This window comes from Motilimonas thetidivivens (genome assembly GCF_046452435.1).
Classification (GTDB): domain Bacteria; phylum Pseudomonadota; class Gammaproteobacteria; order Enterobacterales; family CBDFNC01; genus Motilimonas.
In genome coordinates this window covers 1-83,956 of sequence record NZ_JBKFDK010000020.1, presented here as the reverse complement: position 1 = coordinate 83,956, position 83,956 = coordinate 1, and the positions used below count along the sequence as shown (strand labels likewise).

Here is an 83,956-nt window from a genome sequence, read left to right as displayed (position 1 = left end):
CTACCCGAGCAATAAGTATTGGTTGGAACATCTAATCCTATGGGAGCACCAGTTATGGTGACAGTGGTATATGGTGAGAGCGGCACCTTGTGGGAGTGGAATTTATTCCGCGAAATAGCGCGTAAACGACTCATTTATCGCGATTTAAAAATAGCTCCTACCCGAGCAATAAGTATTGGTTGGAACATCTAATCCTTTGGGAACACCAATTATAGCGCAATACTTTATCGCCGCATGACTGCGGCTCCCACAGAACAGCTCCTACTCCAAAAAACAAACCATCAATATTGGCGCGAGCTGCGGATCACAAACAAATTATTAAGCCTTTGCTGCATGCTAAATCCGCGTGAAACGGCTTTGTCTTGGCCTTTACTTAATACCGCATTGAGCCACATTTCATTGCCACTTTTTGGCCGTAAATCTGAAGTACGCCACGTCTTTTCAATGGTTAACGGTATTTCGCTGACGATATCGGCCAAGCGGGTTAGATTAAGATTAGTGAACCAACGGCCATTACGAACCCCTTCACTGTCGCCATATTTAAACGACAAATACAGCACACCACCGGGCTTTAATGCACGATAAAGGCGACTTAAGGTCTCGGGTAACTCGTGATATGGCACATGCAACAAGCTGGCGCAGCACCAAATGCCATGATAAGCCCGCACTTCGTCAATTTGGGCAAAATCACGCAGCTCCACCGCCACGCCAGAAAAACGCGATGCCTTGATGGCCAGTTCCGGGCTAGGATCTAGCGCAGCAACCTGAAAGCCATGTTCAACAAAATACTTGGCGTCACGGCCCGAGCCACAGCCCGCATCCAGAATCACGCCACCGGGAGGTATATAAGGTAAAAACGCATCGTATAAAGGCGTCAGGTTTAGGTTCACCGTCGCCTCAAAAAACGCATCAGCATTCTTGCTGTAGTATTCGAGAGTATTGATCATCTTCATTTCGTCAACTGCCGCTCATCCGTGAGCCCGATTAGTTTACCCTGTTGTACGCATTCGTGCATTATTTGTGCGATTTAAATCGAGCTAAGACGACAGTTTTCCTTCCCTCATCATCGATTTGGCATTCGTACAAAAGCATTAAAATAATGAGTAACTTGTAAATATTCAGTCAGAATACTTGATTTGGTAATTTTTGGGAATATAATCCCAAAAATGAATGAAATCCGAGAAATTGCGCTCAAGAAAGCGCTGCTAATGATCCTGAAGCCACTGGTGCGCATTTTGCTACGCAATGGTGTTGTATTTAGTGAATTCAGTGAATTAGCAAAGAAGGTTTATGTAGATGTGGCGTTTGCTGAACATGGTGAAAGCGGTAAAAAACAAACCGTCTCTCGTGTCGCCGCGATCACTGGGTTAACCCGTAAAGAAACCAAACGTCTACATGAGCTAAAGCAACCACAAAGTAATATCTCTGGGAATAAATATAATCGGGCCTCCCGAGTTATTAGTGGTTGGTTGAACGACGCTGAGTTTTCAGATGCGCCTTTGCATCCCTCTCTCCTTTCTATCGAAGGTGAAAAAGGCTCATTTGCTGCCCTCGTTAAGCGGTATAGCGGTGATATCCCCACCAAAGCTATGTTGGATGTGCTTAACGCGGCAGGCAACGTGGTTATTTCAGAGCGCGGTGTTATGTTGGTGCAACACGCTTTTGTCCCGCAAGCAGATGAAATAGCCAAATTGTCAATTCTTGGCGTGGATACCGCTGAGCTGATCAGCACCTTAAATCACAACCTTGTGTGTGATGCTGATCAGCTCTGGTTCCAAAGAAAAGTTTCCAACTCTCTTATTCGTCAGAAAGATCTCAAATTATTTCGAGCCTATGCAGCGAAACATTCTCAGGCACTGCTAGAAGACTTCAATCTATGGCTTGGCGAGCAAGAGGTACCCGAGGGAGAAGATGAATCAGACTGCTGCTACGTCAGCCTCGGCATTTACTATTACCAGAATAAACAAGGAAATCAGAATGATGAAGTTTAATAAATGTGCGTTTAGCGTTGGCGTGGCCTTAATCGCCTCAACGCTAGTTGCTTGCGGCGGTAGCGGCTCTACCGCTAATCGAGGCGGCGGCATAGGTGGCACTGGCGTTACCCTAAGCAATCAATATTCAGGTGAAATCAGCGGCTTTGGCAGTATCTTTGTTAATGGTGTGCGATTTAACACCAACAACAGCCAATTCTTTGTCAATGGTCAGGCAGCAGATGAATCAGCGTTATCCGTTGGTATGGTAGTGCGAGTTGAAGGAGAGGCGCAAGCAGGGGAAGGCGTAGCCAATAAGGTGTACTTTGATGCAGGCATTGAAGGACCGATCAGCGGCGATATCATTTCATCAAGTCGTGAACTCATCGTACTTCCTGTGATGGGTGTTGAGGTGGTACTGCACGGTAGCAAAACACAATTTGACCAGCTCACCTTTGAGCAGCTCAGCCAAGACACGAGCTTATTAGCCGCGGGCAAAATGGTGGAACTCAGTGGTTTCTATAATGCTCAAGGCCAATTTGAAGCCAGTTATTTTGAGCTTGAAGATAAGCCGTTTGTGGCTAACTCATCTGAAGTACAAGTAATAGGCACTGTGGAACAATTATCCGATAGCCAATTCACCTTAACACTCAGCCAAGGGGTAGCACCACTGACCGTTGAGTTATTAAATGCAAGCACTGAAGACGCGTTAGTCGAAGGCAAGCTAGTGAAAGTGGAAGGCACCCTAGCCGCGTTGGATAGCCAAACGATTCAAGCAATCGAAATTGAATCACTCGAAGCGCAAGAAGAGCAAGAGGTTGAACTACAAGGTCTGATTACAGCCTTAGAGAGTCAACAAAGCTTTACCTTAAACGGAGTGACTGTTGACGCTAGCCAAGTTACGTTACAAGAGCAACTCACCACAGACATGTTAGTGGAAGTGGAAGGGGTAATGAAACAAGGTGTGCTAGTAGCGGAATCGATTGAGATTTTGCGAGCCAGCGATGAGCAAGAAATCGAACTGCAGGCACCCGTTGAAAGCGTAGATCTTGATGCACAAACAATAACCTTATCGGCCTTTGGCCAGCCTATCACGCTGTCGGTGAATAACCGCACCGAGTGGGACGACGAGCGTGATGATGTTCGCCGTTTTAATCTCAATGATGTGGCGGTTGGCGATTACCTTGAGGTAGAGCTAGTAGAAACGCCTGCTGGATTGATTGCTCAAGAGATAGAGCGTGAAGACAGCGAAGACGGTAGTGCTCTGGAAGTGGAATTATTAGCGGCAAATTTAGATCCTGATAATCAACAGGTAAAGATAGCAGGGCTTAGCTTAAGCCTAAATGAAAATATTGAAATTGAAGGCGAACTGACGGTGAATGAGTTTTTTGACCAAGCCGTTAGCTTTGATGAAGTGGTTTTCCTTGATCTAGATGGCGACCAACAAATAGACCAAATTTTATTAGACGATTGATTCCGTAGCCTTGACTCACTGTCTGTCAGTGTTGTTTGGCGAGCTTAGGCTCGCCTTTTTTTTGTTTGATAATTGAATCACAATCCCGCCCTCGTTTTGCCCCACCGTTTTCACCATAGAGAGATTTTCATTGCATCGGCCGAGGCAAAGAGCATAACCTTAAACAGTAACTTGTTGTACGAGAAGTGATTTCTACCATGAAAAATGTATTGCTGAGATTGGCATTATTGACGGCATTATGGGTACCTAATGTGGCTATAGCCGATGAATTAAAGCCGTTCACCAGTGACGGTTGCAGCGCCTTTCCCGATGGCACCTTAGAACATAATGAGTTGTGGTTGGCATGCTGCACTCAGCATGACTTTGCTTATTGGCAAGGAGGCAGCTACAAAGCAAGAGAAGCCGCAGACCTTGCGTTAAAAGAATGCGTTTCCGCCCTTGGTGAAAAAGAAATTGCCCTACTTATGCTAGCAGGCGTGCGCGTTGGCGGCACACCTTTACTGCCTACGGCCTTTCGTTGGGGCTACGGCTGGCCATACCCTAGATTCTATGGCGAGCTAACAGAGAGCGAACAACAACAAGTTCAAACGCTTACAAACGATCTCAATAACGCCCAGTAAATAGAATAAGCTGCAATGACACCCCAGCAAGCTGCGAGGGCACAGTGTTGATAAAACCCTGTACCCTAGCGATAACCTACTCTACCGTAACGCTTTTTGCGAGATTTCGCGGCTGGTCAACATCGGTACCCTTGATGATGGCCACGTAGTAAGACAGTAATTGCAGCGGTATGGTGTACACAATCGGCGCAAGAATATCGTCGACATGTGGCACGCGCAGCAAGGTGATGCCTTCACTTTCCACCAGCTCGGCTTCTTCATCGGCAAATACATATAAATGACCGCCACGGGCGCGCACTTCTTCGATGTTTGACTTAAGCTTTTCTAGCAACTCATTATTAGGTGCCACCACTATGGTAGGCATATTGGCATCAATCAGGGCCAGTGGGCCGTGCTTAAGCTCGCCAGCGGCATAGGCTTCGGCGTGTATATAGCTAATTTCTTTTAGCTTTAACGCACCTTCCATGGCGATTGGATATTGATCGCCGCGACCTAAGAATAGCGCATGGTGTTTTTCGGCAAAATCTTCAGCCAAGGTGGCGATACTGTCGTTGAGCGCGAGCGCCTGATTGACGGCATCGGGCAATCTTTGCAGTGACTGTACTAGTGCAGCTTCTGCCCATTCATTTAGCACGCTTTTGCTTTTTCCGATGGCACCACAAAACACTAATAATCCGGCCAGCTGGGTGGTAAATGCCTTGGTTGAAGCAACGCCTATTTCAGCGCCCGCTCGGGTCATAAAGGCCAAGTCAGATTCGCGCACCAAGGACGAGCCCGGCACGTTACAGATACTTAAGCTGGCGGTGTAGCCCATTTCTTTGGCCAGACGTAATGCCGCTAAGGTGTCGGCAGTTTCCCCTGATTGCGACAAGGTAACGATAAGGCTGTTGGGACGGACAAAGGATTTGCGGTAACGAAATTCGGAGGCGATTTCCACATTACAACTAACCCCTGCCATGGCTTCCAGCCAATAGCGCGCCACCATACCTGCATGATAAGACGTACCACAGGCGATAATTTGCACATGCTCTATGGTGCTAAAAATATCCCCCGCTCCCGCGCCAAAGGCTTCACACAATACCGTGTTGCCAACAATGCGGTTCTCTAGGGTATTGATGATGGCACTGGGCTGCTCGAAGATTTCCTTCATCATGTAGTGACGATATTCGCCCTTGTCGCTGGCATCATGGGTCACGCTAGACTCCATCACGGAGCGCTCGACTGCACTGCCATCTTTAGCAAAGACTTTAACTTGGCGGCGGGTGATTTCGGCGACATCGCCTTCTTCTAAAAACATAAAGCGCCGCGTGACGTTGAGTAATGCTTGCTGATCGGATGCAATAAAGTGTTCGCCCACACCAACCCCTATCACTAAGGGGCTGCCAGAACGAGCCACTACCAGCTTATCGGGCTGATTGGCATCCATGATCACCGTACCATAAGCGCCTTCTAGCTCAGTAACAGCTTGTTGCACCGCTGCGAGTAAATCGTCACCTTGACCTAAATGGTGTGCGACTAAATGCGCGATAACCTCTGTATCAGTTTGCGATGCAAATTCAAAACCTAGGCCTTTTAACTTTTGGCGTAATTTTTCATGATTTTCGATGATGCCATTGTGAACCACGGCAATACGGCTAGAGACATGAGGATGGGCATTGGCTTCTGAAGGCTCGCCATGAGTTGCCCAGCGAGTATGAGCGATACCGGTACCGCCCGAAAGTGGCGTTTGTTCAAGCGCATCGGCTAAAGCTTGCACTTTGCCAAGGCGACGTAAACGCTGAATGTTACTGTCATTGATAATGGCGATTCCCGCGCTGTCATAGCCGCGATATTCTAATCTGTGTAGTCCTTCAAGTAGTATTTCCGCAACGTCCCGTTGCGCTACTGCGCCAACAATCCCACACATAGGCTGTATCCTTATTGTTAGAGTCTATTTTTCCCTACCATTGAGGGCCATGACTCATGATTTCATTAATTATCTCCATCCTTAGAAGTGTAGAAGCTTCGGGATTCCTTACCGAAGATTTTCCAAACAAAAAGGCTGAGTATTCACCCAGCCTCTACTCTGCATTGGTAATGCAATTCTCTTTCCAGCTCTAGAGTTGGCTGGCGATAATTACTTTTTTTGCTTTTCCGGACGCAGCCAATTTTGAATGTGGCGCTGCTTAACACGGCTGATCACTAGCTCTTTTTCACCCACATTATGGGTAATCGTTGAGCCTGCGCCCACCGTGGCGTTTTGGCCTATGGTCACAGGTGCAATTAATTGTGTATCCGAGCCGATAAAGGCGCCGTCTTCAATCACGGTTGGGAACTTGTTTACACCATCATAGTTACAGGTAATGGTACCCGCACCTATGTTTACCCCAGCGCCAATCGAAGCATCACCTAAGTAAGATAAATGACCACATTTACTGCCTTTACCTAGTGTCGATTTTTTCATTTCAACAAAGTTGCCTACCGATGCGCCATCTTTCAATACCGTACCAGGACGTAAACGAGCAAACGGCCCCACCTGACAACCTTCGCCGATTTCAACACCTTCAATCACGCTATTGGCCTTGATTTCACAATCGTCACCAATTTTGGCATTGCGGATCACACAGTTAGGGCCAATCTTAACGTTGTTCCCTAGGCGAACCTTACCTTCAAATACACAGTTAACGTCAATTTCAACGTCCATGCCACAATCCAATGAACCACGCAGATCAAAGCGGCTTGAATCTAAAATAGCAACGCCATCCATCATTAATTCTTCGGCTTGGTGTAGCTGGAATGCTCGCTCAAGACGACCAAGTTGTAAGCGGTTATTCACCCCTTCTACTTCAATCGCAGAGCTAGGCTGTACCGCGTTAACAATACGGCCTTGCTTGTAGGCCATTTCAATAATGTCGGTCACATAGTACTCGCCCTGGGCATTGCTGTTGCTCAGTTTGAATAACCAGTGTTGCAAGTCTTTGGCGTTGGCAACCAAGATTCCTGTGTTGATTTCACGAATACGGTGTTGATCAGGAGAAGCGTCTTTATGCTCAACAATGCCACAAACTAAGCCGTGCTCACGCACAATACGGCCATACCCCGTTGGATCGTCAACCATTAAGCTTAATAAACCGATGCCCCCCGGTGGCTGTGCTGCCACTAGGCGTTTGATTGTATTAGCACCTAGTAGAGGCACGTCGCCATACACCATCAAGATTTTTTCTTCGTCTTTAAAGTGGGGCGCCGCTACTTGCATCGCGTGGCCGGTGCCTAACTGCTGCTCTTGCTTCACCCAATTCAATTTAGTGTCTTGGATGGCTTCTTTCATATAGTCACCACCGTGACCATAAACTAAATGAATGTTATCAACACCGAGGCTTTTCACTGTGTCTATCACGTGTTGCACCATCGGTTTATGGGCAATTTTATGTAGCACTTTCGGATATTTAGATCGCATACGGGTGCCTTTGCCCGCAGCAAGAATGACAACACTCAATGACATATATTTGATTCCAACAATGATTTGGGGACACAGTTTAGTAAAAAACCGCTTAATTCTTAATAAAAAATAACAGTTCTAGATGAAATTTTATTGAAAAGCCGTGAAAAACCAACTTTTACGCTAAGTTTTCGGTCAATTTTTATCAACAATCAGCCTTAATTAATAATAATTCACCTAGTATAAGACGGGTTTCACTTCACTAAATAAGGCAAAAGCCTTATAAATATCGGAATTAGAGTTAACAGGATAGTTAAGAATGAAAAAAAGAACCTTATTGGTCTCTTCAGTAGTAGCCAGTAGTTTGTTTCTAGGGGCGTGTACCACGCTTGATCCCTACACCCGCGAAGAAAAAACATCCAACGCCACTAAAGGAACATTAATAGGTGCGGCTGGCGGTGCGGTAATCGGCGCCATAGCTAATAATTCTAAAGGCGCGCTGATTGGTGCGGCAATCGGTGGTTTGGCGGGCATGGGCGTTGGCCATTATATGGACAAACAAGAGATGCACCTGCGCCAACAATTGGAAAATACTGGCGTTAGCGTGACCCGTGTTGGCGATACCATAGTGTTAAACATGCCTAATGCCATCACTTTTGATGTTAACCAAAGCACACTAAAACAAAATGCCATGCCAACACTCGATAGCGTTATCTTTGTGTTACAGGAATTTGATGAAACGCGCGTTAACGTTTTAGGTCATACCGATAGCACAGGAGCAGCAAGTTATAACCAAACCTTGTCCGAGAAGCGTGCCGGCGCCGTTGCCGATTACTTATTACAAAGAGGGTTACCATACAATCGTGTAAACCCGATTGGCTATGGTGAGACTCGCCCAATCGCAGATAACAACACCGCTGCGGGGCGCGACCAAAACCGTCGTGTCGAGTTAGTTTTGTCACCTATGACCAAGTAACACGCCATTTGTTCATATTTGCGGTGAACAAAAAAAAGCCAAGCATCATGCTTGGCTTTTTGTTTTCATAAAGATTTAGTTTAAGCAGTCGCTAGCTTTGGGTTTGAGCCAAAGTCATTCGCATCTTGGCTATCCATGATCATGAAAATCAATAAAATAATGCCGCCAACAGCTGGTACTAAGCCAATCCAAAACCACCAGCCAGAACGGCCAGTGTCATGTAAACGACGAACTAAAACTGAAATAGAAGGAAGGAACGAAGCAAGGCTGTAAACACCAATCAGTGCCGTAGCGATACCGCCCATGGTGCCAAAGATGGCATCCAGAATACCGCCAACAGCACCAAGCGCGAATATCGCTATGATATTGAACAGGGTGAAGTACCAATATTCACTACGACGTGCACGACCTTCAAACGTAGCATATTTTGCCCAACATAGTTTGTACCATTCCATTTTAAATCTCCTAACCTGTAGAATAAAAAATTAATCACTAAAGAATCATCCGGCAAGTATACTGATAACCATCTCAAATCATAGTGATTAACAACACAAAATAAAAAACTGCTGATTTAAGGTGACAAAGTTGCGCTTTGCCATGCCAGCTAATTAACAGCTAGGTGAGAAGTTAGGGTTAACGCAGGAGGAAAAATAGTGACTGAGCTTTTTATTACGTGATGAAAATAACAAAAACGAAGGGAGCAAAACTTAAGTATTGCTCTGACTCCCTTACATTCACGCGATAGATATTAACAAATAGCTACTTTTTGTGCTGTTGCAGCTGTTTTTGGACTTGCTTGTGCTGACGACGTTGTTCAATTACCTTACCCACATCGCCACCCAAATGAGCCTCGCCACGCGATTGGGCTAATTGGATTTGCTTTTCTCGCTCCAAAAAGCGTTGCTTTTGTTTATCACTTAATTTGTCGTAACAATGTGGACAGCTCACCCCAGCCACATAACGCGGGTCTTGCTTGTCTTGCTCGGTAATCGGTAAACGACAGGCATTACATTGATCGTAATGGCCTTTTTCTAATTGATGATTCACTGCCACACGGCCATCAAATACAAAGCACTCGCCTTGCCACAAGGTTTCTTCTTCTGGCACCTCTTCTAGGTACTTAAGAATACCGCCTTCAAGGTGATAAACCTCTTCAAAACCTTGCTCTTTTAGGTATGCCGTGGATTTTTCACAGCGAATACCGCCGGTACAAAACATCGCCACTTTTTTGTGCTTGTTTTTATCTAGGTTTTCTTCAACGTACTTAGGGAATTCACGGAAGGTTTCAGTGTTGGGGTTTACCGCGTTTTTAAACGTACCTATGCTGATTTCGTAGTCATTACGGGTATCAACCAGCAGCACGTCGGGATCAGAAATTAAGGCATTCCAATCCTTTGGCTTAACGTAAGTGCCAACCACTTTTTTCGGATCTAAACCTTCAACGCCCATGGTGACGATTTCTTTTTTCAACTTCACCTTAGTGCGCAAAAACGGCTGTTCGTCATCAAAACTCTCTTTGTAGCCGATATCTGCCAATCTCGGGTCAGTTTTTAACCAAGTTAATACCGCATCAATTCCTGCTCGGCTACCTGCAATCGTGCCATTAATGCCTTCTTGGGCTAACAGCAGAGTACCGCGAACATCATGCTTGAGCATCACATCGAGCAAGGGAGTTTGAATGGCTTGGTAATCGTCGAGGGTAACGAATTTATAGAGGGCACAAACTACGTATTGAGACATTTTATTTTCCTTATTTAAGCTAACCCAGACGTAAACTGGGCGCGAATGCGGCGCTATTCTAACCAGTAAACCACTGGCTAAACACCGACAGAAAATAAGGTTAAATCAGCCCAATTCACTTTTCTGCCATGCTAAGGTCAGGGACACCGAGTCTGCAAATCTAAGGGCGTGGGGTTTATCAATGCGTACCTTGGCATAGGTCACCCACGGGTGCTGATGGCTGATTTTTAAAACATCGTCCACCAGCTTTTCCAGTAACAAAAACCGTCCTTCTTCAACATGGTGAATAATTTGCTTGGTGACGTCTTTGTAGTTTAACGCGTCTGACACATTATCAAACAAGCGTGCTTTTTCTGCGGGGTAATGGATTTCTACATTAATAACAATATCCTGCATCTTTTCCATTTCTTCGGGATTAAACCCAATGTAAGTCCGCAGGCGTAAATCGGTAATATTGATAATGGCTTGGCTAGTAGGCATAAAGACCTCATATAGAATTAAACAAGATGACGACCGCCATCCAAATGTAAGGTACGACCAGTTATGTACTGGCTTTCAATCAGGTATTGCACACAAGCTATGGCCTCTTGTTCGCCGGGGGTTATGCCCAGCAAAGACTTGGCTAACGCCTTTTGTTGGTAGGCCAGATCATCGCCTTGGTTAAACATCAGTAAGGCTGGCGCAATACTATTTACCTTCACCTTAGGTGCTAATTTTGCAGCAAAAGACAAGGTAAGGTTGGCAAGCGCGGCCTTACTGGCAGCATAGGCCATGTGCTTCTGACTGCCCTTGTCCGCCACGTAATCGGTAAAATGGATAATATCAGCCTGCTCTGACGCTTGTAACAATGGCGCCAAGGCATGGTTGATCTGATATGGCGCTTGCACGTGAACTTGCATCATTTGATTCATCAAGGCGGCTAGGTCATGGCTATTTTTTTCCGCAGCCCAATCCGAGGCGTTATGGATCAAAGCACGAATACCGGCGGTTTTCGCTTTAACTTGGGCGATAAAGTCATCAATCCCCTGCTGCTGGGCAAAGTCGGCTTGAATACAAATAACCCCTAACTCGCGCAACTCATCTACACCGACTCGCTGGCTGCGATAACTCACAATGACTTGATGGCCTTGGCTAACAAAATGTTTGGCAAGGGCAAGCCCGACCCTTTGCCCCGCACCGGTAATGACTATGCTTGGTTTCATTTATTGTCCGTTATTTTTAATAAATCAGTGGCTGCAAAGATGCTCAAATGCTACGACAACCTCTTCGTAATAGTTCACTGGTTAATGATAAGTATGACTTAGTTGAGGCTATTCATCTGTTTAAAAAGCAAAAATGGGACGTCGACAAAAAATTTTGTGGCGCCATGATCCAGATTTATAGTCACTTCGTTATGTTTAATGAAGGGTAATTGAAGTTCATACACTCACCCGGCATGCCAATTTAGGATTGGTCAGGATCTTTAAGTTGTTTGGCAGCCATGCCCCTTCACCATAGTGGATAATAAAAAAGCACCTTATTTCAGGTGCTTTTTTATTGGTTAGCTTTTTTACAAGTTCGCTTGGTTGCTTAGCTGTCAAATTGCAGCCCTTAAACATAAGGCTTAACGAGTTCGGCCATCATCTTGATGTGGTCATCGCGATCGTTTAGCGCCGCGATATAACGGTATTGCTCACCACCCGCCTCCATAAACACATCGCGATTTTCATGCACCATTTCTTCTAAGGTTTCTAAACAATCAGCGCTAAATGCCGGACACGCGACCGCAACATTTTTAATCCCTTGCTCGGCCAATTCGGTCAAGGTGGCATCGGTATAAGGTTTAAGCCACTCGGCCTTGCCAAAGCGCGATTGAAAACAAGTGATATATTGCTCTTTGGTTAACCCTAGCTGCTCAGCTACCAAGCGAGAGGTTTTCATACACAAGCAATAGTAGGGATCACCATTATCAAAAAACTGCTTTGGCATACCATGATAGGACAACACTAGCTTATCGGGCATGCCGTTAGCGGCAATATCTTCACGAATTGAATTAGCCAATGCGGTAATGTAGTTAGGATCGTCGTGATAACTATTAATAAAGTGCAGCTGCGGTACAAAGCGCCACTTATTTAACTCGCGACTCACCGCATCAAAGGTTGAACCCGTAGTAGGGCCGGAATATTGCGGGTATAAGGGCAACACCACGACTTTACGAATGCCCTCTTGCTGAAACTCGCGCATCACCTTGGCCAAGTCCGGCTCACCGTAGCGCATGGCGAGCTTAACCTTGGCATTTGAGCCTTGAAGTTCAAGCTGCTGCTGTAACTTGTCCCGTTGGTTTTGGCTATGAACCAATAACGGCGAACCGCCTTCCATCCAGATGCTTTGATACAATTTGGCAGATTTAGCTGGCCTGACCCGTAAGATAATACCGTGCAAAATAATCATCCACACCAAGCGCGGGATTTCGACAACTCGCGGATCGGACAAAAACTGTTTTAAATATGGGCGTAGCGCATCGGCCGTTGGGGCTGCAGGCGTGCCTAAGTTGGTTAATAGCACACCCGTGCTTGCTGATAATTTGTCATGCGCATTTTCCGTTAACGCAGTAAATCGAGACAAGGTCGTTCTCCAAATTTTCGAGGTTCGAACAGGATTAATTCCTACCAGGAATCATTCTACTGGCAAAATTAACACCTAACACATTAAAGTAAAATAAGATTCCCCATCTTATTGGGTCGACTTGGGCAACATAGCTTGTAGCGCTTGCTGAAAATCGTCGCTACTGGGCTTGGTCGAGCTGGTAAAATGCTGAACCTGCTTACCATCGGCACTTACTAGATACTTATAAAAGTTCCACTTTGGCGAAGCTGATTGTGCCGTGAGATATTTAAAGATGGGATCCGCCTTCTTTCCCCTCACAGAAACCGGCGCAAACATGTTAAAGGTGACCCCATAGTTAACATAACAAACCTTAGCGGTGTCTTTTTGGTCATCATTTTCTTGAAAGAAATCGTCGGAAGGAAATCCCAACACCACTAGCCCCTGATCTTTATAATCTTGATAAACCTGCTCTAATTCCTTGAATTGAGGTGTAAAGCCACAATTACTTGCGGTGTTGACTATTAATACCGCTTTGCCTTGGGTTAATTCACAGATATCCACTTGCTGATCCGAATTCAGCTTTTGCTTGGTGGTTTGTAAAAACGCCAGACACTCGGCTTGGCTAGCCCCGCTAAACAGGCCCGCGCTCAACGCGCTTAAGATTAGAAAATGTTTCATTTTTTCCCCTCGATCTGATGCCACTTTATATTAGCTCAACAGTAGTAAACGACACAGCCAGCCTATTTGATCATTTATATATTGCGCATTTACTCGTATTAATTGAGGCTACTGGTTTTCGTTTTTTGTGGGACCAGAGCTTGCTAAGGGAATGGGGGTTGATTGTTCGCCGAGCAAGCTCAGCTCCCACAAGTCTTAGTACCTCTTATGGGATGAAAATAGCAAGACAATGATCAAACTTTTGCTACCGCGCGTATTGATGACTGAATACACAACAGGAATACCAAAATGAAATTAGCCCTATTTCCACTGCCCGTTTTTTTATTGCCCGGTGGAAAAACACAGTTGAGGATTTTTGAGCCACGCTATCAACGCATGGTGTCAGAATCACTGCGCAATCAAACTGGGTTTGGCTTATGCAGCTTTGTGGATCCCGCGCAACAAGAATTAATGCAAGCAGGCACCCGGGTTGAAATATTCGACTTCGATCGATTTGATGACGGCACTCTTTGTATTTCAATTGAAGGTAAAGACAGATTTAGTATTGATAGTTTTTCAACCGACAAAGACGGCCTACGCCAAGGTGAAGTGACCTTACTCGAAAACTGGCAACCGAGAACGGTGGGCCAAGAGCATCAGTTTGTCGCCGACAGTCTCGCTAGATTGCTTAAAGACCATGATCTCTACCGTCAACAAGACTTACAACAGCCATTGCAGGATTTAACCTGGGTGTGTCAACGCTGGTTGGAATTACTGCCGATGCCGGCGCATAAGAAACAATCTTTATTTATGCAGCTACAATTCGAAGGTTTACTGCAACTGATAGACGACGTGTTACTACAACAAAATGATGTTCGTCAGTAAAAATTGCCATCGATAAGTGATCTAAAAACGACTGGCAGCCGTTAATAATTGAAACTGTGCTGCTTTAAGGGATTTTACTGGCAGCGACTTTACATCAGCAACGATGAGCATAGAATCATGTATCAAACAAGTCAGTTAGCGGATGCCACTATTAATAAGTCAGAATCAACAATCGATGCACAGCCCGATTTGAACCAGTATTTGCTGACAGTTGCGAGCCATCAAGACAAAGCGGCGTTTGCCAAATTGTTTGCTTTCTTTGCACCTAAGATCAAGGCATTTGGTTTAAAGCAATTTCGCCAAGAAGCATTAGCGATGGATTTGGTTCAAGAAACCATGAGTTTAGTCTGGCGTAAGGCACAATTGTATAGTCCTGAGAAAGGCAAAGCCTCTACTTGGGTGTTTACTATCATGCGTAACTATAGCTTTGATATGTTGCGCAAGATCCAACATAACAAAGAAGACAACCTTAGTGATGACTTGTGGCCCTTGTACGAAGAAGCTGAGCCCGAGCCTGATTATGAAGATGACCACTTGATGCGCGAACAGTTGATTCAAGGGTTAGAAACGCTACCGCCAAAGCAAAAAGAGGTGGTCGAAGCCATCTACCTCAAAGAGATGACGCACCAAGAATTGGCAGAGCATTTAGGCGTCCCCCTTGGCACAATCAAATCACGTTTACGCCTTGGTTTAGAAAAATTGAAAGAACAAATGGAGCAGCATAATGATTAAACACCATCCAGAATCAACCATGATTCACGCCTTTGTGGCCGGTGAATTACCTGCATCCCTTTCAATTGCAGTTAGTGCTCACTTAGAGCTTTGCCCTCATTGTAAGGCGATTGCGGCTAAGTTTACCAAAGCTCTTGCCGACGATGTGTTGGGCGCTGACGACCACTTTGAGCAATCAATCACTGCACCGGAAGCAACGGAACAAGTTGATGATTTCGCCGCTATGTTAGCCGCGATCACCGAGCAGCCAGTTGATAAACCAGACACCGTCAAACAACTGGCCGAGCCAAAGGTTGAGCATATTGTATTGGAGCAAAAAACTTACGCATTGCCCCGCGCATTACGTCAGTTTAGCCAAACTAAATGGAGTGGCTTAGGTAATATTCAACGCGCCAGACTCGCCTTAGACGAAGGCGATGTGCATGCTAGCTTGTTACAAATTGCCGCCGACAGTGCGATACCGCATCACACCCACAAAGGTTATGAGTTAACCCTGTTATTAGACGGGTGTTTTGAAGACGAATCGGGTCGTTATGAAAAAGGGGATTTTATTATTCTCAACGGCGAACATCATCACAGCCCCTACACCGCAGAAGGCTGTTTATGTTACACCGTATCGAATGCACCTCTGCACTTCACATCAGGGGTAAGTAAGCTGCTTAATCCGATTGGTCGTTTCTTGTACTAAAAAATAGCCGGCGCCGCCTTTGCCTAAGGCGGTGTCTGATTTTAGCCCCCTTTGTTGCAGAGCCAACCCACAGTAACGCATGCTAGTGATTGCATTTTGTTTTCAGCAAGGCTTCAATTAGTCAATCTACCAACGGGTTTACCCTTGAGCATGTAAAGTTATGACAAGTACCAAACAGATACTTATTGTCGATGACGACACCGAAATTAGAGACTTACTGCAACAGTACTTGAGCAAGTCTGGTTTTGACGTGGCCACCGCCGAAGATGGCATAGCCATGTTTCAATGTTTAAATCAGATACAACCCGATCTGATTATTCTTGACGTTATGATGCCCGGCGACGATGGCTTTACTCTATGCCAAAAAATCCGTCGCGACTCCAATGTCCCCATCATCATGCTCACGGCCAACTCTGACGAAACCGATCGCGTGATTGGCCTAGAAATTGGGGCTGACGATTATATCGCTAAGCCTTTTAGCCCTCGGGAACTGTTAGCCAGAATCAAAGCCTTACTGCGACGCGCACAGTTTAGTGCCAGTGCCGAAGCCCGTTATATCCATTTTGCTAATTGGCGCTTAGACACCCAAAAGCGCAATCTATTGAGCGACGAAGGCGAAGAGCTATCCCTATCGGGAGCCGACTACAACATGCTGATGTTGTTTTTGCAGCATCCAAACCAAATTCTCGATCGCGATGCTATCTCCGATGCCACCCGTGGCCGTGAAGCATTACCGATGGAGCGCGGTATCGACGTGCAACTCAGCAGGCTCAGACAACGCTTAGGTGATAACGGGAAAAACCCCAAACTAATTAAAACCATTCGTGGTGCTGGTTATGTCCTTATCGCAACCGTCAGACATGAAGGCTAGCACCCAGCAAGTCAAACACTTAACCAAGCAACTGCTGGCTTGGTTATGGCCGCGTTCGCTATTAAATCGTATGGTGTTGATCATCATAGTGTCGGTCGCCTTGGCTCAAGGTATTAGTAGCTTTATTTGGGTAAACTTATTTACCAGCCAAGAAAACATAGCCCTAGAAAGCAACGCCGAGCAGTTGGCTAACAGCGCGGCCAGTACCGCCAGTTTCTTTAAAAAACTTCCCCTTGAATATCGCCATATAGTGTTAGATCAGCTCAGAAATATGGGCGGGTCGCGATTTTTTGTCTCCCTCAATAGCGAAGAAATATTGATCAATCCGATTAGCGATTCCCCGCAAAAGCGCTTAGTAATCACTAAAATTCACGATACCTTACGAGATAAACTCGGTAACCATTATCCAATCAAGATAGAATTTTCTCGGCCTGATGAATTAAAGGTTTTAAATAACAACACATTAGTAACCGACCTCCCACCATCTTGGGCCAGTTACTCATTACTGGGCAACAAACTGAATCTGCCTATCTTGGTACTACAAATTGAGCTTTCACCCAATGAGTGGCTTTATCTCGCGGCGTTAATGCCACCCCCTTATATTGTCGAGCAAAAGGATCTGATCCCCAGCCCACAACTGACAACGATTATATTAACCACCTTGTTTTTGCTGTTGTTTACTTTTTCTATGTTTCAATGGCAAACCCGCCCGCTCGCTCGTCTAGCCCGAGCGGCATCAGACATGAGCATAGATTTACACCAAGCACCGTTAAAAGAAGAAGGAGCGCTCGAGCTGGTGACAGCCACCCGCGCTTTTAATCAGATGCAACAAAAACTGCAGCGTTATATCGCTGATCGAGAATCGTTATTTGGCGCGATTTCTCACGATTTAAAAACCCCCATTACGCGCCTGCGTCTGCGAGCCGAATTACTTGATGATGAAACTCAAATAGAAAAATTTAATGCCGATCTAGACGATCTGGAAATGATGGTTAAAGGCGCGATTCAAACCGTTAAAGATACCGATATCCACGAAAACATTACCGAAGTGGATATGCTTAAACTGATCCATCAAGTCTGTGAAATTTACCCCGAACAGACTCGCATTATCGGCCATTACGTCGCACCGTTTCGCGGTAAACCTTTGGCACTAAAGCGCTGTTTGACTAACCTAGTGGATAACGCCATCAAATATGGCCACCAAGCCGTCATCACCTTAATGGATATCGGCGATGATCTTCATATCACCATTCAAGACCGCGGTCCCGGCATTCCCGAACAAGACCATAAACGCATTTTCAACCCTTATGTGCGCTTGCATCAAGTGGAAGAAGGCTATGGTTTAGGGTTGGGGATTGTTCGCAACATAGTCCACGCCCATTGCGGAGATATTGAGTTAATCAATGCCAGCGACGGTGGCTTGCTGGTAAAATTGCGTTTACCTCGTAGCCCTTATACGGAGCTTTAATGCGCTTATTTCTCTTGCTTTGCCATTGTGTTATCGCCACAGCGATCCCCTTAACCAGCTGGGCTGCTAAAGTAGAAGCCTTGCATTGGTGGACCTCTGGCAGTGAAGCCGCGGCGTTAGAGGTGATCAAGCAGTCCCTCGAGCAGCAAGGCCATCAATGGCAAGATTTCGCCATCGTTGGCGGCGGTGGGGATAGCGCTATGACGGTATTGCGCACCCGCGCCATGTCGGGCAACCCGCCTGCCAGCGCGCAAATAAAAGGGCCAGATATTCAAGAGTGGGCCTCCTTAGGTTTACTGCAACCCTTGAATTCGTTAAGCCAAGATTGGCCTGAAATTTTCCCAGCCACGGTGACGCAACATTTACGCTATCAAGGCGATTATGTCGCCGTTCCGTTTAATATTCATCGCGTTAACTTATTGTGGTTGAACAAGGCTATTTTTGATGAACTGAATTTAACACCACCGCAAACATGGGATGAGTTTATCGCCACCAGCCAAGCCATTACCAAAGCGGGATACATCGGCTTTGCTCATGGTTTACAACCTTGGCAGGACACACTGCTTTTTGAAAATGTGGCGATAGCCAAGCTAGGCGCGCAAACCTATCGACAAATCTTTGTTGACCACCAAATAACCCCCAATGACCACAACAAGCTGATTGCCGTGTTCAAACAATTGCGAGCGCTGCGTGCCATTGTTGATAATCAAGCGATAGATCGTAATTGGGACACTAATATTCGCCTGCTGGCAGACAAAAAAGCCGGCATGGTGCTAATGGGCAATTGGGCTAAAGGGGAATTACACCTGCTGGGGTTAACACCCAATCAAGATTATCTGTGCCTAGCCGCACCACAGACCGCGAAAGCATTTAGTTACAACATAGACACCTTTGTGTTTTTTAAACATCATCAGCAAGATGACACTCAGCAAGCCCAGCAGGCCTTGGCCAATACCATTGCCAACCCCAAGATTCAAATCGCCTTCAACCAATTAAAAGGCTCAATTCCAGCTAGGCAAGACATCGCCAGCGAACACTTTGATCTGTGTTCACAACAGGACATAAAAGATTTTCAACAGTTGGAACGCATACCTTCTCTCGCCCAAGGCATGGCGAATACAGGCTTAACTCAAAACGCGCTGGTCGATGTGGTCAGCCATTTTTTTAATAATCCTAAAATAAGCCCCGAACAAGCGGTGCAGCAGTTGCTGGTTGCCATTCAGGCAACCCAATAACAGGCGGGGATGTTAACGCAGTATTCAAGCTGGCGACTCCAGCTCGCTCAATCAAGCTCGTCGTCATCATCTTGAAAGTCATCACCTAGCTCTATCCAAAAGCCGATGGCGATTAAGATCAAACTGGTTAACCAAGTGGCGGTATTCCCGATTGGGCTGTTAAGGGCAATCATCGCAAACGCGAAAAAGCCAAGCGCGCAATACAGATTTAAACGCATCATTTGCTGTAACATATCGGCCTCCTTAGTGATATGCTTACACCTTAAGTTTAATGGCTTTATGCAAAAAAGTGGTGGCGTTTAAAAATTAAACAGCTTTAACTAAAGATTAATGCCTGACTGACATGATGGCTCAACCACTTGCCCATACCACCCTATTTTATTGCAAAGAATAACTGCTGATGAGTGATTTATTTCAATCTGCCGATCACCAACTCGATGCACTCGGTTTGCGCTGTCCCGAGCCTGTGATGATGATCCGCAAAACCGTGCGTAACATGACCAGTGGCGAAATTTTACTGGTGATCGCAGACGACCCCTCAACCACCCGAGATATCCCAAGCTTTTGTCGCTTTATGGATCACACCTTAGTGGCCAGCGACACTGAAAGTGCGCCCTATCGTTACTTGATCAAAAAAGGCTAAGTCGCCAGTTACCCTTGCTAGAGGCTTTGTTTCGTCAAAGAAATGCGTGATAACGGTGGTTTGGCACAAAAATCGCTCTATAAACCCGATGCCAGAAAAGTTATACTTGCGCGTATTTTTTTAAGAAAAGCAGCTAAGCCAATATGCAAAAATTCGATATCAAGACCTTTCAAGGCCTGATCCTTGCGTTGCAAGATTATTGGGCACGCCAAGGCTGTGTGATTGCACAGCCACTCGACATGGAAGTGGGTGCGGGTACCTTTCATCCATTAACCTTCTTGCGTTCTATTGGTCCAGAGCCAATGAGCAGCGCCTATGTACAACCTTGTCGCCGTCCTACCGATGGCCGTTACGGTGAAAACCCTAACCGCATGCAGCACTACTACCAGTTCCAAGTTGTGCTAAAGCCGTCACCGGACAATATTCAAGAGTTGTACCTTGATTCATTAGAAGCTATTGGTATCGATCCTTCTATTCATGATATTCGCTTTGTTGAAGACAACTGGGAATCGCCAACGCTGGGTGCTTGGGGTCTGGGCTGGGAAATCTGGCTAAACGGCATGGAAGTAACGCAGTTTACCTACTTCCAACAAGTAGGTGGCTTAGAGTGTTCACCGGTAACAGGTGAGATCACTTACGGCCTAGAGCGTCTTGCTATGTATGTACAAGGCGTTGATAGCGTTTACGATCTGGTTTGGACCGATGGCCCTATGGGTCGCGTGACTTACGGTGATATTTTCCACCAAAACGAAGTTGAGCAGTCTGCTTTCAACTTTGAACACGCCGATGTGGATGCGCTATTTGCAGCATTTGATCAATGTGAGCAAGAAAGCCACAGCCTAATCGAAAAAGGCCTGCCATTACCTGCTTACGAAAAAGTAATGAAGGCATCGCACTACTTCAACCTACTGGATGCTCGTCACGCTATTTCGGTGACCGAACGCCAACGTTACATTTTACGTGTGCGCACCCTATCTAAAGCAGTGGCAGAAGCTTATTACGCGGCGCGTGAAGAGCTAGGTTTCCCACTTTGTAAAGAGCAGGCGTAGAGGAAGACATGGAAAATTTATTAATTGAAATTGGTACCGAAGAATTACCACCAAAATCACTACGCACCTTAGCCGAAGCCTTTGCAGCTAATTTTGAAGCCGAATTAAGCAATGCTGAATTAGCACATCAAGGTGTACGCTGGTTAGCTTCTCCACGTCGTTTAGCCTTAGTAGTAAACCAGCTACAAGCGGCGCAAGCCGATAAAGTGGTAGAAAAACGCGGTCCAGCGGTGAGCTCGGCATTTGATGCTGACGGCAACCCCACTAAAGCAGCCGAAGGTTGGGCACGCTCAAACGGCATTACCGTAGAACAAGCCGAGCGCTTAGTAACAGACAAAGGTGAATGGCTACTGCACAAAGCGGCGGTACAAGGCCAACCTGTTGCCGACTTAATCCCAGCCCTAGCGGCCACTGCATTAGCTAAGTTACCGATTCCTAAGCCAATGCGTTGGGGTGCTAAACCGACTCAATTTATTCGCCCGGTACACACAGTTACCATGCTATACGGCAGTGAATTAATCCAAGGTGAACTACTTGGTATCGCTTCGGATCGCGTTATCCGTGGCCACCGTTTCCTTGGCGAAGGCGAAATGACCATTAGCCATGCCGACGAGTACGAAAACCTACTCGACATGAAAGGCAAGGTGATCGTGGATTATCAGCGTCGTAAAGATGCGATCCGCGAACAAGTTATTGCCGCTGCGGCACATGAGAACGGCGTAGCCGACATTGACGAAGATTTACTTGAAGAAGTTAACTCACTGGTTGAATGGCCTGTGACCATGGTCGGCTCATTTGAAGAGAAATTCCTTGAAGTTCCTTCGGAAGCACTGATCTCGACCATGAAAGACAATCAAAAGTACTTTCCGGTATTAGATCAAAACGGCAAGCTACTGCCTCGCTTTATCTTCGTGTCTAACATAGTGAGCCGCGATCCTAAGCAAGTGATCGAAGGTAACGAAAAAGTAGTACGCCCACGTTTAGCCGATGCGGAATTCTTCTTCAAAACCGATAAGAAGAAAAGCCTTGAAAGCCGCCTAGATTCTCTCGCTACCGTATTGTTCCAACAACAATTAGGTACCCTAAAAGAGAAGTCTGAGCGCATTGGTGAATTAGCTAAAGCCATTGCAGAGCAACTGGGTGCTAACAGCGAACACGCGCAACGTGCTGGTTTACTGTCAAAAACCGATTTGATGACCGAAATGGTGATGGAATTCCCAGACGTACAAGGCGTGATGGGCATGTACTACGCCAAGCACGACGGCGAGCCAAACGAAGTGGCACAAGCGCTAAACGAGCAATATATGCCACGTTTTGCCGGTGACCAACTACCTAACTCGTTAATTGCTTGTGCGGTCGCCCTAGCGGATAAGCTAGATACCTTAGTGGGTATTTTTGGTATCGGCCAAACCCCTAAAGGCGATAAAGACCCATTTGCACTGCGTCGCGCCGCGATTGGTGTGCTGCGTATTATCGTAGAAAAAGACCTACCATTGGATCTTAATGACCTAGTAGATGCAAGTGCTAAGCTATACGGCGATAAACTAAGCAATCAAAATGTCGCCACCGAAGTGGTTGATTTTGTATTAGGCCGTTTCCGCGCTTGGTATCAAGAAGCGGGTGTTGAGGTTGATGTTATCCAAGCGGTATTGGCTAATCGCCCAACTAAACCTGCGGATTTTGATAAACGCGTTAAAGCGGTAAGTCATTTCCGTAGCCTAGAAGCCGCTGCAGCATTGGCAGCCGCCAATAAGCGTGTGGGTAACATTCTAGCTAAGAATGACGTAACTTCAGGTGGCCAAGTTAATCCTGAGCTACTCCAAGAAGCCGCCGAGCAAGCATTGGCAAGTCAAGTTGCGGCACTTAGCGAAAGCCTAAGCCCAGTATTTGCCAAGGGTGACTACCAAACCGCCCTAACTGAATTGGCTAGCCTGCGTGAAAGCGTGGATGCCTTCTTTGATTCGGTAATGGTAATGGCAGATGACGAAGCCCTAAAACAAAACCGTTTGGCGCTGCTAACGCAGCTACGCGGCTTGTTCTTACAGATTGCTGACATTTCCTTACTACAAGGCTAAGTTAAGCTTATCAAGTGAACAAAAACCCGATCTCTGTATCGGGTTTTTTTATGTCACAATAATAGGATAGATTATACTCAAGCTGCCTGAAGCCATTGCTTCACATAATATGTCATAGGCTGATAAGCCTCATCCAAGGAGAACATCATGATTGAAGTAGGCAATAAAATACCCGACGCCTCGTTTGCACTTCTCACCGAAGAAGGTCTTTCTCATCCAACCACAACTGAGTTATTCGCCGGTAAAACGGTCGTGCTTTTTGCTGTGCCAGGCGCTTTTACCCCGACCTGTTCCGAAACCCATTTACCGGGTTACGTGGTATTGGCAGATCAATTCAAGGCTAAGGGCGTAGACAGCATCATTTGTTTATCGGTTAATGATGCCTTTGTTATGCAAGCTTGGGGCGAGGCACAAAATGCCAATGAGATTATTATGTTGGCCGATGGTGATGGCAGCTTTACCCGCGCTATTGGCCTAGAAATGGATACCGGCCTATTTGGCGGCCTACGATCACAGCGCTACGCCATGCTAGTGAAAGACGGTGAAGTAACCGCACTTAATGTCGAGCCGGCTAAATCGTTTGGCGTATCCAGTGCTGAAACCATGCTTGAGCTTGTTTAATACTATCCGGGCAGCACTTTTTAGTGCTGCTTATTCCTTAGCACTCCCTCCTGAAACAGCCTTTTCCTTCAGCAAACAACAACTTTTCTTTTTGTAAAATAACCGGTTTAGCGCATTGCTTGACCATCAACAAAACATCATAATGCGATGAGATCAATCCATTAACAATAAGGCTACCTATGTCTGACAGCTTTTTATTATTTGATCCCGCAGACCGGGATGACATTACTCACAAAGTAATGCCGTTATTTGAAGAAGACATTCTACCCAAGGCATGGTCAGCGCAGGAGCCCGCACACTTTAATCCAGAAAGCCGAGTCTATGTTTATATCAGTGATGAACATATTCCCCCCATTATCGAAGCTGCTATAGAGGGAGATTGGCATTTAGCTATCTTACCCCATCCCAATGCGAGTTATGCTAGACGCGGATTTTGCCTTGAAAGTAATCTAGAAAAAGCCACCAAAGCCGCCCAACAAGCAAAGCCCAAAAAGGTCGACATACTCCGCTGTAATGATGACATTGTGCTGAACTCTGTGGTGCTAGGCCATGGCTTTAGTTTACGCCCCGGCGGTCAAAGCAACGTTTGGCAAGAGCGCTTTGAACAAGCCTTACATAACATTCGTCATATTAATGATTTTCTGCCTAAACGACTGAGCTTTACCACGGCCAACGAGAGCAGCTTTACCACCGCCGCGGTCGGTGTGGTGGTGGTTGAACATGCCCATGGCTCTATGCTATCGCGCAATATTTTGCCTGATAGCCATATCAACGATGGCATGCTGCATACCATGATTTTAGCACCGCGCAGCGTCATGGAAATTGTCAGCTTTTTTATTAAGTCATCGTTTATTCGAGTGATGAAGCAACCCGAATTTCTTGGCTTAGTTAAAACTAAAACCCTAACCATTAGTAACAACCACACGCTTGATTACGAAATAGATGGCCGCAAAGCCAATGCCGAGCAATTGGTCATAGACAATGACCCACGCTGTTTAAGTCTATTGGTTGGTGAATCACTGCCCATCGTCGACTGCGCGCTAAGCAGCAAAGAGCAACGAAAAATTGCGCGCTTGCCCGCGGGCGAAGCCATTACCGCCATGGCGGCAAAACCCTTATCTTTGATCGCTCACGCCGCACCTGAAGAATTTAAAGATCTATATCAACTGCTACGGGAAAACGCCACAACGTCACCCGCTTTCCTCACCTTGATGGTGCTTTCTACCTTGTTGGCGAGCATCGGATTATATGCCAGCTCAGCACCGGTCATCATAGGTGCCATGATTTTAGCGCCGTTGATGGCGCCCATCATTTCCCTTGCCATGGCACTAACGCGTCAAGATGCCAATTTAATGGTTTGCAGTTTAAAAACCTTAACCACAGGCTTATGTATGGCGTTGCTGTTTTCCAGTACCGCAAGCTTTATTATGCCTATGGAAGTGATCACCAATGAAATCGCCGCGCGTCTTAGTCCCAATTTGCTTGATTTAGGGGTGGCGGCCATTTCAGGTATTGCTGGCGCTTATGCCCATGCCCGTATTGACGCGGCAAAAAGCCTTGCTGGCGTTGCCATTGCCGTGGCCTTGGTGCCTCCACTCGCAGTAACAGGCATAGGCTTAGGCTGGCTCGATTGGCATGTTGCTTGGGGCGCTTTTTTACTGTTTTTAACTAACTTAGCAGGCATTGTTTTTGCCGCATCGTTAACCTTTTTAGCCCTTGGTTTTGCCCCGTTTACCCGAGCTAAAAAGGGATTGAGCATTGCCCTTATCGCCGTCGCTTTAGTCAGTATTCCTCTGGTATTTAGTTTTATGCGCTTATCGGATGAAGCCAAAATAGTACGCGCACTAGAAGGAGAAATTATCGGTAGTGTTACCCTGCGCCATATTCAAGCTAGGGCGGTCAACCCCGTCGAGCTATCACTGCAAATTGTTACCCCCGCCGCCTTAACAGGCGCAGATTTAGATACCATTAAAGACGTGGTGGAAACGAAATTAAAACGTGATGTCACCATGGAAGCCCAAGTTGTGATCCGCCGAGAGTAGCCGCCGAGCGAACTATTAAGCTTCAAGCTCACCAAGTAAAACTCTGAACAAAACCGACTAACACCGTATATCGCTGCATAAAATGCAACGATATACGGTTCATTCCCCTTTTCACAAACAAAAAACAGCATTATCAAAAAACCACAACAAATTAATGATAGTAAATATCATTTGCATTAACATTATCGTTAAATATAATGCCTGCGTTTTCCAGCAAGAGGTATTTACCATGCATGTGAGCAATCGCACTATCGATCCAAGTTATCAAACCCTTATTAACGCATATCTGCGAGAAATAGAGCACAGTTGGCAACTTTGTTCGATGCATGAATTAGCCAGGAAGAACCAAGCTTGGCAGGAATGTGATAAAGCAATTGTCATCTCGCTTCCGATACAACAAATCGACATTATCTTAGCTATTAATTACTGGTCACTCACCCTGCGCCATCAGTTCCATCCTAGCGTGGTGTACCAATTCACCTCGGGGCCTGCCGCTTATGAATACAAAACGCTAAGTGCTGTCGAATTTCTACAGTTAACCATGCGCGAGCAAATGTTAAGCCAACCTCATGCGCGAGCAGATCTCAGCACACTGGCCTTGCGCTGTTTGCTTAGCCAGCAAAATACCAATCTATTTATTAAGCAACGAACTGCTGAGCTAGAGGATCTATATTCGGGACGACCACTGTCATTTATCGAATCGGAACAAAGCCTATTGATCGGTCATCAATTACACCCTGTGGCCAAAAGTCGTGAAGGCTTCTCAAGTATGGATCTGCAAGCCTACTCACCCGAAACCAAGGGCCGCTTTCAGCTGCATTATTTTGCCGTTCATATTTCATTGTTACACCAAGACAGTGCCCTAGTACTATCAAGCCATGAGTGGATCGCACAATGGATTGCACAATGTCCAGAATTTAGCCAAGAGTTCAAGCAACAATGGCTTGAACAAGAGGACTTCTTCATTTTGCCCGCACATCCATGGCAAGCCCAATACTTGCAGCAACAACAAGAGAGCCAAGACCTCATCAGAGACAAGCTACTGCAACCTCTTGGTGCCGCGGGCCCGCTCTTTAGTGCAACCACTTCGGTGCGCACGGTATTTAATCAAGCTTGCCCGATGCAATTTAAATTTTCCCTTAACGTGCGCATTACTAACAGCGTGCGGGTTAATCAGAGCTGGGAACTGGACCGTGTGGTTGAAACCGCAAAAATGATGCAACTGCCTGTGGCAGATGAAATAAAACAAAGCGCACCAGCATTTGAGTTTGTTCATGAACCAGCCTATTTGGCAATAAAGCTGCCTTCAGGCAAGGTTCTTGATGGCTTCTCTGTGATTTTTCGTGACAACCAAACGATGGGCCAACCCCATCGCGACATCAGCGCCGTCACTAGCCTAGTGCAAGACCACCCTCTCGGCCAAAAAGGTCGCCTCTATAACATCATTAAACGGATCAGCGACCAACAACAAACACCGATGCAACAGGTCGCAATCACTTGGTTTGAGCGTTATCTAGAGGTCGCCGTAGGTTCATTAATGCGATTATTTATTGACTGGGGGTTATGTTTTGAGCCCCATGGTCAAAATGCCTTGATCGAGATGGAGCAAGGCTACCCAGTGCGCTTTTTCTGTCGTGATGGCCAAGGTTTCTTTCATCGCCAAGCCGCTCATCAAGATTGGCTAGCAATAATGCCCGGTAAAGGAGAGGCCACCCAGTCGATCTTCCCCGAAGAACTGGCTAAACAAAGACTGATTTATTATCCCTTTATTAACCAAGTATTTTCTATGATCAATGCCTTTGGCTGCCAAGGCTTAGCCGACGAGCATCAGCTCATGGCTTGCCTGCGCACCTATATGTCCAACCTTGCAGCCAAGCCACAACGCTATCCATTTAGCTTACTAGAAGTACTTGAGAAAGCCGAGCGCTTGCCTTGTAAAGGTAACCTACTCACCCAGCTTTATGACATGGATGAGTTAGTTGGCGATATTGCAACCCAATCTGTGTATGTCACCTTACCCAACATATACAAGGCTGGAGCATGAACAGCGCAACCCTAACCAAGACAACTAAGGTTTTTAGCGCTCCCTATGCCAATGATGTTACGGTAAGTGGTCGCTGGGTACAGCCGCAACAAGATGCAGAATTGATCCATCAATGGATGAATCACCCCTTAGTGGCCCCATACTGGCAGCAAGACAAATCCCTAGCCGAAGTATTAGCCTATTTACAGCAGCAGTGTCGAAGCTATCACCAAGTCATGTTGTTGGAGATAAATAATACCCCTGTTGCTTACTGCGAACTGTATCGGCTGCAAGATGACCCTCTGGCGCAACATATTCCTGCCGACACCAAACCAAGCTTGGCTAACAGCACCATGGGCTGGCATTTTTTAATTGGCCCAAATCAACTGCACGGTCAGGGCTTAGGCAAGTTACTGGGTCATGCGTTAATCCATTGGCTGTTTCAACATTACCCAATCAGTGCGCTTTGCTGTGAGCCTGATATCGCCAATATTCGCATGCACAAGTTGTTAGCCTACTTACAACATCAAGCTGTTGCAGATATCCGCTTGCCGAGCAAAAGGGCGCGCTTGTTTGTACTGTATCGCGCTCAGTTGACAACCCTCTTGTCACCGCCCACCAGCCACTTGCTCACACTCAGCAAGTGTGTCGACCAAACCTCTCCCACTGTGAGGAACATTAAGCAATGAAGATCCATAACGAAGTATATGATTTTATTGGTGTTGGTATTGGCCCTTTCAACCTAGGGTTAGCCGCACTTGCTAGCAAAACGCCGCTAAATTACCTCTTTTTTGAGGCGAAATCACAGTTCGATTGGCATGCGGGGCTATTAATGGAAGATTGCACCCTACAAGTGCCCCTGATGGCGGATCTAGTAACCATGGCCGATCCGACCAGCCCTTACAGCTATCTAAATTACCTTCGCCAAACCAATCGCTTATATGCCTTTTACTTCTACGAAGACTTTTTAATTCCACGCCAAGACTATAACCACTATTGCCAATGGGTTTGCCAGCAATTGAACCAACTCAGGTTTGGTCAGCGTGTTGTTGATGTGATTTTTGATGCCGCAGGTTACCGAGTCACCATCGCCTGTCAGCAGACTCAAGAGCTCAGCCAATATTTATGTAAAAACCTCGTTGTCGGCATAGGTTCATCGCCTTACTGGCCTGCAAATAGTCGCCAATTACAGCACCCTAATTGCCTTCACAGCAGCCAATATCTGACCAATAAAGCGCAACTACAACAACTCGCTTCCATTACTATTTTGGGCAGCGGCCAAAGTGCTGCTGAAATCTATTTAGATTTACTTAATGAACAAAATAACTTTGGTTATGAGTTGAACTGGCTCACCCGCAGTGCTGGCTTTTTACCGATGGAATACTCCAAGCTCGGCTTGGAACATTTTTCGCCCGACTATATTAAGCATTTTTATCAACTTGATAGCGGTGTTAAGGAACAAACACGCCAACAGCAAAACCTTTGGTATAAGGGTATTTCCAGTAAAACCATAGGTGAAATTTATGATCGATTATACAAACGTAGCATTGCCAACCAAGCCGTAAAGACACGATTACAAGCTCGCTCACAACTGCAACAAGTAACTCTCAATGAGCAAACATTAGCCTTAACAATGAGCCACACCGAAAGCCAACAAGCATTTCAAATCAATACCGATGCATTAATTTGTGCCACCGGTTATCAAGTTACTTCACCACAGTTTCTGCAGTCGATTAGTGAGCATTTTCGCTTTGATCATTTAGGGCGACCCACAATCAACCTGCACTATCAACTTGAGCCTGCGCAGCAGAATTCAGCGCAGATTTACATGCAAAATGCCGAAATTCATAGCCATGGTATCGGCGCTCCCGATCTTGGTTTAGGCGCACACCGCAATGCTGTCATCATCAATAATCTACTTGAACGAGAGTTCTACCCGGTGCAGCAGAAAAATGTATTTCAAACCTTTGGAGTTCACCCTGATTGGCAAACCCAAGCCACTAGCGTGACCCACAACACCTGCGCGGTGCTTTAAACCTCCCTTTCAGTAACATAAAAAGTAGACCCTATATGTTAAATGCATTCCAACAATTTGATCCTCAATCGGCTTATCAGCCCGAGCTGTGGCAGCAAGCTAACCGTGACATCATAGCTAAAATTCTAACCGAGTTATTGTACGAAGAGCTACTCACTCCCAGTGAGCTCGAAAAGACATCCGAGCAAGACCCAAACCTGATCCATTATCAACTCGACTTACCGCCTTACCATTACCGTTTTAGCTGCAAACAACGCGCTTACTTTGGCTTCCAACGTGTGCTTGCAGACTCAATAAAACGATTTAGCAGTGCAGCGCCACAGACAGAGTTAACCCTGGGTGATGTATTCGAGCTTTTCACCCCATTAGCAAGCTACTTGGGCATGAAAAGTGATACCCAAGCCTATGCCATGCGTGAGATTAGCAATACCCTACTGGGGGATTTACATCAGTTAGCAGGGCCAAGATTGACTAACGCCGAGTTACTTGCTGGAGATGAAAATCTAATTGAAAGCCAACTTATTGCTCACCCTTGGATCATCGCCAATAAAGGTCGGTTGGGCTTTAGCTATCGAGATTACTTACAGCATGCGCCCGAAATGCGTCCGCAAGCGCCGTTGCTTTGGATAGCGGTCGATAAAAACCTAGCCAGCTACCAAGCCATCACCCGCTTACCCTATGAGGTATTTATTAAGCATGAGCTTGCGCCTAGTTGCCTTCATCATTTCGAGCAAATCCTGATCAATAAAGGGCTCACACCTAGCGACTACTACTATATGCCAGTGCATCCATGGCAATGGAATAATGAGCTGATTAGCTTGTTTATGGGTGACATCATCGCCAAACGCATTGTGCCTTTAGATGCCAGTGCCGATCATTACCAACCACAACAATCTATTCGTACCTTTAGTAATTTAGATAACAAATTAAAGCACTATGTAAAGCTTCCCATCAGCATCCTAAATACCTCCGTTTATCGAGGCATCCCGCCAGAACGAGTAAAAATCGCTCCCACATTATCGCAGTGGTTACTAGACCATGTTGCTCAAGACCCATTTTTAAAACATGAAGCCAAATTTATTTTGCTCGGTGAAGTGGCAACAATGAATGTCGACCACCCACATTTTAGCCAACTAGCTGGTGTGCCTTATCAATTTAGGGAAAAGCTCGCCGTTGTTTGGCGTGAAAGCTTACATGCCAAAATGGCCGAAGGAGAGCGTGCTATTCCTCTGGCCGCTTTATTACATCGAGATAAACATGGAGAGCCCTTGTTGGCCGCGCTCATAGCGGAATCCGGACTCAGTGTCAGCCAATGGATAAAGCAATTCCTTAAGGTCACACTAGAGCCACTGATCCATGTGCTTTACAAGTTTGGCTTTGTGTTTTCTCCCCATGGGCAAAATGCCTTGCTGGTCATTAATCAAGGCGTCCCCGCTCGTTTAGCGGTAAAAGATTTTGTTGATGACGCTAATATATGTGCCGATGAGCTGCCCGAGCATGCCGATCTTCCGCAAGCATTACACGATATTTTAGAGTCATTAGAAGGGCCTATTCTGATCCAATGGATCCAATCTGGCTTATTTGTCTGTGTGTTCCGTTATCTAACCGAAATATTGGTGGATGATTTAGACTATGACGAGCATCGCTTTTGGGCGCAAGTTCGCGCAACTGTACTCAATTACCAAGCCCGCTTTCCAGAGCTCGCGGCTAGATTTCATGCCTTTGATTTACTGCGTCCAGCTTTTCCCAAATTGTGTTTAAACCGAGTGCGCCTACTCGATAAAGGCTATGCAGATGACGCCGAGCGCCCCAGCGCAGCCATTGCCAGCTTGTTGGATAACCCTCTTTACCAAGGCGAAACACAGGAGTAAGCCATGTTAGACACCGTATCCTCTGATGTGCACCGCGATAATACTAAACGGTTTCGCGAGCATGGTTATGACGCAGCCCTTTATCAAGAGTATTTTCCTTTAGCCAACAAAACCTTGTGGACACGCTTGGTTAACATCGATGACGATTTAGATATTATCCATCATTGGATGAACCAACCTCACGTGACCGAGTTTTGGCATATGGCATGGCCAAAGGCCGACATCCGCGATTATTTACGCCGTTGTGACGCCCGTGAAGGCTTTCAAACTTATCTGATGTTTATGGATCAAGAACCGCTGGGTTATTTTGAGATCTATCAGCCTAGCCTAGATGTGGTAGGAACAACCTATGAAGTCGAAACTGGCGACATTGGCCTTCATGTGTTGATTGGCGAAGAGAAGTATCAACGTCGCTACATAATGCGCTTAGGTACCATGATGATGAGAATCGTGTTTTCTCAATATCCACAGGCCATTCGTGCCATCGGCGAACCCGACGTGAATAATAAAACAGTGCAAAGTGTGATGAAATTTCTCGGCTTTCAGTTTATGAAAAATATCCAACTGCCCGATAAAACCGCCGCGTTACATTACTGCTTAAAGAGCGATTTTATCCGCTCCCATTGCTCTATCGCTTAAACCACGAAACCGAATGCCCAGCGACCCAAGCTGGGCATATTGCCCGCTTCCCCTTGCGTTAACTAATCAGCAATAAGCTGATCACAACCCAGCTGCAAATAACCAACCAAAAAAACAACAAAACAAAATAACAATGAGTTTGATAACAATTATCATTTAATATATTATCCGAGCCAAATTTCATCTTGGCTTTATAGAAGAGTACGAATAAATGACTGTTAGATTTAAACTTTCACCCTTGTGCCTAGCAATATCTCTGGCTTCTGGTGGTGTGGCTCAAGCCAGCCAAACCCAACAAGATATTGTGGTTACAGCCAATCGTAGCGCCACCCAGATATCCGATATTGCAGCCACGGTCTGGGTTGTAGAAGGTGAAGAGGTGCGCGAGCAAGTCGATTCCGGGGTTGATTTTAAAGACGCCCTCGCCCAACTGATCCCAAGTTTAGATGTAGGCAGTCAAAGTCGTACTAACTCAGGCCAACAAATGCGTGGCCGCGCCGTATTGGTGATGCTTGACGGTGTGTCTCTAAATTCGAGCCGTGGCATTAGTCGCCAGTTTGAATCTATCGACCCGTTTAACATTGAGCGCATTGAAGTGATATCCGGTGCCACCGCTATTTATGGCGGCGGCAGTACCGGGGGGATCATTAACATCATCACCAAAAAAGGCGCATCAGGCCCAACCACGGTATCACTGCTTACCGGCGGTAAAACAGGTTGGCAAAGTAGCGATGATTTTGATGGCAAGATCGCAGCCGCGGTGTCGGGTGGTAATGAGCAGCTCGACTATCGAGTGTCCCTCGCCTATGCCCAAACCCAAGCAAGTTATGATGCCGACGGCCAACAAATTCTGCCTGATATTACGCAAACATCATCTCAATACGGCAAACAAGTGGATCTGATGGGCGCTTTGGGTGTCAATATTAGCCCACAGCAACGTTTGGATTTCACAGCCCAATACTTTGACAACCGCCAAGATAGCGACAGTGGTGCGTACTTTGGCCCTATGTTTGCTGGCTTTCGCGATGAAAGTTTAATCGCAGTGAAAGACGGCTTACAATTGAGTGACCAGCCGGAAACCAAGCGTACTTATTTTACCGCTAAGTACGCTCACCAAGATTTTTTTGGTCAGCAATTATTTGTTCAAGGTTACTATCGCGACGAGGAAATGCAGTTCTACCCATTTCCACGGATCAATACCCAAGCCCCGCAATTAAGCTCCATCAGTGGCAGTAACCAAAAAACCGAAGTTTATGGCTTAAAGGCGGTCATGAACAGTGAGCTAAAAGATCTTAATACTCAATTGGTATACGGGATTGACGCCGAGCGCGAAAACTTTACCTCACACGTGCAGTACTATGACTTTATGGCTGCCGCCGCAAGTGGTGGTTTAGTGTATCAGCCGTTGTTTCAAACAGGCCGCTACCCTGAATTAGATATAGACCAATTGGCCTTATTCTTACAAGCGTCTAGCCAGCTAACGCAGCAATGGTCAGTTAGCGGCGGTTTGCGCTACCAATACTCAAACACCGATGTGTCGGACTTTGTCGGCCTAACCCAACAATACATGATAGCCACCGGGGCTTATCCTAGTGCAGATGCCGTGCCGGGAGGCTCAGCCGACTATAATGAATGGCTTTTTAACTTAGGCTCGGTTTACGCCATCAATGATGCACATCAGCTATACGCTAATTTTAGTCAAGGGTTCGACATTCCCGACCCCGCTAAGTATTACGGCAATGGTAGCTATAACATGGGTGGCGTTGGTCCAACCTTAGAGCAAGGCATTAGTGTTGCAAACAACAAAGCGAAAGGCATCAAGACCAACTCATTTGAGTTAGGCTGGCGCCACCAAGGTGATGCCCTGCAAACTCAAATTGCGGGTTACTACTCTATCTCCGATAAAAAAATCAGTTTTGATTCTCGCTCGCTGGCGGTTCGTGAAGAAGACGAGAAAAAACGCACATACGGCCTAGAGGCTGCAGCCATGTATGCGTTTGCCAATGATTGGTTTGTCGGAGCCAATGGTCACTGGATCAAAGCAGATAAGAAGGTCGATGGCGATTGGCAAAAACTCGAAGCCGCTTTTGCCAGTAACAGTAAATTAAATGCCTACCTAGGCTGGCAACCCAATGACCTCAGCCTACGTTTACAAGGTAATCAAGTATTTGATTACAAGGACGACCAAGGCAGTCAACTCAATGGCTACTTTGTCGCTGATTTGTTAGGTAGTTACGTGTTACCAGTGGGGCAACTTAACTTCGGTATCAACAACCTGTTTAACAAAGATTACCAAACTATTTGGAGTCAACGTGCGCAGCTCTACTACGCCAGAATCACCACTCCTGCCGTGGTCACATTTGAAGGACGTGGCCGTACCTTTGGTATCAGTTACTCGGTTGACTTCTAACCCCACAAAGCGATAGCAAACTAACGTGATACAGATAAATAATCTGTCCTTTCGTCGTCGAGGATCTCACATCCTCGACGCAGTGAATTGCGACATAAAAGCAGCAAAAATAACCGCCCTGATAGGCCCTAATGGCTCCGGCAAGAGTACCCTACTCAAACTGATTGCCGGGGTCTTAACACCTAATTCAGGGCAAATAACCATCAACCAAGTGCCTCTGAAACAATGGCCAGCCAAACAGTTAGCCAAGCAACTAACGATGCTACCACAGCACAATCAGGTGCCAGTCGGGTTAACGGTCAAGGAGCTCGTCGCGATGGGCCGCGCTCCTCACTTGGGTTTATTTGGCCGACTAGACCAACAAGATCATACCAAAATCGACTGGGCGATGGCGCAAGCCCATTTAACGGATTGGGCAGATCGGCGCGTTGACCAATTATCAGGCGGTGAAACTCAGCGTTGCTGGTTAGCCATGATCTTAGCCCAAGATACCGACATAGTGTTGCTAGATGAACCGACCTCCTATCTCGATATCGGTCATCAAATTGAACTGCTAGAAATAGTTAAGACCTTGAATCAGCAATACCAGAAAACCATTGTTTGGGTATTACACGATTTAAATCAAGCCAGTGCTTACAGTGATGAAATATTGCTTCTCGATGGCGGTAAACTGGTTGCTCAAGGGTCGCCTAATCAAGTGTTAACAGCCGAACGCGCCTCAGCCATCTACCAAACACCCTTGATTTCCAGCCAAATTGGCCAGCAAAGTATCCTGTGGCCACAAGCGCAAACCGTCACTGATACCTCGAGCGTGACCCTATGATTGCACCGCGTCTTAGTGTCACCTTGCTAATAAGCTCGTTAATTAGTTTGTTGTTTGGATTGCTGCTAGCAGGACAAGCGAGAGCGGCCATGCCAGCCAAGCCCATTTGTGTTGCTGAACTTTGCTTAGCCAAACCAGCGCTCAGGGTGGTTGCGTTAAACTGGAGTGCGGCCGAAATGCTGCTCAGTTTAGGCATAGTACCGGTGGGCGTAACCGATATAAAGGGCTACAAAAGATGGCAATCCAACCATCCTGAAATGCCTGATTCGGTCGTTGAACTGGGCCGACGCGAAGAGCCGTCGCTAGCTGCGATTGCCGCGCTTGAACCCGATCTCATTGTAGGCTATCGCTTTCGCCATAACCGCATTAAGCACCTTCTCGACTCCATCGCCCCGACTTATATTTATCAGCAATATCCTAATTTGGACCAAGCTGACTTTAGCTATTTCAAACAGCAACAACAGATATTGCAAGAGCTTGCCGTACTGGTGAATAAAGTCCCACAGGCGCAGGCATTATTACAACAAATGCATCAAGTGCTTGCCGTAAACACCGCGCTATTGGCTCAACAAAAGCTAACCAAGCAAAGTATCGCTTTTGGTAAGTTTGTTGGCATGGGTTATGGTCTAAGGTTGTTTGGTCAAGCCTCTTTGGTTGCGACAGTTGCGAATGAACTGGGTTTAAATTATCAATGGCATCAGGTCTTGCCGGGTAAAGACTTTACCCATTTACAGCTTGCCCAATTACCACAAATAACCGTTGATAGAATGATTTTGGTGCAAGATCCTAATCAACTTGGCTTGCGCATGGTGCGCTCCCCGGTGTGGCAGCACTTACCTTTTGTTGCAAACCAGCAGTTGGTTTATGTGGAGCCGCTATGGAGCTTTGGCGGCCCCATTTCGGTGATGCGCATGGCCAATGCCTTAACACAAGCCTTGACTTCGCCCGCTGCCAAGACTCATCCCAGCCCCCTTGTTTCATTTGCTGATGGAAATTAAGCATGACCTTGCCTTCTCTTAAACAGCCTCATTTGCTGTTGCTTTTATCCATGCTGGTGGCATTTAGCTGGCTTGGCTATGTCACTCAGGTTAACCAGTTCAACCCCATTAGCTTGAATGAAATCTTGATCTGGCTGCAAAAGCGAGACTGGGCTACACCACCAGATTTAGCCAGCAGTGTCTTTTGGTATATAACACTGCCCACTTCTATCATGGCAATCATCATTGGCGCCATGCTGGCTTGCTCGGGCGTGTTGATCCAAGTTAGTTTAAACAACGACTTTGCATCACCTTCTACCTTAGGCATTGGCTCTGGCGCCCTGCTTGGCAGCTTGTTGGTACAGATGCTATTACCTGAGCCCAGCTTGATTAGCATCTGGGCCGGTTCGTTTTTCGTGGCTCTAATGGTGTCAATTTTGGTGTCTTTACTCAGCAGCTTCATTGGTGGCGGACGGCTTAATATCGTCTTGATCGGCATGGCCATGAGTATTGGCGTTGGGGCTCTCGCCTCTGCGTTGATGATCTTTCATGAACAAAAATTCGATGGCATGTTTCTCTGGGGTAGCGGCCAAATTGAACAGACCGATCATCAATTGCTCCAGCTAACCCTGATCCCGAGTGTGTTGTTACTCGCTATTTGTATTGGTCTTGCGCATAAATTAGCTCTGTTTACCTTAGGCTCAGATCTAGCGAGACATTTAGGTATGAACGTCAAGATTTGGCGCGGGTTGTTTTTATTGCTCGCCGTTGCGCTTGCCTCTCTGGCCACCAGTGTCGCTGGCCTGATTGGCTTTGTCGGTTTAATGGCACCACATTTGGCTCGCTTTCTTGGCGCTCGTCAGTTGCCCTATTTAATGACCATGGCCGCCTTGATTGGTGCGCTATTGGTATTACTGGCGGATGGCTTCTCGGCCTTGTGGATGGGTGCGGGTTACCGACTGCCCACTGGCGTGTTAACGGTATTACTCGGAGCCCCCTTTTTAATTTGGTTATTACTGGCCAGCCGTAGTCGCTTTCAAGCGGCCAGTGAGAATAAACGCTTTGGTATCGAACCCATTATCAAGCTCACACCTCTAACGATAATCTCTGCTTGCTTGTTGCTGGCTATCGTCAGCATCGGGTTTTGGTTGCCATCAGCCGAGGATATGGGGGCGCGCTTTGCTATCTGGCGAGTCGCAATCGCATTTTGTGTTGGCGCGGCCTTAGCTATGTCTGGCTGCGTACTGCAAACCCTACTCCGTAACCCAATGGCCAGCCCTGATATCTCTGGCATTTCTTCTACCTCGGTGTTGTTTGTGGCTTTGGGCATATTATTTTTCCCCAGCTTAAGCTACTGGCAACTCGTCGCATTAAGCATGCTGGGAGCAGCCACCGTATTGTTTATTTTACTGGGGGTAATTCGGCTAAATTTGAGCATTGCTCAGTTGGCATTATTTGGCGTAGCGATTGCCGCCTTTTCCAGCACGGTTACAACCGTGCTACTTGCGATGGGCTCAAGCCATGGTGGTAGCACTTTACTTTGGCTTTCCGGCACCACTTATGGCACAGGTAAATGGCAAGTAAGTTTTATCGCAGGCACTAGTTTGCTGGTCATGCTGTGTTTTCTTGCCTTATCACGACGCTTAGACAGTTTGATGCTTGGTGCTCCATTGCCTCAATTGCAAGGGCTTAAACCTAAACGCCTGATCTTGCTGAGCATGCTACTTACCGCTTTACTCACTGCGGCTGCGGTTGCTGTGGCGGGTAGTATTGGCTTCATTGGTTTGTTAGCCCCGCATATGGTGCGTTTATTTGGTGCGATAAAGCATGCCTGCTTAATTCCTGCCAGTGCGCTTTTTGGCGGCGCTTTAATGGTTTGGGCTGATGGCCTAGGTCGCAGCTTGATTGCCCCTGCAGAAATTCCCGCAGGGATCATGATTTCCTGCCTTGGCAGTCTGTATTTCATTTTATTAGTTATTGTTGGCTATCGTTTACAACGACGCTAGGCCGATTGCTCATTACAATTTGGATAAGTTATGTTGGATTACATTAATATCATCAATCAGCGAGTTTCCTATCACGCCCATGAATTAACGGCACCAGCGCCATCACCCGACGACTTAATGACCATCTTATCGACGGTAACAAGTGCCCCCGATCATGGCCATCTTTGCCCTTGGCATATCTTAATCATCACCCCTGAGCGGATGGATAACTTTTGTGATCAAATGCTACAACATTGGCAGGCCCATCACCCCGAAGAAGGTAAAACAGGTCATGCCAAACGACTGCTTAACTACATACGTCAAGCACCGATGATGATATTAGTGTCTGCCAAAGTCACTCCCAATCATCCTGTATGTGAAAGCGATCAGGTGTTTGCAGCAGCAGCCGCTTGCCAAAATATTCTGTTAGCAAGCCATCAATTAGGTTACGGTGCGATTTGGTATTCCACCGATGTGGTGCAAGATGCCAAGCTAAAAAGCTTATTTGGTTTGACCGCAGCAGATCAACCGGTTGGGTTTATCATGCTAGGCAGCATAGTCAAAACCAAACAAATTAAGCGGCCTGAGGTGGCCTCTTTTTGTCATTACTGGTAATAGACGTTAACGTCGAACAGTTGGTGTCGCGCTGGAATATTAGGTTGGTTTATATGCTAGGTTGAATTTGATAGCGAGCCAGCAGCACTAAGCCACCGACTCACATTTTGGCTGACTAGGCGTTAAGTAAACGTCTAGCTGCATCGACAACCACACTAATGGCACGATGCTCTGTTCCCTTCATTTGCGACTCGTCTGGGATTTCTTGTTGGGTTCGGTTAATGATAACACCAGCCACACAGCCTGATTTTAAACCTTGGCTGGCGCACATGGTGAACAAGGTGGCGGATTCCATTTCAAAGTTCAACACCCCCATTTGTTGCCATTCTTGCATTGAGCCTTGGAAACGCTTAACCACTCGGCCAGAAAAAGTATCGTAGCGCTCTTGTCCTGGGTAGAAGGTATCACTCGATGCCGTTACACCAATGTGAACGTCAGCTCCTGATGCTTTTGCTGCAGCAACCATGGCGGTAGCGACATCAAAGTCAGGCACCGCAGGAAACTCCATAGGAGCGAAATGCAAGCTAGCGCCGTCTAAGCGAACCGCACCGCTGGTCACTATGATATCACCCACGTTAATATGCGGCTGGATTGCACCTGTGGTACCAATCCGCAAAAAGCTACGCACACCCAGCTGAGCCAATTCTTCAACCGCTATTGAGGTAGACGGCCCACCAATACCCGTTGAACAAACCACCACACTGTGCCCGTCTAATTTAGCGAGATAAACGGTATATTCACGATGAGATGCGAGAAACTTAGGTTGTTCCATTAAGTTGGCTATACGCTCAACTCGCGCTGGATCGCCGGGAATAATAGCTAAGGTTGCGCCTTCAATATCTGCTGCATTAATGCCTAAGTGAAATACATTTTCAGTGCTCATGGTTGTTCTCCAAGCCATCTATTCAAAAAACCAATTTACTTAAATCATAGTGGGGCATTTGTTCTGCTGATCACAATTTTGTCGTCACCAGACTTAATTAATTCGATATGAACCAAACGTGTTGCTCACAGTTTTTTTGCTTAATCCATCCTATTTGTTTTGCTTCTAGCGCATTCTTAGTCCTCTCATTGCCCCCTCATTATCAATCCATTTCTATAACAAACAGTGGCTGCAGCCCCACACAAAATCACATCGAGTTGGTTGCACCTTGCAAAAATGTTTCACGTGGAACATTCGTATATTTTTCCCTTCTAGATTTTGTGTCGTATTGTTGTGCCCCTTTCCTGTCCCGCTAAGGCTTTGACAATATGTAGATAAGCCATTTCTGGTGGCCATAATTCAACATGACAAGCATGGCGTTTTCCGCTATCTTCACTGCTCGATTTTTCCGTAGTGACTACTCGCTATAATAGATAGCTTATTCGGTAGGTTTGTAATATGTCTTTCTCATCCTTTGGTAACAAGTTCACCCGCCATTCAGGTATCACCCAATTAATGGATGATCTAAATGAAGGTATTCGCGGTGGTGACGATATCCTTATGCTTGGCGGCGGCAACCCAGCCTCAATTCCTGAAATTGAAGTTAAGTTTAAACAAAAACTCGAAGAGCTAAATCAGTCAGGCGCCCTCATTGATGCCTTAGGTAACTATGATGGTCCACAAGGCAAAGATACTTTTCTTGATGCCCTTGCGACACTGTTTCGTGACACCTACGGCTGGAATATCAGCAAAAAAAATATTGCCTTAACCAATGGCAGCCAAACTGCGTTCTTTTATTTGTTTAACCTTTTTGCAGGTAAATACCCAGACGGTAGCCATAAAAAGGTACTCTTTCCCCTTGCTCCGGAATACATAGGTTATGCCGACGCCACCTTAGATGAGGAAGTCTTTGTTGCGGCTAAGCCAAGTATCGAAGAATTGGATAATGGCCTATTTAAGTATCACGTTGATTTTGAGCATTTAGACGTTGGCGATGATATCGGGCTGATCTGCGTTTCTCGCCCGACTAACCCAACCGGTAATGTCATCACAGATGAAGAGTTACAAAAGTTAGATGCCATCGCTCAAGACAAAGGTATTCCACTGATTATTGATAACGCCTATGGTACGCCCTTTCCAAATATTATCTTTGCCGATGTTAAACCGATTTGGAACGACAACATTATCTTATGTTTAAGCTTATCTAAACTCGGCTTACCGGGCGCTCGATGTGGCATCGTTATCGCAAACGAACAAACCGTATCAGCCCTGTCAAACTTGTCTGGCATTATCGCCCTGTCACCTTGCAGCATTGGCCCTGAACTCGCATTACCTTTTATTCAAGATAAGTCCATTATTGAGATGAGTGAGCAAATCGTTAAGCCGTTTTATCAAAAACGAGCCGAGCATGCAGTTAGTCTCTTACAGGAACAAATAACCGTTCCTGGGTTTCGTATTCATAAACCAGAAGGGGCTATCTTTCTCTGGTTATGGTTTAAGGACCTGCCAGTAACTTGTGGGCAGCTATACCAGAGACTGAAACAAAAAGGGGTATTGGTTGTTCCGGGTCACTACTTTTTCCCTGGCTTAGAGCAGGAATGGCAGCATACTCACGAGTGCATTCGGATGAATTACTCGCAGCGTACCGAAGATGTAGAGAAAGGCATTGCAATTATTGCTGCCGAGATCAACGCCATTTATGCCAAACAAAATAGCTAACCTCAATGCTGGCTAATGCAGTCAACCAATGAATATCGTATGAATAAGTAGCAAAACTTCGTTTTCAGAGATGAAAACACAAAGCGTATTGGAACATATTCACCGCGTGTTTGCGGATTATTCATACGATATAGCTTACCCAAAGCTCAAGTTCGTTAGATCGAAATAACTCACGCAGCCAATAGCCATCATGGTCATTGGCAAGTGCTCTTGTAATCTTCCTCTCTCTTTCCGGCTTCTCCCACAGCCCTCACTAGTCAAAATACGACTAGTAAAAAGAACTAACCAACCTCAATTCTGGTTAAGGATCCAGCCAATGAATATCAGATGAATAAGTAGCAAAACTACGTTTTCAGGGATGAAAACGCAGAGCGTATAGGGACATATCCACCGCGTTTTTGCGGATTATTCATACGATATAGCTTATCCAAAGCTCAGGTTAACCACACTATATGTCATGCGCTCTATTGGTAATTCAATATCCATTTCTATCGCCGAAGAACTGCTTATCATGGAAGAAATGTTGCATTCATAGCTGCACTAAATCCGTAACCATGAACCGCAAATTTTGCCCAGACTACGCTGCGGACTATGGCCAATGTTTCACGTGAAACACTTTATTAAAATTCAAGCACAAAAAAAGCCAAACAAATTGTTTGGCTTTTGAGAAATCAGCGCTGCTTATTGCACAGCTAACCTAAGCATTAGACGTCCAGGTTAGCCACTTTCATTGCATTAGATTCGATGAAAGCACGACGCGGCTCTACTTGGTCACCCATTAAGGTAGTAAACAATTGGTCAGCCCCTACCGCATCCTCGATTTTTACTTGAAGCATACGGCGGTTTTCTGGATCCATGGTGGTTTCCCATAATTGCTCTGGGTTCATCTCACCTAGCCCTTTATAGCGTTGAATGTACAAGCCACGTTTAGATTCTTTCATCAGCCAATCTAGTGCTTGCTCAAACGAACTAACAGGTTGTACTCGCTCACCACGTTTAACGAATGCGCCCTCTTCTAACAGGTTAGAAAGAGTGTGGCCCAGTGACGTGATTTGTTGGTATTCATTAGACGAGAAGAAGTCATAACCAAACTCGTAATCTTTATCTAAACCATGTAAACGGATAGTGATAACAGGAACAAAAACATCGTTCTCTGAATCTTTCACTACCTTATGGCTATAGATAGCACCACTAACTTCTTCGTCATTGAGCTGATCGATAATCAAGCTGATCCACGCTTCTACTTTTTCTTCGTCGGATAAATCCGTCACGGTTAATGGGTTGGTATACACCAATTTTTCCATTGCAACCGCGGGATACAAACGAGAGAAACGCGCAATCATTTGGTTAACACTGCGATACTGGCTCACGATTTTCTCAAGATTTTCACCGCTGATACCCGGAGCTTCGGCATTAACGTGTAGGCTTGAGTTATCGAGTGCCATACTGGTTAGGTAACTTTCCAGCGCGCCTTCATCTTTAACGTAGCTCTCTTGCTTACCTTTTTTCACTTTATAAAGTGGAGGCTGAGCAATATAGATATAACCACGCTCGATAATTTCTGGCATTTGGCGATAGAAGAAGGTCAACAGCAGAGTACGAATATGCGAGCCGTCGACATCAGCATCGGTCATGATAACAATGCGGTGATAACGCGTTTTGTCAGGATTATATTCATCACGGCCGATACCACAGCCCATGGCGGTGATTAAGGTGGCTACTTCTTGTGATGACAACATCTTGTCAAATCGGGCTTTTTCAACGTTTAGGATCTTACCTTTAAGTGGCAAGATAGCCTGCGTTTTACGATCACGACCCTGCTTAGCACTACCGCCCGCAGAGTCACCCTCCACTATGTATAGTTCAGATAGCGCCGGATCTTTTTCCGAACAGTCGGCTAATTTACCTGGTAAACCTGCGATATCAAGGGCGCCTTTACGACGAGTCATTTCCCTTGCTTTACGCGCTGCTTCACGCGCACGGGCCGCATCAACTATCTTGTTTACAACGGTTTTAGCATCATTAGGGTTCTCAAGTAAGAACTCAGAAAGCTTTTCACCCATGGTTTGCTCAACCGCAGGCTTAACCTCAGATGAAACCAGTTTATCTTTAGTTTGCGATGAGAACTTAGGGTCAGGAACCTTAACAGATACTACGGCAGTCAAACCTTCACGGGCGTCATCGCCACTGGTGTTGGTTTTGCCTTTTTTGTTGTAGCCTTCTGCTTCCATGTAGTTATTCAGGGTACGCGTTAGTGCACCACGGAAACCAGCAAGGTGAGCACCACCATCGCGCTGTGGAATGTTGTTGGTAAAACAGAAGATGTTTTCTTGGAAACCATCGTTCCACTGCATGGCAACTTCTACCGAAATGCCGTCTTCACGTTCGTGACAAAAGTGAAATACTTTTTCATGCACTGGGGTTTTGTTGGTGTTTAGGTATTGAACAAAAGCTTGTACACCACCTTCATAACAAAAATGATCTTGCTTATCCGCTTCACGTTCGTCACGCAAGATAATCGACACGCCTGAGTTTAGGAACGAAAGTTCACGTAAACGTTTAGCTAAAATATCATAGTGAAATTCAACATCACTAAAGATGGTAGGGCTTGGCCAGAAACGAATTTCTGTACCTGTTTTCTCTGTTTCACCCTTAGCTTCTAGTGGCGCTTCTGGCACACCTAGGTGATAGATTTGTTCATGTACGCGACCATGACGCTTAATCTTAATGCGCAATTTGTCGGACAAGGCGTTAACAACCGATACACCTACCCCGTGTAAACCACCGGACACTTTGTACGAGTTATCATCAAACTTACCGCCGGCATGTAATACCGTCATGATAACTTCAGCGGCAGATACACCTTCTTCTTCGTGAATATCAACAGGAATACCACGACCATCATCTTTTACCGACACCGAACCATCAAGGTGGATGGTTACTACGATATCTTTACAGTGGCCTGCTAAGGCTTCATCGATGGAGTTATCGACCACCTCAAACACCATGTGGTGCAAACCTGAACCATCATCGGTATCACCAATATACATGCCCGGACGCTTTCTTACCGCATCCAAGCCTTTTAACACCTTAATACTCGACGAGTCGTAAGAGTTCTCTGACATACCAAGATCTCACTTATTGCTCTGAAACGTTTCCGTGTTCCACGTGGAACACTTTAATTTGTTGCCCAAAGAGTTCTTCTACCTGCTCTTTTTCAATCGCAGTGATAAACACCTGAGCGCCTGATTCGGCAATGTGTTTTGCCAGGGGTATGCGTTTTTCTCGGTCCAACTCAGACGCAAAGTCATCAATCAAGAAAATACATTTAGTTGAACCTACCCCATTTTGGAATTTGCCTTGGGCGAGCCGAAGAGCACAAACCAATAATTTTAACTGACCTCGAGACAACACGTCTGCAACGGGAACCCCGTCTACTTTTATCCGTAGATCGGCTTTTTGCGGACCAATACTGGTGTACCCTAAGGCACGATCGCGCTCAAAATTCTGCTGCAAGTAACCTTGTAGCTCCCGCGTTTTGTCCCACCCTTGAAAAAAATCTAAGGTGAACTCAAATTCCGGCAAGAAGTCTTTTGCCGTTTGAAGTATCTCTATTTGCAACTGCTCGAGATACTCACGTCGTTGCTGGGTAATCACTAAACTACGTTCACCCAACTCATTGTCCCAAAATCCGATATCCCGATAAGAACGCGCCGTTTTAAGGGCGGCATTACGTTGCTTTAGCAAACGCTTCACTCTTAACCACTGCGGGAAAAATGAGGGCTGTAAATGAAACACCCCCCAATCAATAAAACTGCGCCGCCCTTTTGGTCCTCCCGTCAGCAAGCTATAGCCTTCTGGATGGATAAGTTGCAACGGCAACAGTTCTGCCAACTGGGCTAATTTTTCCGCCCGTTGGCCATTAATCTTTAACTCAGTTTCACCACTGCGGGATTTACGCAGACCTAAGGGAACACTTTGCTCTTGTTGCTGAAACCGAGCAAACAAGGTAAATGCTTCTTGCTCATGCTGCACAATACGTTTTGTTAGGTGAGAGCGAAATGAACGCCCTAACCCCAAAAAATGAATTGCTTCTAGGATGCTGGTTTTACCACTGCCATTATTGCCAAGTAGTAAATTAACCCCTAAGTCAGGCTCTAAACGGGCCGCTTTGATATTACGAAAGTGGCTTAAATTAACCTGAGTTATTGGCATGTTATAAGCGCATTGGCATTACAACATACATAGCATCTGAGGCCTGCTCAACCGATTCATCCGCTTCAATCAACGCACTGCTATTGGCATCACGCATGGTGAACTTAATGCGCTCACATTTTAACGTATTTAGCACATCCAGCACATAGCTAACGTTAAAGCCAATCTCTAAATCGTGAGCAGGGAAGCTAACATCGAGGATTTCCTCGGCTTCTTCACGCTCTGGATTGTTGGCAGTGATTTTTAATAAGTTCTCAGATAAGGTCAAACGCACCCCACGGAACTTTTCGTTGGATAGAATAGCGGCGCGTGCAAACGCTTGTTTTAGCTCTTCACGGCCCGATGACAGCACCTTATCACCATTATCTGGGATCACGCGACGATAATCAGGGAAGCGTCCATCCACCAACTTACAAGTAAAGGTAAAGCCAGCGGTAATCGCCCGTATGTTGTTGCTGCCGATTTGGATCTGCAGTGCTTGGTCGTCGTTATCAAGTAACCGAATTAGCTCAAGCACGCCTTTACGCGGCACTATGATGGATTGATTTTGTAGTGCTTGTTCAAGTTTAACCGAACACATAGCAAGACGGTGACCATCGGTAGCGACACTCTTAAGTTCATGGCCATCGGTCTCAAAATACATTCCATTAAGATAATAACGCACATCTTGGCTAGCCATGGAAAATTGCGTACTTTCAATCAATCGGCGCATTTGGCTTTGTGGCAAGCTAAATTCAACTATGCTCTGCCAAGATTCAATGTTAGGGAAGTCGTTAGCCGGTAATGACGATAAGGTGTAACGACTGCGACCAGAGCGCAAGATCACCTTGTCATTTTCAAGAGTAAGGCGGATTTCTGATTGGTCCGGTAAACCGCGACAAATATCCAGCAACTTACGCGCAGGTACGGTAGTACGGCCCGGCTGAACCTCACCTTCTAGCGGCATTTGACCAATTAATTCAACTTCTAAGTCTGTCCCTGTTAAGGAAAGTAAGTTGTCACTTACTTCGATCAATACATTACCTAAAATGGGTAAAGTAGGCCGGCTACCTAGGGCGCCTGTCACCAATTGCAATGGTCTTAGTAACGCTTCGCGATTAATAGAAAAATGCATGGAGGCCTTTCCTTAAGATGACAAAGTTCGAATTAAGTTAGAGTAATCTTCTTTAATATCATGGCTTTCTTCGCGCAACTGTAAAATCTTACGGCACGCATGAAGCACGGTAGTATGGTCACGACCACCAAAGGCATCGCCTATTTCAGGTAAGCTGTGGTTGGTTAGCTCTTTGGCTAAAGCCATGGCAATTTGACGTGGGCGGGCGACGCTGCGACTACGGCGTTTTGACAATAAATCAGCCATTTTTATCTTGTAATATTCGGCCACGGTTTTTTGAATATTATCTATGGTCACTAGCTTTTCTTGCAGTGCTAATAAATCACGCAAGGCCTCGCGCACAAAATCTATGGTGGCGGCACGACCAGTAAAATCGGCATTGGCGCGCACCCGGTTTAACGCCCCTTCTAACTCACGCACATTAGAGCGCAAACGCTTGGCGATAAAGAAAGCACTTTCATCAGGGAGATCAAAATTATGCTCGGCGGCTTTACGCTTTAAAATAGCCACTCGCGTTTCTAGCTCGGGAGGCTCTATCGCCACTGTTAAGCCCCAGCCAAAACGTGATTTTAATCTGTCTTCTACGCCGTCGATCTCTTTCGGATAACGGTCGCTGGTGAGAATGATCTGTTGATTACCCTCAAGTAAGGCATTGAATGTATGGAAGAATTCTTCTTGAGAGCGCTCTTTGTTAGCAAAAAACTGAATATCATCGATCAATAAGGCATCAACACTGCGATAGTAACGCTTGAATTCTTCAATGGCATTACTTTGCAACGCCTTAACCATGTCTTGCACGAAACGCTCAGAGTGCATGTAAATCACTTTGGCATCTTTTTTGTGTTCACGGATACCATTACCCACGGCGTGCAATAAGTGGGTTTTACCTAAGCCGCTGCCACCATATAAAAATAGCGGGTTATATGAACCACCAGGGTTTTCTGCCACCTGACGTGCTGCAGCTCGGCCTAGCTGGTTTGACTTACCTTCAACAAAGTTATCAAAGGTATAGTTTAAATTAATGTTGCTGCGATGAAAGATCTCTGGCTTAGCCTTAGCTTCCGGCTGCTCCCAAGGTGTTTTATTGGTACTGTTAGCAGGCGCTTGCTGAGCCGGCTTTGTGGCGGCTTTGGTTTCAATAACAACGGGTTTACTGCCCACCTCAAATTTAAGGATCGGCATATCGTTATCGCAAAATTCGGCTAGCAAAGAGGTAAAATGATTGAGGTATTTATCTCTCACCCAATCCAACACAAAACGATTAGGTGCATAAAAGGTCAATACATTATCTTTCAGCTCGGTTTGTAGTGGGCGGATCCACATGCTGAATTCTGTTGCCGGCAATTCATCCTTTAATCTAACGAGGCAATGTTGCCAAACTGAAGAAGACACAGATCACTCCAAAACAAAAAAACGGTCGCATATTTTAGCTTGCTAAGCCCGATTTCTCTAGGCTTTATATCACCATATTGGCAAATTTGCGCCTTGACAAAAACAGATCGAAGCGGTTTGTAATAACTATCCGTGATTAGGATCTCGCCACCCGCGAGCAATGTTTGCATAGCGAGTTTACCTGCCCCACACAAGTGTTTATGATAACAACAAATTAGCCCATAGGATTCAGTGAGATGGAGCCCACTCCGCATAAAATCAAAGGTTCGATCAAACAAGATCCTTTTGTACAAAATCTATTAGAGCGCATTCCAGAAGATCTTCACGACAGTTTTACCGATGAACAATTGATCCACTTAAAGGTGGCATTGGGCGCACGCAGTTGGGGCAATCATAAAATAGACCTGCGCGGCACGGTCAAATTGCTGCGTTGGCGCTACTATTATGTATTTTTAGCCGGACGAAACAGACGCGAGTTAACTCGTCGTGAGCGTCATATTTCCCGCTTGATCCAAGCTGGCATGCTGAGCTTATTCTTATGTTTTTGTACAGGCTTAGGTATTTTGATCTTGTACCTGCTCAAATCGGCTGCGGGAATCGATCTGATCCCAGGATTTTCGTTTGGTGTTTGGGACTGGTTTAAAACCACTTGGCTTAACTGATGATCCTTATCTCCATAAACTAAGTGTCAAGACGATCCTTTGGATCCTTGCTTAATTACTAAATCACTATATAATCTCGCGCACTTTCTCTGCACTAAAATATGACCTCTATATAAAGGTGTATTTGAAAGGCGAATTTTATTTTGAATAAAATTCACCCAGATGATGGCATTTAAATTGACTTGACCTAGTTCAAGGTATAGAATTCGCCCTCTTTTTTGAGGCCAACTGACATAATGTCATTCACAGCATTATGAACGAAAGCCAACTGTACAGTTAACTGATAACGGAAAGAACCATGAAACGTACTTTTCAACCAAGCAATCTTAAGCGTAAGCGTTCTCACGGCTTTCGTGCTCGCAAAGCGACCAAAGGCGGTCGTCAAGTGCTAGCTCGTCGTCGTGCTAAAGGCCGCGCACGCCTGAGCGCATAATTAATCAGACGTGATTAATTTATCGTTCAATCGGGAGTTACGTTTGTTAACTCCCGAGCAATTCAAAAACGTCTTCAAAGACCCAATTCCAGCTTCATCCCCACACATTACTATACTCGCTAAACCTAATGGTCTGAATCATCCTAGACTAGGTCTTGCTATACCCAAAAAGCACATCAAACTTGCTGTTGGCCGAAACCGAGTAAAACGAGTGGCGCGAGAGAGCTTTCGTATTCATCAGCATCAATTACCCGCTGTCGATCTGGTTGTCATCGCCAAAGGTGGCTGCGGTAACCTGACAAATGAAGAGTTGGCTAAACTAATAGGTAAACTATGGCAAAGAATAGTTCGCCGTTGCAATGGTTAGCCATAGGCTTAATAAAATCCTATCAGATACTTATTAGTCCACTGCTTGGTCCACGCTGTCGATTCCATCCAACTTGCTCTCACTACGCAATTGAGGCAATTAAAACGCACGGATTGGTAAAAGGTTGTTGGTTAGCGGGCAAACGTCTTATAAAATGTCACCCTTTAAACCCTGGTGGGTACGACCCCGTTCCTAAACCCAACAAAAGAGATTAACTAAATTATGGAATCTCAACGTAATTTTTTACTTATTGGTCTACTGTTTGTCAGTTACTTACTTTTTGTCGCTTGGACAGAATTTAAGAATCCGCAACCAGAACAACCAGCCGTTGCCGCTACACAATCAGCGAGCGTGCCAACTAGCACTAATTTAAGTGCTGACGTGCCTGCTGCATCTGCTGATACCAACCAAGATGTTCCTGTTGAATCAGGTACCTCTGCTCACAAACGCATTACACTTGAGAGTGATACTCTTAAGTTAGTCATAGATACCGTTGGCGGCGACATCGTTGAAGCTGACTTGCTGTTGTACCCAGAAGTTCAGGATGAGCCAGCTCCCTTTAAGCTACTAAAAAGTGAGCAAGGTAATACCTATATTGCGCAAAGTGGTTTAACAGGCCAAGGTCCAGATGCCAGCCCGAAAGGTCGTCCTCACTACACCACCAAACAAGATGCTTTTGTTCTTGCTGAAGGCGAAGACAAGGTTTCTGCACAGCTTTTCTTCACCGCCGAAAACGGCGTGAAATATGTTAAGACCTTTACTCTACTTAAAGGGACTTACGAAGTTGACGTTGATTACCAAGTAGTTAACAACTCAGATGCGCCTGTCAGTTTGACTCTTTATGGTCAACTAAAACAAACGATTCAACCTTCTGGTGGCAGCCTAGTTATGCCAGTGTACCGTGGCGGAGCTTACTCAGCGCCAGCGACGGATACGCGTTATCAGAAATATTCATTTGATGACATGCAAGATAAAAACTTAAACATCAACACTAACGGTGGTTATGTGGCGATGCTTGAGCATTATTTTGTGTCTGCTTTTGTGCCAAGTGAAGAACAACAAAACCGTATTTACAGCCGAGTGATTGGTGGCGATGCGGCAATTGGCTTCACCGCGCCAGCTCAAGTGGTTAACGCGGGCGAACAAGCCACTCTTAGCACTAAACTATGGGTTGGTCCAAAGCTGCAAGATGAAATGGCCGCGGTAGGCAAACACTTAGACCTGACTGTAGACTACGGTTGGTTATGGTTTATTGCTCAGCCGTTATTCCAGCTGCTGTTATTCTTCCAAGGTATTGTAGGTAACTGGGGTGTAGCGATTATCTTAGTCACCTTTGCGGTGAAAGGTGTGATGTACCCGCTAACCAAAGCACAGTACACCTCGATGGCTAAAATGCGTTTGCTACAGCCTAAGATCCAACAGCTACGTGACCGCTACGGTGAAGACAAGCAGAAAGTATCACAAGGCATGATGGAGCTTTACAAGAAAGAGAAAGTAAACCCACTGGGTGGCTGTTTACCTATCTTGCTACAAATGCCTATCTTTATTGCCCTTTACTGGTCATTAATGGAATCGGTAGAACTGCGTCATGCGCCTTTCTTTGGCTGGATCACTGACCTTTCGGTACAAGACCCATACTTCGTATTACCTATCTTAATGGGTATCAGTATGTTCTTTATCCAAAAGATGTCACCAACCACGATTCAAGATCCAATGCAGGCTAAGATCATGCAATATATGCCAGTGGTATTTACGGCATTCTTCTTGTTCTTCCCTTCAGGTCTAGTGCTTTACTGGCTAATGAGTAACCTAGTGACCTTGCTACAACAATGGCTAATTTTCCGTGAATTAGACAAGAAAGGCTTAGGTAAGAACGCTACGGCTTAGCGCTAACGCGTCATTAACCGATAGCAAAACAAGGAGCCGATTGGCTCCTTTTTTGTTACTAACTACGTATAATAAACAAAACCTTTTTCAGCAGGCATTATTGATGAACTCAATCGACACTATTGTGGCGCAAGCCACTCCTCCTGGACGCGGCGGCGTCGGCATTATTCGTGTTTCAGGCCCAGCTTGTGAGCAGGTCGCAGAAATAGTGTTAGGCAAACAGCCTCGCGTGCGTTATGCCGAATATCTGCCTTTTCTAGACCAAGATAATCAAGCGCTGGATGAAGGTATCGCCCTGTTGTTTAAAGGGCCGTATTCGTTTACCGGCGAAGATGTATTAGAGCTGCAAGGTCACGGCGGCCCGATCGTGATGGACATGTTGATCAAGCGTATTTTGCAAATACCTGGGGTGCGCACCGCTCGACCGGGTGAATTTTCTGAACGCGCCTTTATGAACGACAAGCTAGATCTAGCCCAAGCCGAAGCCATTGCCGACTTAATCGAAGCCACCTCAGAGCAAGCGGCTAAAAGCGCACTGCATTCATTACAGGGCGAATTTTCCAATAAAATTAATCAATTGGTTGAAGCTCTGATTCACCTACGTATCTACGTTGAAGCCGCCATCGACTTCCCCGATGAAGAAGGGGTCGACTTTTTATCCGATGGCCACATTCAAGCTCAGCTATATGACATTATCGACCAGCTAGCCAAGGTACAAGATCAGGCCAAGCAAGGTGCCATTATGCGAGAAGGCATGAAGGTGGTGATAGCTGGACGCCCTAATGCCGGTAAATCAAGCTTACTCAATGCCCTAGCCGGCAAGGAAGCGGCCATTGTCACCGAAATTGCGGGCACCACGCGTGATGTATTACGCGAGCATATCCATATTGATGGCATGCCGCTGCATATCATAGACACGGCTGGTTTACGTGAAAGCCCAGACGTGGTGGAGCAAATCGGTATCGAGCGCGCTTGGCAAGAAATCAATAATGCTGATCGGGTATTGTTTATGCTTGATGGCACCACTACCGATGAACTCGACCCGGCTAAAATCTGGCCCGACTTTGTCGAGCGCTTGCCCACTAATATAGGCATGACAGTGGTGCGCAACAAAGCCGATTTAACCGGTGAAACCTTAGCCATAACCGAAGATCACGGCCATCCGGTTTATCGCATTAGCGCCAAAACAGGACTGGGCTTAGATGCACTACGCAACCACTTAAAGGAAATCATGGGCTATCAAGGCAATACCGAAGGTGGCTTTATGGCCCGTCGTCGCCACCTCGAGGCGCTCAATATCGCCAGCCATCATGTTGATAACGGCAAAGAGCAATTAGAAGTCTATATGGCGGGAGAACTGCTTGCAGAAGAATTACGTTTAGCCCAAGAAGCGCTCAGCGAAATCACTGGCGAATTTACCAGTGACGACCTGCTAACGCGGATTTTCTCGAGCTTTTGTATCGGAAAATAAGTCCGATCACCTTTTTGCATAACCTAAGGCAGCAGACATCAATCAGCTGCCTTACTCAGTTATCAGTCAAACATATCAAACAAGTTAAACTCATCTGATTCAAACAAAGTGTGAGCAAAAAGCTTGCGCTGCATACGCTGATTTAGCAATATATTCAGCGCTTTGACTGATGTCGTCTTTAAACGCTTGGAATTTAGCTCTTGGGTTTCCACCAGCAAAGCATGTCGATAGTCATCTAGAGTATGCTCACGTGAGGCCTTGCTACCACCACCAAATTTCTGCCAAATTCTGCTTTCAATACTGCCGCCATGCTGCATTTGCTTATGCTCATCATTGAGCAGGCTGATCTTGTTTCTTAAAGCCGCCTCTAGCTGCTTTATCAACTTGCTATCAAGCTCCAAGTTATGCTCAGGCAAATGCTGCTGGGCTAGCAATAGTAGAGCAAGAGGATCTTTGGCTTTTTTGGCCTGTGAAAGCTGCTGCATTAAGGCTTTTTTCTCGGTCTTTTTGGCGGAGTCAAGCTCGCGATCTGGGTGTAAGATTTTAGCGAGTTGGCGATATAACTTGACCATTTGTTTGGCCCCAAATAACGACCCGGCTTTAGCGGCATCGTCATTGGTTACACCTTTGTCAAAATATTCAGATTCAGCAAACGGGTCGTCCCATTCAAACTCAAAATCATCAACATCATCCCCTAACTCTTCAGCCCATGCTTGCTCTCTTTGTCTCAATAGATCTTCGATAAATTCCTGAAACTTAGCAGGCTCCTTGAGCAGTTGCTTAAATTCTTCGTCACTTATGGGCAGTGTTTCGCCAAACATATCTGATAATTCATCCCTTAATTGGTCCACCTGCTCCATCGGGATATCGTCAATATTATGCTCAGGCTGTTTAACTAAGCCTTGGCTAAACGCTTCACGCAGCGTACTGATTTTTATCGGGTTAAAGGGATTTGCTTCGAGAATATCGATTTCCTCAGCAATCCAATCATACAAGGCTTCTCGCTTTTCACCCTTGATGGATTTGCGCGGGATAAAGCTAATCAGGTGTAAGATCCAATCTTGGGTTGCAACACAAACCCCCTGCTCCTCTGCCGCCACTTGCTGTTTGAAAGTGTTGTAAAACTCATCGAGCTTGGCTTTATAACGCTCATTGCGTTGCTGTTTTTTTTCTACATCAGCCCATAGTTTGTGTAACTTATTGGCCGCAGGTTTACTGCTGGTTAAAGCAGAGATGGTCATGGCTGTCATGGCAGGCACTATTGATAAAGAGTCAAGCGCAATAGCTTACTAAACTAATAGGCGAAGCTAAAGAACCAAACATTCCGAATGATAGGATGAGTTTGTTTGGCTCTAATTTACCTCAATTCTGGTTAATGGAGCCAGCCAATAAATATCGTATGAATAAGTTGCAAAGCTTCGTTTTCAGGGATGAAAACGCAGAGCGTATAGGGACATATTCACCGCGTTTTTGCGGATTATTCATACCATATAGCTTATCCAAAGCTCAGGTTAATTCGCCTTACGCAACTGTAACTTAGCGATGCGTTTGCTTAGGGTGTATATATGCTTAAGGCCGTTAACCCATTCCATTTGCGCTCTAAAGATATCTAATCTCTCGTCGGTATTTTGCACTAATCGCTCAGCTTGCCGGGCCAGTACTTTTTCTAGCAGCACATTGATTTCACGCTTAGCACTGAGTACGTTTTCGGCCAGCTGATCGTCGTTGCGTCGTATCGCATTCACACTATCGAGCAAGGCTTCTCGCACCCGACTTTGTGTTGTATCTAACACTGTACGCATTTCATTACTCGCCATCAGGTTTGATTCCAAGGTGTGATAGCTTAGCGGCAACAGCACATTAACCACGGTATCCGCTATGTTTTCAAGATGATCGGTAATACTAACCAAGTTTATTTGCTGCTTACTTTGTACTTCTGTTAGCGGAAATTGACGCAATTGACCAAGGTAACGCAAAATTTTACCGTGCAGTAGATCCACTTCATCTTCAATCTTTTCGATGTTACGCAAGGTTTCACGAACCTGTTGTTTATCGTCTGCGCTTTGCATTGGCTGAGCCAATGGCGGCATGGCATTAAGCATATTGACCACCCGCCGACCCACTCGAGAAACCTCCAAATTAGCTTGCTCTAGGGCGATATCTGGCGTCGCTAAAAAATCCTCTCTGACATATTTCAACGCCAAACTACGTTGTTGTTTAGTGCTCTCGGGCTGTGGCACCAGTTTTTTTACCGCCAACACAAACAAGTGACTAAACGGCAACATGATGATCGTATTCATGACATTAAAAATGGTATTGGCATTGGCGATCTGCCGCGGCGTTTCAACAGCCAGCCGCTCCATGCCAACCAAATCAGGATAACTCGGCGAAATAGACGTCGCGAATGAAGCCAGCACAGCAAGCAAAGGCAACCAAATCAGCACGCCAAAAATATTGAATAAGAGGTGGAGCCCTGCCGCTTGTTTAGACTCTGCAGATTTACCTATCGCGGCCAGCACGGCGGTCACACAAGTACCGACATTGGCTCCCATCGCCATGGCTATCCCCGACTCTAAACTAACAAAACCTTGTGTCGCCAAAACAATCACGATCCCGGTGGTCGCAGAGGAAGACTGCACCAAGGCGGTGAACAATGCCGCTATCATAATGGCAAATAAGGGGTTGTTCATGCGCGCCATAAAATCAACAAAAGGAGCAAAGGTACGCAGCGGTGACATGGCATCGCTCATGGTATTCATGCCTAAAAACAACAGCCCCAAACCCAAAATAATATTGCTGTAGTTTTTGCCACTTTCCGTTTTTGCCAACACTTGGTAAATAAACCCCAAAGCAATAAATGCCAGTGCGACTTGTGTGACCTTAAACGCGATGATTTGCGCGGTGATGGTGGTGCCAATATTAGCCCCCATGATAATGCCAACTGCTTGGTTTAATGACATTAACCCAGCACTTACAAACCCCACCACCAGCACCGTGGTCACCGATGAAGATTGGATCACTGCGGTTAGCCCAGCCCCGGTTAAGACACCACTGACACGATGCGTGGTCAGCTTGGCTAACACATATTTCATTCGACTACCGGCGGCGCGGCTTAAGGCTTGCGTCATTTTTTCCATGCCGTATAAAAACATGGCTAAGCCACCAAACAACCCCATCAGCATGGTTGGATAATTTAAGGGATCATTGTTTGTCTCTGCCATTGCTGCGGGAACAATCAGACAACACACGATAAGCAGTAATCGAATCATCAACAACACTCCCCATGACAACTAATATCTTTTAGTGTAGCTGTCGCCAAGACGAGTTTCCCCTTTATTATCAAACCTTCAGCAAAATGTTGGGGGATAATATATTTATTAATTGAGCAACATTTACGATGACTAGCTAATCTTTCAAGCTTGTTTTTGTAGCGCTTATTGAAGGAGATAATACAAAGGTGTCGTTATCGGCTGCGCCTATGTAACATAGTGAACTACGCGAATTTTAGTGGCGCTCTTTCGCTGCAACTTAATTAAAAGGGGGCGTAAAACACCCCCAGTCATCTTCAATTTATAACTATTCAATTTACAAATTAACCATCAAACTTGGCATATTCAGTACGTATCAAATCGTAATTATCCGTTTGTAGAGAAGACACCAGTTGTATCACTTCACTTTCTGTAATCCCTAACTGCTTCAATAACACAGATCCCCTGATCAACGTGCTCTCAATATACCCAGTACCCGCATTTTTGATGCCTTTGGCCACTAAATCGCTCTGCTCTTTTAACGTACCAACTCGAACGAAAATATCCAATGAGGGATAAAAGCTATGCAATGTGACCGCCAAGGCTTTGGCACGCTCTATATCACGTACGGAAATATAGATAGCAGAAGCCTTATTAAGCCCTGCCGCGTCTTGTGTTATAGAACTATACATATCGCCATAATGAACATTTCGGCCTATTTTCTTACCTTTAATGACCACATCGATATCACGCTCAAACGCTATATGGGGAATGCCTGCTTTATCTAGCATTAAATCTATCAGCTGGCCAACTTCGTCGTACCCAACAATAACGACATGCTTTTCTAACGGTTGAGATACCGTATTTTGGAAACTCGGTGCTGTACTGAACTTGTCAGCTAGCCGATTTCCCAATTTCACCATTAAAGGCGTTAAGATCATACTGGTTGCCACCACCAGCATAGCTAAAGAGTGTCCAGTATCCGTTAACAGGCCTGCAAGGGTGGCCGTTGCCAATAACACGAATGAAAACTCACCCACTTGGGATAAATAAAAGCCTGTTTTTATTGCGACCGAGCGCCGTAAACCAAACAAAACCACCAGCCCAGCGAGCACTAAGCCTTTTACCAGCAAGACAAGAGGTACAAAAATCAGCAATTTTTGCCAATCTTGAACAATCGCCCCCACATCAATGGACATCCCCACCGAGATAAAAAAGAGAGCCATTAGAGTTTGCTTAAATGGGCTAACCATAGATTCAATTTGAAAACGGTAATCCGAAGCAGACAACAGCATCCCCAGTAGGAACGACCCGAGAGTCATTGAGACTCCTACATGATCAACCGCCCAGGCCGCAGATAAGATAGCCAAAAAGACCAACACGCCAAAGACATCCATTTGTCTTCTGTGTGCCAAGCGACCAAGAAAAAAGGGCAATAAGTAACGACCAATGAAGAAAATACCCGCTAAAACACCTAATACCTGTAATCCTTTATCGAACCATGGCGTAGCTTGATCAGTCGCGGTTATGAGCCAAGATAGGCACTAACGCCATGACAGGAACGATCCATAAATCTTGCGCCATCAAAACAGAAAATGTGGTTTTACCATGTTCAGTGTTAACCTCACCTCTCTCACCCAATGTCGCCATAACAATCGCCGTAGATGACATTGCCAAAGCGAGGCTAATGATGATTGAAGACTCCCAATTAAGGCCGTAAAGAAAGATAAACAAGGTAGCTAAGCAGGCTGCCGTCACTATCATTTGAGCCGAGCCTAAACCAAAAATAAGCCGGCGCATCGACCATACTTTTTGCGGTTGCATTTCAAGTCCAACGGTGAACATAAACAACACCACCCCCAGCTCAGAGATGCTTTGTAATTCATCAACACCTTCAATTGGAACTAAGCCTGGAGTGTTTGGCCCTAAAATGACTCCTGTAATAATGAATCCCAGGATGGCACCAAAACCTAGCTTTTCAAAAATACTGATACAAACTACAGCAACAGCTAAAAAAGCAATGATAGCGATTAGAACTGACGAAAGTTCCATGGTTACACCTAAGTCTTGTGTAGAAAGGGAGTTATTGGGCTGAATAATACCGCTAACTGATTCAACATAGCCATATAATATTAAGCCTATCAACTAGAAACGACCTGCCACAATTGCGCTACTCAGCGCTCGAACAAATTGGATGAATTCGTTATTATTAACAAGTCTAATCATAATAAAGAGCCAAACATGAGCCTAAAAAACGTATTGTTAATTACCTTACAAAAAGGGGATATGACGGGATACGAGCTAGCCAAAGAGTATGACGAAAAGTCAGCTAACTTTTGGCAAGCCAGCCACCAGCAAATATATCGCGAACTAAAAAAAATGGCGGATGAAGGCCTGATAAGCTGCATAGAACAGGCGCAACAAGGCAAACCTGATAAAAAAATCTATAAGGTCACACCCAAAGGTCAGCAATCATTAGAGCAATGGCTTGCACAGCCTACTTCGGAGCGCCTGCTTAACTCCCCTTTTCTCGCCAAGTTTATGGCAGGGGAATGCGCCAACGCGACATCCATCAAAAACGACATAGTACGGCTACAGCAAGAGCATGGAGAATCCTTGGCTCGATTAGAAAGCTATCTTGATCACTTTCCGGTAGATAAAACCCTTCTCAGCAAAGGAGAAAAACTCGCCTATCTGAGTTTGCAGCGCGGTATCATTATGGAACAGGCCTGGTTATCTTGGGCGCAAGCCGTGCTCCCTGAGCTAGAACAGCTAGCCGAGCAAGAACAAGCTTAACCGAAACCGGCCAAGGTACGGTAAACCATCCAACAAGGCCTAAATCCCTAGCTATTTTAAACTTAATCTCCACTAACAAAGATCATGATGCTAGTCGTATCGTCATGGTCTTTGTTATGCTTAAAGCGATCATCATAACAATGGCAAAGGACTCACCATGTTTGCAGTATTAGGTAAATATTATCTTCCCCTTGGCTTACTCAGTGCCGCGCTATTTCTGTCTGGCTGTTCCACATCACCGACCGGGCGTAATCAAATCATCATGTTCTCTAACGCAGAAATGTCACAGTTAGGCGAGCAATCATTTGCAGAAATGAAACGGCAGTTACCGATTAACAAGGACACTAAAACCAACCAATACGTGGGCTGTGTGGCCAACGCCATCATCAAGCAAGTGCCGCCACAAGCAGGCTATGCAAACTGGGAAGTCGTGGTATTTGACAGTGAACAAGTTAATGCCTTCGCCCTGCCAGGCGGAAAAATAGGGGTGTTTACCGGATTACTTAAGGTAGCCAAAAACCAAGACCAACTGGCGACTGTGATTGGCCATGAAGTGGCACACGTACTGGCCAACCACAGTAATGAGCGCTTATCGCAAACCCAACTTACCAATTTAGGCTTGCAGCTCTCTAGCGCAGCACTGAGTTCCAGCCAATATCATAATATGGCCATGGCGGGCTTAGGATTGGGAGCTCAAGTAGGTATTTTATTACCTTATGGCCGAGCGCAAGAGTCTGAATCGGACATGCTGGGGTTAGAATTAATGGCTCAAGCTGGTTTTAACCCAAATGAAAGTGTCCAGCTATGGCTAAACATGGCTAAAGAAGCACAAGGTAGCAATCCCCCTGAGCTATTTTCTACTCATCCGTCACACAATACTCGGATCCAAGATTTACAACGGAAAATAACCACTCTGCCACCCGCTCGAAATAAAAAACCAAGCTGCATCCAGCCTTAATCTCCCGCTAGCTTTTCAGCATCAACAGCAAAGGCAGCGCTAACTGCGCTGTCTTGCTAAAGACAATTCCCACTCTTGGCCTAAATAGCGCTATAATCGAGCCCATTTCCTGAAAAACATTGAGAGTGATGCCCAGTACCATGTTGGATTATTCGGAAAAAGACATACGAAATAGCTTTGGCACCCCGACCTTTGATCGCGGCCAAAAAGTGTTCACCGATGGCTTGGTACAAAAGTGCAAATATAGCCCTGAATTAGATAAGCTCATTGGTAGCCTCACAGGGACAGATAAAGACGTCACCTACAGTACCAATGTCGAAGTAAAAGCCAGCAATCAACCCGGTAAGCTGATTATTCGCAGTCAATGCTCCTGTCCCGTGGGATGGAACTGTAAGCATGCGGTTGCTTTACTGCTCGCTTACCAAAAGCAATTAGAGCCAGCGGATCCCTATCAGCTTTGGTTTAGCCAACTGCCACAGCAATTTCAGCAAAGCCAAACAAGTACCGACACCAGCAAAGAAAAAGCGATTTATTGTTTATCCAACAACAAAGATGGCCAGATACAGGTTGAGGTTGGCGCGGCGAAACCGCTGCGAGACGGCAGCTTCGGCGCATTCAGCAGCAAACGGCTAGAAGAGTTAGTAAATGATTACTCTTGGTCTGATTCTTGGCTAACCGACTTTGATAAAAATTTAGTGCGCTTGTTACTGTTGAAAGAGAACGACAAGTACAATCTTAAAAGCACCCTGATCTGCACCGAAAATGACGCCCTTGCCTTACAACGCATGTTAACCTCAGGTCGCTGTTTTTGGCAAAGTACGGCCTACCCTTTACAGCTAGGCTCAGTCTTACCTCTCAACTTATCATGGCAACAGCAGCAACAGCATTACCACCTAGCCATTGAGCTCGAAGGGGTTGATGAGCCATGGCAATTACTGCCGACGCCGCAGCCATGGTACCTCATTCCTGGCGCTTTAATCGCAGGGCCAATAGACAGTGAGCTAGATGGGCAATTGTTGCAAGCGCTACAAAACTTACCTGAGCTTGGTGAGCAGCAAGCAAGACACTTTACTCAAGAATTACTGATTAATTTCTCTGAAGATGCGATTCCCGCTCCAGTGCAGCTGCCAAAAATAGAAATAGATGCCCCATTAACGCCGGTACTTAGCGTCAGTAAAGGCACGCTAGAAACGGGACAAACTAGCCTAATAGCCGAGTTTTGGTTTAAATATGGCGATGTGAAGCTATGCCCCAATGTGGTGTATTTAGAACGACAAACGCGCTTTAGTCTCAATGGTCATAGCTACCACATCAAGCGTCAGCATGAACAAGAGCAGCTAGCATGGCAACAATACCAAAGCCTGCAATTAAAGCCGGCCAATCAACATTTACTGGCCGGTCGTTTAGACAAGCAAGTACTGCAAGGCTTTTTGCATAGCAACAACAAAGTCAGCCAAGAAGAACTTTGGCTTGGTTTTAAACTATTACATGGCGAGCGCTTAACCCAGCTGGGTTGGCAGCTCAACTTTGCCGATAACATCGATCTGTCTGCACAGCCAATTCAAGGCATGAATGTAGAGATAGACGAAAGTAACCAATGGTTTGATATCGGTCTGACCATAGAAGTAGAAGGCCGCAACGTGCCTTTACTGCCGATGTTATTAGAGTGGTTGCAGCGCCATACCGACTGGAAATCGCAACAAGATGATCTGATTTTACCGCAAAAAAATGGGGCTATGCTCACCATTAAGCGTAAATCGATAGAGCCCATTCTGGCGATTTTAGAAGAGCTAACCAACCAAGACAGCCAAACGTTAAGGCTTCCTAACAGTCATGCCGCGGTGTTAGCCCAGCTACCTGATATCAATCATTGGGTAGGCGGCGAACATGTGAAAAAATTAGCCCAAAAACTGGCTAACTTTTCAGGTATCCAAGAGGTCGCCCCTTCAGATAACCTAAAAGCCACCCTGCGCGGCTACCAACAAGATGGCTTAAACTGGCTAAACTTTTTGTTTGAGTACGGGTTTGGCGGCATTTTGGCCGATGACATGGGTCTAGGTAAAACCGTGCAAGCCTTAGCCTTTTTGCAACACCGCAAAGACATAGGTCAGCTTAATAAACCCGCTTTGGTTATTTGCCCAACCAGCTTGGTTGGTAACTGGGAAGCAGAGGCGAAAAAGTTCACCCCTAACCTAACCACCCTTAGGTTACATGGCCCAGAGCGTAAGTCACTGTTTAAAGAAATCAATAATCACGACATCGTGATTTCAACCTACCCGTTATTAGTACGAGATAGTGAAGAGCTCGCCCCATTTGAGTTTAGCGAGTTGATTCTGGATGAAGCACAGGTCATTAAGAATCCCACCGCAAAAATGACCCAAACGGTGAAGAAATTGCATACCGATCATCGTTTATGCTTAACCGGTACCCCGATGGAAAACCATCTTGGTGAGCTTTGGTCTATTTACGATTTTCTCATGCCGGGCTTTTTAGGTAACTTAAGCGCATTTAATAAGCACTATCGAACGCCCATAGAGAAAGAGGGTGACTTACAAACCAAACAAAGGTTAAAACAAAAGATTGCCCCTTTCCTATTGCGTCGAACCAAAGACCAAGTGGCAAAAGAATTACCGCCGAAAACAGAAATAACCCATTTAATAGAGATGCCACCCGAGCAACGCACCTTGTATGAGAGCATTCGTGTGACCATGGAATCGCGCGTGCAAGGCTTATTGGCCAGCAAAGGGTTAGCTCGCAGTCGGATTGAGTTTTTAGATGCCTTACTAAAAATGCGCCAAGCTTGTTGTGATCCGAAATTAGTAAAACTCGAACAAGCGCAAAAGATCAGCCAGTCGGCTAAGTTGGATTTCTTGATGGAAATCGTGCCGGAAATGCTCGAAGAAGGCCGCCGCATTTTGATATTTTCACAATTTGCGCAAATGCTGGGGTTAATTGAAAACCAGTTTAAAAACGCCAATATTCCTTACACTAAGCTAACAGGGCAAACCCAAAAGCGCGCCGAAGTTATCGACTCGTTTCAAAATGGCGATGTGCCGGTTTTCTTGATTTCACTAAAAGCAGGTGGCGTGGGGTTAAACCTAACCGCTGCTGATACCGTAATACATTATGATCCTTGGTGGAATCCGGCAGCCGAAAACCAAGCCACCGACCGAGCTTACCGTATTGGCCAAGATAAACCGGTATTTGTATACAAGCTCATCTGTGAGAAAACCGTTGAAGAAAGAGTTCTAAAACTACAACAGCAAAAACAACAACTTGCTGATGCTGTTTACGGTGAGAAAGAGGCAGAGCAACAAATTTTGACCGATAGTGAACAATTACTGAAGCTTTTTGAATCTATGTAGCAATAACATAATGCGCTGCGCGCTATAGTTAGTTAACCACGCGCGCAGTGCATTTTTTGGAGGGATTATGGAGCTGAGCCAAATCAAAGGTGTCATTTTTGATTTAGATGGTACCTTAGTCGACTCGAAACTCGACTTTGACCAACTACGTCTTGATTTACGCTTTCCTGCCAATACCCCCATCTTAGAACACCTAGAGACCTTGCAATGCCCACAGCAAATAGCCCGTGCGCAACAGCATATTTATCAACATGAAATGGCTGGCGCGAAAGCAGCCCAAGCCATCGCAGGGGTAGCCGAATTATTGCAAACCTTAGAGCAATTAGCCTTACCCGTCGCCATTCTCACCCGTAACATGCGCGATGCTAGTTTCTATGTTCTCAATAAATTTGCCTTAAACATTCCACTCGTGCTCACCCGTGAAGACTGTAAGGCCAAGCCCGATCCCGAAGGCATTCATATCATCGCCAAACAATGGGGGCTCGCTCATGATGAACTTTTATATGTCGGGGATTATTGGTTTGATATAGAGGTCGCTAGAAATGCCAAGGTCTGGTCTTGCTTGTATGATCCGGACCTCAATAAACATTATCGCGATCAAGCCGATTGGGTGTATCAAAGTGTGTTTGAGCTGACAGATGCCTTTCGCCATGCTCATAACCTACAGCTAAAACAGACTACTCCTTGCAGCTAAGCTTTGATTAGTCGTTTAAGATATTACCGTAGCTAGGTAATAGCTAAGGTAATAGCTTGCGCCACCACACACTGGCTTTAAGGATATCTTTTTGCAGTTGCTCAGCAATCGGCGTGGACTTGATGGCTATGGCTTTTTTGATGTAGGCAAGCGCCCGCTTATGTTCACCCAAGGCATGTAATACCTGCGCCATACGCAGATATAAGTGCGCGTCATTACTGTTGCCCGAGAGTAATTGCTCATAAAAGCCCAAGGCTTGCTGCCATAGCTTTTGCTGCTGAGCTATCACCCCCATTTGCCAAATCACTTGTTCCCAACGACGTGAGCTATGGGCGTTTTCTTCGGCGCGTTTGCCCCAGATGGCAACTTGTGCCAAATCGCCCGTTTCAGCCCAATATGTGAGAGCGCTGCGACAGGCCCAATAATCATCAGGGCTAATTTTAATCAGCTCTTTTAATTTACTGGCGGCTAATTCCATTTGCTCGGCGCGCACTAGATAGTTGATTTCGATGGCTCGGACTGCAGGGATACTGTCATTAACGAGTTTGGCTGATTCAATCCAATGAGAGATAGCATTCGACACCTCATTACTCATTTTTGTTTCAAAGTGACTGGCAGCCAATAACACAGCGGCAGCACCGGCTTTACCGTAACAACCATTAGGCATCACAATAAACAAATTCATCGCACGATATAGGGTTTCAGGATCATCTCGATAGCCATCGAGCAAATCAAGCGCAGCCTGAAATTCACGCTGCAGCATTTGTGTCCAGGATTGCGTCGTTGGCCAATCCGCATTTTGTGCAATGCGCTCTAAAATAACAAAAGTGGAATCCATTCGCCCAACGCTCCTAATGTGAATACCATCCCCCACTCACCTCAAGCCAAATCATCCTTGGCAAAGTCACGGGCTAGGATCTAACAAGTTATTTAGGCTTGTTGTAGATATAATTATGTTGCCAAAATCAGGGGGTGAGAGCTTAAAACCCTATTTCATCCAGAATTTTAGCTCAATTAGACGCGCATTCCAATTTAAGCATGTCAGGAAAAAACCGTCTTTTGCCTTATTTGAGCCAATTAACGCTGCATTTTAAGCGAAAAAAAAGCCCATTGAGGGCTTTCTACAGGGTTACGATTGCTTAGCTTTTCGCTTTTGCCTTGAGCGCAGAAGAACGAGAAAACTCTTGGATCTTCTTGTTGATTTCACGGCGCTCTTTAGACAATTCAGCACCTTTAATAATGTGGTCATCAACACGATCTTCGTAATCAGCTTTCATGTTCTCAACAATTTCAATGATTTCCTGTTGAGTCATCTCTGGGCGAATGTAATCAAGTAGATTATCTAATAGGTCAACACGCTTACGGTTATCACGAACCTTGCTGTCATTATCTAGTATTTCACGCTTTAGCTTATTCTTACGACGTGTGTTTTTTACTAATTCTAATACGTTACTCATTTGTTACCTCATCAAGCAAAACACGGTCACCTACCTTAACGAATGCAAAGCAAGTATATCCTCAAACTACCCAAGCTTCTCGGGTGCATCTAGGTCAATTAGAACACAATTTGCCTAACAACATGTTAGAGCCAAATCAATATATCACTTTTTGTCGGCCACAATAACAACAAAAGACCGCTCGGTTACTCTTATGCCAACCGACTTATGCGCCGTCAAAATATCTAGGTTTTCCCTTATAGATATAATTAATAGCTGACGTAAAATCACCTTATCAAACTAACCAAGCCGGTCTAGGCAAGGTTAGGCTGTTCAAGTACTACTTCCTTTTTTAGCCGGCTCTCCCTGCCGGCTTTTTTTTGCCTGAATGAAGAACAAACAAGCTGGTGGCCCATTAGCTAAAGTGTCTCCCAAAACGTTGCACGATAACCAAAACCAGCTTGCCTGTTCAAAACAAAAGCGACAAACAAGATCCTATATTTAAGAAAGAATCGTTTATATCGATAAAACAATCCATCCTAATAAATAAACACCCGCGGCTAATTTCTAAAAATCAATTAAAACGATAAAACGCTCAAAGCAAGACAATATAAAATAACGAGAATATTTATATTAAATATAAAAAAACTATAAATAACAAGTACTACAACATGATACTCCAAATGGTTACAAACAAAAGAGCATAATGAATAGCTGGAAAAACTAATTTAAAAAATATGGTCAACGAATCTCTGCTGCAGCGAAGCAAAGTTAAGTCATCACCCATTATTGATGGACGATTTATCGGCACTTCGAATAAGTAAATGTTACTTGTTTGAAGGTTTTGCTCAAATATTTTACCCTCATGCGTCGCCCTAGGGCTCTAAGCGGTAAACCATAAGCCGTCGTCACTCGTTATCAACTAAACGAAAAAGTAGTTGTGAGTATGGCTGACATCAGCACTATGCTCAGGCTTATAATCAAAGAAAAATCATGAAAGATTTGATTTGAGTCATCATCGACCACTCAATTCAGCTTAGAATGCGAAGCTCACTGTAAGCAGTGCAACTATTGGGGATTAACCGTGTTTTATACTCGATTCAATACAACTGCGGGAGAAATGCTCGCATTTAGTGAACAGGATAAACTAACCGGATTGTATTTTAGTCGGCAGAAAAAGCTGCCCTACTTGCCTCATTATCAGCAACTGGCTCAATCATCTAACGCACTTGAATACGCCCTATTTGCAGAAACTCGCAACCAGCTTGAAGCTTATTTTAACGGTGAACTGCAACAGTTTACGCTTCCCTTAGCGCCACATGGCAGTGATTTTCAATGCCAAGTTTGGCAGCAACTCAGCAAAATCCCCTACGGCAGCACTGTCACCTATAAATGGATGGCAGACCAACTAGCCAAACCCAAAGCGGTGCGAGCTATCGCTCAAGCCATTGGCAAAAATCCCCTTATCATTTGCACCCCTTGTCATCGTGTCATCGCAACATCAGGCAAATTAGCGGGATATTCCGCTGGACTGGATATAAAAGAATATTTGCTAAAGCTAGAAGGTGTTTTGTAGAATATTGTTTCACATTTCTATTCTGAATAAGCACTAGCAGAAACTAAATGAACGTGTGTTTGCTCTAACAAATCACAAAAAAGGCACTTACTTTTAAACAAATCAATAGTTTATGATAAGTTAGTGAACAACAATTCAACGTCATACTGGGTACATAAACTGGGTAAATAAGTTGCAAGATTGCTGTTGCTATATAGTATTGCTGTTACAAGGTAGTGAAAAAAGAGAAGCAATACATACCAGAGTGAACCATGATGCAGCCTTATTCATAGTAAACTCATACACATGTTAAATTTAATCTATAGGTTAGTGATATGAAAGTGGTTGATTTTCTAAAACAGAAAAAAGAAATTCTGGCACAAAATCCGTTCGAGCTAAAAGACTGGCTATCACCCACTATCCGAGACTATTGGATTGAGTTTCTCAATAAAGCCCACAATAGCCAATTAGTTAACTGGGCAAGAGAGCATCAGCTGATCTCCAACGATACGACTAGCACCACAGATAAAACCATCGAGCTACACCCTAAAGCCGAAGCGGTATTAGAGCAGCTATCACAACAATTAGGTGAAGAAATTCATGTGGGTCCTTGGTTTGATATAACGCAAAAGACCATAGATGACTTTGCTCATGTCACTCAAGACTATCAATGGATCCACACAGATCCCGCTCGAGCAGAAGAGCAATCGCCGTTTAAGACAACCATAGCCCATGGTTTCTTGACCCTTTCACTATTGCCTGTGCTTACCGAAAGTGTAGATAGCAATAATCCACGCTATCCAACAGCGAAAATGACGGTAAATTATGGCTTAAACCAAGTTCGCTTCCCTTACCCCGTCAAAGTTGGTAGTCGGATCCGAGCGCGTACCCGACTTTGCAAAGTAAACCCGATTAAACGCGGTCTTGAGCTAGTTAAAGAAATTTCTGTCGAGATAGAAGGCTGTCGCCGTCCTGCTTGTGTGACTGAATCAGTGGTTCGTTTATATTTCTAAATTGGATAAGCCTGTCTAAAGTGACAGGCTTATTACTGTGCTCACCTAAGCTCTCTTCTTCATTAACCAACGGTCAACACTAATCGAGCCCGCTCCCCACAACACGCAGATGAGCAGCATCAAGCCCCAAAGTTGATGATCGTAAAAGCCACCAGGCCAAAGCGTGGGATATGAAATAACGGCAATAATATTAAACCCAAAAAGCGCTAACGCGGTTAATCGACTAAATAGACCTATCACCAACAACACAGGCAAGATCAACTCAGCCGCAGTGCCTAAATAAGCCGCCCAGAGCCAAGGTAATAACGGCACTTGATATTCATACTCAAATAAATACAAGGTGCTATCCCAACTATTAAACTTGATCATACCTGAGCGAAAAAATAGCCAACACACCCATAGACGTATCAGTAGCAAAATCACAGGGATCAGGTATTGCTCAATGGCACTAATGATTTGATCGTATCTCTGTATCACAACATGCATGTTAAACCTCCTTACAAGCAAAGCGATTAAGCACGCCTTGCTGAATAAACTGTTGTAAATAAGCACTCGGATCCAGTGCCATGACTTGATTAATATCCCCTAAGCTCATACCTTGCTGACAAGCAGACAAAAACTGATACCCTAAGGCATCAAGCGAATGTAACTGTACGGTAAAGTCAGGCCGTTTTTGCAACAACACATATGCTGGCCGATGATAATCAAATGGCTCCACCTGTTGCTGTTGTAACATGTGATAAATTTCACTGATGGCATAGTCACTGGCCATTAAGCTAAATTGCGGAGCCAATTGAAAAGCAAGATCGCCGTAGCAACTCTCTGTGACCTTCGCCAGTGTCGTAAAAGGAAACAGAGTCTCATCTACCTCGGCATTACAAGTTTGCTCTAATCGCCATTCCAAGCCCGCAAAATCGGCCAAATAAGGTAAGGAAGTCAGCTGTTCGACATTTGCTAGCCAAGGAGCAAAGCCCTCACCGTACTCAATAATATTGCCACTGGCTGGTGGATTTTGCCGGATCCATTGACGAGCTAATTGTTTGAAGCAAGCTTCGCCGATAAGCTGCTGGGTATATTGATACGTCACTTGTAATGCATCACAACAACTGACGAGAAAATTGTTTTGGTAAATCTGCAGAACTTGCTGAGCAGCTAATGTGTGATCAGCAATGTGCTGGGTAACAATTAACTCTTGGCCACACAAAGAGGCAGCAAAAGCCCGCTGTAATTCACTGAGAGGAATCGAGTCTGAATTAGCCAAGTTGCCTCCTGATTGCCAGTGCTTTTTGCTGTTCTTCTAACAGCACCGCCAAAGGGGGAATATCCGTATCCCATTCGATTAACGTCACCACATCGGGATCCAACTTGAGATAACTTAGATACAAATCCCACACCGCATCGCTCACTCGACTGCCATGGGTATCGATGAGAATGTCACCGCTAGCTAAGGTCTTGCGAGTAAAGCCCGCTAGGTGGATCTCCGCCACAGCACCATGATTGAGTGCAGCAATATATTCATTGCAATCAAAGCCAAGATTAACCGAACAAACATAAATATTATTTAAATCAATAAGTAAACCACAACCTGTGATAGCAACTAATTGATTTAACACTTCCCACTCGGTCAACTCTGCGTGACTAAATTGTAAATAGGCCGAAGGATTTTCGATTAAGATCTGTCTCCCTAAGGCCTGCTGTACTTGATCAACACGCTTGGCAAAATGCAGCAACATTTCCTGTGTATAAGGTAGGGGTAACAGATCATTAAAATACTGACCATCAATGGATCCCCAACTTAAATGTTCAGAAACAAACGCTGGACTATATTCATCGATTAACGACTTTAACTGGGTTAAATGCTTATTTGATAAGGGATCCTTACTACCCAATGACAAACCAACACCATGGCAACTTAAGCTATAGTGTTGGGCTAATTGATCAAGATATGCACGGTTGCGACTATGTGGATTAAAATAGTTCTCACTGTGGATCTCAAGCAAAGCCAACGCTGGACGTTGCGTTAAGAGTTGCGCAAAATGGGGATGGCGTAAACCAATGCCAACCCCTGACGCTATTTTGGCATGAGTCATTATTCTTTTGGCGTTAAACTGCCACCAGCCAGTCTCTCGCACAACCCTTTAGGTAACGCAATAAACGCATCAGCTTGATTATCAACTGTGGACGTTCCTGCACAAGAAGTGGTTTTCGTAGCGCAATCGTTTTGCCCAGCTTTAGCTACGCCGTAACACTTTTCCTTCTCGGCAGCCATCGCTGGACTCGCCACCATACTGGCACCTAAAGCCAACACACCAGAAATCGCCGAGGCCAATACAATATTCGATTTTTGCATAACATTATCCTTAGTCAGTGAATCGTTATAGCCTCTAAACCTAGTGACTATATTCAATTAACAAAACCGGAGAACAAGGATAAAAATTTCAAGAAAAGGAAAAATACTACTTATCTAATACGACTTAGCTAAGGTTTAACCAAGGTAGCTAAAATATTTTTACTAATAAAATCAGATAATTGGCTATTATTAAATGGCTTTCTAAAGGTGCCAATTAAATTAACGTGGAGTAATTTCAATAAGGTTTGGGTTGATTCGAGTGTCGTGATATCCATACCAGAAATAACGATAACGGGGAGATTGCTACAACATTTTGACTTGGCGACTTTTTCCATATGGCTAATACCCGGGATCTTAGGCAAAGAGATGTCTGCAATCACTAAGCATACTTCACTTAGTTGTTCATCTGTTGGCTCCACATCACAGCTAATCGCTTCTAGTTCAAGTTTACGGAGCAACCTCACCAGCATTCGCACTATCAGCTCATCATCTTCTATTATCAGTACTTTACTCATAATCCAACGGCAAAGATAAAGTTCTTTCCGTAACTATAATCCATTGTGATAGATTTAGCCTCTTACAGCAGGAGGTAATTTATGGCTACAATTCATTTACTGGTTGGCACAACCATGGGGGCATCGGAATACATAGCTGATGCATTAGTACCTTATATAGAAGAAGCGGGATTTAACTCGCAGATCCATAACCCAGCCGATCTAGCAGAGCTGCCCTATGACGCAGAACAAATTTGGTTAGTAGTCACTTCAACCCATGGAGCGGGCGACTACCCTGAATCGATCGTCGAATTTGCTCAGCAACTAGCAGAGCAGCAGCCAAACTTACGTGGCCTGCCTTATGCCGTGATTGCGTTAGGTGATTCTAGTTACGATACCTTTTGTGAAGCAGGGTTAAAAATGGATAGTCAATTACAACAACTCGGGGCTGTTCAAACTGCGGAGCCATTGAAAATCGATATTCAGGAATACCCGATCCCTGAAGACGCAGCAGAACAGTGGATCCCACAATGGCTTCAGCAACTAAAATAAACGGTTAAACCATAGTGCAGTCGATCTGGGTGGGAGCGAAAGCAATTGACTCCCATCTAGCTTCCCCCCATTTTGCTATTCAAAACCAGCCTAATCACAACCGATTCTAAGCCAAGTGGGTAAAAATAAGTTATACCCAACCCCCTAAATCAAACTTTATTCTGTGTATAACTATAAATCTAAACTCTTATTAACCATTAGTTATCCTATTAACACATTCACAACCCATCACCCTTGTGGATAACTACCTCAGTTGATCTCAGGCTATACCGGCTACGATCCCACAGTGTCCACACCCAATGATCTCACTTAAGATCTTGATCTGATGATCAATAAATCGCTTATCCACTGATCTTGTGAGATCTAATATATAGATCTAATAAGAAAGATCTTTAAAGATCTATATATATTTATTTAGATCCAAAGGGATTTTTTTAATGATCATTTGATCCTTCTCCCCAGCACGAAATACGGTTAGAATGCGCGGCTGTTTGTTAGATCTATGCTGCTTTATTGAGGATTTATGAATTACCACGAGTATTTTGATGTGATCGTTGTTGGTGGTGGCCATGCAGGTACCGAAGCCGCTGCTGCTGCTGCTCGAATGGGACAAAACACCCTATTACTCACACACAATGTTGATACCCTTGGCCAAATGTCATGTAATCCAGCGATCGGTGGGATCGGTAAAGGCCATTTAGTCAAAGAGATCGATGCCTTAGGTGGGATCATGGCTCAAGCAACGGATCTTGCCGGTATTCAATTTCGCACCCTTAATTCCAGTAAAGGCCCAGCAGTTCGAGCAACCCGAGCTCAAGCGGATCGCGCGCTGTACAAGGCCGCGGTTAGAAGTAAATTAGAAAACCAACCCAACCTAAAGATCTTCCAGCAAGCTTGTGATGATCTGATCGTTGAGAATGATCGGGTGGTGGGTGTGGTGACCCAAATGGGCTTAAAGATCAAAGCCAAATCTGTGGTTTTAACCGTAGGTACTTTCCTAAATGGCTTGATCCACATAGGGTTAGCAAATCACAGTGGTGGACGAGCAGGTGATCCACCATCGATCGCGTTAGCCCATCGTTTACGCGAATTACCTTTGCGTATCGATCGCTTAAAAACCGGTACCCCACCGCGTATCGATGCTAGAAGCGTCGATTTTTCAGCTTTGCAAGTTCAAGCTGGTGATAACCCTACTCCGGTTTTTTCATTTTTAGGATCGCGTCAAGATCATCCGACTCAGATTCCTTGTTACATCACGCATACCAATGAGCGTACTCATGATGTGATCCGTAATAACTTAGATCGCAGCCCAATGTACTCAGGGGTGATTGAAGGTGTTGGCCCACGTTACTGTCCTTCGATTGAAGACAAGGTGATGCGCTTTGCTGATAAATCATCCCATCAGATCTTTATTGAGCCAGAAGGCTTAACAACACATGAACTTTATCCAAATGGTATTTCAACTAGTTTGCCATTTGATGTCCAAGTTGAAATCGTTCGTTCAATGAAAGGCTTTGAAAATGCGCATATTACCCGTCCTGGTTATGCCATTGAGTATGATTACTTCGATCCTCGCGATCTCAAACAAACCTTTGAAAATAAATTTATTCAAGGCTTGTTCTTTGCTGGCCAAATTAACGGCACAACAGGTTATGAAGAAGCAGGTGCGCAAGGCTTGATTGCGGGCATGAACGCGGCGCTATTTGCACAAGATAAAGCCGGTTGGAGCCCAGAGCGAGATCAAGCTTACATTGGCGTATTGATCGACGATCTTTCAACCTTAGGCACCAAAGAGCCTTACCGTATGTTTACTAGCCGCGCCGAATATCGTTTGCTGCTACGTGAAGATAACGCTGATATCCGTTTAACCGCTAAGGGCCGTGAGTTAGGTTTAGTGGATGATATCCGCTGGCAAGCTTTCAACGAAAAATTAGAGCTGATCGAAACCGAGCGTCAGCGTTTGAAATCAACTTGGGCGCACACAGGATCTAATTATTTAGACCAACTTAATACCAAGTTGAAGAATCCACTAACACGTGAACACTCGTTAGAAGAATTATTGCGCCGTCCTGAACTGAGCTACGATTCCTTGATGGAAATTGAAGCGTTAGGGCCAAAACTTGAGCATACTCAGGCCGCTGAACAAGTTGAAATCCAAATCAAATATCAAGGTTACATTGAGCGTCAGCAAGAAGAAATTAACCGTCAAAAACGTAATGAGAACACCTTGATCCCAGCCGATTTTGATTATTCAAATATTTCAGGGCTGTCAAATGAGGTTAAAGCAAAATTGGCCGATGCCCGTCCAGAAACCGTGGGTAAAGCCTCTCGTATTTCAGGAATAACCCCTGCAGCGGTATCGATCTTACTTATTCATCTTAAAAAGCTAGGTCTGCTTCGTAAAGTTAGCTAAGAAGGATTGCTTGTGTTAGAACAAAAACTGGACGCTTTGATTAAAAAGACTGATTTATCGGTGCCCGATCAACAAAAATCGCAGTTGATTGGCTTGGTCAACTTGCTGCACAAGTGGAACAAGGCGTACAATCTGACTTCAGTGCGTAACCCTGAAGATATGTTGGTTAAACATATTCTCGATAGCATCGTTGTTAGTCCGTATTTACAAGGACAACGTTTTATTGATGTGGGAACTGGACCTGGTTTGCCAGGCTTGCCGTTAGCGATAATGAATCCCGACAAAGAATTTGTGTTGTTGGATAGCTTAGGCAAGCGTATTCGGTTTATCCGTCAGGTTTTACTCGAACTGGGGATTAAAAATGTCACCCCAGTGCAAAGTCGAGTAGAAGAATTTCAAGATGAGATTGGATTTGATGGGGTGTTAAGTCGTGCGTTCGCATCTCTACACGACATGCTAAACTGGTGTCCCCATTTACCCTCACAGCAAGGTGTTTTCATCGCATTAAAAGGGGTTTTACCCGAAGATGAAATCGCTAGCTTACCATCCGACTTTGAATTAGTGGCTACGCACAAATTAACGGTTCCAGAGTTAGAAGGCCAACGCCATCTGGTTTTGATTAAAAAAGTGTAACGCCTGCTACGGCAAGCTGTTCTATAGGGAACATCGTGGGAAAAATAATAGCGATAGCCAACCAAAAAGGTGGCGTGGGGAAAACCACTACATGTGTGAACCTCGCGGCTTCCATGGCGGCAACCAAACGTAAAATCTTAGTTATTGATCTCGATCCTCAGGGGAACGCCACGATGGGGAGTGGCGTAGATAAATATAACGTCGATGCCACGGCTTATGATGTTCTTATTGATGAAATGCCCATTTCTCAAGCCGTGGTGAAAGAAACCACGGGGGGTTATCACCTGATTGCGGCTAATGGCGATGTAACTGCGGCTGAAATCCGGCTAATGGATTGTTTCGCAAGAGAAACTCGCCTACGCAGTATGCTTGAAGCCGAAGCGCATCTTTACGATTATATTTTCATCGACTGCCCACCTTCGTTAAACATGCTCACCGTGAATGCATTATCGGCAGCCGATTCTGTGCTGGTGCCAATGCAATGTGAATACTATGCCTTGGAAGGCTTAACTGCTTTGGTTGATACCATTAGCAAGTTAGCTGCGGTGATCAACGCTAAGTTAAAGATCGAGGGGATCTTGCGTACCATGTACGATCCGCGTAACCGTCTTTCTGCTGATGTGTCGGATCAGTTGAAGCAACATTTTGGTGAGAAAGTCTATCGCACCGTGATCCCACGTAACGTACGACTTGCAGAAGCGCCAAGTTTTGGTGCTCCTGCCATGTATTATGATAAGGGCTCAAATGGTGCTAAGGCATATTTAGCCTTGGCTGGCGAAATGTTACGTCGTGAAGAGCAACAACAAACTCAACCTGCACACGCTTAGAGACTGGATATGAATCTGCCAAGAAAAAGAGGCCTAGGTAAAGGCTTAGACGCTTTATTGGGTACCAGTGCTGCAGCACGTCAAGCGCAAGTAGAAGCGGATATTAGTCGTGAAAATGCCCAGCATCGCGCAACCGAATTAAAAGGTGACTTACAAGAACTGAGTGTTAAGGCATTACGCTCTGGCAAATACCAACCGCGTAAAGATATGTCACCTGATGCCTTGGAAGAGTTAGCTAACTCGATCCGTGTTCAAGGTATTATTCAGCCTATCGTAGTTCGTAAATTGGCCGAGCAAGATTATGAAATCATTGCCGGGGAGCGTCGTTGGCGAGCTGCTAAACAGGTTGGTTTAGACACGGTTCCTTGTGTTATCAAAGATGTTTCAGATGAAGCTACCGTGGCCATCGCTCTGATTGAGAATATTCAACGTGAAGATCTTAATGCGATGGAAGAAGCCGTTGCCCTGCAACGTTTAATGCAAGAGTTTCAGCTTACCCATCAGGAAGTTGCCAAGGCCGTGGGGAAATCGCGTACCTCTGTAACAAATTTACTTCGCCTTAACAGCTTGAATGAAGATGTGAAAACCATGTTAGAGCATGGTGATCTGGATATGGGTCATGCGCGTGCCTTGTTAGCTGTCTCTGGTGAGTTACAGTCCGAATTAGCCAAACAAGTTGTTGCAAAAGAGTTGACGGTTCGTGATACCGAAAAATTAATCAAACAGCAATCGGTTATTAACTCGGAAAAACCGAAAAAAGAAGCTGATCCCACCCTAATTTCTATAGAATCAAAGCTTTCTAACTTTCTTGGTTCGCAAGTGTCTATAAAACAAGGGAAAAAAGGCGCTGGTAAATTGGTGATCGATTATCAATCAGGGGCCGAACTAGACGATATTTTAAACAAATTTATGCCTTAACACGACCTAATGTCGTGTAAAACGGGGCTTTTACAAAGCAATCCCCTTTTTGTGAAGTCCCGTCACTTTCTTTTCCTGCAAAACCCTTGTAATCAATGCTTTCCCGAGTTGCATTGTGCCACTTTCCAAGTATAATTTGTGGCGTTTTTTGTACAGTTGAATAAATTCATTATCCTAGTGTTAATAATTCATTCACAAACAATAAACTAAGCTGGGAGAACTAAGTGTCTGGAAAGTTAGTAGCTCAAGGCCGCAAGGCTGCGCTGAAGCATATTGGCTTTCAGGCATTGTTGGTGTTAGCGGTAACACTTATCTGTGGCGTGATTTGGAATCTTCATGCAGCCTGGTCTGCATTGGTAGGTGGCGCCATTTACATAGTTCCGAACCTGATTTTTGTTTGGCTTGCTTTTGCGTTTGCTGGGGCAAGACAATCAAGAAGCGTGGTAATGAGCTTGTACCTAGGAGAAGTGGTAAAGCTAGTTCTAACCATTGTGATGCTAGCCATCGCATTAGCGTGGATGAAGTTAGATATTTTGTCGCTTTATTTGGCTTTTGCCGTGGCATTGGTGGCGCAATGGAGTATTCCTTTCTTTTTTAACAATAACAGCGGGATGAAAAATGGCTGCTCAAGGTGAAGAACTAACCGTACAAGGTTATATTCAACATCACCTGACTAATGCGACTATGTGTACTACCGAAAACGGTATTTCATTTAATTACGCATGTCAGGATGCTGGATTCTGGACTTGGCACATTGACTCTCTCCTGTTCGCAGTAGGCTTAGGTGTTCTATTCTTGTGGGCTTTCTACAAGGTAGGAAAAAAAGCAACATCGGGTGTTCCAGGCAAGTTTCAATGTTTTGTTGAAATCCTGGTAGAGTTTGTTGACGGTGTGGTTAGGGATTCGTTCCATGGCCGTAATGCGTTAATTGCTCCTTTAGGTCTGACTATTTTCGTCTGGGTTTTCCTGATGAACTTAATGGACTTAGTGCCTGTTGACTTTGTACCTCATGCTGCCGTTCTAATGGGTATTCCTTACCTTAAAATTGTACCTACGACTGACTTAAACATGACTCTTGGTTTATCTTTGAGCGTATTTGCGTTGATCGTTTACTACAGCATTAAGGTCAAAGGTGTGTCTGGCTTTGTTAAAGAGCTGACATTACAACCCTTTAATCATTGGGCGCTGATTCCGGTTAACTTTGTATTGGAAACAGTAACCTTGATTGCGAAGCCTATTTCACTAGCGCTTCGTTTGTTCGGTAACCTGTATGCAGGTGAGTTGATATTTATACTTATCGCCGCACTACTACCTTGGTGGGCTCAATGGTCTATGTCATTACCATGGGCTATCTTCCATATTTTAGTAATTGTGCTACAGGCGTTTATTTTCATGATGCTGACGATTGTATATCTCAGTATGGCGCATGAAGATCACTAGATTTTTTTAAATATTTTTACCAAAAAGTTTTATTCAAACGGAGAAAAAAATGGAAACTGTAATCGGCTTTACTGCTATCGCTGTTGCAATCATGATCGGTCTGGCTGCACTAGGTACTGCAATCGGCTTCGCAATCTTAGGTGGTAAGTTCCTAGAAGCTTCTGCTCGTCAACCTGAGCTAGCACCTGCACTACAAACTAAAATGTTCATCGTAGCTGGTCTACTTGATGCGATCTCTATGATTGCTGTGGGTGTTGCACTGTTCTTCGTATTCGCAAACCCATTCCTAGGTCAACTTGGCTAATATTAGTTTCCTTAATTAAGGAGGTGTGTCGTTATGAGTATTAACGCTACCCTACTAGGCCAAGCGATCTCGTTCGCATTATTTGTATGGTTCTGCATGAAGTTCGTGTGGCCACCATTGATGAATGCGATTGAAGAGCGTCAGAAGAAAATTGCTGATGGTCTAGCCGACGCGAGTCGTGCAGAAAAAGCCCTTGATCTTGCGCAAGCAAAAGCTGGTGACCAGCTAAAACAAGCAAAAGAGCAAGCAGCAGAAATTATTGATGCAGCGAACAAGCGTAAAAATCAAATTGTCGATGAAGCTAAAAAAGAAGCAGAAGCTGAGCGTGCGAAAATTATCGCCCAAGGCCAAGCGGAAGTTGAAGCTGAGCGCAACCGTGCGAAAGAAGAACTTCGTAAACAACTTGCGATTCTTGCTATTGCTGGTGCTGAGAAAATCATCGAGCGTTCTGTTGATGAAGCGGCAAATGCCGACATCGTTGACAAACTTGTAGCTGAACTTTAAGGGAGTGGGGCTTTATGTCTGAATTGACAACCATTGCTCGCCCCTATGCTAAAGCAGCTTTCGATTTTGCCGTTGAAAAAGGTAACACCGAAGCTTGGGCTGAGATGCTATTTTTTGCTGCCGAGGTAGCAAAAAATGACAGTATCGCTCAGCTGCTACATGGTGATAGAGCCGGCGCTGAATTGACCGAGATATTTGTTAGTATCTGTGAAGGTCAACTTGACGAGAATGGCCTGAACCTGATCAAGGTGATGGCAGAAAATGGACGCTTGAGTGTTTTACCTTTAGTTAACGATATGTATTTGGCACTGGTTGCTGAATATAACCAAGAAGTTGAAGCCAATGTGGTTTCTTCTGTTGAGTTAACTAAAGACCAAGAAGCCAAAATTGTGGCTTCGTTGGAAAAACGTCTCGCACGCAAAGTGAAGCTGAATTGTAGTGTCGACAAGTCACTCATAGGTGGTGTTGTCATCACTGCTGGCGACTTGGTTATTGATGGTTCTGTACGCGGTAAACTAAACCGCTTAGCAGACTCACTGCAATCCTAACGGGGAATGAGCATGCAACTGAATTCCACAGAAATCAGTGATCTGATCAAACAGCGTATTGAAAACTTCAACGTTGTTAGTGAAGCTCGAAACGAAGGTACTATCGTATCAGTAAGTGACGGTATCCTTCGTATTAATGGCCTTGCTGACTGTATGCAAGGTGAAATGATCGAACTGCCAAACGGCAACTATGCGATTGCGTTAAACTTAGAACGTGATTCGGTAGGTGCGGTTGTAATGGGTCCTTACCAGGATCTAGCAGAAGGTCAAAAAGTTAAATCTACTGGTCGTATCCTTGAAGTACCAGTAGGTAAAGGTCTACTAGGTCGTGTTGTTAACACCCTAGGTGAGCCAATCGATGGTAAAGGCCCAATTGAAAACGACGGTTACTCTCCTGTTGAAGTGATTGCACCAGGCGTAATCGACCGTAAATCAGTTGACCAACCAGTGCAAACTGGTATGAAAGCTATCGACTCGATGATTCCAATCGGTCGTGGTCAACGTGAGCTTATCATCGGTGACCGTCAAACGGGTAAAACGGCGATTGCTATCGATGCAATCATCAACCAGAAAGATTCTGGTATTTACTCTATCTACGTTGCTATCGGCCAGAAAGCGTCGACTATTGCTAACGTAGTACGCAAATTAGAAGAGCACGGCGCGTTAGCAAACACTATCGTGGTTGTAGCATCAGCTTCAGAAGCGGCAGCACTGCAATACCTAGCACCTTACTCAGGTTGTTCTATGGGTGAGTACTTCCGTGACCGTGGTGAAGATGCACTGATTGTGTATGATGACCTTTCTAAGCAAGCTGTTGCTTATCGTCAAATTTCTCTATTGCTTAAGCGTCCACCAGGTCGTGAAGCATACCCAGGTGACGTTTTCTACCTTCACTCACGTCTACTAGAGCGTGCTGCTCGTGTTAGTGAGCACTACGTAGAGACTTTCACTAAAGGTGAAGTGAAAGGTAAAACAGGTTCTTTAACCGCATTACCTATCATCGAAACCCAAGCGGGTGACGTTTCTGCATTCGTACCGACAAACGTAATCTCGATTACCGATGGTCAAATCTTCTTAACGACTGAACTGTTTAACAGCGGTATCCGTCCAGCGGTTGATCCAGGTATCTCGGTATCTCGTGTTGGTGGTAGTGCACAAACTAAACTGGTTAAAAAGCTATCTGGCGGTATCCGTACTGCACTAGCTCAGTACCGTGAATTAGCAGCGTTTGCTCAGTTTGCATCTGACCTAGATGAAGCGACACGTAAGCAGCTTGACCATGGTCAAAAAGTAACCGAGTTAATGAAGCAGCATCAATATGCGCCTATGTCTATCGTAGAACAGGCATTAGCATTATTTGCAGCTGAAAAAGGTTTCTTACGCGATGTAGAGCTAAATAAAGTGCTAGATTTTGAATCTGCACTGCTTTCATACGCTAAAAACGAGCACGGCGATTTCATTGCAGCTCTTAATGAATCAGGTGATTACAGCGGTGAAATTGAAGCTAAGCTAACAAGCATTTTAGAAAGCTTCAAATCAACTCAAACCTGGTAAAAGCTGAACTGCATGGCAGTCAGTATTTAATCATATAGGAGTTACAAAATGGCCGGCGCTAAAGAAATACGTAACAAGATCGCGAGTGTTAAAAACACTCAAAAGATCACTAGCGCCATGGAGATGGTTGCGGCATCTAAGATGCGACGTGCACAAGAACGCATGTCTAGCAGCCGTCCTTATGCCGAAACAATGCGCAAAGTGATCGGTCACATCGCACTTGGTAAGTTGGAATACCAACACCCTTACTTAGAAGAAAGGGAAGCCAAGCGCGTTGGCTACATTATCGTATCAACCGATCGTGGCTTATGTGGTGGTTTAAACATTAACTTGTTTAAGCAAGCCCTTAAAGGCATGAAAGATTGGCGTGAAAAGAATGTTGAAATTGACATTGCTGTTATCGGCAACAAAGCAACTTCTTTTTTCAACAGTAATGGCGGTAATGTAGTAGCACAGGCAGGTGGATTGGGCGATAGCCCTTCAGTTAATGATCTTATCGGTTCGGTTCAAGTAATGTTGAAAGCCTACGATGAGGGCAAACTGGATCGTCTGTACGTGGTGTACAACAAGTTTGTTAATACCATGGTGCAACAGCCAACAATCGATCAGTTACTACCTTTGCCAAAAGCTGAAGATGATGCAGAGCTAAGCAAACACAGTTGGGATTACATTTATGAGCCAGCACCTAAGTCTATTTTAGACACCTTGCTGAATCGTTATGTTGAATCTCAAGTCTATCAAGGTGTGGTTGAAAACCTCGCTTGTGAGCAGGCTGCCCGTAGGGTAGCAATGAAAGCCGCAACCGATAACGCCACCGACTTGATCGAAGATCTACAACTGGTTGCTAACAAAGCGCGTCAAGCCGCCATTACTCAGGAGCTTTCTGAGATTTGTGGTGGTGCTGCAGCTGTTTAAGCAAGGTTTAATGAAGGTTTTAGAGGAATTGACATGAGTACTGGTAAAATCGTCCAGATTATCGGTGCTGTTGTGGACATCGAGTTTCCACAAGACAGCGTACCAAAAGTGTACGAAGCACTGAAAGTCACAAGCGAAAGTCAACACCAAGGCCTTGTGATGGAAGTTCAACAGCAAATCGGTGGCGGCGTTGTTCGTGCTATTGCTATGGGTGCTTCAGAAGGTCTAAAACGTGGTTTAGAAGTAGTCAATACAGGAGCTGCAATCTCAGTTCCAGTAGGTACTGCAACTCTAGGTCGCATCATGAACGTACTAGGTGAGCCAATCGATGAAGAAGGCCCTATTGCGACAGAAGAAAAATACGAAATTCACCGTGCTGCTCCTTCGTACGAAGAGCAATCAAACAGCACCGAACTACTTGAAGTAGGTATCAAAGTAATCGACTTGATTTGTCCATTCGCTAAGGGTGGTAAAATCGGTCTATTCGGTGGTGCGGGTGTTGGTAAGACCGTTAACATGATGGAACTTATCAACAACATCGCGGTACAACACTCTGGTCTATCTGTATTCGCAGGTGTTGGTGAGCGTACTCGTGAGGGTAACGATTTCTACTACGAAATGCAGGAAGCTGGTGTTGTTAACATCGAGAAGCCTGAAGAATCAAAAGTAGCGATGGTTTACGGTCAGATGAACGAGCCACCAGGTAACCGTCTACGTGTTGCACTAACGGGTCTAACCATGGCTGAGAAGTTCCGTGACGAAGGTCGTGACGTACTACTTTTCGTAGATAACATCTACCGTTACACCCTAGCGGGTACTGAGGTATCAGCACTACTTGGTCGTATGCCTTCTGCGGTAGGTTACCAGCCAACGCTTGCTGAAGAGATGGGTGTACTACAAGAGCGTATTACATCAACTAAGACTGGTTCGATCACGTCTATCCAAGCGGTATACGTACCTGCGGATGACTTAACGGATCCATCTCCAGCAACAACGTTTGCTCACTTAGATGCAACAGTTGTATTGTCTCGTAACATCGCGTCGCTAGGTCTATACCCAGCTATCGATCCACTAGACTCTACTTCTCGTCAGCTAGACCCACTTGTTGTTGGTCAAGAGCATTACGATGTAGCACGTGGTGTGCAAGGTATCCTTCAGCGTTACAAAGAGCTAAAAGATATCATTGCTATCCTAGGTATGGATGAGCTATCTGAAGAAGATAAGCTAATCGTTGCCCGTGCACGTAAAATCGAGAAGTTCCTAACGCAAGAGTACCATGTAGCAGAAGTATTTACGGGCAACCCAGGTTGTTACGTACCACTTAAAGAAACACTACGTGGCTTTAAAGGTCTACTAGCTGGGGATTACGATGATATCCCTGAGCAAGCTTTCCTTTACGCGAGCGACATCGATTCTGTGCTGGAAAAAGCTAAGAACCTGTAATTAGCAGGAGAGTGTTATGAGTAATCAAATGACCACGCATCTAGACGTTGTGAGTGCTGAAAAACAAATTTTCAGCGGTCGCGTAGAGTCTATTCAGGTTTCGGGTGCAGAAGGTGAGCTAGGTATTTTACCTGGCCATACACCATTACTGACTCCGATTAAACCGGGTATGGTGCGTCTGGTTAAACAACACGGTCACGAAGAAGTGTTTTACGTTTCGGGTGGTATCCTTGAGGTACAACCAGGTGGCGTAACCGTTCTGGCTGACACAGCTATCCGTGGTGAAGACCTGGATCAAGCTAAAGCAGAAGAAGCGAAACTTGCGGCGGAAAGTAAAATTAGTTCATCTCACGGTGATGTTGATTTTGCTCGCGCGTCAGCTGAGCTACAAAAAGCGATTGCGAAGCTTCGCGTTATTGAACTAACAAGAAACGTTAGACGCAAATAACAAACTGCATAGTGCATAAAAGGCGACCAGTTGGTCGCCTTTTTTATGCGCGAGACATTCGGTGTAAAACATTAGGCTTTTAGAAAGCGTAAATGGCGATTAGTTAACCGCATTGTATGTGTTTTATACAAATAGGCAGAAAGTGTGAAAAACTTCAAAAAAAGCCTTGCGCCAAAAACGAATCTCCCTATAATGCGCATCCACTGACACGGCGCAGCGCCTAGCGAAACGCAGTGTT

General features: G+C 45.2%; 79 protein-coding genes. 53 read left to right on the top strand and 26 right to left on the bottom strand.

The features are described 5' to 3' along the window. Positions 1-281: 281 nt before the first annotated feature. Positions 282-947, bottom strand: coding sequence for a class I SAM-dependent methyltransferase (locus ACK8OT_RS14605; protein WP_410197263.1), 666 nt, complete (start codon positions 945-947; stop codon positions 282-284). A 219-nt stretch (positions 948-1,166) separates the two neighbouring features. On the opposite strand from ACK8OT_RS14605, the gene ACK8OT_RS14600 reads away from it, so the two are divergent. The 3 genes from ACK8OT_RS14600 (at position 1,167) to ACK8OT_RS14590 (ending at position 4,064) form a co-directional block, all read left to right on the top strand. Beyond that, positions 1,167-1,991 carry a DUF6502 family protein gene (locus ACK8OT_RS14600; RefSeq protein ID WP_410197262.1) on the top strand — a complete coding sequence of 275 codons (825 nt, stop codon included), beginning with the start codon at positions 1,167-1,169 and terminating at the stop codon, positions 1,989-1,991. Further along, positions 1,978-3,444 carry a DUF5666 domain-containing protein gene (locus ACK8OT_RS14595; protein WP_410197261.1) on the top strand — a complete coding sequence of 489 codons (1,467 nt, stop codon included), beginning with the start codon at positions 1,978-1,980 and terminating at the stop codon, positions 3,442-3,444. Before ACK8OT_RS14600 ends, ACK8OT_RS14595 begins: the two co-directional genes overlap by 14 nt. Positions 3,445-3,641: 197 nt before the next feature. After that, positions 3,642-4,064: a hypothetical protein gene (locus ACK8OT_RS14590; RefSeq protein ID WP_410197260.1), complete on the top strand. Its 423-nt coding sequence runs from the start codon at positions 3,642-3,644 to the stop codon at positions 4,062-4,064. Positions 4,065-4,140: 76 nt separating this feature from the next. On the opposite strand, the gene glmS is transcribed toward ACK8OT_RS14590, so the two are convergent. Together glmS and glmU are read right to left on the bottom strand one after the other, a co-directional pair. After that, on the bottom strand, positions 4,141-5,970 hold the full coding sequence (gene glmS, locus ACK8OT_RS14585) for a glutamine--fructose-6-phosphate transaminase (isomerizing) (protein ID WP_410197259.1): 1,830 nt from the start codon (positions 5,968-5,970) through the stop codon (positions 4,141-4,143). A 210-nt stretch (positions 5,971-6,180) separates the two neighbouring features. Continuing rightward, positions 6,181-7,545, bottom strand: coding sequence for a bifunctional UDP-N-acetylglucosamine diphosphorylase/glucosamine-1-phosphate N-acetyltransferase GlmU (gene glmU / locus ACK8OT_RS14580; protein ID WP_410197258.1), 1,365 nt, complete (start codon positions 7,543-7,545; stop codon positions 6,181-6,183). A 256-nt stretch (positions 7,546-7,801) separates the two neighbouring features. Here glmU and ACK8OT_RS14575 point away from each other — a divergent pair, with 256 nt between their 5' ends. Further along, positions 7,802-8,458, top strand: a complete 657-nt coding sequence (locus ACK8OT_RS14575; protein ID WP_410197257.1) for a YiaD family glycine zipper/OmpA-like lipoprotein — start codon at positions 7,802-7,804, stop codon at positions 8,456-8,458. 80 nt (positions 8,459-8,538) lie between these two features. Here the strand turns inward: ACK8OT_RS14575 and ACK8OT_RS14570 are convergent, their stop codons facing one another. The 4 genes from ACK8OT_RS14570 to folM all read right to left on the bottom strand — a co-directional run bounded on the left by ACK8OT_RS14570 (position 8,539) and on the right by folM (position 11,400). Then, on the bottom strand, positions 8,539-8,913 hold the full coding sequence (locus ACK8OT_RS14570; protein WP_410197256.1) for a DUF805 domain-containing protein: 375 nt from the start codon (positions 8,911-8,913) through the stop codon (positions 8,539-8,541). Between the two features lie 304 nt (positions 8,914-9,217). Next, positions 9,218-10,198, bottom strand: coding sequence for an oxygen-dependent tRNA uridine(34) hydroxylase TrhO (gene trhO, locus ACK8OT_RS14565; RefSeq protein ID WP_410197255.1), 981 nt, complete (start codon positions 10,196-10,198; stop codon positions 9,218-9,220). Positions 10,199-10,303: 105 nt separating this feature from the next. Further along, a complete protein-coding gene (folX, locus tag ACK8OT_RS14560) occupies positions 10,304-10,678 on the bottom strand; it encodes a dihydroneopterin triphosphate 2'-epimerase (protein ID WP_410197254.1) in 375 nt (124 codons plus the stop codon). A 17-nt stretch (positions 10,679-10,695) separates the two neighbouring features. Next, entirely contained in the window at positions 10,696-11,400 is a 705-nt protein-coding gene (gene folM / locus ACK8OT_RS14555; RefSeq protein WP_410197253.1) for a dihydromonapterin reductase, read from the bottom strand. Between the two features lie 47 nt (positions 11,401-11,447). Here folM and ACK8OT_RS14550 point away from each other — a divergent pair, with 47 nt between their 5' ends. Beyond that, positions 11,448-11,609: a hypothetical protein gene (locus ACK8OT_RS14550; RefSeq protein WP_410197252.1), complete on the top strand. Its 162-nt coding sequence runs from the start codon at positions 11,448-11,450 to the stop codon at positions 11,607-11,609. Positions 11,610-11,788: 179 nt separating this feature from the next. Here the strand turns inward: ACK8OT_RS14550 and hemH are convergent, their stop codons facing one another. Both hemH and ACK8OT_RS14540 read right to left on the bottom strand, forming a co-directional pair. Next, entirely contained in the window at positions 11,789-12,802 is a 1,014-nt protein-coding gene (gene hemH / locus ACK8OT_RS14545) for a ferrochelatase (RefSeq protein WP_410197251.1), read from the bottom strand. Positions 12,803-12,910: 108 nt separating this feature from the next. Next, on the bottom strand, positions 12,911-13,462 hold the full coding sequence (locus tag ACK8OT_RS14540) for a glutathione peroxidase (protein WP_410197250.1): 552 nt from the start codon (positions 13,460-13,462) through the stop codon (positions 12,911-12,913). Between the two features lie 288 nt (positions 13,463-13,750). On the opposite strand from ACK8OT_RS14540, the gene ACK8OT_RS14535 reads away from it, so the two are divergent. The 6 genes from ACK8OT_RS14535 to ACK8OT_RS14510 all read left to right on the top strand — a co-directional run bounded on the left by ACK8OT_RS14535 (position 13,751) and on the right by ACK8OT_RS14510 (position 19,320). Beyond that, positions 13,751-14,326: an LON peptidase substrate-binding domain-containing protein gene (locus ACK8OT_RS14535; protein WP_410197249.1), complete on the top strand. Its 576-nt coding sequence runs from the start codon at positions 13,751-13,753 to the stop codon at positions 14,324-14,326. Positions 14,327-14,443: 117 nt separating this feature from the next. Further along, complete coding sequence (locus ACK8OT_RS14530; protein ID WP_410197248.1) at positions 14,444-15,058, top strand: sigma-70 family RNA polymerase sigma factor; 615 nt, start codon at positions 14,444-14,446, stop codon at positions 15,056-15,058. Continuing rightward, entirely contained in the window at positions 15,051-15,746 is a 696-nt protein-coding gene (locus tag ACK8OT_RS14525; protein ID WP_410197247.1) for a ChrR family anti-sigma-E factor, read from the top strand. Before ACK8OT_RS14530 ends, ACK8OT_RS14525 begins: the two co-directional genes overlap by 8 nt. A 160-nt stretch (positions 15,747-15,906) precedes the next feature. Continuing rightward, the gene (locus ACK8OT_RS14520; protein WP_410197246.1) at positions 15,907-16,617 is read left to right on the top strand and encodes a response regulator; all 711 of its coding nucleotides are present in this window, start codon (positions 15,907-15,909) and stop codon (positions 16,615-16,617) included. Next, positions 16,583-18,085 carry an ATP-binding protein gene (locus ACK8OT_RS14515; RefSeq protein ID WP_410197245.1) on the top strand — a complete coding sequence of 501 codons (1,503 nt, stop codon included), beginning with the start codon at positions 16,583-16,585 and terminating at the stop codon, positions 18,083-18,085. Before ACK8OT_RS14520 ends, ACK8OT_RS14515 begins: the two co-directional genes overlap by 35 nt. Beyond that, a complete protein-coding gene (locus ACK8OT_RS14510; protein ID WP_410197244.1) occupies positions 18,085-19,320 on the top strand; it encodes an ABC transporter substrate-binding protein in 1,236 nt (411 codons plus the stop codon). Before ACK8OT_RS14515 ends, ACK8OT_RS14510 begins: the two co-directional genes overlap by 1 nt. A 47-nt stretch (positions 19,321-19,367) precedes the next feature. Here ACK8OT_RS14510 and ACK8OT_RS14505 read toward each other — a convergent pair whose 3' ends face one another. Continuing rightward, complete coding sequence (locus ACK8OT_RS14505; protein ID WP_410197243.1) at positions 19,368-19,553, bottom strand: hypothetical protein; 186 nt, start codon at positions 19,551-19,553, stop codon at positions 19,368-19,370. A 167-nt stretch (positions 19,554-19,720) separates the two neighbouring features. Here ACK8OT_RS14505 and tusA point away from each other — a divergent pair, with 167 nt between their 5' ends. From tusA to ACK8OT_RS14430, 15 genes are all read left to right on the top strand, one after another. Then, complete coding sequence (gene tusA / locus ACK8OT_RS14500) at positions 19,721-19,963, top strand: sulfurtransferase TusA (RefSeq protein WP_410197242.1); 243 nt, start codon at positions 19,721-19,723, stop codon at positions 19,961-19,963. A 143-nt stretch (positions 19,964-20,106) separates the two neighbouring features. Then, entirely contained in the window at positions 20,107-21,012 is a 906-nt protein-coding gene (gene glyQ, locus ACK8OT_RS14495; RefSeq protein ID WP_410197241.1) for a glycine--tRNA ligase subunit alpha, read from the top strand. A gap of 8 nt (positions 21,013-21,020) precedes the next feature. Continuing rightward, entirely contained in the window at positions 21,021-23,087 is a 2,067-nt protein-coding gene (gene glyS, locus ACK8OT_RS14490) for a glycine--tRNA ligase subunit beta (protein WP_410197240.1), read from the top strand. Positions 23,088-23,234: 147 nt separating this feature from the next. After that, positions 23,235-23,708 (top strand): peroxiredoxin, encoded by a 474-nt coding sequence (locus tag ACK8OT_RS14485; protein WP_410197239.1) that lies wholly within the window; start codon positions 23,235-23,237, stop codon positions 23,706-23,708. A gap of 179 nt (positions 23,709-23,887) precedes the next feature. Then, on the top strand, positions 23,888-25,750 hold the full coding sequence (locus ACK8OT_RS14480) for a TIGR00341 family protein (protein ID WP_410197238.1): 1,863 nt from the start codon (positions 23,888-23,890) through the stop codon (positions 25,748-25,750). A 229-nt stretch (positions 25,751-25,979) separates the two neighbouring features. Then, positions 25,980-27,794, top strand: a complete 1,815-nt coding sequence (locus ACK8OT_RS14475; RefSeq protein ID WP_410197237.1) for an IucA/IucC family protein — start codon at positions 25,980-25,982, stop codon at positions 27,792-27,794. Beyond that, positions 27,791-28,462 (top strand): GNAT family N-acetyltransferase, encoded by a 672-nt coding sequence (locus tag ACK8OT_RS14470; RefSeq protein ID WP_410197236.1) that lies wholly within the window; start codon positions 27,791-27,793, stop codon positions 28,460-28,462. The genes ACK8OT_RS14475 and ACK8OT_RS14470 overlap by 4 nt, the downstream gene beginning before the upstream one ends. Then, positions 28,459-29,808 carry a lysine N(6)-hydroxylase/L-ornithine N(5)-oxygenase family protein gene (locus tag ACK8OT_RS14465; RefSeq protein WP_410197235.1) on the top strand — a complete coding sequence of 450 codons (1,350 nt, stop codon included), beginning with the start codon at positions 28,459-28,461 and terminating at the stop codon, positions 29,806-29,808. The genes ACK8OT_RS14470 and ACK8OT_RS14465 overlap by 4 nt, the downstream gene beginning before the upstream one ends. A gap of 35 nt (positions 29,809-29,843) precedes the next feature. Beyond that, complete coding sequence (locus ACK8OT_RS14460) at positions 29,844-31,679, top strand: IucA/IucC family protein (protein WP_410197234.1); 1,836 nt, start codon at positions 29,844-29,846, stop codon at positions 31,677-31,679. 3 nt (positions 31,680-31,682) lie between these two features. Then, positions 31,683-32,318, top strand: coding sequence for a GNAT family N-acetyltransferase (locus ACK8OT_RS14455; protein WP_410197233.1), 636 nt, complete (start codon positions 31,683-31,685; stop codon positions 32,316-32,318). Positions 32,319-32,529: 211 nt separating this feature from the next. After that, complete coding sequence (locus ACK8OT_RS14450) at positions 32,530-34,728, top strand: TonB-dependent receptor (RefSeq protein ID WP_410197232.1); 2,199 nt, start codon at positions 32,530-32,532, stop codon at positions 34,726-34,728. A gap of 25 nt (positions 34,729-34,753) precedes the next feature. Continuing rightward, a complete protein-coding gene (locus ACK8OT_RS14445; RefSeq protein ID WP_410197231.1) occupies positions 34,754-35,551 on the top strand; it encodes an ABC transporter ATP-binding protein in 798 nt (265 codons plus the stop codon). 89 nt (positions 35,552-35,640) lie between these two features. Further along, a complete protein-coding gene (locus ACK8OT_RS14440; protein WP_410197230.1) occupies positions 35,641-36,549 on the top strand; it encodes an ABC transporter substrate-binding protein in 909 nt (302 codons plus the stop codon). Between the two features lie 2 nt (positions 36,550-36,551). Continuing rightward, positions 36,552-38,534, top strand: coding sequence for an iron ABC transporter permease (locus tag ACK8OT_RS14435; RefSeq protein WP_410197229.1), 1,983 nt, complete (start codon positions 36,552-36,554; stop codon positions 38,532-38,534). Positions 38,535-38,564: 30 nt separating this feature from the next. Next, positions 38,565-39,128 (top strand): nitroreductase family protein, encoded by a 564-nt coding sequence (locus tag ACK8OT_RS14430; protein ID WP_410197228.1) that lies wholly within the window; start codon positions 38,565-38,567, stop codon positions 39,126-39,128. 115 nt (positions 39,129-39,243) lie between these two features. On the opposite strand, the gene udp is transcribed toward ACK8OT_RS14430, so the two are convergent. Continuing rightward, positions 39,244-40,011: a uridine phosphorylase gene (gene udp / locus ACK8OT_RS14425; RefSeq protein WP_410197227.1), complete on the bottom strand. Its 768-nt coding sequence runs from the start codon at positions 40,009-40,011 to the stop codon at positions 39,244-39,246. Positions 40,012-40,509: 498 nt separating this feature from the next. Here udp and ACK8OT_RS14420 point away from each other — a divergent pair, with 498 nt between their 5' ends. Beyond that, positions 40,510-41,769 carry a valine--pyruvate transaminase gene (locus ACK8OT_RS14420; RefSeq protein ID WP_410197226.1) on the top strand — a complete coding sequence of 420 codons (1,260 nt, stop codon included), beginning with the start codon at positions 40,510-40,512 and terminating at the stop codon, positions 41,767-41,769. A 704-nt stretch (positions 41,770-42,473) separates the two neighbouring features. Here ACK8OT_RS14420 and gyrB read toward each other — a convergent pair. Genes gyrB through dnaA form a run of 4 tightly spaced genes read right to left on the bottom strand, consistent with a single transcriptional unit; the run spans position 42,474 to position 48,490 of the window. After that, a complete protein-coding gene (gene gyrB / locus ACK8OT_RS14415; RefSeq protein ID WP_410197225.1) occupies positions 42,474-44,894 on the bottom strand; it encodes a DNA topoisomerase (ATP-hydrolyzing) subunit B in 2,421 nt (806 codons plus the stop codon). A 13-nt stretch (positions 44,895-44,907) separates the two neighbouring features. Then, the gene (recF, locus tag ACK8OT_RS14410) at positions 44,908-45,984 is read right to left on the bottom strand and encodes a DNA replication/repair protein RecF (RefSeq protein WP_410197224.1); all 1,077 of its coding nucleotides are present in this window, start codon (positions 45,982-45,984) and stop codon (positions 44,908-44,910) included. 1 nt (position 45,985) lies between these two features. Continuing rightward, positions 45,986-47,098, bottom strand: a complete 1,113-nt coding sequence (dnaN, locus tag ACK8OT_RS14405) for a DNA polymerase III subunit beta (RefSeq protein WP_410197223.1) — start codon at positions 47,096-47,098, stop codon at positions 45,986-45,988. A gap of 12 nt (positions 47,099-47,110) precedes the next feature. Next, positions 47,111-48,490 carry a chromosomal replication initiator protein DnaA gene (gene dnaA / locus ACK8OT_RS14400; protein ID WP_410197222.1) on the bottom strand — a complete coding sequence of 460 codons (1,380 nt, stop codon included), beginning with the start codon at positions 48,488-48,490 and terminating at the stop codon, positions 47,111-47,113. Positions 48,491-48,726: 236 nt separating this feature from the next. On the opposite strand from dnaA, the gene ACK8OT_RS14395 reads away from it, so the two are divergent. The 6 genes from ACK8OT_RS14395 (at position 48,727) to mnmE (ending at position 53,310) form a co-directional block, all read left to right on the top strand. Beyond that, complete coding sequence (locus ACK8OT_RS14395; protein WP_410197221.1) at positions 48,727-49,152, top strand: 3-phosphoshikimate 1-carboxyvinyltransferase; 426 nt, start codon at positions 48,727-48,729, stop codon at positions 49,150-49,152. Between the two features lie 298 nt (positions 49,153-49,450). Then, the gene (rpmH, locus tag ACK8OT_RS14390) at positions 49,451-49,585 is read left to right on the top strand and encodes a 50S ribosomal protein L34 (protein ID WP_233072959.1); all 135 of its coding nucleotides are present in this window, start codon (positions 49,451-49,453) and stop codon (positions 49,583-49,585) included. A gap of 43 nt (positions 49,586-49,628) precedes the next feature. After that, positions 49,629-49,952 (top strand): ribonuclease P protein component, encoded by a 324-nt coding sequence (rnpA, locus tag ACK8OT_RS14385; RefSeq protein ID WP_410197220.1) that lies wholly within the window; start codon positions 49,629-49,631, stop codon positions 49,950-49,952. Continuing rightward, a complete protein-coding gene (gene yidD, locus ACK8OT_RS14380) occupies positions 49,919-50,167 on the top strand; it encodes a membrane protein insertion efficiency factor YidD (RefSeq protein WP_410197219.1) in 249 nt (82 codons plus the stop codon). Before rnpA ends, yidD begins: the two co-directional genes overlap by 34 nt. A 7-nt stretch (positions 50,168-50,174) precedes the next feature. Continuing rightward, positions 50,175-51,839, top strand: a complete 1,665-nt coding sequence (gene yidC / locus ACK8OT_RS14375; RefSeq protein WP_410197218.1) for a membrane protein insertase YidC — start codon at positions 50,175-50,177, stop codon at positions 51,837-51,839. 100 nt (positions 51,840-51,939) lie between these two features. Next, a complete protein-coding gene (mnmE, locus tag ACK8OT_RS14370; RefSeq protein WP_410197217.1) occupies positions 51,940-53,310 on the top strand; it encodes a tRNA uridine-5-carboxymethylaminomethyl(34) synthesis GTPase MnmE in 1,371 nt (456 codons plus the stop codon). 62 nt (positions 53,311-53,372) lie between these two features. On the opposite strand, the gene ACK8OT_RS14365 is transcribed toward mnmE, so the two are convergent. The 4 genes from ACK8OT_RS14365 to ACK8OT_RS14350 all read right to left on the bottom strand — a co-directional run bounded on the left by ACK8OT_RS14365 (position 53,373) and on the right by ACK8OT_RS14350 (position 58,610). After that, positions 53,373-54,560, bottom strand: coding sequence for a molecular chaperone DnaJ (locus ACK8OT_RS14365; protein ID WP_410197216.1), 1,188 nt, complete (start codon positions 54,558-54,560; stop codon positions 53,373-53,375). 261 nt (positions 54,561-54,821) lie between these two features. After that, entirely contained in the window at positions 54,822-56,579 is a 1,758-nt protein-coding gene (locus tag ACK8OT_RS14360) for a Na/Pi cotransporter family protein (protein WP_410197215.1), read from the bottom strand. Between the two features lie 323 nt (positions 56,580-56,902). Continuing rightward, complete coding sequence (locus ACK8OT_RS14355) at positions 56,903-58,087, bottom strand: cation:proton antiporter domain-containing protein (protein WP_410197264.1); 1,185 nt, start codon at positions 58,085-58,087, stop codon at positions 56,903-56,905. Continuing rightward, positions 58,074-58,610 carry a cation:proton antiporter domain-containing protein gene (locus ACK8OT_RS14350; RefSeq protein ID WP_410197214.1) on the bottom strand — a complete coding sequence of 179 codons (537 nt, stop codon included), beginning with the start codon at positions 58,608-58,610 and terminating at the stop codon, positions 58,074-58,076. The genes ACK8OT_RS14355 and ACK8OT_RS14350 overlap by 14 nt, the downstream gene beginning before the upstream one ends. A gap of 189 nt (positions 58,611-58,799) precedes the next feature. Here ACK8OT_RS14350 and ACK8OT_RS14345 point away from each other — a divergent pair, with 189 nt between their 5' ends. From ACK8OT_RS14345 to ACK8OT_RS14330, 4 genes are all read left to right on the top strand, one after another. After that, a complete protein-coding gene (locus ACK8OT_RS14345; protein WP_410197213.1) occupies positions 58,800-59,354 on the top strand; it encodes a PadR family transcriptional regulator in 555 nt (184 codons plus the stop codon). 157 nt (positions 59,355-59,511) lie between these two features. Further along, positions 59,512-60,312: a M48 family metallopeptidase gene (locus ACK8OT_RS14340; RefSeq protein ID WP_410197212.1), complete on the top strand. Its 801-nt coding sequence runs from the start codon at positions 59,512-59,514 to the stop codon at positions 60,310-60,312. Positions 60,313-60,452: 140 nt separating this feature from the next. Next, the gene (locus ACK8OT_RS14335) at positions 60,453-63,677 is read left to right on the top strand and encodes a DEAD/DEAH box helicase (RefSeq protein ID WP_410197211.1); all 3,225 of its coding nucleotides are present in this window, start codon (positions 60,453-60,455) and stop codon (positions 63,675-63,677) included. Positions 63,678-63,744: 67 nt separating this feature from the next. Next, the gene (locus ACK8OT_RS14330; protein ID WP_410197210.1) at positions 63,745-64,371 is read left to right on the top strand and encodes an HAD family hydrolase; all 627 of its coding nucleotides are present in this window, start codon (positions 63,745-63,747) and stop codon (positions 64,369-64,371) included. Between the two features lie 43 nt (positions 64,372-64,414). Here the strand turns inward: ACK8OT_RS14330 and ACK8OT_RS14325 are convergent, their stop codons facing one another. Beyond that, positions 64,415-65,209, bottom strand: coding sequence for a tetratricopeptide repeat protein (locus ACK8OT_RS14325; RefSeq protein ID WP_410197209.1), 795 nt, complete (start codon positions 65,207-65,209; stop codon positions 64,415-64,417). A 301-nt stretch (positions 65,210-65,510) separates the two neighbouring features. Continuing rightward, positions 65,511-65,828: a DUF496 family protein gene (locus tag ACK8OT_RS14320; protein WP_410197208.1), complete on the bottom strand. Its 318-nt coding sequence runs from the start codon at positions 65,826-65,828 to the stop codon at positions 65,511-65,513. A gap of 1,063 nt (positions 65,829-66,891) precedes the next feature. On the opposite strand from ACK8OT_RS14320, the gene ACK8OT_RS14315 reads away from it, so the two are divergent. Both ACK8OT_RS14315 and ACK8OT_RS14310 read left to right on the top strand, forming a co-directional pair. After that, on the top strand, positions 66,892-67,383 hold the full coding sequence (locus ACK8OT_RS14315) for a methylated-DNA--[protein]-cysteine S-methyltransferase (protein WP_410197207.1): 492 nt from the start codon (positions 66,892-66,894) through the stop codon (positions 67,381-67,383). Positions 67,384-67,697: 314 nt separating this feature from the next. Next, positions 67,698-68,375, top strand: coding sequence for a MaoC family dehydratase (locus ACK8OT_RS14310; RefSeq protein ID WP_410197206.1), 678 nt, complete (start codon positions 67,698-67,700; stop codon positions 68,373-68,375). Between the two features lie 45 nt (positions 68,376-68,420). Here ACK8OT_RS14310 and ACK8OT_RS14305 read toward each other — a convergent pair whose 3' ends face one another. The 5 genes from ACK8OT_RS14305 to ACK8OT_RS14285 all read right to left on the bottom strand — a co-directional run bounded on the left by ACK8OT_RS14305 (position 68,421) and on the right by ACK8OT_RS14285 (position 71,240). Further along, on the bottom strand, positions 68,421-68,861 hold the full coding sequence (locus ACK8OT_RS14305) for a DoxX family protein (protein WP_410197205.1): 441 nt from the start codon (positions 68,859-68,861) through the stop codon (positions 68,421-68,423). 1 nt (position 68,862) lies between these two features. Continuing rightward, a complete protein-coding gene (locus ACK8OT_RS14300; RefSeq protein ID WP_410197204.1) occupies positions 68,863-69,636 on the bottom strand; it encodes an HvfC/BufC family peptide modification chaperone in 774 nt (257 codons plus the stop codon). Next, complete coding sequence (gene bufB / locus ACK8OT_RS14295) at positions 69,629-70,465, bottom strand: MNIO family bufferin maturase (RefSeq protein ID WP_410197203.1); 837 nt, start codon at positions 70,463-70,465, stop codon at positions 69,629-69,631. Before bufB ends, ACK8OT_RS14300 begins: the two co-directional genes overlap by 8 nt. Further along, positions 70,465-70,725: a BufA1 family periplasmic bufferin-type metallophore gene (locus ACK8OT_RS14290; RefSeq protein ID WP_410197202.1), complete on the bottom strand. Its 261-nt coding sequence runs from the start codon at positions 70,723-70,725 to the stop codon at positions 70,465-70,467. Before ACK8OT_RS14290 ends, bufB begins: the two co-directional genes overlap by 1 nt. A 128-nt stretch (positions 70,726-70,853) precedes the next feature. Continuing rightward, on the bottom strand, positions 70,854-71,240 hold the full coding sequence (locus tag ACK8OT_RS14285) for a response regulator (protein WP_410197201.1): 387 nt from the start codon (positions 71,238-71,240) through the stop codon (positions 70,854-70,856). An 81-nt stretch (positions 71,241-71,321) separates the two neighbouring features. On the opposite strand from ACK8OT_RS14285, the gene mioC reads away from it, so the two are divergent. The 14 genes from mioC to ACK8OT_RS14215 all read left to right on the top strand — a co-directional run bounded on the left by mioC (position 71,322) and on the right by ACK8OT_RS14215 (position 83,718). Further along, complete coding sequence (gene mioC, locus ACK8OT_RS14280; protein ID WP_410197200.1) at positions 71,322-71,771, top strand: FMN-binding protein MioC; 450 nt, start codon at positions 71,322-71,324, stop codon at positions 71,769-71,771. Positions 71,772-72,294: 523 nt separating this feature from the next. Further along, positions 72,295-74,184: a tRNA uridine-5-carboxymethylaminomethyl(34) synthesis enzyme MnmG gene (gene mnmG / locus ACK8OT_RS14275; RefSeq protein ID WP_410197199.1), complete on the top strand. Its 1,890-nt coding sequence runs from the start codon at positions 72,295-72,297 to the stop codon at positions 74,182-74,184. 12 nt (positions 74,185-74,196) lie between these two features. Then, positions 74,197-74,817: a 16S rRNA (guanine(527)-N(7))-methyltransferase RsmG gene (gene rsmG / locus ACK8OT_RS14270; protein ID WP_410197198.1), complete on the top strand. Its 621-nt coding sequence runs from the start codon at positions 74,197-74,199 to the stop codon at positions 74,815-74,817. Between the two features lie 35 nt (positions 74,818-74,852). Then, on the top strand, positions 74,853-75,644 hold the full coding sequence (locus ACK8OT_RS14265; protein WP_410197197.1) for a ParA family protein: 792 nt from the start codon (positions 74,853-74,855) through the stop codon (positions 75,642-75,644). Positions 75,645-75,653: 9 nt separating this feature from the next. Then, the gene (locus tag ACK8OT_RS14260; RefSeq protein ID WP_410197196.1) at positions 75,654-76,562 is read left to right on the top strand and encodes a ParB/RepB/Spo0J family partition protein; all 909 of its coding nucleotides are present in this window, start codon (positions 75,654-75,656) and stop codon (positions 76,560-76,562) included. 224 nt (positions 76,563-76,786) lie between these two features. Next, positions 76,787-77,197, top strand: a complete 411-nt coding sequence (locus ACK8OT_RS14255) for an ATP synthase subunit I (RefSeq protein ID WP_410197195.1) — start codon at positions 76,787-76,789, stop codon at positions 77,195-77,197. Continuing rightward, positions 77,181-78,002, top strand: a complete 822-nt coding sequence (gene atpB, locus ACK8OT_RS14250) for a F0F1 ATP synthase subunit A (RefSeq protein WP_410197194.1) — start codon at positions 77,181-77,183, stop codon at positions 78,000-78,002. Before ACK8OT_RS14255 ends, atpB begins: the two co-directional genes overlap by 17 nt. Positions 78,003-78,051: 49 nt before the next feature. Continuing rightward, positions 78,052-78,306: a F0F1 ATP synthase subunit C gene (atpE, locus tag ACK8OT_RS14245; protein WP_119912280.1), complete on the top strand. Its 255-nt coding sequence runs from the start codon at positions 78,052-78,054 to the stop codon at positions 78,304-78,306. A gap of 33 nt (positions 78,307-78,339) precedes the next feature. Next, complete coding sequence (gene atpF, locus ACK8OT_RS14240) at positions 78,340-78,810, top strand: F0F1 ATP synthase subunit B (RefSeq protein ID WP_410197193.1); 471 nt, start codon at positions 78,340-78,342, stop codon at positions 78,808-78,810. A gap of 14 nt (positions 78,811-78,824) precedes the next feature. Further along, positions 78,825-79,358: a F0F1 ATP synthase subunit delta gene (atpH, locus tag ACK8OT_RS14235; protein WP_410197192.1), complete on the top strand. Its 534-nt coding sequence runs from the start codon at positions 78,825-78,827 to the stop codon at positions 79,356-79,358. A 12-nt stretch (positions 79,359-79,370) separates the two neighbouring features. Beyond that, positions 79,371-80,912, top strand: coding sequence for a F0F1 ATP synthase subunit alpha (gene atpA / locus ACK8OT_RS14230; protein WP_410197191.1), 1,542 nt, complete (start codon positions 79,371-79,373; stop codon positions 80,910-80,912). Between the two features lie 48 nt (positions 80,913-80,960). Continuing rightward, positions 80,961-81,827: a F0F1 ATP synthase subunit gamma gene (gene atpG, locus ACK8OT_RS14225; RefSeq protein ID WP_410197190.1), complete on the top strand. Its 867-nt coding sequence runs from the start codon at positions 80,961-80,963 to the stop codon at positions 81,825-81,827. 33 nt (positions 81,828-81,860) lie between these two features. Continuing rightward, a complete protein-coding gene (gene atpD / locus ACK8OT_RS14220) occupies positions 81,861-83,270 on the top strand; it encodes a F0F1 ATP synthase subunit beta (RefSeq protein ID WP_410197189.1) in 1,410 nt (469 codons plus the stop codon). Positions 83,271-83,286: 16 nt separating this feature from the next. Continuing rightward, positions 83,287-83,718: a F0F1 ATP synthase subunit epsilon gene (locus tag ACK8OT_RS14215; RefSeq protein ID WP_410197188.1), complete on the top strand. Its 432-nt coding sequence runs from the start codon at positions 83,287-83,289 to the stop codon at positions 83,716-83,718. Positions 83,719-83,956: the final 238 nt, after the last annotated feature.

Bases quoted from the DNA above. Each gene is read 5' to 3' on its own strand.
- yidD (WP_410197219.1), top strand. From the start codon at position 49,919: ATGGCAAAGAATAGTTCGCCGTTGCAATGGTTAGCCATAGGCTTAATA.
- ACK8OT_RS14440 (WP_410197230.1), top strand. From the start codon at position 35,641: ATGCCAGCCAAGCCCATTTGTGTTGCTGAACTTTGCTTAGCCAAACCA.
- bufB (WP_410197203.1), bottom strand. From the start codon at position 70,465: ATGACTCATGCCAAAATAGCGTCAGGGGTTGGCATTGGTTTACGCCAT.
- udp (WP_410197227.1), bottom strand. From the start codon at position 40,011: ATGAGCACTGAAAATGTATTTCACTTAGGCATTAATGCAGCAGATATT.
- rpmH (WP_233072959.1), top strand. From the start codon at position 49,451: ATGAAACGTACTTTTCAACCAAGCAATCTTAAGCGTAAGCGTTCTCAC.
- ACK8OT_RS14345 (WP_410197213.1), top strand. From the start codon at position 58,800: ATGAGCCTAAAAAACGTATTGTTAATTACCTTACAAAAAGGGGATATG.
- ACK8OT_RS14550 (WP_410197252.1), top strand. From the start codon at position 11,448: ATGCTACGACAACCTCTTCGTAATAGTTCACTGGTTAATGATAAGTAT.
- ACK8OT_RS14485 (WP_410197239.1), top strand. From the start codon at position 23,235: ATGATTGAAGTAGGCAATAAAATACCCGACGCCTCGTTTGCACTTCTC.
- glmU (WP_410197258.1), bottom strand. From the start codon at position 7,545: ATGTCATTGAGTGTTGTCATTCTTGCTGCGGGCAAAGGCACCCGTATG.
- ACK8OT_RS14310 (WP_410197206.1), top strand. From the start codon at position 67,698: ATGAAAGTGGTTGATTTTCTAAAACAGAAAAAAGAAATTCTGGCACAA.
- glmS (WP_410197259.1), bottom strand. From the start codon at position 5,970: ATGTGTGGGATTGTTGGCGCAGTAGCGCAACGGGACGTTGCGGAAATA.
- tusA (WP_410197242.1), top strand. From the start codon at position 19,721: ATGAGTGATTTATTTCAATCTGCCGATCACCAACTCGATGCACTCGGT.
- ACK8OT_RS14290 (WP_410197202.1), bottom strand. From the start codon at position 70,725: ATGCAAAAATCGAATATTGTATTGGCCTCGGCGATTTCTGGTGTGTTG.
- ACK8OT_RS14510 (WP_410197244.1), top strand. From the start codon at position 18,085: ATGCGCTTATTTCTCTTGCTTTGCCATTGTGTTATCGCCACAGCGATC.
- ACK8OT_RS14430 (WP_410197228.1), top strand. From the start codon at position 38,565: ATGTTGGATTACATTAATATCATCAATCAGCGAGTTTCCTATCACGCC.
- ACK8OT_RS14350 (WP_410197214.1), bottom strand. From the start codon at position 58,610: ATGGAACTTTCGTCAGTTCTAATCGCTATCATTGCTTTTTTAGCTGTT.
- ACK8OT_RS14330 (WP_410197210.1), top strand. From the start codon at position 63,745: ATGGAGCTGAGCCAAATCAAAGGTGTCATTTTTGATTTAGATGGTACC.
- ACK8OT_RS14600 (WP_410197262.1), top strand. From the start codon at position 1,167: ATGAATGAAATCCGAGAAATTGCGCTCAAGAAAGCGCTGCTAATGATC.
- ACK8OT_RS14360 (WP_410197215.1), bottom strand. From the start codon at position 56,579: ATGATTCGATTACTGCTTATCGTGTGTTGTCTGATTGTTCCCGCAGCA.
- ACK8OT_RS14435 (WP_410197229.1), top strand. From the start codon at position 36,552: ATGACCTTGCCTTCTCTTAAACAGCCTCATTTGCTGTTGCTTTTATCC.
- dnaN (WP_410197223.1), bottom strand. From the start codon at position 47,098: ATGCATTTTTCTATTAATCGCGAAGCGTTACTAAGACCATTGCAATTG.
- atpH (WP_410197192.1), top strand. From the start codon at position 78,825: ATGTCTGAATTGACAACCATTGCTCGCCCCTATGCTAAAGCAGCTTTC.
- ACK8OT_RS14455 (WP_410197233.1), top strand. From the start codon at position 31,683: ATGTTAGACACCGTATCCTCTGATGTGCACCGCGATAATACTAAACGG.
- ACK8OT_RS14595 (WP_410197261.1), top strand. From the start codon at position 1,978: ATGATGAAGTTTAATAAATGTGCGTTTAGCGTTGGCGTGGCCTTAATC.
- ACK8OT_RS14505 (WP_410197243.1), bottom strand. From the start codon at position 19,553: ATGTTACAGCAAATGATGCGTTTAAATCTGTATTGCGCGCTTGGCTTT.
- folM (WP_410197253.1), bottom strand. From the start codon at position 11,400: ATGAAACCAAGCATAGTCATTACCGGTGCGGGGCAAAGGGTCGGGCTT.
- ACK8OT_RS14520 (WP_410197246.1), top strand. From the start codon at position 15,907: ATGACAAGTACCAAACAGATACTTATTGTCGATGACGACACCGAAATT.
- atpB (WP_410197194.1), top strand. From the start codon at position 77,181: ATGGCTGCTCAAGGTGAAGAACTAACCGTACAAGGTTATATTCAACAT.
- ACK8OT_RS14515 (WP_410197245.1), top strand. From the start codon at position 16,583: ATGTCCTTATCGCAACCGTCAGACATGAAGGCTAGCACCCAGCAAGTC.
- yidC (WP_410197218.1), top strand. From the start codon at position 50,175: ATGGAATCTCAACGTAATTTTTTACTTATTGGTCTACTGTTTGTCAGT.
- recF (WP_410197224.1), bottom strand. From the start codon at position 45,984: ATGCCAATAACTCAGGTTAATTTAAGCCACTTTCGTAATATCAAAGCG.
- ACK8OT_RS14590 (WP_410197260.1), top strand. From the start codon at position 3,642: ATGAAAAATGTATTGCTGAGATTGGCATTATTGACGGCATTATGGGTA.
- ACK8OT_RS14215 (WP_410197188.1), top strand. From the start codon at position 83,287: ATGAGTAATCAAATGACCACGCATCTAGACGTTGTGAGTGCTGAAAAA.
- ACK8OT_RS14365 (WP_410197216.1), bottom strand. From the start codon at position 54,560: ATGACAGCCATGACCATCTCTGCTTTAACCAGCAGTAAACCTGCGGCC.
- ACK8OT_RS14260 (WP_410197196.1), top strand. From the start codon at position 75,654: ATGAATCTGCCAAGAAAAAGAGGCCTAGGTAAAGGCTTAGACGCTTTA.
- ACK8OT_RS14460 (WP_410197234.1), top strand. From the start codon at position 29,844: ATGTTAAATGCATTCCAACAATTTGATCCTCAATCGGCTTATCAGCCC.
- ACK8OT_RS14540 (WP_410197250.1), bottom strand. From the start codon at position 13,462: ATGAAACATTTTCTAATCTTAAGCGCGTTGAGCGCGGGCCTGTTTAGC.
- atpE (WP_119912280.1), top strand. From the start codon at position 78,052: ATGGAAACTGTAATCGGCTTTACTGCTATCGCTGTTGCAATCATGATC.
- ACK8OT_RS14535 (WP_410197249.1), top strand. From the start codon at position 13,751: ATGAAATTAGCCCTATTTCCACTGCCCGTTTTTTTATTGCCCGGTGGA.
- ACK8OT_RS14480 (WP_410197238.1), top strand. From the start codon at position 23,888: ATGTCTGACAGCTTTTTATTATTTGATCCCGCAGACCGGGATGACATT.
- ACK8OT_RS14575 (WP_410197257.1), top strand. From the start codon at position 7,802: ATGAAAAAAAGAACCTTATTGGTCTCTTCAGTAGTAGCCAGTAGTTTG.
- ACK8OT_RS14450 (WP_410197232.1), top strand. From the start codon at position 32,530: ATGACTGTTAGATTTAAACTTTCACCCTTGTGCCTAGCAATATCTCTG.
- ACK8OT_RS14335 (WP_410197211.1), top strand. From the start codon at position 60,453: ATGTTGGATTATTCGGAAAAAGACATACGAAATAGCTTTGGCACCCCG.
- gyrB (WP_410197225.1), bottom strand. From the start codon at position 44,894: ATGTCAGAGAACTCTTACGACTCGTCGAGTATTAAGGTGTTAAAAGGC.
- atpA (WP_410197191.1), top strand. From the start codon at position 79,371: ATGCAACTGAATTCCACAGAAATCAGTGATCTGATCAAACAGCGTATT.
- ACK8OT_RS14465 (WP_410197235.1), top strand. From the start codon at position 28,459: ATGAAGATCCATAACGAAGTATATGATTTTATTGGTGTTGGTATTGGC.
- ACK8OT_RS14470 (WP_410197236.1), top strand. From the start codon at position 27,791: ATGAACAGCGCAACCCTAACCAAGACAACTAAGGTTTTTAGCGCTCCC.
- ACK8OT_RS14530 (WP_410197248.1), top strand. From the start codon at position 14,444: ATGTATCAAACAAGTCAGTTAGCGGATGCCACTATTAATAAGTCAGAA.
- ACK8OT_RS14305 (WP_410197205.1), bottom strand. From the start codon at position 68,861: ATGCATGTTGTGATACAGAGATACGATCAAATCATTAGTGCCATTGAG.
- atpG (WP_410197190.1), top strand. From the start codon at position 80,961: ATGGCCGGCGCTAAAGAAATACGTAACAAGATCGCGAGTGTTAAAAAC.
- glyQ (WP_410197241.1), top strand. From the start codon at position 20,107: ATGCAAAAATTCGATATCAAGACCTTTCAAGGCCTGATCCTTGCGTTG.
- folX (WP_410197254.1), bottom strand. From the start codon at position 10,678: ATGCCTACTAGCCAAGCCATTATCAATATTACCGATTTACGCCTGCGG.
- ACK8OT_RS14325 (WP_410197209.1), bottom strand. From the start codon at position 65,209: ATGGATTCCACTTTTGTTATTTTAGAGCGCATTGCACAAAATGCGGAT.
- mioC (WP_410197200.1), top strand. From the start codon at position 71,322: ATGGCTACAATTCATTTACTGGTTGGCACAACCATGGGGGCATCGGAA.
- ACK8OT_RS14525 (WP_410197247.1), top strand. From the start codon at position 15,051: ATGATTAAACACCATCCAGAATCAACCATGATTCACGCCTTTGTGGCC.
- ACK8OT_RS14340 (WP_410197212.1), top strand. From the start codon at position 59,512: ATGTTTGCAGTATTAGGTAAATATTATCTTCCCCTTGGCTTACTCAGT.
- glyS (WP_410197240.1), top strand. From the start codon at position 21,021: ATGGAAAATTTATTAATTGAAATTGGTACCGAAGAATTACCACCAAAA.
- ACK8OT_RS14420 (WP_410197226.1), top strand. From the start codon at position 40,510: ATGTCTTTCTCATCCTTTGGTAACAAGTTCACCCGCCATTCAGGTATC.
- trhO (WP_410197255.1), bottom strand. From the start codon at position 10,198: ATGTCTCAATACGTAGTTTGTGCCCTCTATAAATTCGTTACCCTCGAC.
- ACK8OT_RS14605 (WP_410197263.1), bottom strand. From the start codon at position 947: ATGATCAATACTCTCGAATACTACAGCAAGAATGCTGATGCGTTTTTT.
- ACK8OT_RS14395 (WP_410197221.1), top strand. From the start codon at position 48,727: ATGGAGCCCACTCCGCATAAAATCAAAGGTTCGATCAAACAAGATCCT.
- ACK8OT_RS14285 (WP_410197201.1), bottom strand. From the start codon at position 71,240: ATGAGTAAAGTACTGATAATAGAAGATGATGAGCTGATAGTGCGAATG.
- ACK8OT_RS14570 (WP_410197256.1), bottom strand. From the start codon at position 8,913: ATGGAATGGTACAAACTATGTTGGGCAAAATATGCTACGTTTGAAGGT.
- ACK8OT_RS14475 (WP_410197237.1), top strand. From the start codon at position 25,980: ATGCATGTGAGCAATCGCACTATCGATCCAAGTTATCAAACCCTTATT.
- atpD (WP_410197189.1), top strand. From the start codon at position 81,861: ATGAGTACTGGTAAAATCGTCCAGATTATCGGTGCTGTTGTGGACATC.
- atpF (WP_410197193.1), top strand. From the start codon at position 78,340: ATGAGTATTAACGCTACCCTACTAGGCCAAGCGATCTCGTTCGCATTA.
- ACK8OT_RS14320 (WP_410197208.1), bottom strand. From the start codon at position 65,828: ATGAGTAACGTATTAGAATTAGTAAAAAACACACGTCGTAAGAATAAG.
- mnmG (WP_410197199.1), top strand. From the start codon at position 72,295: ATGAATTACCACGAGTATTTTGATGTGATCGTTGTTGGTGGTGGCCAT.